Here is a 114,150-nt window from a genome sequence, read left to right as displayed (position 1 = left end):
CATGTCGACGGGACCGACCCCCACCTTCGCGGCCGTCTTGTTGATCTGGAACCCGTTCGGCCCGCTCCCCGGATCCGCGCCACCGTGCGGGGCGAAAAGTGCGGTGCGGCGCAGAGGGCCGTCGAAGCTCTGGCCCGCCGTCGTCACGAACAACAAGGCGGAGCCCGCACCGACCATGCCGAGTGCCCCGCGCCGGGACACGGTCGGCTCGGCGGGGCGCGGGGACACGAGGCCGCCTTCCTCGTCACGCTCGGGGGCCGGGTCCCGCAGTCGGGCTCGGAACCCCTGCTCCCGCAGGACACGCACCGCCGTGGGCAGCCGCAGCACGACATGCGCCACGAGGGCCCCGAAGAACACCCAGGCGCCGTAGAAGTGCAGCGGGTAGAAGGACCCCGGGAAGAGGTACTCCAACTGGACGTTGAGCACGCCGGTGACGAACTCGAACAGGGCGCCGCCGACCAGCAGGAGCAGCGACAACCGCTCCAGGGCGTGCCCGACCGAGCGGGCCGGAGGCAGCGCGAAGAGCTTCGGGATCACCGACCACAGCTTCGCGAGCAGCACCGGGATCAGCGTGATGCCGACCGTGACGTGCAGGCCCTGGTTGAGGCGGTAGAGCCAGTGCGGGTCGGTGGGCCAGTCGAAGAGGTAGAACCCGAGCAGTCCCTTGTCGGGGGTCTTGTCGTTGACCGGCGACAGGTTCGGGTTGTACGCGGCGTACGACAGCAGACCGGTGACGAACAGCAGCGTCAGACCGGCCAGCAGGACGACGCCGAGGACCGAGGTGAGCCAGGGGCCGCGCAGCGGACTGCGCCAGAATCCAGGAGCGGCCGGGGAGGTGTTCCGTGGTGCGGAAGGCATGGCTCGACCGTATGCCGCACACCGGCCCGCGACGGGTCCGCGACTCATGACGAAACACTGACGTCCCGCCGTGATCGTCCTGTCAGGGACCGGTCTCCGCCTAGCGTGCAGACGTGAGCACCACAGAACGCACCGGCAGCACCACCGAACGGACTGGCAGCCGCCGCGACCTGGCCGCTGCCGGATTCGGGGCCCTCCTCGTCGCCGCGGCCATCGCCGTCGGAACCCGCATCGAGCGGGCTGACGGCTCGCTGCACCTCAACTGGCCACCGCTGTACGCCAGATGGGACCCGCACATCGGACCGGGCACCCCCGCGGCGCTCACCGTCGCCGCGGTCGTCGTCGTGTACGCCCCCTCCCTCGCCGCCAGGCTCCCCTGGCGATCGCTCCTCCTGGCCGCCTGGGGCACATCCCTGGCCTGGATCTGGTCACTGGCCCTGATCGACGGCTGGCACCGCGGCGTGGCGCGGCGGCTCACCACCAAGTACGAATACCTCCAAGTCATCGACCGCTTCGACGACATCCCCGCGACGCTGCGGGACTTCACCCGGCACATCCTGATCGACTCCCCCGATCACTGGCCCGCCCACACCGCGGGGCACCCGCCGGGCGCCACCCTCACCTTCGTCCTCCTCGACCGGATCGGGCTCGGCGGCGGCGCCTGGGCCGGGGCCTTCTGCATCACCGCGGGCAGTACCGCGGTGGTCGCCGTCCTGATCACCCTGCGCGCGCTGGCCGACGAGGCGACCGCCCGCGGGGCCGCGCCCTTCCTCGCCCTCGCGCCCGCCGCGATCTGGGTCGGCACCTCCGCGGACGGCTACTTCGCCGCCGTCACCGCCTGGACGGTCGCCCTGCTCGCGCTGGCCGCGACGCGCACGACCCGCTCCCCCGCCGCCGCGGCGCTGGGCTCCGGGCTCCTGTTCGGCCTCACCTGCTACCTCTCCTACGGCCTGACCCTCTTCGCCGTCGTCTGCGCCGCCGTCCTGCTCATCGCCCGCACCCTGCGCCCGGTCCCGCTCCTGCTGGCCGGACTCGCCCTCGCGCCGCTCGTCTTCACCCTCGCGGGCTTCAACTGGTGGGAGGCGTACCACCTGCTCGTCGAGCGCTACTACCAAGGGGCGGGCGGCATCAGGCCGTACGGCTATTTCGTGTGGGCCAACCTCGCCTGCACGGTGCTCGTCGTGGGCCTCGCCTGCGTCGCCGGGCTCCGCAGGACCCTGGCGTCCGCGCCGGCCGCGGTCCGGCACCTGGTCTCAGGACGGACCACGACCACCGACCGCCTGACCACGCTCGTCCTGGCCGCCCTGCTCGCGCTCGCCGCCGCCGACCTGTCCGGCATGAGCAAGGCGGAAACCGAGCGCATCTGGTTGCCCTTCGCCACGTTCCTGCTCGCGGCCACGGCCCTGCTGCCGCCCTCGGCCCGCCGGTACTGGCTGACCGCGCAGGCCGTGCTCGCCCTCGCGCTCAACCACCTGCTGTTCACCGGTTGGTGAGGGGGCATCGGATGGTGAGGGGGGCATCGGTTGGCGGCGTCCGCGCCTACCCGGTCGTGGTGAGGGCGTCGAGGGATTCCGGCAGGGTCTGGCCGCCGTCGATGGTGAGGGTCTGGCCGGTGATGAACGCGGCTTCGTCGGAGGCGAGGAAGAGAGCAGCCTGGGCGATGTCCGCGGTCCCGCCGAGTCTGCCCAGGGGAATGGAGGCCGTCATCTGCCGCAGGTAGTCCTCGCCCATCGCGTCCAGGCCCTCGGTACGGATGTTGCCGGGCAGCACGGCGTTGACGGTGATGCGGTGCGGGGCGAGTTCCAGGGCCGCACCGCGCAGGAAGCCGAGCTGGCCTGCCTTGCTCGCGCCGTAGTGGGACCAGCCGGGGAAGCCGGTGGTCGGGCCCGTGATCGAGGAGGTGAGCACGATACGGCCGTGGCCGGCCCGTTCCATGGCGGGCAGACAGGCCCGCACCGCGAGCATCGACCCGCGCAGGTTGACCTGAAGGACCTCGTCGATGTCGGCGGCCGTCATCTCGCGCAACGGTTTCTCGGGGAAGATCCCGGCGTTCGCGCACAGCACGTCGAGGTGTCCGTGACGGCGTTCGACCGCCGCCGCCATCGCCTCGATCGCCTCCGGGTCGCGCAGGTCGACGCCCAGGCCGCACACCCGGCCCCCGGTGGTCCGGGCGAGGTCGTCGGCCACCTTCCCGGCCGCCTCGGCATCCCGGCCCGTGAGGGCCACCGCCGCGCCCTGCCGGGCGAAGAGCTCCGCGATGCCACGTCCGATGCCGCGCGTTCCGCCGGTCACGACGACGGACCGGTCCTGCCAGGGCGTGCGGGGGGTGAAGCTCATGCCGTGCGATACCTCGCTGTTCCTCGTCGCCTTTTGCATTCGACTTCTCCGTTCAACGCCCATCGGGCCGACCGGCCCCGGGGCAACAGCCACCGTAGGGGCAGCCCGCACACCCAGGGCCCACATTCGGCCTCGTCGGACGGTGCTTGCGTCGCCCCCCCCCTGATGGAGCTCATCGGATTTCCCTGCCGGCAGGTTCCTCAACCGTGTTCGGAACACGGTCGGTTGCGCCCCGCCCCTCCACCTTGCGCAGGTTGCGTATCGCCGGCACGGACAGCAGCGCCACCGCCACGCCGACCGACATCACCGCGCTGAACCCCAGCACTTCGCGCGCCCCGAAGATCTCCGACGCGGGGCCCGCGAGGGCCTGGCCCACGGGCAGCATCGCCACCGATCCGGCCACGTCGTAGGCGTGCACCCGGCTCCGTACCTCGGTCGGCACCTGTGTCAGGACACTGGTCGTCCACATCACACCCCAGAAGGCGTTGGCCGCACCGGCGGCCGCGAGCCCCGCGGCGATCAGCGGCACCGGAAGCCCGAGCGCCACCGACGCGGGCTGCAGCCAGTACAGCAGCAGCGCGAAGGAACCGGCCCGCAGTGGCCGCACCGGCCGCACCCGCATGGCGACGAGCGCACCGGCCACCATGCCCGCGCCCATGGCCGAGTTGACGAGCCCGAGCGTGCGGGGGCCGTGCTCGGCGACGACCTCGGTCGCGATCAGCGGGACCATCGGCCCCCAGGACAGGAGCATGAGGGCCATCCAGATCACGATGACGCCCCAGAGCCAGGTACGGGACCGGAACTCCTGCCAGCCCTGGACCAGGTCGGACCGGAAGGACGTCCGCGCCAAGTTCTCCTTCGCGGCCACGGAGCTGTCCGCCGCCGGGAGCCGCAGCAGTGCCAGACAGACGGCACTCGCCAGGTACGTGACGGCGTACGCGAGGAAGATCCCGCCCGGCTCGGTCAGCCCCACGAGCGCACCGGCCACCGCAGGGCCCGCCATGGTCATCAGGGACTCGACGGTGCGGATGGCTCCGTTCGCCCCCTGCACATCCGCGGCGATCCGCGGGATGAGGGTGGCCAGGCCGGGCTGGAAGAGCGCGCCGCAGACGCCGTTGACGGCGGAGAGCAGACAGATCTGCCAGACGACGATGTGGCCGGTGAAGAAGAGCCCGGCCATGACGACCTGCACGACGACGCGTACGACATCCGCGCCGATCATCAGCGCCCGACTGTCCACCCGGTCGGCGATCACCCCGCCGAAGACGATGAACCCGGCGAAGCAGGCCGTCATGCTGGCCAGCACGGCCCCCACCACCCCGGCCCCGTATCCGCTCAGGACCAGCCCGGCGGCCAGCGCCACCGGGGCCATCATGTCGCCGAGCCGGGCGACACCGCGTGCGGCGAAGAAGAGCGAGAAGTTACGGGACCACAGGCGCCCTGGTGCTATGGACAACTTCCCGGTCCCCTCACGCTCTCCGGTCTCCCCGGTCCCCTCGCGCTCTCCGCACTCTCCGGTCCCCCCGATCCCTCCGGTCCCCCCGGAAGAACCGGGCGATCTTCGGGCCACCCCTAAGCACCCCCGCCCGGCGCTATCAGCCCCGTCTCGTAGGCGAACACGACGGCCTGGACCCGGTCGCGCAGGTCCAGCTTCGACAGGATGCGGCCGACGTGACTCTTGACCGTGGTCGGACTGAGGAACAGCCGGGAGGCCAGCTCGGCATTGCTGAGGCCCGTCGCGAGCAGGCGGAGCACCTCGAGCTCGCGCGGGGTCAGGCCGGACAGATCGCGGTGCGGGGCGACGGTCCGCGGTTCGTCGTGGGGCGCGAAGCGTTCGATCAGTCGACGAGTGATCGTGGGCGCGAGGAGGGCATCGCCGGTCCGCACCAACCGCAAGGCGGAGACCAGGTGTTCGGGGCTGACGTCCTTGAGAAGGAAGCCGCTGGCGCCGGCCGTGAGCGCGGCGTACACGTAGTGGTCGAGGTCGTATGTGGTGAGGATGATGACCCGCGTTCCGTCCGGACCGGCCTCGCCGACGATGCGCCTGGTGGCCTCGATGCCGTCCATCTCCGGCATCCGGATGTCCATGAGGACGACGTCGGGGCGCGTACGGCGGACCGCCGCGACAGCCTCGGCCCCGTCGGAGGCCTCGGCGGTCACGTCGATGCCGTCCGCGGACAGGATCATCTTGAAACCGGTGCGTACGAGGGCCTGGTCGTCGGCGATGACGGCGCGCAACGGCGGCTGCTCCACGGTCATACGGCGCTCCGCGGGATGCGGGCCCTGACCCGATAGCCACCGGCACCCGTCGGCCCGGCCGTCAACTCGCCCTGATAGACGGCCAATCGCTCGCGCAGCCCCATATGGCCACGGCCGTTGCCCTCCACCGGCGGGGCGCCCTCGCCGCCACCGGTGTCCGTGACCTCGATCTCCAGACAGTCGCCGATGCAGCCGATGGTCACGAACGCCCGGGCGCCACGCGCGTGTTTGATCGTGTTGGTCAGCGCCTCCTGTACGACGCGATACGCCGCGAGGTCCACCCCCGGCGGGAGCGGATCCGGCGGCAGCGACACGTCGATGCCCACGGCGGTCCCGGCGGCGCGCACCCGTGCGACCAGCGCGTCGAGCTGCGCAAGTCCGGGCTGGGGTTCCAGGCCGTCGGGTCTCTCGTCGTCCGGGGCGGCCAACAGGCCCATCACATGGCGCAGTTCGGCCATGGCGGCCCGGCCACCCGCCTCGACGGCCAGCAGTGCCTCCTTCGACTGCTCGGGCACCGTGTCCATCACCTTGCGGGCCGCGCCCGCCTGGATCACCATCACGCTGACATTGTGGGTCACGACGTCGTGCAGTTCGGCGGCGATGCGGGCACGCTCCTCCTCCACGGCCCGGCGCGTGGCCTCCGCCTGATCCTCCTGCAGCTTCGCGACCCGGTCCCGGCTGGACGCGAGGCGCAGTTGCAGGAAGCGGACCAGACTGGCCAGCATCCCGGCCACCAGGAGCACGAATCCCGGGCTGGACCAGCCCGGGAGCACAGGATCCGCGTTGCGGAAGGCGATGCCGGACAGCGCGGCGGCGATCACCAGGACGGCGATCGCCGTTATCCGGTAGCGGCTGTACACCACGGCGCTGTAGGCGCCGATGACACAGGCCAGGACGGTGATCCACGAGGCGGAGCCGCCGATGGCCAGCGCCGCGCCGAAGACCACCACGAACAAGGTCAGCGGATACCGGCGCCGGGCCGCGAGCGGCAGCGTCGACAGGACGACAAGGGCCCAGGGCACGGAGGAGGGCTCGTCCGCCACGGATGCGTGACCGGGGTCGGGGGCCTGACCGAGGTCGGGTTGGTGACCGGGGGCGGGCGGCGGGGGCGGGGCCGGAACGCCGGTCCCGACGTCGGTCTGCGGGCTGACGTCCACCGGCCCCTCGCCCGGATAGTGGACCGCCACGAACAGGGCGATGACGGTCAGCACGACCGCCAGCACCACATCGGCACGCACCGCTCGCCGCGACAGCGGGGCCGAATCCGCCTCCGGGCGCAGGGCGTCGATGAGCTGCTGATGCCGGCCGCGCCGGTCGTCCGTCTCCATCCGCTCATTGTGCTGCGCTCCCCGCCCGGCCCGCGTCCGCCTGCCTGACAAGGGAGTTGTCCCAGAGGCCTCCTCCTCAGGTAGGACTCCGCGGCCGATTCCTCCGCGGGAAGGGCCCGATGTCGGTTCCGCGGCCGAGGCGCCCGCCGCCCGGCCGCCTCTAGGTTCACCGGGCCGACTACGGCTTGTGCCTCTCGCTACCGCAAGGACGGACACCTCGTATGCATCCAGTGATCGAACTGAAGGGCGTGACGAAGCGCTACGACAGTGCCGGTGCGCCGGCGCTCGGACCGCTCACGCTCAGCGTCGCCGAGGGTGAGGCCGTTGCCGTGACGGGCCCTTCCGGCAGCGGCAAGTCCACGCTCCTGAACCTCGTCGCGGGACTGGACAGACCGACCGACGGCGCCGTGATCGTGGCCGGGCGACGGATCGACCGGTTGAGCGAGCACGCCCTCGCCCGGTTCCGTCGCTCGCACATCGGCATGGCCTTCCAGTTCTTCCATCTTCTCGACGACCTCACCGTCGCCGACAACATCCAGCTCCCGGCCCAGCTGACCGGGAGCGGCCGACGCAAGGCCGCGGCCCGCGCGGGTGAGCTCATGGAGATGCTGGGCATCCAGAGGCATGCCCGCGCCTACCCGGGCCGACTGTCCGGAGGCGAACGCCAACGGGTCGCGGTAGCCAGGGCGTTGGTCAACTGGCCCGCGCTGCTGCTCGCCGACGAGCCCACCGGTGCGCTCGACACCGCCTCGGGCCACGACGTCCGTGATCTGCTGATGGATCTGCACCGCGCGGGACAGACCATCGTGCTGGTGACGCACGACCCGGCGCTGGCGGAGGCCTGCGCGAGCCGCACGGTGCACCTGGTCGACGGTCGCGTCGCCCTCGACTCGTCCGCGCGGGCCGTCCGATGAGCCTGTTCGGCACCGGCGCGCTGGGCCGGGTCGTGCGCTCCGGGGTCGGCCGACGGCGGGTGCGGACCGTGGTGATCGCCGTGGCCACATTGATGGCCGTGGCCTCGGCCGTGGTCGCCGGGTCGCTGATGGTCGCCGCGGCCGCGCCCTTCGACCACGCCTTCGGGAAGCAGCAAGGGCCGCACATCACCGCGCAGTTCGATCCGGACCGGGCGAGCCCGGCGCGGCTGGCGGAGACCGGACATCTGGTCGGCGTCACCGCGAGCGCGGGGCCGTACCCGTCCACGACGTTGCGCCCGGTGGATCGGGCGGGCTTCCGGATGCCGACGCTGACGCTGGTCGGGCGGTCCGGTCCGGGTGGCGACGTGGACCGTGTGGATCTGAGGTCCGGTCGGTGGGCTCGGCATCCGGGCGAGATCGTGCTCGCCTCCTCGTTCGAGGGCCCCGCCATCGGGCTCGGCGCCACCCTCAGGACTTCGGACGCCACGAACGCCCGTCCTCTCTCGATCGTCGGCTTCGCCGTGTCCGCAGGCAGGACCGCCGACGCCTGGGCGATCCCCGCGCAGGTCGACGCGCTGGCTTCGGAGGGCGGCCCGGTCACGCGTCAGATGCTGTACCGCTTCGGCTCCGCGAGCACGAAGGGGCAGATCCTCGCCGCCCGGGAGAAGCTCGCCGCCGCCGTGGGACCCGACGCGCTCCTCGGCATCCAGTCCTGGCTGGACACCAAGCGCGCCGCTGACCGAGGTGCGGCGGCGACCGTCCCGTTCGTGATGGCCTTCGGCGTACTCGGCATCGTGATGTCGGTGATCATCGTGAGCAGCGTGATCAGCGGTGCGGTCGGCGCAGGCCTGCGAAGGATCGGCATTCTCAAGGCCATCGGCTTCACTCCCCGTGAGGTCGTACGCGCCTACGTGGCCCAGGCGTTGATCCCGGGGTGCGTGGGCATCGCCGTGGGGATCGTCCTGGGAAACCTCCTTGCGGTGCCGCTCCTGTCGGACACCGAGGAGGCGTACGGCTCCGTCCCGCTCTCGGTGGCCTGGTGGGTGGACGTCGCGGTGGCTGCCGCCGCCCTGGTCGTCGTGGGTCTCGCGGCGCTGATTCCGGCGCTGCGGGCCGGAAGGCTGCGTACGGTCGAGGCCATCGCGGTCGGCCGGTCGCCGCGCACGGGGCGCGGACTGTGGGCGCACCGGGCCATGGGGCTGCTGCCGCTGCCGCGACCGGTGACCTATGGTCTCGCCACCCCCTTCACGCATCCGGTCCGTACGCTCGCCATGCTGTTCGCGGTGGCGTTCGGTACGGTCGCGGCTACCTTCGCGGTGGGGCTGACCTCGTCCCTGACGGCGATCGGCACCTCGCAGGACCCCGAGAACCGCGCCGCGGTCACGGTCACGACGACGAAGCCGATCAACATCGCTCCCCCGCCGCCTCCGCCAGTGGGGGCCGGAACGGCAAGCCCGTCTCCCGCGGACGGCAGCGCGCCAAGCACATCCGAACGCCCCGCCCCTGCCGACCCGGCGAAGGTGCAGTCTGCCATCAAGTCGCAGGCGGGCACAGGGTCGTACTACGCCAGGGCGGAGACCGAAGTGGCCGTGGCCGGGATCTCCGGCTCGGTCCGGGCAAGCCTCTACGCGGGCGACGCGCGCTCCGCCCGCTACGAAATGATCTCCGGGCACTGGATCACCGGCGCCGGGCAGGTCGTCGTACCCACACGCTTCCTGGAAAGGACCGGTACCGAGATCGGTGACACGGTGCGGGTGACGTACGAGAAGGAGACCGCGGCCCTGCGAATCGTGGGCGAGTCCTTCGACACCTCGGGCGACAAGCTGGAGATCCACGCGGATATGGCCGACTTCGCGTCTGCCGAGCCGAGCACGTTCCTCGTCGACGTGGAGCCCGGCGTCTCCGCCGACGAGTACGCCCGAAGGCTCGCCACGGTCGTACAGCCTCTCGGCGGCGACGCCACGACCAACACCCCCTCCGGGCAGGAGGGCGTCCTCCTCATCATGTCCGCGATGGCGGTGCTGCTCACCCTCATGCTGATCTCCGTGGCCGCCCTGGGCGTACTCAACTCCGTTGTCCTCGACACCCAGGAACGCATCCACGACCTGGGCGTCTGCAAGGCGCTCGGCATGTCACCACGGCAGACCATGAGCCTCGTACTCTCCTCGGTGACCGCGATCGGCGCCATGGGCGGCCTGATCGGCGTACCGACGGGGTACGCGCTGCACGGCCTGGTCATGCCGATGATGGGCCGCGCCGTGGGCACGACTCTCCCGACACCGATCGTCGACGTGTACGCCCCGCTCCACCTCCTCCTGCTGGGCCTCGGCGGGGTGGTGATCGCGATCCTCGGCGCACTGTTCCCGGCGGGCTGGGCGGCCGGGGCGCGCACGGCCGAGGCACTGCGCACCGAATAGCGTTCGCCCGAGCGGCACCCGGCGGAACGCGAGCCTCCGAGCCCTGAACTGCCGAAGGCGGCGGCCCTCGCACCTTCCGGTGCGAGGGCCGCCGTCGACGCGTACGCCGGTGGATCAGGCCGTGGCGAGCGAGACCTCGGTCGACTTGATCAGCGCGACGACCGAGGACCCGGACGCGAGGTCCAGGTCGGCGACGGCGTCCTTGGTGATGGCCGCGGTGAGCGCGCCGCCCTCGACGTCGACCTTGACGGAGGCCATGGCGCCGCCGGTGGCGACGTCGGTGACGGTGCCCGCGAGTTGGTTGCGGATGGAGAGGCCCTGGACCGGGCCGGTGGCCAAGGACACCTCGGTGGACTTCACGAGGATCTTCACCTCGGAGCCCTCGGCGAGGCCGAGCTCCTTGACGGACTCGGCGGTGATCGCGGCGGTGACGTCCTGGCCGCCCGCGAGGCGGACCTTGACGGTCGCCATGGCCTCGCCGGTCGTGATGGACGCGACGGTGCCGGGAATCTGGTTGCGGATGCTCAGGGTCATGGGTGCTGCCTCACGGAGTCGTTCGGAGTAGCCGGAAAGGAGGGACAGGAGGAGGGTGCCGACCTGTCGTGCCCCTGAAGGTATTACGCCCGGAAACATCCTGTTGTGCACGCATCGCATCCGCGAGGCGGATGTGATCACCGGGCTGGCAGATCAGACAGGGACCGCGGTCACCTCTGATCTAGCCCGGTTGGGGACCGATACGGGCCCGGCATGGACCGGCGTGGGCCTTCCATGAGCCCGGCACGGGCCTCGCATGAGCCCGGCATGGGCCTCGCATGAGCCTCGCATGAGCCCGGCACGGGCCTCGCATGGGCCTGGCACGAGACCGACACGGGCTCGCTGCTCACACCCGACGCAGCACGGAGCGACCCGCGAAGTGCGCCGCGTCGCCCAACTCCTCCTCGATCCGGATCAGTTGGTTGTACTTCGCCGTGCGATCCGAGCGGGAGAGCGAGCCGGTCTTGATCTGACCGCAGCCGGTAGCCACCGCCAGGTCCGCGATGGTGGTGTCCTCCGTCTCGCCCGAGCGGTGCGACATGACAGCCGTCCAGCCCGCCTCGTGGGCCGTGGCCACCGTGGCGAGCGCCTCGGTCAGGGTTCCGATCTGATTGACCTTGACCAGGACCGAGTTGCCGACGCCGGTGCGGATGCCCTCGCGCAGCAGCGTCTCGTTCGTGCAGAACACGTCGTCGCCGGTGAGCTGACAGCGGTCACCGACGCGGGTCGTCAACTCGCGCCAGCCGTCCAGGTCGTCCTCCGCCATCGGGTCCTCGATGGAGACGACGGGGTAGGCGTCGATGAGCTCGGCCAAGTAGTCGGCCTGCTCGGAGGGGGTGCGGCGCACCCCCTCGCCCGTGTAGTGGTACACGCCGTCACGGAAGAACTCCGACGACGCCGGGTCCATGACCAGGCCGATGTCCGTGCCGGGGCGGTAACCGGTGCGCTCGATGGCGCTCATCACGAAGTCGAGCGCTTCCTCGGCGGTACGGAGCGCCGGCGCGAAGCCGCCCTCGTCGCCGACGCCCGTGGAGTGCCCTGCGGTCAGCAGGTCTCGACGCAGGGTGTGGAACACCTCGCTGCCCATGCGTACGGCCTCGGCGAAGGTGCCTGCGCCCACGGGCGCGATCATGAACTCCTGGAAATCCAGCGGATTGTCCGCGTGGGCACCGCCGTTGACGATGTTCATCATCGGCAGCGGCAGCAGGTGGGCGTCGGCGCCGCCGAGGTAGCGGTAGAGGGGCTGCCGGTGTGCAGCCGCGGCAGCCTTGGCCGCGGCGAGGGAGACGCCGAGGACCGCGTTGGCGCCGAGCCGGGACTTCGTGGCGGTGCCGTCGAGGGCGACCAGCGCGGCGTCGAGACCCGCCTGGTCGGTCGCGTCCCGGCCGCGCACGGACGCCGCGATCTCTCCGTTGACGTGGGCCACCGCGCGGTCGACGCCCTTGCCGTGCCAGCGCGCGGAGTCCCCGTCGCGCAGTTCCACGGCCTCGCGGGCACCGGTGGAGGCACCGGAGGGGACGGCCGCGCGCCCCAGGGACCCGTCCACCAGGACGACGTCGACCTCGACCGTGGGATTACCCCGGCTGTCGATGATCCGGCGGGCGGTGACGGTCTCGATGACGGCGTCGGCGTTCTTGGTGGGTTCGGTGTTCTTGGCGGGTTCGACTGCCTGTGCGGACATGGGAGTTCCTTCCCGTTGTCGTGTGCCGTGGCCCCGGCTGCGACGACGCTGGCGCTGAGCCCGACAGAGCAAAACCATACAGCAATGCTGTTCAGTTTTGCTGCACAGCATTGCTGCGCAGTACTGCTGTACAGCAATGCTGCACACCACTGCTGCACACCACTGCCGTGCAGGTCAGGTGCACAGCTTTGCTGGCCAACGGGATAAAGTGCCCTATGCCCACCTCGGAAGCCGCCGCGATCGCCGCTGAACTGCGCACTGCGATGGGCAAGCTCACCCGACGCGTCAAACACGAGGACCGCATCCCGCTGGGCCAGGCCGCCGTGCTCGGCGCACTCGACCGCAACGGCGCCATGACGACCAGCGACCTCGCCGCCGATCAGCGCGTACGCCCCCAGTCGATGGCCCGGTCGGTGGGCCTGCTCATGGAACAAGACCTGATCACACGCCGGGCGCATCCCACGGACGGCCGCAAGTCACTGGTCGAGCTGTCGGACGCGGGCCGGGCCGCGCTCGAAGCGGAGCGCGGCCGCAGGGCCGGGTGGCTCGCCCAGGCCATCGAGGCCGAACTCACGGACGAGGAGCGGACGTTGCTGGCACAGAGCGCCGCCCTGCTGGAGCGGCTCGCGACGCGCTAGGCGCCCCGCAGGAGACGTCCGCGTCGCCGACCGGCTCCCGCAGCATCCGTCCGGCCTTCCCAGAAGTGTCCAACAACTCAAGTCGGTCCGAACAAATGCACCGGAAAGCCGGTCGCCGGACCCTCCGGCGACCGGCACGCGGCGGCGACGGGCGCCGCGCCGACTGGTCCGCGTGGCGACCCGCGTCAAGGAACAGCCGACCGACAACACACGACTGCTCGCCGCGGCATTCCTCGTCAATCCGGTCGTCATTCTCGGCATCGGGGCGGTCCGGTACGCCAAGGGCGGGGACATCACCCACAAGTTCGAACTCGAACCCGAGGGCCCAGGTGAGGAGTTCGTCTTCGAGTTGGGCCGCGACCACAAGAACACCCTCCTCACGCTGCGCATGAAGGCGGAACCCAACTGCGTGCTGGACCTGTCGGTGACCTCGGCGCACGTGGACGACTGGCACGGATGACCGACATTAGCGACCGATATTGGCGACCGACATGAACGACTGACAACGACTCGACGGGCCCCGCGCCCTCGGACGGAAGCCGCGACGACGGCGCCGACTCGCAGAGGACTGACAGTACGATCCGGCATCGCGCCGACGGCCGCGCTCGGTCTGGCCGCTGCAGCGGGCTGCGGCGATGACGACAGCGAGGACAAGAGGCCCATCCTCCGGGACACCTCCAGGACACCGCGCACATCGCAACTGCGTTCGATCAGCCGGGACTCAACCTGTTCGCCGGCCACCGCAATCGCGGCTTCGACATGGGCATCGCCTACCGCCTGGGCGAAGAACTCGACTTCATAGGCCCCTACCTCACGACGCCGCAGGGCAGCGTCGACGCGGTGTTCAGCGACGAGGCACTGCTGTACGGCTACATGGAGCAGCAGAGGAAGAGAAAGGCCCCTCAAGGCGGTTCCGGACGTCACCATGGGCCTTCTCAACCGGCACAAACCCGGTCCGCACGACCTGAACACCTACCCCTCCCGCCACCCCTCATGGGTGCTCGCCTGCGACTCGAAGCGGCCTCTATACTTCTACAGCCCTGTAGATAAGGGCTTTTGACGAACGATCACATGAAGGAGTGGACGCCGCGATGGTGTTCAAACGGCTGCTCGGCTCGCTCGGTGTGGGTGGCCCCACGGTCGACACGGTCCTGGACCCGGGTGCGGTCCAGCCCGGTGGCAGTCTGTCGGGTCAGGTCCATCTCAAGGGCGGCAACGCCGACTTCGACATCGAGCACATCACCCTGGAGCTGGTAGCCCGGGTCGAGGCCGAGCACGAGGGCGGTGAGAGCGAGGGTGTCGTCACCTTCGACCGGTTCACTGTCGGCGGCGGGTTCCGCCTCGCCGCGAGCGAGGAGCGCAGCGTGCCGTTCAGCGTGACGCTGCCCTGGGAGACCCCCGTCTCGGAGTTGTACGGGCAGGGTCTCGGGATTGTGCTCGGTGTGCGTACCGAACTGTCGGTGGCGGGCGCGAAGGACAAGGGTGACCTGGACCCGCTCACCGTGCGCCCGTTGCCCGTACAGGAGGCGATCCTGGAGGCCCTCGGCCAACTGGGTTTCGGCTTCCGGTCCGCCGACCTGGAGTACGGCCGCATCGGCGGTACCGGCCAGCAACTTCCCTTCTATCAGGAGATCGAGCTCACCCCGGCCCCGCGGTACTCCCACGCCGTCAACGAGATCGAGCTGACCTTCCTCGCCGGCCCCGGGGGCATGGAGGTGGTCCTGGAGGCGGACAAGCGCGGCGGGGTCTTCTCCTCCGGCCATGACACCGTCACCCGGTTCGCGGTGGGCCACGACGAGGCGGCGCGCGCGGACTGGAATGGCGTGGTCGACGGCTGGATTCGGCAGGTCATCGAGCACCGCTCGTCGTACGGCTCGCACGCCGCGTATGGACACGGTGACCCCTATGGCTCGGGGAACGGCCACGGCGAACACCACCACGGGCGCGAGGATCACCACCGCTCGGGACCCGGCATGGGCACCGTCGTCGCGGCCGGCGCGGCCGGGCTCGCGGTCGGCGTCGTCGGCGGCATGGTTGCGGCCGAAGCAGTCGACGAGGTGGGCGACTTCTTCGAGGGCGACGACGAGGAGGACGAGGGGTAGTCGGCGCACACAAGGACATCAGGGAGCAGACCTGAGGCATCCGACCTCTACGTCAGCGCCTGACGACACGGTTCTCCCCCTTACGGTCCCCCGCTGCCCGCACGACTACGCCATCGCATGCGGGCGGCGGTCCGCGCCTCGTTCTCGGCGCTCTCCGAACTGGCCCTCTCCGCAGGCGAGAGGGGATCGTGGTTGTCGGCCCGAGAGTCAAGCCCCCTTTCCGACCTGGGGGGGCATCGTGGCCGGGTAGGGATTGAGCAAGGAAGTTGGGCGGTCGGCCGCTGAGTCCGATCAGTGCGGCCGGTGTTCGGCGCGGGACACCACGCCCTCGGCCCCCCGGCCCTGCCGAGCAAGGCTCCGCCGTACGCCCTCTCACGCCGACCGCATCTGCGTACCCTCTACGCACCACTGTCAGGTGGGCCCGGCGCCCGCTCGAGAGACTGCCCGAACCGAATGTTCCAGCGCCCGGCTCGTCCGCTGAGCTCCGTCGCAGTCAGGGGCGGCACGTCGATCCGCCAGAACGCCGACTGGGGTGCCCCGAGCACCCGTACCCCCGCGGCTCGCACCACTTCCGGATCCACCACGGCCGTGCTCCGCCCTGGCGACTCTGCGGCCCCGTCCAGCCAGGCCGAGATCCGATCACAGAAGTCCCGTACCGACTCGCCACCATGAGGCGCCGAGTCCGGATCCGCCAGCCACTGGCTCACCGCCTCCGGTTCCCGTGCGCTCACCTCGGCCAGGGTCGCGCCGCGCCAGCGCCCCACATCGAGCCCGACCAGTGCGGGTACGACCGCGGCGTCCAGACCGAGGGCCTCGGCCGTTTCGCGGCAGCGCACCGAAGGGGAGACCCAGGCACGGTCCCCCGGCGGCAGACCCTCGGCCGAGGCCCGCGCACGCCTCAGACCAGAAGCATCCAGCGGGCACCTGTCGTCGAAGCGCGCCTCCCGCAGCGCCCCGCTGATGGCGGGTGAGATCAACACGACTCGACTCGTCACACGTCCGTCCCGCTTCTCAACATCATTGCTGCCCGCGGGACTTCACGCCCCGTGCACCCCATGACCGTGCTCCCTCACGCCCTTGGCCTCCTCTTCCCTGCGCGGTACCTTCTCGTCGATATCGACGACGGGTTCGCGGAAGCCGGTGGAACTCCGGCACGGTCGCGCCACTGTAAACCCGGTCCTCACCCCTGGGTGGGCCGCGTGAGTCAGACCCGCCCCGCCGTCCTGTGCACCACCGAGACGGGACGCGAGTTCCCCGGGAGGGCCTGCCATGGCGCAGTCTGCCGCTCAGCCGACCACCACCCCCACCGCCGTACCAGCCAAGCTGCCGATCGGCGCCATCGCGCCCTGGGCGGTCTTCTTCGGCATCCTGATGCTGGTCCTGCTCTACTTCGTCGGCGTCGAGCAGGGCGCCACATCCGTGATGAGCGGCCAGGACGTCCACGAATGGGTGCATGACGCCCGCCACCTGCTCGGCTTCCCCTGCCACTGACGGCAGCGGAGAGTCGTACAGCCCATGAACTCTGCAACTGTCCGCAACCTGCTGGTGCGTGGCATGCTCGCGGGACTCGCCGCGAGCATGCTCGCCCTCGCCGTCTCCTACTTCTTGGGTGAGCCAGGCGTCGACGCGGCGATCGCCTTCGAGGAGGCGCACGCCCACGAAGACGAACACGGCGCGGAAGTCGTCAGCCGCACGCTGCAGTCCACCGCCGGCCTGTCAACCGGTGTTCTCGTCTATGGAGTCGCCTTCGGCGGGATCACCGCCCTCGCGTACTGCTTCGCGCTCGGCCGCATCGGGCGCTTCGGGCCACGCGCGAGCGCGCTGCTCCTCGCGGCCGCCGGTCTGATCACTGTGTACGTCGTGCCGTTCCTGAAGTACCCGGCCAATCCGCCGGCCGTCGGCGACCCCGACACGGTCGGACGGCGCACCGCCCTGTACTTCCTCATGATCGCGCTCGGCGTGCTGCTCGCCGTCGGCGCGGTGGTCCTGGGCAAGCGCCTCGCACCACTGCTGGGCAACTGGAACGCCACCATCGCCGCGAGCGCGTTCTACGTCCTCGCCGTTGGGCTCGCCTACGTGTTCCTGCCGTCCTTCAGCAAGGTCCCGGAGCACTTCCCCGCCGCTGCGCTGTGGGAGTTCCGGCTGGCGGCGATCGCCGTCCAGATCACCCTGTGGACCGCCTTCGGGCTGGTGTTCGGAGTCCTGGCCGAACGCGCACTGGCCCCTGCTACGGCGAGCTCGGAGGGGGGAACGGAGACGGTCGTCAAGGGCTGACGGTCAGGAGCCGGAGGAATACTCTCTTCGTGAACGGCAGGGCCGACGCTCCCCTGAACGGTGGAAGCCGACGCTCCCCTGAGCGGAGGAATGTGACAGCACGACCTCGCGTCTTCATGGCCTTCTCCTCACGCGCGCCCGCGGACGCAACGCTCGCCGCCCGGCTGACGGCGGTACTCCGGGCGCGAGGCGTCCCGGTGGCGGCGCGGGCGGACGACACCTGCACGCACTTCCTCGCGATCCTCTCCGGGACCACAGGCACGTCCACGTCCGCCTCCACCCCGGCCGAACGGGACGTGGCGGAGCAGATCGCGAGCGCCGTGGAGAGGCGGCGCTCGCACGGCACCCCCGCGCTGTTCCTGCTGGCACCGGACGGCACCGACCTCGGCCGACTCGCCGCGCCCGTCGGCCCGTTCCGCCGCATCCGGTGGCACGACGGGTTCGGCGCGCAGGTCGATGAGGTGGCCCGCGCCCTGGACGTACCGGTGACACTGCCGAGCGGTGCGGCCGGGCTGATCGACGACAAGACGGCGGGCTTCCTCGGGCGCGAGTACGTCTTCGACGCGATCGACGACTTCGTGGGCGGGCCCGCGGGGCGCGGATACTTCCGCCTCGAGGGTGATCCGGGCGACGGCAAGACAGCGATCATGGCCGAGTACGTGCGCCGCACCGGCTGCGTGGCTCACTTCAACGTACGCAGCCAAGGCATCGTCGGTGCCCGGCAGTTCGTGACGAACCTCGGCGCCCAGCTGCGTGCCAAGTACGGCATCGCCGCCCCGGCCGACGCGGGCGACACAGGCCGCTACGGCGAACTCGTCGGCCGGATGCTCGCCGAAGCCCGTGCCGCTCTGCCCGACGACGTGCCGCTGATCGTCGCGGTGGACGCCCTGGACGAGGCGGAGCGGCAGGAGGAGTCGGACGCGGTGAACGTCCTGTTCCTGCCGCCCGTGCTGCCGGCCGGCGTGTACGTCCTGGTCAGCAGCCGCCGGGCCGAGGTGCCGCTGCGCATCGAGACGGCGTGGAGCCGGTACGACCTGGGCGAGCACCTGAGCGCCGCCATGGTCGACATCCGCGACTTCCTGACGCGCACGGGCGGCTCCCACTCCGAACTGGCGGCGTGGCTCGCATACCAGCGCATCCCGCTGGGCCGGTTCGTCGACGTCCTCGCCGAGAAGAGCGAGGGCAACTTCATGTACCTGCGCCATGTGCTCCCGGAACTGAGCGGCGGCCTGTACAGCGACCTCGACATCCAGCAGCTGCCCCACGGCCTCGAGAACTACTACGAGAGCCACTGGCGGCTGATGGGCATGACCGCGCGGCCGTCCCCGCGCACCAAGATCTGGGTCGTGTACGTGCTGTGCGAGGTGGCATCACCGGTCTCGATCGCCCTGCTCGCCAGGGTGATGCGCGAAACCGACGCGCGGGCGGACGCCATCGGGATCCAGGAAGTCCTCACGGATTGGCGGCAGTTCCTCCGCCGGGAGAGCACTCCGGACGGTCCTCGCTTCAGCATCTACCACAGCAGTTTCCGGGACTTCCTGAAGAAGCAGGACACCGTTTCCAGCGCGGGCGTGAGCATCAAGGGCATCAACGAGGCGATCTCCGACGTGCTGTGGGAGAACGAGTACGGGAACGAGCACGGGGAGGACTGAGGCGGTTGAGCGGAACCGGTCACGCCGACACGGCCCACTCCGACGCGATGCACGCGGCCGCGGACTTCGGGAGCGTCCCCGACTGGGTAGGCGCCGTGGGAACGGCCGCGGCCACCCTTCTACTTGCCGTGGGGCTGCTGCGGGAGATCCGGCGGCGCCGCCTCGACGACGCCCGCGCGGCCGCGGAACGACGGGCCGCGGAGGCCAACCAGGCGCGCCTGGTGAGCGTGCTGTTCCGGGTGCGCGGCAGCGGGCGGCGCGTCGAGTGCGTGGTGCGCAACGACAGTTCCGAGCCGATCCGGGACGCGGTCCCGTGGCTCTCCTGGACCGATGATCCGGCCGACGGCCTCCACGTCCCCGAGGTGCACGTCGAGCCCGCCGTACCGCTGTTGGGCCCGCGTGACACGGCTGAGACGACCGTGTCCGTCGCCGACGGCGCCGGAACGCCCGCGGGCCCCTCCTCGGTGCGGTGCGCGATCGCGTTCACGGACGCCGACGGGCGGCGTTGGATACGTGCGGCCACCGGTGCTCCGATGGCCGTGGTCGACGGCGAGTTGCAGGCACTTACGCTTGCTGTCGGGGCCGCCGGTCCTGGGGGGCCTGTCGGCCCTGCGGGTCCTGGACAGGGCGTAGGTGCCGACTGACGGCGGAGGGCGTCGACATGACCACGGACGATGCGAAACTCCGCGCCGAGATCGGCCGGTTGGCGCTCGATGACCTGCCTGCCCACCTGAGCGCGGCCGGAAGGGTGGACCGCCTCCTCCGGCTCTTCCACGACGACCGGCGGCTGCGTCGACGCGTGACCACGGAGACCCGGCTCTGGGACGGCTACCAGAGCGACATCGACATCGCGTGGGGCGCCGTCGACCGGGCCCTGCGCGAGGACCCGGCCAGGATACCCGACCCGCTCGCCGGGTACATCCAGCTGGCTCTCCTGCGCAGCTCGGTGACGGCGGCGGACGACATTCCGTCGCGGCTCGTCGTCGCCGCGGTGGCCACCGGGTACTGGTCGGCGACGCGGGCCCTTTCGACCATCGGCCGCGCCGCGTCCCCGGGCGAACAGGCCGACGGCTACTACCGGTTGCTCGCGCTCGCGCCGCTCACCGAGTCCACGCGGAAGACGGTTCAGGCGCAGGTCGTCGCGCTGGCCGCCCTGCCCGGCGACGAAGTCCCGGCCCGCGCCCTCCTCGATGGCATCACCCTGCTCGACGCGCCCGCCCGGACGGCGGTCGCCGCCGGCCTGGAGGACACGGCGCGCGTCGTGGGCTGGCAGATGCCCGCCCGACTCTCGTGGAAGCGGCACCGGCCACAGGGCCTGGAGGCGAGCGAGACGGTGGCCCTGCTGTGCGCCGCCCCGGAGATCCGCCGTCCCCGGCTCGTCGCGCGGGTCGCCGACGCGCTCATCGACGATCTGGCCGAGCTGAACGGACGTGAAGCGCAGGAGGGGCAAGAGGACGAGGCCCAAGGGGAGGAGGCGCGAGGGGAAGAGGGCGAGGCAGAGACGCTGCTGGCCCAGTTGGAGAGGGACTCCGCGGCCTCGCTCATCGATCCCGCGCACCGCCTGCTCCGGACGGGCCACGCCCTGGTCGAGCTCGCCCCCTTGCTGGCCGGACACCCCGACGGGGAACGGTTGGTGCACCGGCTCGACGCGCTGGTCGCCGGGGTCCGGGACGCGGAGACGCGCTCGCGCCTTGTCGATGCGTACGGGCTGACGCTTCCCGAGGACACCCAGGAGGGGCCTGATGCCTCAGGCAGCCCTGCCGGACAGGGCTCTCGCCGGGCCCGCCGGTGGGCCCTCGTGCGCGATGTGTCCCGCAGGCTGACGCGCCCGCTACCCGAGCCCGCCTCCTCCCGGACGCCGAGCGGCGTGGATGAACGCGAGTCCGAAGAGGAGAGCGCACGCGCCGAGACCCTCGACGCGCTGACCCGACAGTGGTTCGTCGAGGGAGCACCGTCGAGGGATGTACCGCACCCGACCGAGCATCACAAGGAGTACGAGGAACCGGAGCCCGAAGCTGAAGAGGGGCCGCAAGACCAAGAAGAGCAGTCGGAGGAGCCGCAGCACAAAGTGGCGCCGCCGGATGAGGAGGGCGCCCGGTACCAGGAGTTCCGCGACTTCACCCGCCGGGCGGGCGGCCCGGCGCTGATCGCCTCCCTCCTGACCGCACAGCACCTGCCCGACGACACACTCGGCGCCATGGTGGAGGCCGTGTACCTGTCGCGCGAACTGCCGGGCCAGATGGCCTTGGTGGAGACCCTGACACAACACCCGGAGCTGGTCGACGCCACCGCCGCCGTACGGAAGGTGAAGGGGCACCTGCTGCGCTGCGCGCTCTCCCAGGCACCGGTCAGCCCCCAATCCGCATGGGAGGGCCTCTCGGCGGACCAGCTGCGGGACGTGGACTTCCGGCCCGTGCTCGACTTCGCGCTGACGCTCCCCGCCGAGCAGCGGCGCAGCGCCTTCTGGCACACCGCGATGGGGCACGGAGTCCCGCTGGAGGTGCGCACCGTCCCGCGCCTGGCCGCGCTGGCCCTGCTGCTGCCGCATCTGGACGCCCCGCAGGTGGCGGAGGCGTTCGACGACGTGCTGGCGCTCGAAGACTCCGAGGTGCGGCTGCTCGGGCTCGACCTGCTCGGCCCCTACCTCGGCGCGGAGCAGGTCGCCCGCGCCATCGCCTCGCTGCGCGTGGCACCCGACGCCCGCGAAATGACATGGCTGCTCGGCGAGTTCGTGGCGCTCCTCGATCCCGCCGACGAAGCGCGTGCCGATCTGGAGGAACGGGTCGCGGCAGGCCTCTCGCACGTGGACGCCGGTGCGGATCTGGCCGTGGCGGTCCTGCGCCGCCTCCAGCGGGCCGACAGGGAGCTCGACGCGGCGCACCTGGGCGGGGAAACGGTGTCCCGCCTGGACCGGATGGACCCCAACAACCGGCTCGACGCCTTGCTCGTCCTGCTCAACGGGACCGAGGGGGCCATCACGCCGGACCTTGCCGCGCGGATCATCGGACTGCCGGTTGTCAACGACCTCGCCACCTACAGCTGGCGGGGCCTGGCTCTTGCGGCCGCCGCTGCGCGGTTCGCCGACGACTGGATCCCGGCGGCCTGGTACGCGGCCCAGGACCTGCCCCGTCGTCTCACCATCGGCGACTCCCCCGCCTGGGGGTGGAGTTGGGAATACGAGTACCCCTACGCCGCGGCTGTCGAGGCCCTGGCCCCCCGGCTGCGCGGCCCTCTGGCGCGGCAGGCGTTCGAGGCAGCGAAGGAGATGCCGTGGGAGCCCCGTGAACGGATCACTCGGCTGCTCGCGGAGCACGCGGACGACGCCCTGAGCCACGATCTGTTCGACCACGCCGTCGCGGTCCACCGTTCCTACCAGGGCCTCCCCGACGCGGCCGAGCCGCCGTTCCCGCTGGAGGGAACCGTGGTCACCGAGCCCCTCGTGACCTTCAAGGGATTGCGGGAGGTGCAGCTCGCCGAGCTCATCGCGGCCGTGGTGACGCGCCTCGACGACGGCCGGATGGCCGAAGCCGTTGAACTGGCCTGCACGTTCGCCAACAGCGGGCCGCGGTCGTGGTTGCCTGCCAAGTTGCTTCCCGCCCTCCCCGGCTTCCCCGCCCTCGCCGCCGAGCGCCGGGATCGTCTGGTGGCCTCGGGCACGGTCGGGGCCCTGGAGTTCATCGCCATCGAGACGGAGCGTCTCGATCTCCTGGCGGATCTGCTGCCGCACCTGCGCGAGGTGACGGACGAACGGGCCCGTCCCGCACGGGAGTTCGTCATGAGCCGTTTCCCTCGGCACGGCCGCGGATTCCTGCTCGACGCCGACGAGCACGCCTCTCTCGGCGCGCAGGAGACCGCGGAGTACCACCGGCTGCTGGGCATCGAGGACCGTGCCGAGATCGAGGGCGGGTTGTCCCGAGGCGACGACGAAGAGAAACGGCAGTTCCTCGTCCGGGTCGTCCTGCGCCCGTTCTTTGCGGGCGCCCTCGAACAATCCCTGGTGGAACTGCTCGTCGGTGCGTCGGCCGTCGCACGGGCGAGGGTGCTCGAAGCGACAGCCGGCATCCTGGAACCCGAGAACCACCGTGCGATCGTCGACCACACCTTGGCGCAGCTGCTCGGTGAGCCGATGGACCACACGGAGCGCCTCGAAGGCCTCGCCCTGATCCTGCCCACGCTCACCCCGGCACAGCGGGACGGACTCGTCGATGCCGCCACGCACCCGGACTCCCCAGGGCTCCCGGATGACCAGGGCGTGAGCCACAAGGTGTTCGCCCTGCTCCTGGACGACGTGCGCGCACTCGAGGACACGGACCGCTGGTTCTCCCCCGTCCGGCACAACAGGTACGCCCACGCGTTCACGAGCCGGATGCGCGAGAATCGGCTGAAGGAGACGTTCGCTCTGGTCCACGGGGAGCGCGCCGCGTTCCTCACCGCTCTCGCCCCGCACCTCACCGGGACCGCGGCGCGACGCCTGGCCACGCGGGTCGAAGAGCTGCCGGATCTCGAACGGGCCGATGTGAGCGCGGCGCTGCTGCCCCTCTTCTCCGGCGAGGACCGCGCGGCGCTGGTGGCCGGGATCCGCGGACTGACGGATCCGTTCGCCCGCTTCTGGGCCCTGTTCGTGGCCCAGGAGCACCTCACACCGGCCGACGCCTCTCCGCCATGGGCGGATTTCGTCCACGCCGCAGCCATGGCCTTCGAGGACCCCGCGGACGCCTGCGCCTGCTTGTGCCTGCTCATCGGATACGCGGAGCCCGACACGGCACGCAAGTGGCGTACGTGGGTGATCTCCCGTCTCGGCGGCCTCGGCGACGAGGACGCCCTGCGGGTCACCGCGGGCCTCGCCGCCGCGCTGCCCGAGGACCGCGACCTGGGCAAGGCGCTCGTCGACGCGGTCTGCTCCCGTACGACCGACGAGGCGGTCCACGCGGGCGTCCTCGTCCTGGCCCGCCACGGCATCGCTGTGGCCGACCTGGCAGGCCCCCACCGCACAAGCCTCCACGCCCTGCTCTCCCGACGACTGCGCGGCCTCGCCGACCGAGGCCGCCGGGACCTCCTCTCCGCGCTGGCCGCCGAGGCCCCCTTGATCGGGGCACTGACCACCCGCCCCGAACTCTCGTCCATCGCCCGTGGAGTGCACGAGGTATGCCTCACCTGGCGGTGGCCGTGACCGGGTCTCACCAGATCTGCTCCACTGCCTTGAACGGCCCGCCCCGGGTGTGCTGAACGCTGTCGGAGCGGCACGCGAGTGATCTCGGCGGCGGCCGACCAGTCAGTCGGACGCCGTTCCCGTTCGGAAGGCCGCGCCCGGCCCGCCCGCGTCACCCGGCGCCGCGAGGCTGCGCCAATGGGCGAGTTTGGCCCGGGTGTCCAGGAGTTGCGGGTGGTCGGGGCCGAGCACCCGCTCCTCGTCAGCGAGCACGGCGGTCAGCATGCGCATCGCGCCGTCGGGGTCTCCGGCTTCGCCCTGCCAGTAGGCCAGGTCGTGGCGGGTCGTGAGGGTGTGGGGGTGGTCGGCGCCGAGGATGCGTGTGCGGTCGACGAGCAGGTCGGACAGCGCTCGTACCGCCCCGTCGGGGTCTCCGGCCTTGCCCCGCCAGTAGGCGGCGTCGTTGCGGGTGGCCAGGGTGTGCGGGTGGTCGGCGCCGAGGACCCGTGTCCGGTCGACGAGCAGGTCGGACAGCGCCTGTGCCGCGCCCACCGGATCTCCCGTCTTGCCGCGCCACCGGGCCAGATTGCTGCGGGCAGTGAGCGTGTCGAGATGTTCGGGACCAAGAACCCGAAGGGTGTGCTCCAACGACTCCTCCAGCGCGGCGACCGCGCCGGGCCCGTCGCCTGCCTCTCCCCGCCAGTAGGCAAGATCGTGCCGAATGCTCACGGCACGGGGATGATCCGGACCAAGCGCGAGGACCGCATCGTCGAGTAGACACTGGAAGGCCTCGGCCGCCCCGACAGCATTCCCGGCTCGGCCCCGCCACCAAGCGAGGTTGTGCCGTGCGAGCAGCGTGTCGGAATGATCGGGGCCCAGCACCCTGGTGATGTCGGGGAGCAGCTCTTCGCACGCCGCGGCGGCACCCACGGCGTCTCCCGCTCGCCCTTGCCAGTGGACATGGTCGACCCGAGTCCTCAAGGTGTGCGGATCATCGGGACCGAGAGCGCGGGTGCGGTGGACCAGGACGTCGGTGAACGCCGCAGCCGCGCCGACGGGATCTCCGGCTTCGCCCCGCCACCGGGCGAGACCGCCGCGAGCGGTCAGCGTGTCGCGATGATCGGAACCGAGGTGCCGACCCGCGGCATCAGCCAAGGCTTCGAAGTGACGTACCGCGGCCCCTGGTTGACCGCTCTCCCCGAGGCTGCGCCCGTTGCGGTACAGCACAGGGTGAACCCCAGGGGTGCACAGAGCCTTCTCTCCGAGCCGGGACACCGCATCGCAGTTGGCCCGCAGGGATTGGGCGAGGTCGGTGTCGCGTTCGATCTCGGGCCAGGCTTGGAGGAGCGCGTCCGCGGCGTTGCGGGCGAGTCGGCGGAGCTGATCGAGGGACAGGGTGTCCCGGACCGCCCGCTGGATGAGCTGGTGGACACGGACTGCCTGGCCGGCCGCGCGAGGGGTGTGGTCGATCAGGCTCAGGCGGTGCAGGGCCCGCAGCGCTCCGACCGCTTCCGCTTCCGTTGCCACGGGGGAACCGCTCTGGGAACTGCACCGCTGTGGCAGTGATGCCGTGTTCGCAGCTTCCGCATCCGGTGCCGCGCAGGATTCGACCGGCGAGCGGTGCTCGGCCAAGTACGCACGGACAGCGGGGCTGTTGAGTACGGCGGCGGGGATGCCGTTGGGATTGAGAACGGCGGCGAGTCGCAGCATGGACCGGGCCACGCCTGCCGGACGCATGCGATCGGCGCGCTCCACGGACAGCGACCAAGCGGCGGCGATCGTCGCGGCTTGATCATCGGGCAGAGCGGCGGTTTCGGGCGTGAGCTCCGCCAAGGACGTGGCACGACCGGTCAACAGCTCCCGATACCGCTCGCAGTCGAGGTCGGCGTCGATGACGTACGCCACGGCCTGCGAGAGAGCCAGCGGGAGGTGTCCCAAGTCAGCTGCCAGGGCGTGAAGTTGATCGAGGGATCCGGCTCGACCGTGGGCGGACAGACGCGCGGCGAGGTAGGCGACCGACTCCTCTGCCGTGAACAAGCCGACATTGATCAGATGGCGATTCGGACCGGTGAGGGCGGCGTCCCGGCGGCGCGTGGTGACAAGGATGCGGCCGTTCGGATGTTCGGGGGGCCACAGGCCGTTCAGGTCGGCCGGGTCGGCGACATCGTCGAGCACCACCAGCCAGCGGCAGTCGTGGCCACGATGAGCCGCTGACGGGGTACCGCTGTTCGGCACACCGTGCGCCTTGGGTTCCAGCCAGGCCAGGAACGCGTTGGCACCGGCTTCGGCCCCCAGGGCGTCGAGGCCGGTGACCTCGGATCCGGCCTGCGCATAGCCGGTGATGACAGCGGATCGCGAGGTCGCAGTCACCCAGACCAGCAGGTCCACCGCGCCGGTCTGCCATGCGTGGCGTGCGTAGTGTGCCGCGAGTTGGGTCTTGCCGACTCCGCCCATTCCGGTGAGCACTTGCCCCAGGACAGTCGTCCTGCCGGTCGCCACGGCGTTCTCCAATGCCTCGACGAGCGAGCGGTGTTGGAAGGAATCCGCTCTGCGCGGGATGACTCCGACCTGGTGAGGCCAGGAGAACGGGCGCCCGGATGTCACTTGGTAGATGACTTGACCGGCGCTTCCCACGGCGATGCTGTGGTCGGACGCCTCAGCTCTCAGCACGTTGGGCAGGCCGTCGCGGCCAGGGTTCGCAGGTCCGGCTGCGCGGGCGCGCGAAGGCGCCGGTCCTGCCGCGCGGGGGCTTGAAGATGCCGGTCCGGTCAGCCCTGGGTCGGATCCGGCTTCGAAGGGTGTTCCAGTCGCACACCTCCGTGAATGACCGTTGCCGCGACCGAGCCGTGTTCCGCGCGGTTGGTCGCATCGCGGCCGACGGCCACGCCACTGTCTCCGGTGACAGCAGAGGTGTCACCACCCGGCCAAGCCGTCACGAGGGCGCGCAACTCGTCGGCCGCGACAAGGCGTTCATGTTCAGGAAGGCCTTCGAGCAGCACCGCGAACCGTGTCCGCCAAGCAGCCGTGTGGCCGATCCGTGCCCGCTCCGCGTCTGCGAGATCCGCGCCGTCCAGTTCAGCGGCGGTCTGGTCCAGGCGAACCAGCTCCGCACGTTCACGCTCGGCGTCCCCGCGGCCGAACCACCGCGCCACCGCCAGGCGTATCGCATCCCAGGCGTCCGACCCCGCGGCGCCCACCACCGCTCCGCCCCCTGCCGCGGCCAGGGCTTCCATAGCTTCGGTCAGCAACGTGGCGTCTCCCTGCTGTGTGCGTCAGTCGACGGTAGCGCGCGGCTCTCCCCACGGACAGAGCCGACCACCGCACGTCATCGCACAGCCCGCAGAGCGGCCACGGCCTGTGTGAAGACGTCGACCGCGTCATCGGCGTACTCGCAGTCCCGGTACACCCCGACCTCGATCTGCCGGGTGATCCAGGCATCCCACAAGGTACGTACATCGCTGTGCAAGCCGACCGTTCCCAAGGGCTCCCGAATGCGTTCGACGCACTGTTTCACCGCGGCGACGACATCGGCTCGAATCCCCAGATCGGCGATCATTGCGTCCAAGCGTGCGTGGGTGTCCTCCGGCGCGGGATGACGCCCCCATACGCGGCTGAGCAGCCAGCGGCGGTCGGCGCCCTCCGCACGTTCCAACAAGAGACCGGATACGGCGGACACTCGACCCGCGTAAACATCCGAATACGGTATTCCGCCGCCGGAGCCTTCACGTCCGGTGGTGTTGCGCAGATCATTGCGCAACTGGCCTGCCGCGGCGCACCAGGGGTACACGCGCCGGACGAAGGAAACGGCCTGGCGCTCGGATGCGCAGGCCAGGGCGTACTCCCAGGAGTGACCGACGAAGGCGATGCGCCGCACAGCGGTCTCGACGTAGCGTTCCCACGCGAAGTCTTCCGGGGCGAGGGAGCCGCGCGATCGTTGTCCGGCAGTCATGTCGGCAACGCACTCGGACCAGAGGCCGTCGGGCAGCCTCGACAGTGGACCGGTGCCGGGCAAGCCATGCGCGGCGCGTTCGACGGTGGTCGCCAGCTCGGTGGGGCCGTGGACGGCGAGACCGGTAGGGGCCCCGTAGCGCAGTCGTTTGCCGTCGTCCAAATCGTCGAGGCAGTAGAAGACGGAGAACAGCAGCTCCGGCATCAGACAATGAGCCGTGTACTCGGCGTCGGCGCGCACCGTCAGCCACGGGAGGACCGCGCGATACTTCCTGCCCGGCATACCCTCCACATAGTGCACGGCAGCCGGGCCCAGCCAGTCGGCAACGGCCCTTCGGATTCCGTCCCCCCACAGGTCGCTCTCGAAGACAGAGGTGAACGCGGACTCCACCGCCGAATACCAGGTACGCGCATCAGGACGTGACGGCTGGGCTGATCCCTCGGCTCCAGCAACAGACATCGCGGTGAATGTTCCGAGAGATGCGCATCGCACCGGAGAGTCCGCCATCAGCAGCCGTTCCTTGAGGGTCACCTGCCCGCCCAAGGACCTGGACGAGTCATGCCGTGACTTCGGGAAGCCCTTCCGAGTGGGCGCCCCGTCGTGAGCGCGCACCGACCACGAGATCGCGGAAGAGGGCCCGGTCAGTTCCCCTTCTCCCCCAGCTTCTCGACGTAGCCCTGGGCCTTGTCCACAGCAGCGTCGATCTTGTCGCTGTGCTTGCCGTCGGTCTTGCCATCGATGAAGTCGCCGACCTTCTCCAGCCCGTCGGCAATCTTGTCACCGTGGGCCTCTGCAAGATCCTCGGCCTTGTCCTTGAGGTTCTTCAGGGCGTCAAACATGGGAGGGTCCTGTCTCCTTGACTGGAACTGATCGACGTAAGGGTTCCGCGGCGGGTGGACCGCACAGGGCGGCGCCGCGGGCCCGGCCGGGACTTCGAGAGGGAATGCACGCCAGCGGTCGCAACATGCCCCTCGTCATGGCGAATTGACGGCATGACACCCGACAAGCTTCTACATTACTGTAGATTCGGCTCCCGGTGCATCCGCCGGTCGAGGACGTGGCACCCTGCTGCGCGGTCACGGTGCCGAACGGGTCGTACGCGGTCGAGCCCGTGACCTTCATCCCGTCAGGGGGCGGGCCCCCGGACCACGTCGGTGTGCCGGTCCGTGAGCGCCCGCTGAACCGCCGCCTTGCCGTCCGAGGCGGCCAGCAGGCCGCCGCCCGAGGTGAGGCGGCGCTGGTCGCCCTTGCCGGATTCGATGGAGGCGAGGGCGCCATGGGCGGTGTAGCCGTAGTGCGTGTTCCTTTGCGCGACGAGACGGTTGCGTTCGTCGTAGGTCTCTGTGACGCCCTCGGCCTTGGTGCGGTTGCCAGCCGCGTCCCACTCGCAGGACGTGGTCGTGGTGCTGTTCTCCCAGGAGGCCAGGCGGCCCGCCTTGTCGTAGCGGCCCAGCCTGCACACGCTGCGCGTTTCACGTCCCCGAAGAGTCCGTGCAAGGCCGGCTCCTCGCCGCCAAGGAAGGCTCCGACCGGATACCCGGGTTTGAATGACTGGCGAAGACGACGCCACGCACCGCGACGTCGTACACGTCGCCTGCTCCTGCGGCCCCTACCACCCCTGGCGACTTGCCGTACTGTCAGCCCATCCGCGAGGGCCGACGCGGCGAGCGGCAGATCAAGGGCGGTCCAGGCGGCTTGCCGTACTTGCCCGGCAAGCCGCCTGGCGGGACGTCGAATCGGTGACGCTGCGGCTCACACCGTCCGGGGCGGACATCGTCCGCCCCTCGCCGTCCTTCAGGCATGCGCCGCATCGGGCCACAGCGGAACACGGTCAGTGCATTGCTCGCCCCTGACGTCACGCCATGGCCGCCCCGTGACAACGCGGCCGGTCAGCCCCTCTCCACGTCGGCCCTTTCGCTCAGTTCTCGACCGCGATCTCCCGCTTGAGGATCTTGCCGGTCGGGCCCTTCGGGAGGCCCGGCACCAGCTGGACGATCCTCGGGTACTTGTACGGGGCCACGCGGGACTTCACGAACGCACGCAGTTCGTCCGCCGTGGCCTCGGCACCCGGCTTCAGCGTGACGACGGCGGCGATCTCCTCACCGTGCAACTCGTGCGGGACACCGAGGACGGCGGCCTCGGCGACGGCCGGGTGCTCATAGAGGACTTCCTCGATCTCGCGCGGGTAGACGTTGTAGCCGCCGCGGATGACGAGGTCCTTCTTCCGGTCCACGATGAAGTAGAAGCCGTCCTCATCGCGCCGCGCGAGGTCCCCGGTGCGGAACCAGCCGTCGGTGAAGGCGGACTCGTCGGCATCGGGTCGGTTCCAGTAGCCGGGCGTCACATTGGGTCCCTTGACGGCCAGTTCGCCGACCTCGCCCTCGGCGACGTCCTTGCCCTCGTCGTCGATCAGCCGTACCTGCACGCCGTCGATGGGGGTGCCGATGGAGCCGGGCCTGCGGGGTCCTTCGATCCCGCCGAAGGTGACCACCGGGGACGTCTCGGACAGGCCGTACCCCTCGGCGACCGGGCAGCCGAAGACCGCCTCGACGCGGTGCAGGACCTCGACGGGCATCGCCGAGCCGCCGGTGACGCAGAACCGGATTCCGTCGCCGTCCGCGAGCCCCGTCGAGCCCGCCGCGTCCGCCGCGGCGAGCAGGCCCAGGAACATGGTGGGCACGCCCTCCATGACCGTGACCCGGTCACGGGCGAGGATCTGCAGCGCCTTCGCGGCGTCGAAGCGCGGCAGGAGCGTCACACGGGCGCCGATGAGGACTGCGGCGTTCAGCCCGCAGGTCTGACCGAAGACGTGGAAGAAGGGCAGGCCTCCGAAGAGGGTGTCCGACGCCGTGAGGCCCAACTCGCGTACGACGGCCTCGGTGTTGCTGCCCAGGTTGCCGTGGGTGAGGCGGGCGCCCTTGGGGCGGCCCGTGGTGCCCGAGGTGTAGAGCAGGACGGCAAGGTCGTCGGCGTCGCGGTCCGTGACCTCGGTACGCGGCTCGACCGCGCCCAGCGCGGCGGCGAAGTCGTCCGCGGTGACATCGGTGCAGACGATGCCGAGCTCGTCGGCGGCGGCACCGGCCTCGGCGAACGCCGGACCACAGGCCAGGATCGTTCGGGCGCCGCAGTCGCCGGCGCTGTAGCGGATCTCGGGGGCCTTCAAGAGCGGGTTCATCGGCACGGCGACCGCGCCGAGGCGCAGCACGCCGTAGTAGACGACCGCGAAGTGCGGAATGTTCGGCAACAGGATCGCCACCCGGTCACCTGGTACGACGCCCTGGGCGGCCAGCCAGCCTGCGACGCGGGCGCTGCGCTCGTCGAGCGAGCGGTAGTCGAGCGCCTGTCCGTCCAGCTGTATCGCGGTGGCCTCGGGGCGTGCCGTCGCAGTGCGGGCCAGGTTGAGGGCGAGGTTGGTCACCGTTGACCTCTTTCCGATGCTCTTGGGGAATCCGGTGGATCTTGATCTTCCGGATGGGTTTCGAGCGTCCCGCGACGCGGCGCGGCGCACAAGGTGGGAAAGATCACCGAATGCCTTCTTGTGCCACGGGCACGAGGCTGTGCGTCCTCTGCGGCGCCGGCACGGGACGCCGGCCGCGCCGCGCCGAAGCTGAACCGGCCCGGTGACGTGCCAGTCGGCGCCACGGTGGCCATCACGTACTCGTCCCCCGCGGCCGGGCACCGTGCAGATCCAGGATCGCACCGGTTCCGAGCGTTGGTTCCACGCACAACTCGGCGTGGCCACAGCGGAGTTCCTCCGCGCAGCGGACGCCTTGGTGCATACCGCGGAAAGGCTTGCCGACGTCGAACTGCAGCTGCGCGGGGTTCTCGTCCGCGAGCACGCGATGGCGGTGGAGGATACAGTCGAGCACGGCTTCGCCCATCTCAAGAACTGGCGGATCCTCACCAAGCTCCGCACCGCTCCCGCCCGCGCGACCGGCCTGCTGCCCGCCCTGTTCGTCCTGACGAACCTCGAAGGAATCCGCTGACAGCTGATCCACACCCGAGGCATCTGTCCAACACCAGCGTGACCACCCCGAACGACCCTCACGCCACCACCCTGACCAGCTACTTCAAGAGGGCACAGCTTCACTGAAGAAAGTCATATTCGGTGCGGTACGGCTTCGTCCCGCCAGCGGTAGAGGTCACGCAGCAGGGAAATCTCGGCGCCGTGATGGATCAGCTCCCTGTTGACGTGCAGGACGATGCCCTCCATGGGAAACCGCTCGGGACCCACCGCGGGCGGATTCTCCAGGTCAGTGTCCGAGAGCTCGCGGACCCCCGCGTTCCATCTCCCGTACATCTCATCGAGCTGTTTCAGCGCCTCGTCAGCGGTCCCCGCATAGGCGAAGGTCTCGGACTCGACGTCCTGGCCGCCGAAGTGCCATCCGACCCGATAGCCCAGCACGGAGACGATGACGTGCGCCAGCCGCCAGGCAATCGTGGTCACCGGCGCCGGCTCCGGGCCAGGCCAGCTGATGTGCCCTTCGGGCCGCGCCACCGCAGGCGACTCTTTGACATTAACAACCCGGCTGGCTGGGTCGGGTTCCAAGATCACCATGAGTATCTCCAGCGAGCGCCACGCCAGAGCCTCCGACCTGCATGTTCGAAGATGGCGAAGACTCAGTGCCCCGGGCCCTTCGAGCCACCGAGCCGTGACGGTGGAAAGCACCAGGTGCTGCCACTCATGGGGTCCCTCGTGCCAGTTGGGGGGCCTGCAGTCTGATCTCGCAAACGCCTTATGCGGTAGGCAGGATGCGAAGGTGTCTTCGCCCCAGTAGCCGGGCGGGGTGACCTCTCGGGCAAGGAGTGGGTTCGGCTGGAGCCGCACCTGCCGCACCTGCCGCACCTGCCGCACCTGCCGCAGAACGCTGGACGCTGGACGCTGGACGAGGCGGACATTGGAAGAGCCACCGTAGAGTGATCGACGGAATCCTCTGCCCGACAGCGGACCTGCATACCGTGGAGGGACCTACCGCTCCGGTCCGGCAGGTCGAAGACCGTGCACGACAGGCATCGACGCTGGTCAACGGACGGCACGTGGGACAGGATTCTGCGGGCTGTCCAGGCTGATGCCGCCCCAGAGGGCCGCATCGACTGGTCCAGGTGAGCACGGACTCCATAGTGTGCCGCGCCGACGAAGGCAGCCAGCGGCCGCTCGCATTTGTGATCACACCGGGCCAGTGGGGCGATGCCCCGCAACTGATCGAGGTCCTGGACCACATCCGCCTCGCCCGGCCCGCCTGCGGACACCCACGCACCCGCGCGGACTGCCCCAGATCAAGCACACCATCCCCGAACCCAGGAACCCGCGGGCCAACCGTCAAAGCCGGGGCAACAAGGGCGGTCGGTCCCCGGCTTCGACACGACGATCCACAAACGCCGTAACGAGGTCGAGCGCACGATCAACCGACTCAAGAACTTCCGGGCCGTGGCCACGAGGTACGACAAACGGCCCTACGTCTTCCACGGCACCGTTACCGCCGCCGCGATCCGCCTATGCCTCTGCCCGTTAGCCGATTGCGGGAACTCACAAGCGGTCGCGAGCAGTCGTGCGGCGAATGCGACGTTCCGCGGAAGCGAGCCACGCCTTGTCAGTCCTCAGGCCGAGGCCGCAGCGACGCAGAACTCGTTGCCCTCCGGGTCGGCCATCACGATGTGGTGCTCGTCGAACTCACTGAGGATGTTCCCGCCCGCCTTCACCAGGCGTTCGGCCTCTGCCTTGATCCGCGCCCAGCGCTCGTCGGAACTGCCATGTCCCGGCACCCGGACATCGATGTGCAGCCGGTTCTTCGCTGCTTTCGGTTCAGGGACCTTGAGAATGGAGAGCCGGGGGCCGACGCCGTCGGGATCGCACAGCCATGCGGCGTCGTCCACGGAATCGTCATCCGGGAGGTCGAACTGCGCGAGCCACTCCTCGCGGGTACTGAAGGGAGCGGGCGGCGGCTCATCGACATACCCCAGGGCCGTCTTCCAGAACTCGGCAAGGAGCTGCGCGTTCGTGCAATCAAGGGTCAGATCGATTCTGGCTGCCATGACAGGACGGTACTGCGCACCTCTGACAAGCAGGGCGGAGTCTCCCCAGCAACCGGCCGCTGCCTGCACGCCATGACTCGTCGGACACTGCCCAGCCACCGACTTGGCTCGCCATGTCGCCGCTGCCGGCTGGCAGCGGCGCATGTCGAACTCAGTCAGTCACGTGTACGGGCTCCAAGGAGCCCATGTGTCGCATGCCGGTGAACGATTGCGGATTGCCTGTGCCGTCATGGTGGACGCCGTTCGCCCACCGGAGCATGCTTCGGAAAGCGTGGTGGAGCGGGATGTATCAAGTGGTACGTGTCAATGGGCTCGCCCACCCGCCACGGGGGCGATCACGATGGACAGCACTGCTGCAGTCGGCCATTCGGCCAGGACGAATGTGGATGTCGTTCTGGAGGGTGGCGGCGTCAAGGGCATTGCCCTCGCGGGTGCGCTCAGGGAGCTCTGCGCGGCCCACACCGTGCAGCGTGTGGCCGGTACGTCGGCGGGAGCCATCGTCGCGGCGCTGCTGGCGGCCGGGTACACGGCCCCGGAGCTTGAGCAGGAGATGCGGAACCTGGACTTCGCATCGCTCCAGGACGGGCCGGCACGTCATTGGGGCAAGGTCGGGGCGGCATTGGCCGTACTCCTGCACAGCGGCGTCTTCAAAGGCGACGCCCTGCACGCCTGGATCGAAGAACGACTCGCGGACAAGGGCGTCACCACCTTCGAGCAGCTGCGCCGCCATGGAACGGGAGACGACACCGGCACGCCGCCGTACAAGCTGGCCGTCGTGGTGAGCGACATAAGCCGGGGGCGTCAGCTGATCCTGCCGGAGGACTATGAGGCGCTGTGCGGAGTGGACCCCGATACCGCGAAGGTCGCCGACGCGGTGCGTGCCTCCGCCTCGATCCCCTTCTACTTCCGGCCGGTGAAGTTCCGTACCGGCCCCTCGCAGGGAACACAGCGGCTGGTACTCGTCGACGGCGGTCTGCTGTCCACCTTCCCCATCGGCCTGTTCGACCGGCAGGACGCGCAGCCGCGGCGCTGGCCGACCATCGGCATCAAACTCTCCATGCGACGGACTCCCCGCCAGGAGTGGCAACCGGTACGGAACCCCGTGGAGTTGGGACGGCGGCTGGTGTCCACCATGATCAGCGCCCACGACCGCTTCCATGTGGACCAGCGCCGCGTACAGGACCGCACCATCTTCGTCGACACCAGCCAAGTACGGTCAACCAACTTCCGCATCACGGAGGAGCAGATCGAGCTGCTGTACACCAACGGCCGCGACGCCGCTCAGCGGTTCCTGGCTGCACGGGGCCTCCGGCTGTAGCTCAACCGCTGTCATGCGTCGCAGAACGGGGCATGCCCACCGTCGCGACCCCGCGGACAGAACGGGGGACATCATGAACACACCCGGCCGCAAAGGGTGGTCGTACAGAAATCTCACCCGTCGAGCGGCACCACGGCCTGTCGCACAGGACACCTCACCGGCCGGCGACAGCGTGGGACCGCCTCGCCGCCCGAGGTCCACTACGTGGCTGCATCGCGCGCAGACACGCTTATGCGTACTGCGATATCAACTCAATGCCGCGAGCGGCCAATCGGACCGCCTACGTCGCGCCGGGGCTCAGAAAGGGGAGCTCCAGGCTGGGGCGAATCACCTCCTCTGCACGGCCGAGCATCACATGCGACAGGCCGCCGGCAACCACAACATTCGCTGGAGATTCGGCAGTTGGTGGAACGGGCTGGCATATGAGGGCACGCTGACAAGCTTGCACGCCGCCGAAGTCGCGATCATCAAGCTGTCGCAACCCGCCCGGGCTTGGACCCAGATCGACGCGGTGCTCGCCCTGGCAGGCCCGCTCTGTCAGAGGGATCCCCGCCTTGCGCTGGTCGAGGAGCTGAAACGGAAGGACTGGCCGGGGGACGAGCGTGTGCCCTGGGCTGTCGCAGCCCTCCTGGAGGCGGCCTACGCGGTCCAGGAGGAACGAGCCGTACGCAGCCGCAACTTCCGCAATCGACTCATCCGAGCAGGCAGCGTTCTGACGCTGCTGCTTGTGGTGACCGTCACGGTGGCCTGGCACAGTGCGGGAGCGATCCCCGTCTGCACGAGCGGCTGCCCCGATCGGGAGGAGCCTGGCCTCCGCGAAGTCGGTCTGGTCATGCTGCTGGGCATGCTCGGTGCGGCAACCCACGTGGCCGGGCGCCTGCAGAAGATGGGCGGCAGTTGGAACCCTTACAACCTTCCCTTCTACCAAGAACTCATCAAGCTTCCCATCGGGGCGCTCACAGCGGTGATTGGACTGCTCCTGGTCGACACCGAATGGCTGCCGATGACTGAGGCTCCTGACTCCTGGCATGACGTCATGGCCAGTGCCGTGGTCTTCGGGCTGGCCCAGATCGCCCTCACCCGCAGCATCGACCAGCGTGCGGAGAAGATACTCGCGTCGGATCCGGATCCAGAGGAAGCCAAACAGCTGGAGAAGGTTCCCGACCCCGACAACAGGGCGCAAGGGACATCGGAGTTCACTGTATGAACTTCGAGTCGCCCGCCGCTGGGGAGACCGTCACACCGGACTGGGCCGTCAGCAGCGCTGTCCCCTTGGCGTGATCGCCGTCCGGCGGAGGCTGCTCGATGGTGCTCATCATGGGCTCTCCTGGTCGTGAGTCGGCACAGGGGCGAGGGGCGGGCCTCAGGGTCGTCGAGGCCGTTGCCAACGTCCTCAGGTACGCCCACGCCGACAACTGCTGGGTGGGTGTCGAACTGGGCGACACGCTCGTCCTGACCGTTGCGGACGACGGCAACGGACTTCCCGACCGATTCCGTCCCGGAGCGGGAATGGAGTCCATGCGGGAACGTGCTGCCGCGATCGGCCGTCCGAATCGGTCGAAGGCGTGGTCGTAGGCGATGATGAGTGGACCACGCAGCGGTCTGTGGGCGACCCAGGAAATCCAGAGGACCTGCCCCGGGACCAAAGTCCTCGTCCACTCCCAACACGAGGCCGACCCCAACGCCATGGCCGCGATGCGGGCCGGTGCCGCGGGCTTCCTGACCAAGACCGGGAACGTCGGTCAGATCATCCGCGCAGTCGGGGACGTCGCCGCCGGTGCCTGGATCTTCAACCTTTCCGACACCGCCCGCATGCGCCCCTGGTTCGACGAGCTGCGCACGGCCCGACGCGAGGGCGTCTTCCCCCAACTGACCTCCCGGGAAAGGGAAATACTCAACCTCACCGCCGCCCCAAGGCAGACAACTGCGGGCGCCGCCGACCGCGCGGAGCTCATCGCCATGCCCCGGGCCGCAGGACTCGGCACGGGCAGCGGCGTCAAAGGCCGCCTTGCCCACCTGGCCCGCGAGGAGCCTGGCCGCCAAGTTCAATGCCAGCGGCATCGTGCGGGCGAAGACGAGGAACCGCCAGGCAGGACGCATCTGGTCACGTCCTGCTCCGTGCGATGCCGTACGGCGGATCGCCAGGCGAAGACCGAGCACCTAGAGGTTGGCAACCCCCTGCAACAAGTCGTGCAGGAGTCACCTACGGCCGTCCCGCGCAGGTCGGCACACGCCGGGGATCGACGGCGCTCGGTGATCACTGGCTTCCGCCTCTCCTCTCGAGCAATCTCGATGGCGGTCAGAGCTCGGGCGGCAGCGGTCGCGGAACCCGAGCAGGGCCCCGGAGGGGGAGACACCCACGCCCGGCCCCGCGGGCTCGGGTCCGGACGTCCAGACAGCGAGCCCAGTGCACATCTGGGGCCGACACCAGTGCACATCCAGTTCGCATCCGCGCGGGAACTCCCGGGAACCCAGGGGAAGAAGAGGGAGATTAGCCCCCTCGGGGGATTCGCCTTCGCTTTCTGCCTGGTGTACGCAGGGCGAACGCCCCGCCCCTGGGGGAAAACCCCCAGAACACCCGGAGGAAAGCAGCGTTCCAGGCGGGACCGGCGCCTGCCTAGCGTGGAGGCAGTGACCACGTCAGGTATGCGGCGATGCGGCAGGGAGTTGTGATGATCGAGGTGCAGGGGCTCTGTAAGCGGTACGGGCCCGACGTCGCCGTCGACTCGTTGAGTTTCGATGTGCCGCCGGGAGCCGTGACCGGGTTTCTCGGGCCCAATGGATCCGGCAAGTCGACCACCATGCGAATGATCATGGGCTTGGACCGGCCCGATGCCGGGCACGCCCATGTCCATGGGCGGCCGTACGCGGAGTTGCGCAGGCCTGCTCGTGAGGTCGGGGCTCTGTTGGAGGCCCGTACGTTTCATCCGGGGCGTACCGCCGCCCAGCATCTGACGGCGCTCGCCGCCGCCGGTGGCATCGCTCGGGGGCGCGTCGAGGAGGTTCTCGGCATCGTCGGGCTCGGCCATGTCGCGGGGCGGCGTGCGGGGACCTACTCGCTGGGGATGGCTCAGCGGCTCGGTATCGCCGCGGCCCTGCTCGGTGATCCGGGTGTCCTGCTCTTCGACGAGCCCGTCAACGGCCTCGATCCCGAAGGCGTGCGCTGGATCAGGGACCTCATCAAGTCCCTTGCCGCCGAAGGGCGCGCCGTCCTGCTCTCCAGCCATCTGATCAGCGAAATGGCCCTCACCGCCGACCACTTGGTCGTCATCGGGCAGGGGCGGCTCCTCGCCGACTCGACCGTACGTGAACTGACCTCCCGCGGGTGCTCTCTCGAAGAGGCCTTCTTCGCGCTGACCGCCACGTCCGCGCAGGCCACGTCCACTGAAGGGGTTGCTCGATGAGCGGCACGAGTGTCAATGCCTCCCGCTGGCAGCGTGATCTGCGTGTTCCCAGCGGGCGTTACGGCTTCGCGAACGCCGCCCGCATGGAGTGGGTCAAGCTCCGGAGTCTGCGGTCCACCTTCTGGGCGCTGCTTCTCGCCGTGGTCGGCATGGTCGCCATCGGCGTCGTGACGATGGCCAACACCAAGGCCCCCAGCCCCGACAAGGCCGCCGCCTTCGACGCCACGAACAACGTCCTGGCCGGAGTGGCCGTCGGGCAGCTCCTCATCGGCGCCCTGGGGGTCCTCGTCGTCACCGGTGAGTACGCGTCGGGCACCATCCGCTCCACCTTCGCGGCCGTACCCGACCGGCGCCTGGTCCTCTCCGCGAAGGCAGCCGTGTACGGCGGGGTCTCGCTCGCGCTGGGCGAAGCCGTCGCCTTCGTGACGTTCTTCGCGGGGCGGACCGCGCTCGGGGACGGCGTTCCGCGACCCGGGATCGGGGACGCCGGGGTGCTGCGTGCCGTCCTGATGGCCGGTGCGTACCTCGCGATGATCGGGCTCATCGGCATCGGGATCGGTGCCATCACGCGGCACACCGCGAGCGCCATCGCCGTACTCGTCGGTGTCACCTTCGTGCTGCCCGCGGTGATCGGCGGGGTCTCGGGGACGGCCGTCGCGAAGTTCTTCCCGACCATCATCGCGGCCAACTCCCTGGCCGTCGCCAAGCCGGTGTCGGGTGTGCTCTCGCCCTGGGCCGGGTTCGCGCTGCTGTGCCTGTACACCGCCGCGGTGCTCCTGGTGGGCGGGCGTCTGCTGACCCGCAGGGACGCCTGACACGAACTGGCCCACAGGGACGCCTGACACGAACTGGCCCGCAGCAACTCCTCACAGGAAACTGGCGACATGCACGTGCAAGACAGTGAGCGGCCGCTGGGCGGAGCGCCCCGGGATCGACTGCCTCGACTCCGCGAAAGGGTCTTCCAGGCCGGAGTGCTCCGCGCCCCCTTCACCCGCCGGGCCTGGGCCGAAGTGGCGTACTGCCTGATCGGCCTTCCGCTCGGCCTCGCGGGCGGCACCGTCCTCGCGGTGGTGCTCGCCCTCGGCGGCGCCTTCACGCTCTCGCTGGTGCTCGCCGTCCTGGGAGCGCTGCTCCTCATCGCCGGGCTACGGCTCGCCCGTGCACTCGGCGGCGTCCACCGCGCGCTGGCCGCGGCGTTCCTCGGCGAGCGCACGCCCGCGCCGCCGCCCTTCCGGCCCGGCGAAGGCTTCGTCGGGCGCGTCGACGCGCGGCTGCGGGACGGGACCGGCCGGCGTGCGGCGGCCTACGTCCTCGCGAAGCTGCCGGTCGGCGCGCTGGGAGCGTACGCCGTCCTGTGGTGGATCAGCGGCCTGGTCAACCTCACCGCCCCGCTGCGGTGGGGCGTCTTCGGACAGCAGCCCGAGGCGGGCGACCCGGAGGGCATGCTGGTGCTCACGCCGATCCCGTTCGGCAGTCCGGGCGTCGACACCTTCGCCGGTACCTGGCTCGCGATGCTGCTCGGCGCGCTCACCCTGCTGTGTGCTCCCTGGGGCACCCGACTCGTCGTCGAGTGCGACCGCCGGCTGCTCCGTGCGCTGCTCGGACCGGGGCGGCTCGCCGACCGCGTACGCGACCTGGAGGAGACGCGCGCGCTGGCCGTCGACGACTCGGTGGCGCTCCTGCGCCGCGTCGAACGGGACCTGCACGACGGCGCGCAGGTCCGCCTCGTCGCGGTGGCGATGGGCCTCGACATGGTCAAGGAGCGCCTCGACGAAGGTCAGCCCCTGGACGTGGCCCGCATCAGGCAGCTCGTCGACGGTGCCCACCGCAACGCCACCGAAGCGCTCACCGAACTCCGGGACCTGGCCCGCGGCATCCATCCCCCCGCCCTCGACGACGGCTTGCCCGACGCCCTCGCCACGCTCGCCGCGCGCAGCACGGTGCCGGTCGAGCTGTCGGCGGACGTGCCCCGGCGGCCCACCCCGGCGATCGAGACCATCGCGTACTTCTGTGCCGCCGAACTCTTGACGAACGTCATCAAGCACAGCGGGGCACGGCGCGCCGCGATCGGCGTGACGCAGCGCGACGGACTGCTGCGTCTGGAGGTCACCGACGACGGCCGTGGCGGTGCCGCCCTCGGCGCGGGCAGCGGCCTGACCGGACTGGCCCAGCGCGTCCGCACGGTCGACGGACGCATCGGCATCCGAAGCCCCGATGGCGGCCCCACCGCCGTCACCGTCGAACTGCCCCTGCATGCGTGAGAAGGCAGGTGAGAGCGTGTACAGGACCGCACATGAGAGCATGCCGACCATGCGTGTCGTGATCGCCGAGGACGCCGCCGTGCTGCGGGAGTTGCTGGCCCAGATGCTCTCCGAGCGCGGGCACGAGATCTGTGCCGCCGTGGGCGACGCCGACGCCCTGCGCGAGGCGGTCGCCGTGCACCGGCCCGACGTCACGGTGGTCGACATCCGGATGCCTCCGACCCATACCGACGAAGGGCTGCGGGCGGCCATCGACATCCGTGCCGAGCACCCGGGCACCGGGGTACTGCTCTTCTCTCAGTACGTCGAGACGAAGTACGCCACGCGCCTGCTCGCGGCGGGCTCGGCGGGCGTCGGTTATCTGCTCAAGGACCGGGTGGCCAACATCGCCGAGTTCACGGATGCGTTGGAGCGGGTCGCGGCGGGCGGCACCGCGCTGGACCCCGAGGTCGTGACCCAGCTGGCCGGGGCCGGACACCGCTCCGCCGAGCTCGCGCCGCTCACCGAACGGGAACGCGAGGTGCTCTCGCTGATGGCGGAGGGCCGCTCCAACGCGGCGATCGCGGGGGCCCTCTTCGTCTCGCCGGGCACGGTGGAGAAGCATGTGGCGGCGGTCTTCGACAAACTCGGCCTGCCGGCCTCGCACGACCACAATCGGCGGGTCCTCGCGGTCATTCGCTATCTGCGCCCCTGATGACCACCCACGCGTGCACGAGTGACGGTTCGTGGCCCGGGACACCGCGCGAGGACGGACCCCTCACCTGAAGCAGTGCGGCCGTGAAACCGTGAAACCGAGCAATTCGCGCCGTTCTCACCACCCCCCTCCCCACCCCGTCTCCCCCGCCGATTCCCGCCCTCTTCCGCCGCCGCCCGCACTCCCCCGCGATGCGTTCGCCCCCTCGTCTCATTTCCTCCTCCGGAACACCACATTCCGACGCAAGGCCCTACGCACCCTTTACCATTTCCCCATAGACTCCTACCTCGGGCCTCCGGATATCCGCACGCCAAGGGCATATGCCAGAAGCACCACTGCATCGTGTGTTGCCAAATCCCTTACAGGCCACCTTCTGCTGTGCGAAAGTCATTAGCGGTCCACCACCCGTCAAGTTGGTCGCACCGCATCTTCAACGGAGCACCTCATGCCGCCCCATGTCTTCGCGGACCACGCCGCCGCCCAGCCGCCAGAGCGCGGCACGGTCGACGCGTTGATCTCGCAGACGCGCCGGCTCCGGGGCGAGGTCGATGCCGTACGGCGCGACGCCGTGACCGACCACGGAGATCCCGCAGGCCGCTGGCAGCGGGCCCTGTGCGATCTGGCGGTGCATCAACTCAACGATCTGGACAGCCATTTGGCCCAGCTGCGGGACGGTCCGCCGCGGGCGGGCGGGGAGCCCGCGGCGCCGACCGCGACCACCACGGAGACGGGCCACGGCTCGCTCCTGAGCCGGGTGGGCAGCGCCGAGTGGAACCTCCTCACCGACGAGGCCAGTTGGTCCGGCGAGCTCTATCAGATCCTCGGCCGCGACCCCGCCGCTCCCCCGCTCTCCCTGGACGAGCTCCCCTCGCTCGTGCACGCCGACGACCAGCCCCTGCTGACCGCGATGGTCACGGACTGCCTCATCGACGGCAAACCCATCGACGGCGAGTTCCGCATCGTGCGGTCCGACGGGCGCGTACGCCACGTGCACATGATGGGCGAGCCCGTGCTCGCCGGCGACGGTTCCACCGCCTCCATGTGGGCGGTCCTGCGGGACGTCAGCGAACTGCGCCGCAGTCAGCGCGCGCTGCGCGAGACCCGTGACACGCTGCAGCGCCACCGCGACATCGCACAGACCGAGCACCGCCTCGCCGTCGAACTGCAGGAGGCGGTCCTGCCTCCGTGGCGCAGCTCCCTGCGGCTGCCGCACGGCGGGCCAGGGCAGCTCGACCTCGCCGCCCACTACCTCCCCTCTTCCTCCAGCGCGCTCATCGGCGGCGACTGGTACGACGCGATGCAACTCCCTGACGGCCACGCCCTGTTGAGCGTCGGCGACCTCACCGGGCACGGTGTCGCCGTCACCTCCGGCATGGCGATGCTCCTCGGCGCCCTGCGCGGCATGGCCGTCGCAGGATCGCAGCCGGGCCAACTCATGGGCTGGCTCAACCATTTACTGGACGCCACGGACCAGCCCGCCCTCGGCAGCGCCATCTGCTGCCGCTACGACCCCGCCACGCACCTGCTCACCTGGGCGCAGGCCGGGCACCCCGCCCCGCTGCTGTTCCGCGACGGGACGGGGCGCGCGCTGACGCCACCGGACGGCGTGCTCCTCGGCGCCACCTCCGGTGCGACCTACGAACAGCGCGACGAGCAACTGCGGCCCGGAGACCTGCTGTTGCTGCACACCGACGGCCTGGTGCCACGGCGCGACAGGGACGCGTCGACGAGCCTGCTGCTCTCCCTCGCGTCCCGTTTCACCGGGGCGCGTACGGCACAGGAATGCGTACGGACCGTCGTCGAGGAGTTCGGCGGGGCACCGCGTGAGGACGACGCCTGCCTGTTGATGGCGCGGATCTGAAGCGCTCCGGACACGCCGGACCTCGCCACCGATCACACGCTGCTACGTACATGGATTGATCTGCGTACGTGTAGGTGATGCGCGCCCGCTCGACGCGCGCTCGCGCTATGCCCTTGCCGTCCTCCCCGCCCCCTTCGCCCCCCTCGGCAGCGCGAGCTTGATCTCCTCGCGCAGGTCCTGGATCTTCGGGTATCCGGCGTACTGCGCTGTCAGTCGGTACATCTCGCGCAGCCGGTCCCAGGTGCGGTGCGAGGAGTTGGCCCGCATCGACACCAGCGCCAACCGGGCGTACCGATCGGCCTGTTCCGGGTCGTCGGCGATGAAGCAGGCCGACGCGAGCGAGATGTAGTCGAAGATCTGCGACCGGTCGCGGTTCTTGGCCCGCAGCTCGATCGCCTCCCTGGCGTGCCGCTGCGCGATGTTCGCCGCGGACGGTTCGTGGTCGGCGAGGGTGCGGTAGGCCAGGGCCTGCATGCCGTGCAGATCCGCCTCGTCGAACATCTGCATCCAGCTCGGCGGCGGCACGTCCCCCTTGTCCGACACGAAGAGGTCCTCGGCGAGGCCGAGGGTGCGCCGCATCGCCTGCCCGCGGCCCATCGAGGCCTGTGCCCAGGCCTCGATGGTGTACAGCATCGCCTGGGTGCGGGGCAGGGCCTCGTCGCCCGCACCCGACTTGGCGAGCTTCATCAGGTCCAGGGCGTCGTCCGGCTTCCCGAGGTGCACCATCTGGCGTGCCGCCCGCGACAGCGCCTCGCCCGCACGCGGCCTGTCCCCTCCTTCTCGGGCCGCGTGCGCCGCGATGACGAAGTACTTCTGCGCCGTGGGTTCGAGGCCGACGTCGTGCGACATCCAGCCGGCCAGGACGGCGAGGTTGGCAGCGACGCCCCACAGGCGCCGCTGGAGATGTTCGGGGTGTCGGTAGGCGAGCATGCCGCCCACTTCGTTGAGCTGGCCCACCACGGCCTTGCGCTGCAGCCCGCCTCCGCGGGCCGCGTCCCAGGCGCGGAACACCTCGACCGAGCGCTCCAGTTCCTCGATCTCCTGTGACCCGATGGGGGCGGCCTCGTAGCGGTCGAACCCAGCGGGGTCGGCATGCAGGGGGTCGTCGAGTCGGGGGGCGTCGGCCGCGAGAGCCGGATCGGTGTGCAGCCAGTCGTGCATGGCGCTGCTGAGTGCGGAGCCTGCGGCAAGCGCAGCGCCCGCGCCCACCAAGCCGCGTCGGTTGAGCATGAGGTCCATTCCCGTGAATTCGGTGAGGACCGCGGCCGTCCGCTCGGGCGCCCACGGCACGCCGTCGGGGTGCTCCACACTCCCGTCGCCACGCCGCTTCCCTACGCGCCCGTGCCGGACCAGACCCAGATCCTCAGTGGTCACGACACGGCCGAGACGCTCGGTGAACAGAACAGCCAGCACCCGCGGCACCGGATCGCGTGGGATCTCTCCCATGTCGATCCACCGCCGCACCCGCGAGGTGTCGGTGGCCAGTTGGGGGTGGCCCATGGCCGCCGCCTGCCGGTTCACCAGCCTCGCGAGTTCCCCCTTGGACCAGCCGGCCAGGCCGAACAGGTCCGAAAGGCGGGTGTTGGGTTGTCCGTTCACGTCAAGCCCCCAGGTTCTCGGCTGAGTTGACAGTAACCCTCTGTCAGTTGCTGAGCGACTATTCGCCAGGGTTCGCCAGGGTGCGCCACATGGTGTGCCATGGGACGACGGGTGTCAGGTAGGAGTGCGCCACCCCGACCCGGTCGCCGCAAGGCACTCCCCAGGGTGCACCCGAAGCGATCGGGCCGGGAGGCGCACGCAACTCGCAGGCACACGAAGGGATCTGTATCGCCCATGTACGCAGCATCGTCCTCCGTGTCCGCCCCGCCCCGGCCGCTCCACCCGCGCCCCCCGGTCCCCCGGACCCGCGAGGTGCCCCCCTCATCGGGGAACGGCCCCTATCTAGAGCCGTTGCGCCCCTCGTCCGCGCAGCTCGGCGGCGGTCGCACGCGCCGCGTGCCGGGCACCGGGACCCAACCGCTCAGCGGGAGACTCGACTTGTCCGGCCCCCAGGGGGCGCAGCTGCGCACCGCGATTGCTTCGGTGCACCGCATCTGCCCGGAGTTCAACCCGGTGCAGGTGCTCCGCAGAAGCGGCCGCACCGTGCTGCTCGTCGGCACGGCAGGGCGCAGCACCGCCGTCGCCAAGTGTTTACTGGACCCCTCGCCTCTGTGGGCCGAGCGGATCCGGCACGAGATAGCGGCATACCGCGCGTTCGTCCGGCACCGTCCGCCGGTCCGGGCGCCGCGGCTCATCGCCGCCGACCCCGATGACTGCACGCTGGTCATCGAGCGCATGCCGGGGCGCGTGGCGGCACTCCACCGGCATCCCGCGGAGGCTCCTCCGCGGGCGGACATCCGGGCGGCGCTCGGCTCCATCTGCCGCCTCAACCAGTGGCGGCCGCCGACCGAGATGTTCGGCAGGCCGATGGACTACGGCAGGCGGATCTCCCGCTTCCACGAGCTGGGTCTGCTGACCGACCGCGACATGGGCGACCTGCAGAAGCTGCTGCACGGCATCGCGCACTCGGTCGCGCATCAGGGCAACGGCCACCAGGCCATGTGGCAGTTCTGCCACGGCGACGCCCTGCTGTCGAACATCATGCTCTCGCCCGGCGGGCCCGTCCTGGTCGACTGGGAGCACGCGGGGTGGTACCTCCCGGGGTACGACCTGGCGACGCTGTGGGCCGTCCTCGGTGACGCCCCGGTGGCGCGGCGTGAGATCAGTCAGCTGGCACAGGCGGCGGGCCCGGCGGCGCGCGACGCGTTCCTGGTCAACCTGATGCTCGTCCTGACCCGCGAGATCCGTACGTACGAAACGGCCGTGCAGCGTTCGATGCACGAATCGGCCCCGGCGGCACCGGGCCCGGCCCATCCCGGTGCTGCGCCGTCCGGCGAGGAACAGCGGCTGCTCCTGAGGCGGCTGCACGACGACTGCCAGCTGGCCCGCCGGGCCGTGCGAGCAGCGGTCGGTACTCGCTGACGGGGACGGCGGTCCGCGGTGCGCCTTGAGCAGTGGCGCACCGCGGACCTTCGTATGCCTCTGGCTACTACCGCTCGACTATGACGCCGTGTCTATGACGCCCCGTTCATGACGTGACACCTATGACGCGGAGAACTGCACCGCGTCCACGTCGAACGAATTGTCCTGCGGGGACGTGAAGACCAGATACAGCTTGTGCGTTCCGGACAGTGCCTCGACCGGGACGGCGGGCGTGGACTGGTAGCTGTCCCAGCCGCCGGTGTCGGGCACGGGCGTCGTGGCGAGCAGCTTGCCGTCGGGGGCGTCCGCGCGCAGCTCGATCGAGCCGACCCCATAGGGCGAGGACAGCTTGTACGAGACCTTGCCGATGCCCTCCACGCTCATCGGCTCGAAGGCGATCCAGTCGCCGTTGCTGATGTCCCCGATGCGCTTGCCGTTCTCGGCCCCCTCCTGCGAAACGATGCGGGTGCCCGACTGGTCGTCGCGGTACTCGGCCTGCTTGTGCTTGGGCTGGAGCACCGAACGGCCGTACCCCGTCAGGGCGCTGACGCCGTCGCCGCCCTTGTCCGTGTACTTCGCGTTGAGGACGTAGGTGAGGTCGGCGCCCTCGGGGTGGCCGCCCAGGTCACCCGTGTCGACGGTGCCCTCGCAGCCGGGGATGTCGGTGGTGGGGTGCTCGTGGTCGTCATGGCCGAGGGCGGGGTTCACGGTGACCTTGGAGCAGTCGATCGTGCCGTCCTCGGGGTCCGTGACCTTCACCTTGTACGGGATCTTGTCGCCGAACTCGATGAGCTTGCCGGAGGTCGGCGTCTCGATGGTCGCCTTCGGCGCCGTGTTGCCCGCCGTGACGGGGATGTTGGCGTAGCCGGACTTCCCCGAGGAGTCGGTGACCTTCAGCTGGGCGTTGAAGTCCCCCTTGGCGGTGTAGGTGTGGGAGGGGTTCGCCTCCGTCGAGTCGTACGTGCCGTTGCCGTCGAAGTCCCAGGCGTACGTGAGGGGGTCACCGTCCGGGTCGGAGCTGCCCGCGCTGGAGAAGTCGACCTTCAGCGGGACCGGGCCGTTGGTGGCGGACGCCTTCGCCTTGGCGAGCGGGATGCGCTGCCCCTGGGCGTAGTCGATGCGGTAGAGCCCGGAGTCGTTGTTGCCGCCGCCGAACTCGCTGCCCCACTCCAGGACGTACAGCGAACCGTCGGGCCCGAAGGTCATGTCCATGGGCTTGGCGAACTTCGCGGACTTCAGGAAGTCGTTGATCTTCAGGAGCTTGCCGTCCTTGTCGAAGCGGATCTCCTTCACGGAGTCGCGCGCCCACTCGTAGAAGAAGCTCGCGCCCTCGAAGTAGGCGGGGAACTTCGTCGTGGAGGGGTTCTTCGCGTCGTAGCGGTAGACGGGTCCGCTCATCGGCGCCGAACCGCCGGAGCCCATTTCGGGAAACTCCTTGGAGGTGCCGTAGCCGTACCAGATCTCGGGCTGCTCCAGCGGGGGCAGGTCCTTGAGGCCGGTGTTGTTGGGCGAGGGATTGGTGGGCTTGGCGCAGTCGAACTTGGCGCCGGCCTTCTGGGTGTCGGGGTCGTAGGGCGCGTACGCCTGGTTGTTGCCGTGGCAGAACGGCCAGCCGAAGTTGCCCGCCTTCTTGATGACGTTGACCTCGACCAGGCCCTCGGGGCCGCGCTCCGTGGTGGGGCCGCCGCGGTCGGGGCCGTAGTCGGAGGCGTGGACGTAGCCGTTCTTGGGGTCCACGGTGAAGCGGAAGGGGTTGCGGAAGCCCATCGCGTAGATCTCGGGGCGGGTCTTGGCCGTGCCCTGCTTGAAGAGGTTGCCCTTGGGGACGGTGTAGCCGCCGGAGTCCGTGGGCTTGATGCGCAGGATCTTGCCGCGCAGGTCGTTGGTGTTGCCCGCGGTGCGGGCGGAGTCCAGCATCTGCTTGCCGGGGCGCCAGTCGAGCGGGGCGTAGCCCTGCCAGGCCGGGTCGAGGTTGGGCGGGACGTCGTCGCCCGTGCCGAGGTAGAGGGTGCGGTCGGGGCCGAACTCGACGGCGCCGCCGGTGTGTCCGGGCTCGGGGAAGGTGCGGTCGCGGTAGGCGGGGACGTCCAGGAGCTTCCTCTCGCTGGCGAGGTCGAGGGTGTTGTCCTTCTTGACCGTGAAGCGGGAGAGGCGGTTGACGTCGTCCGTCGTCTTCGCGGGCGCGTAGTAGAGGTAGATCCAGCGGTTGCTCGTGAACTTCGGGTCGAGCTCCATGCCGACGAGGCCGTCCTCACCGCCGGTGTAGACGTCGAGCTTGCCCGCGGTGGTGGTGGAGTGGGTCTTGGGGTCGAAGATCTTCACCTCGCCGGCGCGCTGGACGTAGAAGACCTTGCCGTCCTTGGCGACGTCGAGCTCCATGGGGTCGGCGGTGTTGTCGTCCAGGGCGGTCTTCTCGTAACCGGACCAGACGGTGCCGCCGCAGTCGCCCGGAGCGTTGCCCGCCGCCCACTTGATGCCGCCGAGGACGTGCTCGCGGAACGCGGGCTCGCTGTAGGAGGCCTTGTCGTGGCCCATGGCGGTGGCCCAGACCTTGCCGCCCTCGGCGTTGCGGCACCAGGAGATGGGGTGGTCGGCGCCCATCGCGGACCCGCCGGGGTTGTACGTCGTCTCGTCCGCGGTCACCAGAACGTGCACGTCGCCGCGGGGATTCTTGTCGAAGTTGTACCACTCCTCGGGGCGCTCCCAGCGCTCGGGCAGCCCCTTGGTGGAGGGGTGGGCGCGGTCGGCGACCTTGGCGGTGCCCTTGAGGACGCCGGGTGAGTGGGCGGGCATGTGGGCGCCGGCGTTGATGAGGTCGTCCCACCAGGGGAAGGAGTCCTCGACGCCCATGTCGAGGGTGTTGTGCAGGGCGACGACGCCCTTGCCGCTCTTCACGTACTTCTTCATCGCCTCGCGCTGGGCCTCGGTGTCCCAGACCATGCCGGAGTTCTGCAGCATGACGATGACGTCGAAGTCCTTGAGCTTCTCGTCGTCGAAGACGGTGGCGTCGTCGGTCTGCACGACCTCGAAGCCGTTCGCCGCGGCCTGCTCCTCGACCATCCGGATGCCGGCCGGGATGGAGTCGTGGACGTAGCCGACGGCCTTGGTGAACAGCAGGGCACGGAAGGCGGGGGCCTTGTCGGCCGCCGTGGCTCCGGTGCCGGGCAGGAAGGCCACGGTGAGGAGCAGCGCCGCGACCAGGGCGACGAGACCTCTTCGTAGGTTTCTCGGACTTCGTGGGCTTCTCAGACCATGGATGTCACGAGCATGACAGCCCATGAGCGGGTCCTCTCTGTGTGGACGGGGGCGCGGGTGCCGGATGCCGGAAACTCAGAGGGCCGCGAGGGCGCGGCGCAGGAAGCCGAGGCCGTCCATGGCCAGCGCGTCCTGGCTGCGGGCCAGCGGGCGCCAGACGGAGGCGGCGACGGCGATGGACTCGTTGTGGGCCGTGAACGACTCGATGCACAGCGGCCCTCGGTAGTCCGCCGTGCGCAGGGCGGACAGGAAGCCGGGCCAGTCGAGGTGGTCGGCGCCGGGCGCGCCGCGGTCGTTGGCGCACACCTGGACGTGCGCGATACGGCCCGCCGCCGCGCGGACGGCCTCGGGCAGCGAGTGCTCCTCGATGTTCTGGTGGTAGGTGTCCAGGGCGATGCCGACGGACTCCTCGGGCAGGCCTTCGAGGGCTTCGACGGTCTGGGCGACGGTGTTGAGCAGGCTCGTCTCGTAGCGGTTGAGGGGCTCGACGGCTATGCGGACTCCGGCGCGGGCGGCGTAGGCGGCGACCGGGGCCAGGTGGGCGCGCCATTCCTCGTACGCCGCTGTGCGCGCGGTCCGATCGAGGCGCCAGGTGCGGCCGACCGGTGCGTACACGGGCCCGGCGACCACGGGGGCGCCCACCGCGTGTGCCGCGTCGACGCAGCGGCGGAGGTAGTCCTGGGTGGCGCGGGCGGTGGCCAGGTCGGCGCGGACGAGGTTGCGGCCGTCGGACATGACCGCGACGACGGCGGCCGGGGCGAGGCCCGTGGCGTCCAGGAGCTTGGCGACGGACGTGGGGTCCCAGTCGTCGGGGCGCTCCAGCGGGAACTCCACGCAGTCGAAGCCCAAGGCCGCGAGGCGGGGCAGGGTCTCGGTGAGGGCCTCGGTGGTCACGGGCGAGTGCCAGATCCAGGGGTTGGCGCCCAACTGCCATACGGGGGCGGCCCCTTGAGAGGTTTCAGCAAGGGTCACTTCCTGCCTCCCCAGTCCTCGGGGAAGCCCGGCAGCTTCTGGCAGCCGCACATCGCGTAGTGCAGCGGCGGCATGCCGTCCTTGAGGTACTCGTCGAGGTTGTCCTGGGTGACGGTGGGCTGCGGCAGCTTCCACTCCTTGGGGACTTCCTGCCCCTTGAGCACACGCAGGGCCGCGATGACCGGCGTGCGCCACTGGAAGGTGGGGTACGTGGGGGCGATCGCGGTGAGCTTCTTGTCCTTCCAGGCCTGCAGGAAATCCTGCTGGTCCTCGCCCGTGATGGGCGGCACGTCCACGCCCGCGTCCTCGAACGCCTCGACAGCGGCGACGGCCGTCGCGCCGGAGTCCATCCAGACACCGTCGATGGAGCCGTGCCGGGAGATCGCGTCGGCGACGATCGACTTGGTCCTGGCGGGGTCTCCGTCGGTGAACTTCACGTCGACGACGTCGAGTTCGCTCTTGTCGAAGGCAAGCTTCGCCGCCGACCAGCGGGTCTCCAGGACGTCGACGCCGGGCGAGATGCGCAGGGCGAGGACCTTCCCCTCCGGCTTCACCTCGTCGACGAGGAAGTCGGCGGCGACGGCCCCGTAGCCGTACCCGCCGATCGGGTTCACGAAGGTGACCGCGCAGTCCGTCTCCACGCCGCGGTCGAAGACGATGACGGGCAGTTTGCCGCAGGCCTCCTTCACGGCGGGGGTGAGGGTGGCGGTGGTGTTCGGCGAGACGATGAGCGCGTCGCAGTCCTTGTTCCCCGCGAGCTCCTGGATGTCGGAGATCTGCTTGTCGTCCTTGCCCTGGGCGTCGAGCACGGTGAAGTCGGAGATCTCCTCGTGCAGCTTCACCTCGGCCTTCATGTTCTTCAGGCCGACCTGCCGCCAGGGGTTGAACACCCCAGCGTTGGAGAAGCAGAGGTGCACGCCGCCCGAGCCCTTCTTCTTGTACTGGGCGGTGTCGGTCATCTCCGGTTCGAGCATCTGCTCCCAGGGTTTGCCCGCCGGACCCTTGGGCGTCTCCTCGGCGAGCGACAACTGCCGTTCGTACTCGGCCTGCTGGAAGAACTTGGACGGCTCGTCGCCACCGGACGACCGGCTCTCGCCCGCCGCGGCGGGTGCGTCGGGCGGGGTGTCGCTGGAGCACGAGGTGAGCAGGGCGCCCGTCAGCAGGACGGCGGCCGACGCGAGAGTGCGTCTGCGGATCATGAGGGTGTGCCTCCCGAGGAGTGAGTACAACGACGGCGGCGCAGCCGGGAGAAGTCGGCGGCCCCGATGCCGACGGCGGCGATGACGATGACGCCCTGGACGGTGGACTCCAGGGCGCCGGACACGCCCCGCAGGTTGAGCAGCGTGAACAGGGCCTGCAGCGAGAAGGCACCGGCCATCGCGGCGACGACACTGCCGCGCCCGCCGCCGAGCAGGACACCGCCGAGGACCACGGCGGTGATGGCCTCGAACTCGTAGCCCCGCCCCGCCTGTGCGGAGACTCCGGAGAAGCCGCCGACCAGCACGGCCGCGAGGGCGGCGGCGACTCCGGAGAGGACGAAGGCAGTGACACGGACCCGGTGCACCCGCACCCCCGCGAGGGAGGCGGCGCGTTCGCTGTCGCCGGTGGCGATGAGCGTGCGGCCGAAGTCGGAGCGCATGAGCCACACCGCGAGCGCGCCCGCGGCGAGGCAGGCGAGGACCGCCCAGGGCAGCCAGCCCATCGCCGTGCCGCGCCCCAGCTGACGGAAGTCCTGGGGTAGTTGTCCGTGCGGCGAGCCGCCGGTCCAGAAGAACACGGCGCCTTCCAGGATCAACATCATGCCGAGGGTGGTGATGAACGACGGCACGCGAAGGCCTGTGGTGATCAGCCCGTTCACGAGCCCGGCCAGGGCGCCCGCCAGCAGCAGCCCGACGGTGACGAGCAGCCAGGGAGCGTCCGGGTACGAGCCGTAGACCTCGGCCGCCGCGACGACCCCGGCAGTCACAATCGCGCCGACCGACAGGTCGAACTCGCCGCAGACGATGACCAGATACTGTCCGGCGGCCAGGATCACCAGCGGGGCGGCACGCTTCACGAAGGCGAGGAAGCGGTCCGGTTCGTAGAACCCGGGGTCGGTGACGGCGAGGGCGGCGAGCAGCACCACGAGCAGCGCGTAGACGGGCGCTCCGGTGCCGAGGGAACGTACAACTCTCTTGTACGTTCCTGGGGTTGCCGTTGCGGTCGTCATGCCGGTCATGCGGGCTTCCTCCTGCTGCCGCGCCGGGCGTAGAGGGCGACGGCGGCGATGATGACGACGCCGCGCACGACGTTCTTGAAGAACGGGTCGACGCCGAGCTGGTTGAAGACGGAGTCGAGGACGGCGAGGACGAGGACGCCGCCGAGCGTGCCGACCACTCCCCCGCGGCCGCCCGCGAGCGCGGTGCCGCCGAGGACGACGGCGGCGATCGACTCCAGGTCGTAGCGCGCCTCGGTGCCCGCCCAGGGGGCACCGGCACCGAGCCGTGCGGCGAGGAAGAGGGCGGCGGCGCCCACGCACAGGGAGCACAGGACGTGCGCGGCGATGACGGTGCGCCGGGTGCGGACGCCGGACAGGCGCGCCGCGTGTTCGTCGCCTCCGGTGGCGTACAGGTGATGGCCGAAGCGGGTGCGCCGTGTGATCAGCCAGAGCACGGCGGCGACGGCGATGAGGAGGAAGAGGGAGACGGGGACGGGGCCGACGCGGTCGTAGCCGAGGTGCTGGAAGGACGCGGAGACCTTGCCTGCCGGTCCGGTGTAGTTGTCCTCGATCCAGCCGCGCAGGATGAACGCGGTGCCGAGCGTCGCGATGAAGGCGTTGACCTTGAGACCGGTGACGATGAGGCCGTTGGCGAGGCCGACGGCCGCCGAGAGGGCGAGCACGGCGAGGACCGCCGTGAAGACGCTGCCGCCCTCCATGGTGGTGGCGGCGACGAGCGTGCCGAGGCTGATGAGGTACGCCACCGACAGGTCGAGGGAGCCAGTCAGGATGACGGCGGTCTGGCCGACGGCGACCAGGCCGAGGGCGACGCAGTTCTGCAGGATGCCGATGACGTTGGCGAGGGTGAGGAAGTCACCGCCCCGGGCCGCGACGACGATCCAGCCGAGCGCGGTCACGACGGCCGCGGCCAGCCAGATCCCGACGGCCGGGTCGGCGAGGCGGCTGCGGCGCGGGGTGCCGGACTTCATGGTGGACGGCGGGGAGAGGGCGGTGCCGGTCATGCGGCTTCCTCCTGCGGATGCGACGCGGGGGCCTGCGGATGCGACGCGAGGGCCTGCGGACGGTGCGGCGCCGGCTGCGGCACGCGGCGCGGGCATGGGCATGGGCGCGGGGCGGCGGGCATCGCGGGCGGGCGCCTCCCGAGGGGGCGCACGGACGGCTCCGCGGGTCCGACGGCCGCCGGGAGCGGGCACCCGGGTAGGGCCCTCGTCACGCGGGCCCCCGGTCCCGCCTCGGCTGCGCCCCGCACACGCGAGCCATGGCCGGGCCCCGGCGGCAGCCCGGTGGCGCGCGGCAAACTGGCGGACACACCACGGCCGTTCAGACACGGCCGCCTCGCGCGGGTACACGGGCAACGCTCCCGACCAGGGCCGCGGCACCACGCGACGGCCCGTCATGAGGTGGCCCGGAGGTGCGGGTCGGCGGTCGTGGCCAGGTGCATCACGTCCTCCTCCGAGGCGGCGGGCGGGAGTTCGCCGGTGATGCGACCCTCCGCCATGACGAGGATCCGGTCGCTCATGCCGATCAGCTCCGGCAGTTCGGAGGAGACGATGAGGACGGCGAGGCCCTCGCGGGCCAGGTCGCGGACGAGGGTGTGGATGGCGGCCTTGGCGCCCACGTCGACGCCGCGGGTCGGCTCGTCGAAGAGCAGGACGCGGGGCCGCGCGGCCAGCCACTTGGCGATGACGACCTTCTGCTGATTGCCGCCGGAGAGGTACTGGGTCTGTTGGTCCTCGCCGCGCGCCTGCAGCCGGACCCGCTCCAGGAGCGCGGTCAACTCCCTTGCCCCGGGCGGCCGTTCGCGGGCGGGCACGGCTCGCGTGACGAGGAGTGCGTTGTCCCGCACCGACTGGCGCAGGGCCAGGCCTTCGGCCTTGCGGTCCTCGGTGACCAGGGCGATGCCCGCGCGGATGGCCTGGCGGGGGCCGGTGGGTCGCAGCGCCGTGCCGTTCACGGTCATCGTGCCCTGCGTGAACGGGGCGGCCCCGAACAGGGCCCGCGCCAGCGAGGTGCGGCCGGAGCCCTGCAGGCCCGCGATGCCGGTGACCTCGCCCGCGCGCAGCGTCAGGTCGATGCCCTTCAGACGGGCATTGCCGCCGCCGCGCACGGTCAGGCGGACCTCGCCGACGTCCTCGGGGCGGGCGCGCGGCGGGTAGTAGGCGCTCAACTCCCGGCCCACCATGGCGCGTACGACCTGGTCGGTGTCCGTCTGCCCGGTGGGGACGGTCGTCACGTGACGGCCGTCCTTGAGGACCGTGATGCGCCGCGACAGGTCGAAGACCTCGCGCAGGCGGTGCGAGATGTACAGGATGCCGAGGCCGCGGTCCGCGAGGCGGCGCACGAGGGCGTGCAGCAGACCCGCCTCGTGGTCGGCGAGCGGCGCGGTCGGCTCGTCCATGACCAGGACGCGTACGTCGGACGCGAGCGCCTTGACGATCTCGACGGTCTGCTGGCGCGCGACGGACAGATCGCGGACATGGGTGCGCGGCGTGATGCCCGACACCCCCACCTCGTCGAGGAGTTCGGCGGTACGGGCCTCCATCGCGCGACGGTCGACGAGGCCGCGGCGGGTGGGCTCGCGGCCGAGGAAGACGTTCTCGGCGACGGTGCGGTGCGGCAGGAGCGCGAACTCCTGGTGGATGATGCCGATTCCGGCGGCCTGGGCCTGCGCGGGATGCGTGAAGGCGTGCTCGGTGCCGTCGAGCGTGATGCTTCCCTCGTCCGGGACGTGTTCGCCGGCGAGGACCTTCATCAGGGTCGACTTTCCCGCGCCGTTCTCCCCGACGAGGGCGTGCACTTCGCCCGCGTCCAGGTCGAGCGAGACGCCGTGCAGCACTCGCACCCCGAGAAAGCTCTTGGAGACGCCGCGCATCGTCAGCATCGCCCGGTTCGTCGGCCTTGCCTGCATCGCCTGCACCATCGGCTCCTTCGGCAGCGGTCTGCAGAGCAATGTGATGAGCGGGCTTTGACCTGTCAAGAGCTCAAGCACGTTTGTTTGTACGGGACTTGACGGTGACTTAGGCCGAGGATCGAACACCATCGGCCTTGTGAGCAGCGGAAGTCGTCCCTAGGGTGGCTGCATGTCTGGAGCGCCGGATCACCACCCCGCAGCTGTGCCCTCCTCACCCGGGGAGGTGCTCGCCCTGCTGCGCACCGGGGCCGCCCGGACCCGCGCTGACATCGCCCGGCTGACGGGGCTCGCCCGCTCCACGGTGTCGCAGCGCGTGGACGCCCTGATCGCCCACGGCTTCCTCACCGAGGAGGCCGACGGCGGCTCGACCGGCGGACGGCCGCCGCGCAGGCTCAGGCTGCGCACCCGTGAACACGCCGTTGCGGGCGTCGACCTGGGCGCGTCGCACTGCCGGGTCGCGCTGATGGACATCGGCGGCGAGACGCTGGCACTGCGCGAGGACCCGCTGTCGATCGCGGACGGCCCGCAGGCGGTTCTCGGCCATGTGGAGCGCACCTTGCACACCCTGCTCAAGGAGGCGGAGCGCTCCCCCGACGCGCTGCAGTCCATCGGCGTCGGCGTGCCGGGCCCCGTCGAGTTCTCCACGGGCCGCCCGGTGGATCCGCCGATCATGCCGGGCTGGCACCAGTACCCCATCCCGGAGTTCTTCGCCGAACGCTTCGGCGCGCGGGCCCTGGTCGACAACGACGTGAACGTGATGGCGCTCGCCGAGCAGCGCCGCGCCTTCCCCGACACCCGCTACCTCCTCTACATCAAGGTCGGCACCGGCATCGGCTGCGGCATCGTCGCCGACGGCAGGCTGCACCGGGGCGCGCAGGGCAGCGCGGGCGACATCGGGCACATCCGGGTCGGCGACCTGGAGGATCCCTGCCGGTGCGGCAACTCCGGCTGTCTGGAGGCGGTCGCGGGCGGCGCGGCGCTGGCCCGCAGGCTGGCGGACCTCGGCCTGGAGGCGACGTCGGGCAGCGATGTCGTACGACTGGTGAAATCCGGCAATCGCGACGCGGTGCGCATGGTGCGCGAGGCGGGCAGGTCGGTGGGCGAGGTCCTGGCCGGCCTGGTGAACTTCTTCAATCCGGACACCGTGGTGGTCGGCGGCGCGCTGGCCGCCGTGCACGACCAACTCCTCGCGGGCGTAAGGGAAGCGGTGTACCGCCGCTCGCACCCGCTGGCCACGCATGTGCTGCGCATCGAGCCGAGCCGCACCGGCGAGAACGCGGCGGCGGTCGGTGCGGGGATCCTCGCCGTCGAGCACGCGCTGTCGCCGCGGCAGGTGGACCGGGTCCTTGCGGGGGCGGCGCGCTGACGCACCGGAGCGCGGGCACCGTGCGATCCGGAAGCGCACGCGGCAGTATCGGCCAGACCGCCAACTCTCGCTTACAGCTGAGCACTTGCAACCGTAGCGTCAGGGTATGTCCGCTACCGACGCAGAGCAGATCGACCGGGCCAACGCCTCCGGTCGCACGCCCGCCGTTTTCGTGCACGGCCTGTGGATGCTGGCAAGCAGCTGGGACCACTGGCTCCCGCATTTCGAGGCCGCGGGATTCGCCCCGGTCGCGCTGACCTGGCCCGACGAACCGGCCACGGTGACCGAGGCCAGGGAGCGGCCCGAGGCGATCGCGGGCAAGACCGTGGGGCAGGTCGCCGACCATCTGGGAGGCCTCATCGGCACGTTGGAGCGCAAGCCCGTCGTGATCGGGCACTCCGTGGGCGGGATGCTCACCCAGATCCTGGCGGGGCACGGCCTGTCCGCCGCCTCGGTGGCCATCGATCCGGCCCCGTTCCGCGGCGTCCTCGCGTTCCCCCTGTCGACGGTGCGCTCACTGATCCCGATGATCGCCAACCCCCGCAACCGGAAGCGCGCCAAGCCCCTGACGTACGCCCAGTTCCGCTATGCCTACGCCAACGCCGTCAGCGAGGAGGAGGCCAAGGCGATCTACGAGCGGTACGCCGTCCCCGCACCGTGCGCCCCGCCCATGCAGGCGGCCATGGCCAACTTCAACCCCCGCACCGAGGCCAAGGCCGACTGCCGCACTCCGCAGCGCGGCCCGCTCCTGATCATCTCCGGCGGCCAGGACAACGCCGTGCCCTGGGCGCTCGCGAACGGCGCGTACAAGCGGCAGAAGCCCAATTCGTCCGTCACGGAGATCATCGAACTCCACGGCCGGGACCACGCTTTGACCCTCGACAGCAGGTGGAAAGAAGTCGCGGACGTCTCGCTGACGTTCTTGCGGCGCTTCGTCTGACGGACGGAGTATCCGAATCCCTTCGCATAACGCTGCCGGAATTCTGTCGTTCCGGACGGCAGTTATATGTTTCGTGCTCCGCCGAAACCTCTGCCATGCCCCTGCCTTCCCTCCCTATCGTCGAACTCGTCCGAATTCGCAATGTCGGCCCTCGTGGAAAACACTGGGCCGATACGGGGGAAGGAGAGGCAATATGCGTTCCACCGCGAAGATCGCAACGAGCGCCGCAGCCGTGGCCATGGTGGCCGGCGGCTTCAGCGCCGCCGCCAGTGCGCAGGAGGCGCAGCAGACGAGGGCTCCGCAGGGCGTACCGGCGACGCTCGACGGAGAGTCCATCAACCTGGGCGAGTCCTGGAAGGGCGCGGACGTCTGCGAGGTCGGGTCGGCCGGGAAGGTGCGCTGCTGGGACGGCGCGAAGGCGACCACGGCCGCGCAGAAGGCGGAGCTGGCCAAGAAGAAGAAGTGCGAGACGCACAACGTCTGCCTCTACGACGGCAAGAACTTCAAGGGCCGCATGCTGACGTTCAACGACGAGTACTGGCACAACCTGGCCAAGTACGGTTTCAGCAACAAGACGTCGTCGGTCAAGAACAACCAGGACGGGCCCGGCCCGTTCAAGGACCACGCCTACCTCGCCGACGGGCGCAATGGCAAGGGAAAGCAGGTCAAGTTCTCGCAGGGCGAGAAATCAGCCTCCTTGGGCAAGTTCAACAACAAGGCCAGCAGCGTCCACGGCTGACCGGCCGAGTTACGCAGCACCGACCGAAGGAGAGAATCATGCGTATCTCGGCTCATGTCGCAGTGGGTGCGACGACTTTCGCGATACTGGCGGGCACGCTCACTGGCGTCGCCCAAGCTCAGGAAACGCAATCGACCAGGGTGCCCCAGGCAAAGACGGAGTCGGCCAAGAAGAAGTGCCACACGGGCTGGGTCTGCCTCTACAGCGGCAAGAACTTCACGGGCCGCATGCTGAGGTTCAGCGGTGAGTACGCCGTCGACCTGACCAAGTACGGCTTCGGCAAGAAGACGTCCTCCTGGAAGAACAAGACGTCCGACACCGCGTTCCTCGACGGTTTCGGTCCCAAGCTCCGGCTCAAGCCGGGCGCTTCGGACGGCAACATGGGGCGGTTCGACAACTGGGCCACCGTGCTCTACCCCTGATCGGCCCCACGTGATGCGGCCCAGCCCTTCAGGGCTGGGCCGTCGGCGCGCCGCCAGTGAGCAGATCGGCCCCCAGCTTCGTGACGATGTGGCGGACCCACTGGCGTTCCCGGACGCTGGCGATCAGCCCTGCCCGGCGCAGTACCGCCGCGTGTTCACTTGCCGACGACAAGGACACACCGGCCCTCTCCGCCAACTCCGTGGTGGTGCAGGGGACTTGCAGAGTCTGAAGTACCGCGGCGCGGGTGTGGCCCAGAAGGGGGGCCAGGCGGCAGTCCGGTGTGGTCGTCGGGTCCTGGACGGGCGGGTGGGCCGGATAGACCAGGACGGGCGGCAGCTCTTCGTCCAGGAGGGCGACCGGCGTACGGCGACAGAAGTAGGAAGGCACGAGAAGCAGGCCGCGGCCGCCCAGGTGCACGTCCCTGTCGACCGGGTATTCGGCGCACAGCACCGAGGGCCGCCAGCGCAGCATCGGCCGGAAGGTGTGCAGCATCGCCTCGGTCCCGGCGCGGCACTGGACCCCGGTGCGGTGCCGCCGGTCGGCCTCGACGCGCGCGGCGACGTCCTGCCACACGGGCCCGAGGACGCACTCGTGATAGCGGTGCAGGGCCCGGCCCAGCGAGCGCAGCGTGCCGGTGTCGCCGTCGGCCAGGGATCGTGTCCAGGAGGGCAGCGCGTTGTCCCGCGCCAGCAGGGAGAGTTCGCTGCGCAGCCGCCGTCTGGGGGTGGACAGAACGGCGTCGATCCCACCGTCCAGACCGCCCGACGCCGCCGCGGGCGTGAGGAAGTCCGGAAAGTATCCGCGGGACGGCATCAGCGGGGCCAGCGCCCGCAGCGTCTGCCGGCGACGTGGAGAGGCGCACCGGGCGGTGGCGCCGGATCCCTGCCGTGCCCGTTCCTGGAGTTGATGCATGCTCAGGACGATCTCCCACAGCGGGTCCGGTTGATCGGCGACCCTGGTGCGGGACAGATCTCCCCCGCTGAAGTGCATGCGCAGCACGGCTAACCCCCGACAGTCTGCTACGGCTTTGTCCATACGCTAGAAGTCGCCGCCCTGGTGGGCCAATGTGCACAGTGCTCAACTGCGGGCGCCGGTTGTGCACGGTGCTCAGGCGGCGCGGGCCGCCGCGATGTCCAGGGCGTGGACGACGTCGTAGGCGCCCGCGCCGGTGGTCAGCAGATCACGGCCCAGGGCGGCCTCGGTGGCGCGCAGATGGGCACGGACCGTGTTGCGGCTGATGTCGAGGCGGCGAGCGGCCTGTTGGGCGTCCGTATTGGCGTCGATCCATGCCTGAAGGGTGCGGCGTTGCCGGGGCTGGATGGGGCGGAGGACCGTCTGGGCCCAGGCCGCGGCGGCCTCGATGCTCAGCAAGTCGGGCAGGGTGGGCGGCAGTTGGCAGTGGTCGGCGTCCATGGCCGCGCAGGTGCTGCTCAGCGCGAGTGCCAGTTGGAAGGCGGCGCGGCAGCGGACGTCGGCGAGGTCCTGCCCCAAGGCCCGTTCCGCACGCCTGAGATGGGCGGTGACGGTATTGCGGCTGAGGCCGAGCAGTCGGGCCACGCCGGACCGGGGAATGTTCACGGCCAGTCGGGTGACGTCGGCGCTGGCCTTCGAGATCGAGTCGAGCGGCCGCAGGAACGCTCGGGCCCAGGCGAGAGCGGGCTGTTGGGGAAGCACACCCGCCAGGGGTGTCCTGCCGTGGTAGAAGGCCACGCGGCCGGGAGTCGCGGGAGCGCCGGCCAGCGCGTGGACGGCCTGGCTGTAGGCCTCGGCCGCAGCCGTCAGGGGCTGTACGCCGCTGACACCCAGCGCATAGCGAGGATTGTCGTGCACGAGACGGAGCAGCGTCTCACCCAGGCCGTGCGCACGGCCGCCGTCGTGGTCGGCTCCGTCCGCGTCCTCGGCGATGAGACAGATCAAGTGCTCCTTGAACACGGGGCAGTGCACCATCAGGGACGTGCCGTGGTAGCCGGAAGGGTCCTGGTGGGCCTGCACGATCCGGTCACGATCGGCGGTCGGGCAGCGCAACAGGTGGATGCGCAGCCCCTCCGCCTCCAGCAGCGGCGGCACGGCGCCGGTGGTCATCCGGCGGGCCAGCAGCGGTCCCCCCGCGAGGAGCCCGTGCAGCACGGCGAACCGCAACTGGCGCGCCTTGTCGTGGTACACGCGCCCGATTCGGTCGCCGTCCTCCGCACGGCGCAGCAGTGCGAGCACGCTGCCGGTGTGCGAGGTCAGCGCGAGCGTCTCCGGGCTCGGTACCGCGTGACCGACCACCACGAGGACGGGGCGCGGCCCGCACGGCCCGAAGGCTTCGCAGCGCACGTGCAGCGCTCCGGACTGCGTCGCGGCCGAGGCCAACTCCCCCTCGGACAGGCGCACAAGGAGCGGGGCGAGCGGGCGCAGCACCTCCCGGGGAAAGCCTGCCGTGGCCGACTCGACCGTGCCCGCGGCGTCCGCGACCACCGCGACATGGACGCCGGTCTGCCGGTGCAGCCAGTCGAGAACCCTGCGGACGTCCGGTCCGTCCTCGCAGGACGCCTGGCGTCTCACCTCACGCAGCAGCCCGTCGAGCCGGGCCTCCTGCCCCTGCTCCCGCGCGTCCCCCACGGTTCCGTGTCCCCTCTGCCGACATCGCCCTCTGCCGACATCACCAGCTTGTCATCAGGACGGCGGACCGGGGAGTACTGATATCGGCCCGGCTCCCTTGGCCATCGATCGGCCGGCCATCGATCGGCATCCGTACGAGCCCTTGAGCTGCTGGGTCACCTGAAGGTTCCCCAGGCACCGAAAAGTGCGTTCTTCCCTGCCAGTCCAGGGTTTCCTACGGTTCCCCGGTAACCGCAGGAGAGCACGGAGACGAGGAGCGGAGCATGACCATCACCCTGGTGGACCCCGAAGGGCTGCCGGAGGTCGACGTCTACCGGCAGGTGTCGATCGCGTCCGGATCGAGGCTGGTCTTCGTCGCCGGGCAGGTCGCCGTGGACGCCGAGGGGACCACGGTCGGCACGGGCGACCTCGCCGCGCAGGTCGAGCGGTGCTACCTGAACATCGGCACCGCACTGGCCGCGGCCGGTGCCTCCTTCGACGACGTCGCGAAGCTGACCGTGTACGTCGTCGACTGGACCCCCGACAAGATGCCTCTGTTCCTGGACGGGGTCGCGCGGGCGGCGGCGCGCCTCGGCGGCGCGCCGGTGCCGCCCGGCACCCTCGTCGGCGTGGCGGCGCTGGCCGCGCCCGAGTATCTGGTCGAGGTCGAGGCGACCGCGGTCATCGACTGAGGGCGGCCGCCGTGCGGCGGCGGTAGGAACACGCCGCGACGAACAGACCGATGCCCCACATCAGGAACTGGGGGATGCCGTAGACGACGGTCCAGGGGCTGAAGATGCCGTCGTCGTCGAAGGTGGCGGCTGCCCGCACCGCGGCCCAGACGGTGTACAGGAGCAGGAGGACCGAGACGCCGAAGCCGGTGCCCGCAAGCGTCCGGTGCGGAACGGGCCGCCCGGCGAGGAGCGGCGTCCACTGCGGGAAGACCAGGCCCCACGGTCTGACCAGGCTCAGCGCCAGAATCCCTGCCAGCACGGCGAGCCCGTTGAGTACGAAGAGGTAGGGGCCGCCGCCGACCTCGTACCAGTCGTGGAACTTGTCCTCGTCCGCCCACAGCGGGATGCCCAGGGCCCAGACCGCGTGCAGCGGGATGAACCCGACGGTCGCGGAGAGCGCCGAGGCGCAGGCGGCGCGGACGGCACGGCGCGACGGCGGGGGAACCTCGGCGGCCGTGCCGGGGCGGGGGACGGTGACGGTGTACTCGGACATGGTCCGTGCCTCCTGAAAGCGGTGCGAGGTGACCTGGTGGAGCGGGAAGTCATCCGGCAGGGATGGGAGTTCGTGTTCGAGAGACACAGTTCCATCGGGCACCTCACCAGGGCATCGAGCTCTGGAGTGAAGATCACTCGTCCTCCGCGACGGGCGGGGCAGCGGCTCCCTCCTCCGCGCGGGGGAGCCGGTCTCATCCCGCCCTGCCCTTCCCCTACCCCTCCCCCGCAAGGCGTTCGCACAGGGACCACACCGCCCGGCCCGTCGCCTCGTCCGTGGCGAAGGCCGGCCACGGCACGCGGCGGCACTTGGTGTCGAAGTACGCGCCGGTGACCCCCGCCAGTTCAGGGGCGGACGCCAGATGGACGCTGGACCTGGCCGGCTTGGCGAGGTCGGCGAGGAGGACCGGGCCGAGCAGGCGCACCAGAGGAGCCGCCGGGCGGTACGCCCAGGGGAACGCCCGCATCGGGGTGGCCCGGTTGCCGGGCGTGTAGGCGTGCCCCGGATAGGCGACGTTGACGGCGATCCCGTCCCCCTCGGCCCGGCGGGCGTACACGTGACTCATGGCCATCAGCGCGGCCTTGGTGTGGTTGTACTGGCCGAAGGTCCAGCCGATGAAGCGCCGCTCGGCCTGCAGATTGGCGGGGTCGACGGGTCCGCGCGGGATGCCGCCGGTGAGGTTCACGACGCGGGCGCCGTCCGCCTTCGCGAGCAGCGGCGTCAAAAGGCGGGTCAGGGCGAAGGGCGCGAGGACGTTGGCCGCGAAGGCGGTCTCCACGCCGTCGGCGGTGAGCCGCCGCTCCGGTGGGTTCATGCCGAAGTTGTTGATCAGTACGTCAAGCCGGTCACGGCGGGCGGCGACGGCGGCGACCACCGTGCGCACCCCCTCACGCACCGTCAAGTCGGCTGCCACCGCCTCGACTTCGCCGCCGCCCGGCTCCTGCCCCACTTCGTAGGCCGCTTCGGCGGCCCGGCGCGGATCGCGGCCGACGAGGATCACGTCCGCGCCGAGCCGCGCGAGACCGCGGGCCGTCTCCTTGCCGATGCCTCCGGTGCTGCCGGTGACCAGAACCGTCCTGCCCCGCAGGGTTTCCATCTCCCGCTCCTTTCACCGATGCGCAAACATGTCACTCGGTGACACATTAGGCATCGGGTGATGCAAAGTAAACTGCGGTGCATGACGAGCGGTGAACGCGTGGAGCGGATGGCGGGCGACGGCGTACGGGCCCGAGCCCGGCGGGCGATGAAGACCGAACTGGCCTTGCTGGCCCTGGAGTTGTTCGCCGAGCGCGGCTACGAGGAGACGACGGTCGAGGACATCGCACGCGCCGCCGGGCTGTCCAAGCGCAGCTTCTTCCGGTACTTTCCGGCCAAGGAGGACGTGGTCTTCGGCAGCGTCGAGTCGATGGCGGACGAGGTCGCGGACGAGGTCCTCGCCCGCCCGGCCGACGAGGCCCCGTGGGACTGCCTGCACCGGGTGCTCGGGTCCTGGCAGGGCCGGATCCACTCCTCCGAACGGCAGTTGGCGGAGCTCACGCTCATCGAGTCGACGCCGTCACTGCGGGCCCGGCTGCACGGCAAGCGGGACGAGATGCGCGCCCGGGTCGCCGATGCGCTGGCGGCCCGTCCGGGCACGGAGCTCGACGCGTTCGCCGCCGACGCGCTCACCTCGGCCGCGGCGGCCGCCCTCGACACGGCGAACCGCGCCTGGCTCGCCTCCGGCGGCACCGAGGACCGGGCGGCGCTGGTCGAGCGGGCGTTCGCGCTGCTGCGGCCCGCCGGCTCCTGATCGCGGCGAAGCCTCTCCCGCTCCCCCGAACAGGTGGATCTCCGTACCGCTCATTGGTCCACTCCACTGACGCGCCGCAGGCGGTGGGGCCGCCCCTGGCGAAAACCCGCCCGTAACCCGCCGGGACCGGCGCTGACATGGGAAATCCCGTCTGCTGGGCATGATTGACGGATCGTCGGAGAGCCGGTACCACTGACGCACGCCCGGCCCCGCACGCCCCGTCACGCTTCATCGGCCCAGGAGTCCCAGGAGGCTGCATTGCGAGGATCCGCCACCGCCCGTACCCCGTCCGCGCGCAGACGCACCGTCAGGACGGCGGGCGCCCTCGCGTCGGCCGGTCTGCTGGTCCCGCTGCTCGGCGCGGCCCCGTCGTCGGGCGCACCCCAACAGGCTTCCGCCGCACGGCTGCAGGGCGCCTTCGCGTCCGCCGCCGCCGAGTACCGCGTCCCGCAGAGCGTGCTGCTCGGCGTCTCGTACCTCCAGTCGCGCTGGGACGCGCACGGCGGCGCGGCCAGCGTCACCGGCGGCTACGGCCCCATGCACCTCACCGACGCCCGCACCGCCCTGGCGAACGCCCCGCACCACGGCGAGGGCAAGGAGGACCCGCGCGGCGACACCTCACGCCCCGCCCCGCCGCCCACCGCGAAGGTACCGGAGGAGTCCGAACTCCCCGCGCGCCTCAAGACGTTGCCCCGCGCGGCCGAGCTGACCGGCAGGTCCGCCGAGGAGCTGCGCACCGACACGACCGCGAACGTCGAGGGCGGCGCGGCCCTGCTCGCCGCCGCCCAGAAGAAGCTCGGCAAGCCGCTGAGCTCCGACCCCGCCGACTGGTACGGCGCCATCGCCCGCTTCTCCGGCGCGGACGACGAGGCCACCGCGGCGACGTACGCCAACGACGTGTTCGCCGTCATCCGCGACGGCCGGCGGCGCACCACGGACGCGGGCCAGCGCGTGGCGCTCGCGGCGGAGGCGGGTCTTCGGCCCGATGCCGCGCAGCTCAGGCGCATGGGTCTGCGCAAGGCGACCGCGGGCGAGACGGAGTGCCCGAAGACCGTGTCGTGCGAGTGGATCCCTGCGCCGTACGAGGAGTTCAAGGACCCCAACGGCAACCCGGACTACGGCAATCACGACCTGTCGGACCGGCCCAAGAGCCAGAGCATCGACTCGATCATCGTCCATGACACCGAGGGCAGGTGGGAGGGCGTCCTGAACCTGGTCCAGGACCCCACCTACGTCTCCTGGCAGTACACGCTGCGCTCCACCGACGGCCACATCGCCCAGCACGTGAAGGCCAAGGACGTCGCCTGGCACGCGGGCAACTGGTACGTGAACTCCAAGTCGATCGGCCTGGAGCACGAGGGCTTCCTCACCGCGCCCGACACCTGGTACACGGAGGCGATGTACCGCTCCTCGGCCCGCCTGGTGAAGTACCTCGCCAAGAAGTACGACATCCCGCTGGACCGCCAGCACATCCTCGGCCACGACAACGTCCAGGGCACGGTCGCCTCGTCGATCCCGGGGATGCACACGGACCCGGGCCCGTACTGGGACTGGCAGCACTACTTCACGCTGCTCGGCAAGCCGTTCCGCCGCACGGCGGGCCCGAACGGCGGCGTGGTCACGGTGGCGCCCCAGTACTCCAAGAACCAGCCGGAGTACACGGGCTGCGTCAAGCCCGGCGAGACGTGCGTGCCGCACGGCTCGGCCGCGGTGCGGGTGCACACCGAGCCGCGTGACGACGCACCGCTGATCAAGGACATCGGCAAGCGCCCCGGCGGCCAGGACTCCACGATCGACGTGAACGACGTCGGCGCCCGGCTCTCCACCGGCCAGCAGTACGCGGTCGCCGACCGTGAGGGCGACTGGACCGCCGTCTGGTACCTCGGCCAGAAGGCCTGGTTCAAGAACCCGAAGAAGCAGCCCACCGCGGTCGACGCGAAGGGCCTCGTGGTCACCCCGAAGGACGGCGCGAGCGAGGTCCCGGTGTACGGGCGCGCGTACCCGGAGAAGGAGGCCTACCCGGCGGGCGTGCCCGTGCAGACGGTCTCCCCGCTGCCGTACAAGATCCTCGCCGGGCAGAAGTACGTGATCGGCGACAAGGTGCCAGGCGAGTACTTCTACGCCCCGACGTTCGACACCGCGCCGCACAAGGTGGTGCGCGGCAAGGACATGTACTACGTCATCCAGTACGGGCACCGGATCGGCTATGTGCGGGCCGCGGACGTGAAGGTGGTGCCGTCGGCCTCGTAACTCCGCCCGGGGACAGTCGGGTCCGGGTCCGCGTGGGGGCGGGCCCGGACCCGACGTACCATCTCCGGGGAATCGGAGGTGCACCATGGGGGAACACGTGCGTTCGCGCGTCTCGGCGTACGCCGTCGCCACCGCGCGGGACGAGATGCTGCTGACTCAACTCTCGGACGCCTCGCCGGTGTTCGAGCCCGGACTGTGGCATCTGCCCGGCGGCGGGATCGATCCGGGCGAGCAGCCGCGCGAGACGCTGGCCCGCGAGCTGCACGAGGAGACCGGCCTCGAACTCCTCGGCGGGCGTCTGGTGGACGCGCGGACCTACACGGCCCGCAGGCTCGGCGTGAACTGGCACCTGGTGGGGCTCTTCTACGTGGTCGAGCTCGCGCCGGGTCCCGTGCGGGTCGCGAAGGCGGGCGACTCCACGTCAGCCGTCGCCTGGAAGCCCCTGGCCGGCCTGGACGAGTCGACGCTCTCGCCGGCCGCCGTCGACGGGCTCGGGATGATCGGGCTCCGCGTCTGACGGGGGTTCCTGCTGCCCGAGGTCGCGGCGCGCCTGGTGGCTGACGGCCAACAGGAGGGCGATCAGCAGCCAGTTGGCGACCATGGAGGAGCCGCCCTGGGCGAGGAACGGCAGCGCTTTGCCGGTGAAGGGCATCAGGCCGGTGACTCCCGCGGCGATGATGAACACCTGGAACCCGAGCACCACGGACAGGCCCGCCGCGAGCAGCTTCCCGAAGGGGTTGCCGCAGGTGAGGGCCGTACGGAAGCCGCGCGCGACCAGCAGGGTGTAGAGCAGCAGCACCGCCATGACCCCGGCCAGGCCCAGTTCCTCGCCGACGGTGGTGAGGATGAAGTCGCTGCGCCCTGCGAAGCCGATGAGCTCGGGATGGCCCTGGCCGAGGCCGGTGCCGGTGACGCCGCCGCTGCCGAAGCTGAACAGGGCCTGGGCGGCCTGGTCGGAGACGAGCCCCGCGGGGCGCTGATCGGGCGGCAGGTAGATGTCGAAGGGGTGCAGCCAGGCCACGATCCGGCCCCGGACGTGGGGTTCGGTCGCGCCGACGGCCGCCGCTCCCACCAAGGTCATCGCGATGCCGCACGCCACCCAGTTGGTGCGTTCGGTGGCGATGTAGAGCATGACGACGAAGACGCCGAAGAAGAGCAGCGACGTACCCAGGTCGCGCTCGAAGACCAGGACCAGCAGGCTCAGCAGCCACACGGCGGCGATCGGGCCGATCTGCCGGCCGTGCGGCAGCGTCATGCCGAGCACGCGGCGTCCCGTGCAGGCGAGGGCGTCGCGGTTGAGCACCAGGAAGCCCGCGAAGAACACCACGATACCGACCTTCGCGAACTCTCCCGGCTGGAACGAGAGCGGGCCGAGGTAGACCCAGCGCTTGGCGCCGTAGGTGTCCCCGGGGAAGAAGGCGGGCGCCATGAGCAGGGCCAGGGAGGCGGCCATGGTGACGTAGAGGTAGCGCTGCAGCTGCCGGTAGTCGCGCAGCGCCCAGAGCACGACGACGGCGGCGGCCACCGCGAGGACGGTCCACACGAGCTGCCCGCCGCTCGCGGGGGCGGACTCGAAGCGCCTGGCGTAGGCGTGGTCGAGACGCTGGATCAGGACGAGGCCCAGGCCGGTGAGGAGGAAGGCGAGCGGGAGGATCAGCGGGTCGGCGTACGGTGCGAACCTGCGCACCGCGAGATGGGTGACGGTGGCGAGGCAGAGCTGGGAGACACCGAACCCGAAGAGCCCGCCGGGGAGTTCGCCCGTGAGCGCGAGGCCCGCGGCGGCGTAGCCGTAGACGACGACGGTCAGGGCGAGCGCGAGCAGCAGGGCCTCGGCGCGCCGGGCGTTCAGTCCACGCATGGGACACCGCCTCCGTCGATTTGCTGTTGGGGGGTGCCGGAGTCGGAGTCGGGCTCGGGGGTTCCGTCGCTCGAAGCGGGCGCCTTGGAGTGCCCCTTCTCCTGCTTCTCGCCCTTGTCCCGCCCTACCTGCTCCTGTACGCGTCGCCGTATCAGGTCGCGGTCGACGATGTTGACGTCCTCGCCGTTGTGCTTGGCGAAGCTCTCCACCGGCAGGGTGGTGAACTCCACCTTTCCGCCGGTGAGGTTCTTGGCCTGCCGGACGAAGTCGAAAACGCCCCAGCCCTTGTCGAGGACCACGTTGTCCTTGACGACGTCCTTGAGGTCGAGCAGGCGGGCGGGGTTGGTGAGGGTGCCGAGGCTGTTGGCCTGGTGCAGGGCCGAGGCGAGGAAGGCCTGTTGGCGGCGGGTGCGGTCGAGGTCGCCGCGTTCGAGTCCGTGCCGTTGGCGTACGAAGGCGAGCGCCTCCTGTCCGTCCAGCTTCTGCCTGCCCGCGGGGAAGTCGGCGCCGGAGTAGCGGTCCTTGACGGGCTTGTTGAGGCAGACCTCGACGCCGTCGAGGGCGTCGGCGAGACGGTAGAAGCCGGAGAGGCTGAGCTCGGCGAAGTGGTCGACGGGGACACCGAGGAACTCCCGTACGGTCCTGATCTGCGACTGGCGGCCGGCCTCGCGTCCCGCGTGCTCCAACTTCCGCTGGTCGGTGACTCCTTGGGACCGGAGCTTGCTCTCCTCGTCCGCCTTCGCGAGACCGTACGCCTTCTTGATCTTGTCCTTGCCGTGGCCGGGGATGTCGACGAGGTCGTCGCGCGGGATGGAGAAGCCCTTGGCCTTGCCGCCGTCGGCCGGGACGTGCAGCAGGATCAGCGTGTTGGCGTTGTACCCGCCGATGTCGGAGCTTCCCGCGTGCAGTTTCTTCAGGACGTCGGCGGGGAGTTCCTCACCGTTCTGGTCCTTCCGCGTGTCGAGGCCCATGAGCAGGATGTTGGTCGAGCCGTCCTTGGACTTGGGGGCGTCCGATCCGAGGGCGGAGGAGGATCCGATGCTGTCCATCTCGCGGTACAGGTACCAGGCCGCGGCACCGCCGCACAGCAGAAGAACCCCGGTGAGCGCCAGCAACGTACGCAGCACCCGCGCCCGGCGAGAGGGCCTGCGCCGACGCACCGGCCTGGCGCGCGCACGGTGTCGTCGGGGGCGGTGACTGACGGCTTGGTGCTGAGGCATGGGGATGATCCTGAACGCCCTTTCCTGAGCGCTTCCTGAGGAGCCGGAAGGGATCTTCAGGAAAGGGGGCGGCGATGGGCCACCGGCCGTCAGGAACGCGGCTCGGGCAGACCGGTGGCCGTCATGGGCTCGCCGCCGGCAGGCGCAGGACGAAGCGCGCGCCGCGCGTGCTGGGTGCCACCCGCAGGGTTCCCCCGTGGGCCTGGGCGATCTCCCTCGCGATGGCCAGGCCCAGGCCCGTGCCGCCGCTCGTGCGGTTGCGGTCGGCCTCCAGGCGGGTGAAGCGGTCGAAGACCTTCTCCCTTGCCTCCGGGGGGATGCCGGGGCCGTCGTCCGACACCTCCAGCAGGGCCGTGCCCGTCGCCGGGTCGGTCGCGGCCGTGACGCGGACCTCGGAGTCCGCGAAGCGCTGGGCGTTGTCCAGGAGGTTGGCGAGCAGGCGCTCCAACTGGCCCGGGTCCGCCCGTACGAGTACGGGGTCCTCCGCTTCCAGGAGCAGCGGTACGCGGGCCGAGCGGCGGCGTGCGATCTTCTCGGCCGCCAGCAGTGACAGGTCGACGAGTTGCGCGGTCGGCGGCTGTCGCGCGTCGAGGCGGGCGAGGAGCAGCAGGTCGGCGGCGATGTGCTCCAGCCGTACCGTGCTGTCGAGCGCCTGCTCCAGGGAGGCCGCCGTTTCGGGGGCCGGTTGCTTCAGGAGCGCCAGTTCCAGCTCGGCACGCGTCGCCGCGATGGGGTTGCGCAGTTCGTGCGAGGCGTCGGCGACGAACTCCCGCTGCCGGGTCACCGAGCGCTCCAGGCGCTCCAAGGTGTCGTTCACGGTCCTGGCGAGGCTGGTGATCTCGTCCTGGCCGCCCGGCGCGGGCACTCTGCGGCTGAGCCGGTCCGCGGTGACGGCCGCCAGTTCCCTGCGGATGGCCTCGACCGGGCGCAGCGCGGCGCCCGTCACGGACCAGGCGATGAGGCCGGTGAGCAGGACGACCAGCGGGCCGCCGACCAGGACGGTGACGCCGAGCGCCCGCTCTGCGTCGGACACGGCGTCAAGCACGGTCAGCGCGTAGACGTAGCGCTCGCCCTGCGGCGACGGCGTGCGGACGACGGCGATGACGCTGGTGTGGCTGGCCAGGGCGGGGGCTGCGGCGAAGTCCCGTACCGCAGAGTCGTCGCCGGGCGCGGGCCGGAACCCCGCGAGGGCCTTGGCCCGCGCGGCGGGATCGGGCGCGGTACTGGCCAGCGCCCGCCCCTGCTCGTCCAGAACGAGCAGGGCATCGACCCCGCCGTCCGGCTCCGGCAGGTCACGCGGCAGATGCCCGGGGTCGACGGCGATGTCCGCGACGGCCTGGCGGGCGGCGAGCTCGGTGCGGGCGGCGGCGTTGTCCATGAGGTTGCCGCGCAGCGTGACGTAGAGCCAGCCACCGCCGATGGAGAGGGCGGCAACCATGATCAGCACGGCTGCGGCGGTGGCCCTGGCGCGGAGGGTGCGGGGCAGCCGGGGACGAAGCCGGTGGGCGAGGCGGGGGCGGGCACTGCCGGGGGCGTTGCCGGGGTCAGGGGCGTCACCGGAATCCGAGGTCACGCCGGGCTCCGCGGCCTCCCCCGAACAATCCCCCGCCCCCTCACGCCGCATCGGGCGCCAGCCTGTAGCCGACGCCCCGCAACGTGCGGATCGTGTTGCGGCCGAAGGGTGCGTCGACCTTCTTGCGCAAGGAGCTGATGTAGACCTCGACGATGTTGGGGTCCAGGTCGGCCGGTGAGTCCCAGACCTCGTCGAGGATGTCCTGCTTGGAGACCGTGCCGCCGTCCGCCGCCAGCAGGCAGCCCAGCACCTCGACCTCCCGCGCGGTCAGCTCGACGGTCTGCTCGCCGCGCTTGCACAGCCGGGCGACGACGTCGAGCGTCAGATCGCCGACCTGCAGCGTCGAAGGCCGCTCGCGCCCGGCCCTGCGCCCCAGGGCACGCAGCCTGGCCAGGAGCACCACGAGCGAGAACGGCTTGGTCAGATAGTCGTCCGCGCCCGCGTCGAGCCCGTCCGCCTCGTCGTACTCGCTGTCCTTGGCCGTCAGGATGAGGACGAGGGCGTGCTTGTCCAGGGTCCGCAGGCGTCGGCAGACCTCGAGACCGCTGAGCCCCGGCAGCATCAGGTCCAGCACGATCACGTCGTATCCACCGGTCAGCGCCATTTCGAGGCCCGTGTGCCCGTCGTGGGCGACGTCCACCCAGTGGCCGTCCGACGAGATGGCCCTGCGGAGGGTGTCGGCGAGTGCGTGCTCGTCTTCGATGACCAGGATCTTCACGGCTCAAATATCACATATCTCGTAAATGCGACGTGGACCACCCAGCCTACGGCGCCCTTCCTGAACGCTCCCTGAGGAACCTGAACCTGAAGGTGGGCTCAGGTCGCTCAGGTTGCCTTCAGAGGCCCACCCGCATGGTGGTGGAGCGGCGTGAGAAGGCGCTGCCCGAGGATGTGAGGAGGTGGTCGTTGTGCTCTACGGCGACCCTCCCAGTCGCGCGTCCCGCTGTCCCCTGCGTGCCGTTCCCGCAGGACAGCCGCGGCGGTCCGCCGCCTGACACGCGCCGTGGCCCGGCCGCCCCTGCCGCGCCCCGACGTCTCTTGCCCTCACCACCCGTCCCCCGGGCCCTTCCCGCGCGGCGCCGCCGCGCCATGCCGTCGTGCCCGCAGACCTTCCGGGTTCCCCCATGTCGAAACTCCGTCAGTTTCCCTCCCGCGGCGCCGTACGCGTCGCCCGTATACGCCCCGTCGACGTACTCGTCCTCCTCGGCGTCGTCGCGGTCTTCTACCTCGTGGCCCGGGTCGGCGCCTCGGCCGACCAGCCCTTCGACGCCGATCAGCCGCCGGTCGTCTCCACCGACCCGGGCGAGCTGCCCTACTACGCCGCGCGCTCCCTGTTCCGGATGTTCGCGGGCCTCGTACCCGCCGTGGTCTTCACCTTCGTCTTCGGCACCTGGGCCGCCCGCTCGCGGCGCGCGGCCAAGGTGATCGTGCCGGCCATCGACATCCTGCAGTCGGTACCGGTCCTGACGTTCCTGAGCATCACCGTCACCGGCTTCATCGCGATGTTCCCCGGCTCGACGCTCGGCCTCGAACTCGCCTCGATCTTCGCCGTGTTCACCGCGCTGGTGTGGAACATGGCGATGGCCTTCTACCAGTCGCTCATCACCCAGTCCAAGGACCTCGACGAGGCGGCCCGCCTGATGCGCCTCACCCGCTGGCAGCGGTTCTGGAAGGTGGACGTGCCCAGCGGCATGATCGCCCAGGTCTGGAACGGCATGATCAGCTTCGGCGCGGCATGGTTCGCGCTCTCCGCCTCCGAGACGATCAGCGTGCACGGCAAGGACAACGGCCTGCCGGGCGTGGGCTCGTACGTGGCGCAGGCCCTCGACAACGGACAGGGCTCGCGGGTCGCCCTCGCCGTCGTCGTCATGATCGCGATGGTCGTGTCCGTCAACTTCTTCTTCTGGCGGCCGATCACGGCCTGGGCCGAGCGCTTCCGCACCGAGGACTGCGAGATCGCCGAGCAGCCCCGCAGCTGGTTCCTGAACCTCCTTCGCCGCTCCACGGTGCCCGCGCTGCTCGGCCGGCTGCTGCGCCCGGCCGGTGAGCGCCTGGACCGCGCCATGCGCGTGCTCGGCACCAGCCCCGGGCGGCTGCGCCACGACCCGGTCCGGCGCAGGCGTGCCGACCTCGTCTTCCACGTCCTGTACACGGCGGCCGTCGCCGCGATCCTCTGGCAGGCCTGCTCGTACATCCTGGCCCATGTCCCGGTCGGCGAGATCGGGCACGCGGCCTGGCTCGCGCTCATCACGTACGGCCGCGTCATGGTCCTCGTGGTGTTCTCCACCCTGGTGTGGGTGCCGATCGGTGCCTGGATCGGCATGAACCCCAAGGTCAACCGGATCGCCCAGCCGATCGTGCAGGTCCTCGCCTCCTTCCCGTCCAACTTCCTCTTCCCGCTCGCCGTCGTGGTGCTCGGCGCCTCCGGCATCTCCCTGAACTGGGGCGCGATCGCCCTGATGGCGCTGGGCGCCCAGTGGTACGTCCTCTTCAACGTCATCGCCGGTGCCAGCTCCATCCCCGGCGATCTGCGCGAGGCCGCCGACGACCTGGGGCTCCGCGGCTGGCTGCGCTGGCAGAAGCTGATCCTGCCGGCCGTCTTCCCCTCGTACACGACGGGTGCGCTCGCGGCGTCCGGTGGCGCCTGGAACGCCTCCATCCCCGGCGAGCTCGTCAGCTACGGCACCACGACGCTGACCGCCGTCGGCATCGGCGCGTACATCACGCAGGCCACCGACTCGGGGGACTTCGCGCGCAACGTCCTCGGCGCGGTCCTGATGAGCGTCTACGTCGTGATCATCAACCGGCTGCTCTGGCGCCGTCTGTACCGCTTCGCGCAGCGCCGCTGCGCGCTGTGAGGCCGTCCGGTGTGCCGCCCCTCGTCCACCTTCCATCGCCCAGGAGCGATCCCATGAAGAACAACAACACCAAGAACACCGGTGCCCGTGCCAAGAACAGCATCCCCGTCCACCACATCCCCCTCGTCGCGGAGACCTCCGTCATCACCGTGAGCGGTCTGCACAAGCACTTCACCGCGCCCGGCGGCGACAGGCTGCCCGTCCTGGAGAACATCGACTTCACCCTGCGCGAGGGCGAGATCGTCGCGCTCCTGGGCCGCTCGGGCTCCGGCAAGTCGACGCTGCTGCGGCACGTCGCAGGGCTTCTCGCTCCGTCCAGCGGCACCGTGCACTACCGCGGCCGCCCGGTGGAAGGACCCAACCCGGGCACGGCCATGCTCTTCCAGTCCTTCGCCCTGATGCCGTGGCTCACGGTGCAGCAGAACGTCGAACTCGGGCTGCAGGCACGGGGTGTGGAGCCGGTCGCGCGCCGGGAGCGGGCCGTCGCGGCCATCGACATGGTGGGCCTCGACGGCTTCGAGAACGCGTACCCGAAGGAGCTCTCCGGCGGGATGCGCCAGCGCGTCGGCTTCGCCCGCGCCCTCGTCGTGGAACCGGACGTGCTCCTGATGGACGAGCCGTTCTCCGCGCTCGACGTGCTGACCGCGCAGACCCTGCGCAATGAACTGCTCGCACTGCTCACCCACCCCGAGAGCCCCACCCGTACCGCTCTCCTGGTCACCCACTCCATCGAGGAGGCCGTCCAGCTCGCCGACCGCATCCTCGTCCTCGGCACCGATCCCGGCACCATCCAGGTCGAGCTGCGCGTCGATCTGCCCCGGCCCCGCAACCGCCACACGCGCGGCTTCGAGGCCCTGGTCGAGGACGCCTACGAGTCGTTGACCGGCGAGCGCGCCGAACTGCCGCCCACCGCCGGCACGCACGACCCGCTGCGCGCCGCGACTCCCCTGCCGCAGGCCGACGTGGAGCAGCTCACCGGGCTCCTGGAGGAGCTCGACGAGCGCGGCGGAGAAGTCGAACTGGCCGTCGTGTCCGACGCGTTGTCCTACGAGCTCGACGACCTGATGCCGCTCGTGGAGGCGGCCGAGCTGCTCGGCTACGCACGGGTCGAGACCGGCAAGCTCCGTCTGAGCGGCACCGGGCGCGGCTTCGCGCGGGCCGACATCCTGACGCGCAAGCACCTCTTCGCCGGCGCCGTGCTCGCCAACGTCCCTCTCATCGCCACCATCCGCACGCTCCTCATGGCGTCCGACGGCGGACGCCTGCGCGAGCAGTACGTCACGGACCGGCTGCGCGCGAGCTGCCCGGAGCACGGTTCGCGACAGCAGCTGGGCACCGCGATCACCTGGGGGCGTTACGCCGAGCTCTACGAGTACGACGCCCGCGACGGCGTCCTGCTGCTGCCGCGCGAGGACCGCGGCGCGGGGAGCCAACGATGAGCGCGCCCTTGCTCTGCGCCGCGCTGTTCGCGGCCTCCGTGGCGGCCGTCGGATTCGCGTGCGTCGGCTGGGGGTCCTCCTGGCGGCGCACGGGCGGCGGCGATCTGTGGAACGGACCGGTCTGACCATGCGCATCGCCGTCCCGGCGCTCCTCCTCGCCGTCGTGCTCGTCTTCCCCGGCCTGCTGCCGAACACGCCGGGCCACCTGGGCAGCCTGACCGAGACCGCGCTGCCGTGGTGCGGCCTCGGCATTCCGCTGCTGCTGGTGTGGGCGACGGTCCGCCGCTCCCTCAAGGGGGCGGCGGCCGTGCTGGTCCCCTCGGTCGCCTGGGCCGTCCTGTTCGGACCCGGCATCGTCGCCGAACGCGGGCCCGGACACTCCGACCTCCAGGTCCTGACCCTCAACGTCGGCGGCGACCGCACCACTCCGCGTGACGTCGCCCGCGAGGTGCGGGCCACCGGCGCCGATGTCGTGGCCCTGGAGAAGGTGCCCCGGCCCGCCATGCGTACGTACGAACAAGAGCTGCGCGCCGCCTACCCGCACCGGGCGACGGGCGACACGCTCGGCCTGTGGTCCCGCTATCCGCTGCACGGGGTCGAGCGCCTCGACCTGGGCGGTGCCTGGCCGCACGCGATCAGGGCCGTGGCCCGCACGCCCGTCGGCGACACGGCGGTGTACGCGGTGCGCCTGCCGTCCGTGCGCGTCGGCGTCACCAAGGGCTTCGCCGTGCGGCAGCGGGACGCGAGCGCGGCACGCCTCGCCGAGCGCGTCGCCAGGGACCGGACCCCGCGCGTGGTGGTCCTCGGCGACCTCAACGGCAGCCTGCGCGACCGGGCCCTGGCGCCGCTGACGCGGGGGCTGCGGTCCGCGGACGACCGGGCGGGGCGGGGCCTCGGCTTCACCTGGCCTGCCGCGTTCCCCGTCGTCCGCATCGACCACGTCCTGATCCGCGGGCTCGAACCGACCGGGGCCGCCGTGCTCCCCGATCTCGGCAGCGACCACCGGCCGGTCGTGGCGGGGCTGCGGGCCGGCCGATGAGCCGGGTGACGCGCCGAGCCATGACCGAGGGGCGTGACCAGAGGGCGAAAGTCCCCGCCCTTGTGGACTTTCGCCTACGGGTCCCGACGCGTCGACCTGTGACGATCGAGACTACGGAAGATCATCTGCCGTACCGTCAACACGGCCTTGCCCGCAGGCAGTTGTCGGCTTCCGGCAGTCGTCCATCACACAGGAGAGGCAGGAAACACAGTGCGGACACCGGAGCCGCGCTCCTCCCCGTCGGGGCCGGGACCGCGAGCGCGGAACCCGCGCCGAGCCGGGACCACCGACACGGCCTCGGCCCGGTCGCCCCCCCCTCCCGGAACAACGCCACCAGCGCCGTCCAGGGCCAAGGGCCGGCTCGGCAAGCCCTACGTCTGGGGCGACGGCCCCCACGGCTTCGCCTGCTCGGGCCTCGTGCAGCACGCCTACCGGCACATGGGCATCGATCTGCCGGCCCCTCGCCCCGGCAAGTCGGTGCGCGTCTCGCCCTTCGCCGCCTACCACCCCCACCTGTACGGCCGTGTGAGCTGACCTCCCCGCTCCCCGGCACGCACGCAGAGAGCTCGCTGAAGGCTCGCAGAAAGTCCGCAGGAAGCTCACAGAAAGGCTGTCTCATGGCCCCGTCCCACGACCCGCGTACGCACGGTTTCCTGCCGCGACGTCTGCCCGCACCGCACCTCTCCGGCGCCTGGACGGATCTGGACGCCCTGGCCGCGTCCGCCGCAGCCGCACCGTCCAGGGAGGAGGCCCGCTTCCTCGTCGAGAACGCGGCCCGCAGCGGTGAGTTGACGCTGCTGCGCAGGCGCGTCGCACGACTTCCGCAACACCGGGCAAGGGCTGCGGCGATGCGGGTGGCGGTCGTCGTGGCGGCGTGCGGCTGGACCGACCTGGACCCGCTGGCACCCGTGTCGCGCCGGGCCGCGCACGAGGAGTTCCTGGGGCTGTGGGCGGCGCTCGCGCACCGCGGCGACCATCAGGAGTTCGTGGCGCTGCCCACGCTGTCGCTGCTGAACTGGGCGCCGTCGCGCAAGCCGGGCAGGACCGTGTCGGTGGACCAACTGGCCCGCACCGAGAGCCTCGTACCCATCGTGCGCTGGTCGCCGAAGGACCAGCCGCTGTCCCGGCTCGACCGGCTCATGCTGGCGGGGGTGCGCCTGGAGGCGCACGGCATCTGGATGTTCCGCCTTGCGCACTCACTGGCGGGCCGTTCCCCAGGTGACGACTCCGTGGCCGTCGCGCTCGCCCGCCTGACCCGCGTCCAGCACGCCCTGCGCAGACAACTCCACCTGGAGGAACGGCAGATGGGGCCCGCCCCGGCGACCGGGCAGCAGTGCGCGGTGCTCGTGGCCCTCGCCGAGCAGGGGGCGCTCGAGCCGCCGGTGCTGCTGACCGCCGACGCCGTGCTCGGCATGGGCGGCCGCATGGGCGGGGGCAGCCGCCACCAGTTGCGCCGTCACCTGCCCGACCAGCACCGCGCCTGGCTCTCCGCCCTCGACCGCCACAGCGCGGGCATCCACACCCTCACCCACCGCCGCGGCCCCGACGCGGACGCCTACCGCGAGGCCCAGGAGTCCCTGGTCGCGCTGCGCCGCACCTACGCGCAACTGGTGCGGACCGCCACCCTGGCGAGCGCGGGAACGTCACCCCGTCGGCACCGCGCCCTGCACGCTGTGAACTGAATCACACCCGAGGAGTGTCACGCTCGGCCGGTGCGAAGTGTCTCGATGGGTGGCCGCGGGGCCGACGAGAGGAGCCGAGTGTGATGCCGAAGTGCCGACGCGTGCGCGTGGTGGGGGTGGATCGTGGCCACTGACACCGAGGACGCCTTCACCGAGCACCGTCCGCTGCTGTTCACCATCGCGTACGAGATGCTGGGCAGCGCCGCCGACGCCGAGGACGTGCTGCAGGAGAGCTATCTGCGGTGGAGCGCGGTGGACCGGGCCACGGTCGAGCATCCGCGCGCCTATCTGGTCCGCCTGGTGACGCGGCAGTCGCTGAACCATCTGCGGGCGGTCAGGGCACGGCGCGAGGAGTACGTCGGCACGTGGCTGCCCGAGCCCATCCGCACGGCGCCCGAGGTGAGCGAGGACGCGATCCTCGCCGAGTCGGTGTCGATGGCGATGATGCTGGTCCTTGAGACGCTGAACCCCACCGAGCGCGCGGTGTTCGTGCTGCACGACGTGTTCGGCTACACCCACGGCGAGATCGCCGCCTCCGTCGGCAAGGCCGAGACCACCGTCCGGCAGATCGCCCACCGCGCGCGTCGGCACGTGCACGCGCGGCGCCGCCGTTTCGAGCCCGACTCCGGGGCCGCCCGTGAGGTCGTCGAGCGATTCCTGCTGGCGACGACGACCGGTCAGGTCCAGGCGCTGATGGATCTGATGGCGCCCGACGTCGTGCAGATCTCGGACGGCGGCGGGAAGCGGTCCGCCGCCCGCCGTCCGATCACCGGCCGCGACGACGTGGTCAAGTTCGTCCTGGGCGTCGCCCGCACCAGCTTCACCGCGAGGAGCAGCGTCGAGCACGCCACGTACAACGGCATGCCCGCGGCGCGCTGTCTCACCGACGGCGAACTCGACTGGCTGCTCGCCTTCGAGGTCGACGAAGGACGGATCACCCGCCTCTACGTCATGCGCAACCCGGACAAGCTGCACCGCGCCGACGCGGTGCGCCCCCTCGACCGAGGAGATCACCAGCCATGGAAACCATGACCGTCGAGCGCACCGTCGACGCCCCGATCGACGCGGTGTTCGCCTGGCTCACCACGACCACGAACTACACGAGCTCGCCGCTGGTGGTCCGCTGCCGACTGGCCGTTCGCGGCGAGGGCGCGCCCTACGGCGTCGGCGCGGTCCGCGACCACCTGTGGCTGATCGGCTGGTTCCGGGAGCGCATCACCCTGTACGACCCGCCGTTCGCCACCGAGTACGTCGTCGACCGCAGCCTGCCGCCGTCCCGGCACGAGCTGGGCCGCATGACGTTCACAGAGGTCGAGGGCGGCACCCTGGTGCGCTGGACCACGCGCGCGGAGATCCCCGTACCGCTGGTCGGGCCGTTCCTCACCCGGCGCGTCGCACGGCCGGTCATCACCCGCACCTTCGGCAACATCCTGGAGGCCGCCGAGAAGGCGCTGGCTCCGCGGCGCGCGCGTGCGGGGTCGCAGAGCGACTGACTCACGTACGCGCACACCGCCCAACCCACGTGCACACACCGGCCGTTCACCTTCCGCACACGGACAGGACGCGTTACCTATCGGTAAGTCGTCACACAGGGAACGCACACTCCCGATGCCCCACCGCGTTCCCCTACCCACGACCTGTCCCCGAAGGAGTCCTCACGTGCTCACGTCCCGCAGTGCCCGCCCGGCGGCGCTCGCGCCCGCTCTGGCTCTGGCGGCGCTCGCCGTCGCCGTGCCGTTCCCGGCCAGTGCCGCGGCACCGCCCGCCGTGACCGCGCGGGCGGAGACCCCCGTCCTGCACGACGACGAGGCGGGCGGTGACGCCGACGCGGACGACCCGGCGATCTGGCGCAACGCCGCGGACCCGGACCGCAGCCTGGTGATCGCCACGGCCAAGCAGGGCGGCCTGCGCGTGTACGACCTGGGCGCCCGCGAGGTGCAGTCCGTGCCGGCCCCGGCCGCACCGGCTCCGGACCGCGCGCCCGGCCGCTTCAACAACGTCGACCTCGTCCACGGGTTCCGCCTGCCGTCGGGCCGGGCCGACCTCGCGGTGACCAGCGACCGGGGCGGCGACCGGCTGCGTTTCTACCGCATCACCCCGAACGGCCGCGGGGGCCCGCTGACCGACGTCACGGCCCCGGCCGCGCCGCCCGTCTTCTCCTCGTCCCAGGAGGAGATCGACGAGCAGCGCACCGCGTACGGCCTCGCCACCTGGACGGACCGGGCGACCGGCCGCTCGTACGCCCTGGTGAGCCGCCGCGAGCGCACCAGCATCGCTCTGCTGGAGCTTCTGCCCGAGGCCGACGGGACGGTCGGCTACCGCAAGGTCCGCACCCTGGATCTGCCCGCCGGCTTCCGTCTGCCGAACGGAACTTCGTGGTCCCCGTGCGGCGAGCCCGGTGAACTCCCGCAGGTCGAGGGCATGGTGGTCGACCCTGCGAACGGCACGCTGTACGCCGGTCAGGAGGACGTCGGCATCTGGCGGATGCGCGCCGACCTGACCGGGACGCCGAAGCTCGTCGACAAGGTCCGCGAGTACGGCGTCCCCGGCACGTACGACGAGGAGACCGAGGAGTGCACCGCGGGCGCCGACCCGGGCTACGGCGGCACCCGAATCTCGGCGGACGTCGAGGGCCTCACGCTCGTGACCGAGCCGGACGGCGACGGGCTGCTGCTCGCCTCCAGCCAGGGCGACAACACCTTCGCCGCCTACGACCGCGAGGTGTCCGACGCCAACGAGTACGAGGGCGGCTTCCGCGTCGCTCCCGCCTCCTCCGCCCTCGACGGCTCGGAGGAGTGCGACGGGGCCGCCGCCCTCGCGGCCCCGCTGGGCTCCGCGTACCCGAACGGCCTGCTGGTGGTGCAGGACGGTCACGACGCACCCGGGGACGGTGAACGCCCCTCCACCAACTTCAAGTTCGTGGATCTGGGACAGGTGCTCGACGCGGTCGACGACTGATTCCTCCGATTCCTCTGCTTCCTCCGCCGCGATCAGCCAGGTGCCCCTTGAGCGTGAACCCCGGCGCCTCGACATCGCCGGGGCTCATCTCGACTCCAAGATCCAGGAGTCGACGGGCCGCAAGGTGGTCGCCGGGGCGGTCGACCGACTCGACCGCCCGCAGTTCGTCGCCCCGGAAGAGGAGCACCGAGAACGCGCCGGGGGCCTCACCGAGCACCAACTCGGTGTCGTGGCCCTCGGCGACTCCGGCGATCTGCAGGGTCGTGGAGAACTGCTCGCTCCAGAACCAGGGCAGTTCACCATAGGCGTGGTGTGATCCGGTCAGCCGCTCGGCGACCAGGCGGGCGTGGCCGACGGCGTTCTGCACCGACTCCAGGCGCAGCCGACTGTCGGAGCGCACCTGCAAGAACGCCGCGCAGTCGCCGATCGCCGAGATGTACGGATCGCCGGTGCGCAGCCGGGAGTCGACGGTGATGCCGCCGCCGACCGGGAGACCGGCGGCGGCCGCCAGTTCCGTGCGCGGTTCGACTCCGATGCCGACCAGGACCAGGTCCGCCGGGAGCCGGCGGCCGTCGCTGACCTCCACCGCCGTCACGGCTCCGCGCCGGTCGCCGTGCAGGCCCACGACGCCCTGGCCGAAGAGGAGTTGGGCGTCCTTCTCCCGGTGCAGCCGCGCGAAGTGCGCTGCGGTCCGCGCCGATACGGCACGGGCGAGCGGACGGTCACGTGCCTCGACGACCGTCACCTCGCATCCCGACTCCCGTGCCACGGCGGCGAATTCGAGACCGACGAACCCGGCCCCCACCACCACCGCGCGCCGGGCCGCGCGGAGCGAGGCACGCAGTGCGGCGGCGTCCCGCGCGGTGCGCAGGGTGTGCACGCCGCGCAGCCCGGCGCCCGGCACCGCGAGCCTGCGCGGCCGGGCCCCGGTGGCCAGGACGAGATGGCCGTAGTCGCGGACGGAGCCGTCGGCGAGGCGGATCGTACGGGCGGCCGGATGGATCGCCGTCACGGTGCCCTCGACCAGTTCGATCGACTGGCGTGCGTAGTACGTCGCGGGCCGCAGCCACAGCAGCGACTCGTCGGCGTCGCCTTTGAGGTACGCCTTGGACAGCGGAGGGCGCTCGTACGGGAGCGCGTCCTCGCCGCTGATGAGCGTGATGCGTCCTGTGTAGCCGCGCTCGCGCAGGGACGCCGCCGTCTGGTAGCCGCCTTGCCCCGCACCCACGACGACGACGGATGCGGGGTGTGCGCCGTTCGTCATCAGTTCTGCCGTTCGGGGAGGTGGACGGTCAGGCCGTCCAGTGCGTCGGTCACTTCGAGCTGGCAGCTGAGCCTGCTGGTGGGCCTGCGCGGGCTCGCGGTGAAGTCGAGCAGGTCGTCCTCGTAGGGCTGCGCGGGCTCCAGGCGATCGGCGACGGCCTCGTCGACGTAGACGTGACAGGTGGCGCACTGGGCGTTTCCGCCGCACTGGGCGACGATGCCGTCGATGTCGTTGAAGACGGCGCCGCGCATGACGCTCGTGCCGTGAGCGACCTCGACCGTCGCCTCGGTGCCGTCGGCGGCTACGTAGGTGATCTTGGGCATGCCGGAACTCCTCGATGGCATCCGTCGGGGCGCGAGGGCGCGCCGCGGCACGGATGCGGGTGAAGGGAAGAAGGGGGAAAGGGTGTTGAGAGAAGTTGAGAGAAAGGCTGTTCAGAGAAAGGGTGTTGCGAGAGGGGGTTGATGGCGCCGCCCGTGGCCGACGGGGGACACGACACCCCTTGCCGACTCGCCATCGCCTGGGGGCCGTTCGGACACGCGACGTCCTCGGCCCGAGGTGCGGCGGCGCGTTGGAACGTACCAGAGGAGCACCCGGCGCGCCAGGACTGACCGCCCGGAGTGATCGCCAGGACTGACCGCTAGGACTGGTCGCTAGGACTGGTCGTGTCCGCGCTCACGGCGGGGATCGGGCAGGTGGTGTGTCATGAAGGGCCTGCTGGTGATGAACTCCCGGAATTTCAGCGCGGCTTCGGAGAGATGCGTCTCGCGGTTCCACACCAAGGTGAGCACCCGGTGGCAGTCAGGTGCGTCCAGGTGCACCCAGGCCACCGGGACGCGCGTGTGCGTACCGACCTGACGGGAGATCGCCGGGATGAGCCCGATGCCGAGGCTCGCGCTGATCATGTGCTGGCTGGCGCCCGGCTCGTCGCCCTCGCAGGACACCAGCGGCGCGAGCCCTTCGGCCGCGAACAGCCGGTCCAGGAGGGCGCGTTGCCAGTGGCCCTGCCGCGTGGTGACGAAGGGTTCGTCGGCGATCTCGGGGATCGTCACGCTCTCCCGGCCGTCGAGCCAGTGCCCATAGGGAACCGCGAGCAGCACCTCCTCGCGGGCCAGTTCGATCTGGTCCAGGTGGGAACCGCTCAGGGGCTGCGACGCGACGCAGAAGTCGACGTCCCTGGCGCGCAGTTGGCGGTCCATCTCCTCGGCTGTCGACTGGTGGAGCCGCACGTCGGCACGGGGGTGGGCGGCGCGGAAGCTGCCGAGCAGCGGGGCGATCGTCAGGAGCGTCTCCGAGGCGACGCTGACGCGGCCGAGCCCGAGGTCACGGGCCTCGCGGATGGCCCTGCGGCCGTCGTCCAGCTCGCTCAGGGCGCGGTCGACGTGACGCAAGAAGATCGCGCCGTACTGGTTGAGCCGGATGCGGCGGCCCTGTCGGTCGAACAGCGGCGAGCCGAGCTCACCCTCCAGGCGCGCGATGGTGCGGCTGAGCGAGGGCTGGGCGACGCACAGCTCCTCCGCGGCACGGCTCATGTGCTCGTAACGGGCTACCACCTGGAAGTAGCGCAACTGCAGAAGATCCACGGGCCCACCTTCACTCATGCCTTCCGCGTCATCTTCACATAGCGGAACCGGTCTTGGAATGCATAAGCGATTCTCCCTACGGTCTTCATCGAGGTCACCGCACGGGTGACGGGCAACGGCGCCCGGCATCCGTACACGCGACGCGGGGGCCTCCCTCTTCCGGCTTCCGCCCTCCACCCGTCCCAGGAAGGTCACATCATGAGCGCTGCGGAGCTGGCCCGACTCCAGTTCGCGGCCACGACCGGCATCCACTGGCTGTTCGTGATCCTCACCATGGGGCTCGTCCCCCTGGTGGCGGTCATGCACACGCGGGCCGCCTTCACCCGTGATCCGACCAAGAGAGCCGTCCGGGAGCGCATGACCCGCTTCTGGGGACAGCTCTACGTCATCAACTACGCGGTCGGCATCGTCACCGGCCTCGTCATGGAGTTCCAGTTCGGGCTCAGCTGGAGCGGCCTGAGCAAGTTCGCGGGCAATGTCTTCGGCGCGCCCCTTGCCCTCGAAACCCTTGTCGCCTTCTTCGCCGAGTCCACCTTCCTCGGCATGTGGATCTTCGGCTGGGGCCGACTGCGCAAGGGCGTGCACGTCACGCTCATCTGGCTGGTCGCCCTGACCGCGTACGCCTCCGGGTACTGGATCATGATCGCCAACGGCTTCATGCAGCACCCCGTCGGCTACGAAGTACGCGACGGCGCCGCCTATTTGACCGACTTCGGGGCGCTGCTCACCAACTCCAGCGCCCTGGTCGCACTCGCCCACGTCTCGCTCGGCGCGCTCACGACGGGCGGCGTCTTCGTCGCCGGCGTCAGCGCGTACCACTTCCTGCGGCGCACCAAGGAGACCGAGCTGTTCGGCGGCTCCATGCGCTGGGGGATCTGGGTGTCCATGGTCGCCTCCTTCTTCGTGGTCGTCGTCGGCGAGATGCAGCGGCCGGTGATCGAGCGGACCCAGCCCATGAAGGAGGCGGTCCTGCGAGGCAGCGGCGTGGCCGAGGCACAGGCCCGGCTCGTCGAGGAGCACGGTCCCGGCGACTACGTGCCCTGGCAGGACACGATGCGGATCTCGATGGACGCGATGACGATCATCGGCAACACCGTGTCCACCATCACTCTCATCGCCGTCCTCCTGCTCTGGAGGAACCGCCTGATGCGCTGGCGCCCCGCCCTGTGGGTGCTGGTGGCGACGGTGCCGTTCCCCTTCATCGCCTCCGTCGGCGGCTGGCTCGTCCGCGAGGTCGGGCGCCAACCCTGGCTCGTCTACGGCGAGTTGACGGTCGAGGACGCGTTGTCCCACGTCAGCACGGCCGCGCTCGCCGTGTCCTGCACCGTGTTCATCGCCGTCTTCCTCGCACTGGCCGTGACCAACTGGACGCTGATCACCCGGTTCGCCCTCCGCGGTCCCGACGCCACCCAGCTCGGCGCGACCGAGCCGCTCCCCGAGGAACCGTCCGACCGGGCCGAACCGATTCTCTCGATGGAAAGTTGAGCGACATGAGTCTGGAGACTCTCTGGCTGGCCCTCCTCGGCCTGCTCCTCGCCGGATACTTCGTGCTCGGCGGCTACGACTACGGCGCACAGATGCTGCATCCCCACCTCGGCGGCGGCAGGGAAGCGGGCCGGGAAGCGGCACGCGCCGACCGCAACGCCGCGCTCGACGCCATCGCGCCCTTCTTCCTGGGCAACGAGGTCTGGCTGGTGGCCTTCACCGGCGTCCTGTTCGGCGCCTTCCCCCACTTGGAAGGCACGCTCCTGTCCGGCCTCTACCCGCTGATCGTCGCGATTCTCGTCGGCCTGGTCGTCGGCAACGCCGCGATCCAGCTCCGCGGCAGGGCGCGCGGCTCGGGCGGACGCCGGATGTGGGGCGCCCTGATCGTGTTCGGCGGCGCGCTGCCCGCCGTGTGCTGGGGCTTCGTCCTGGGACTGCTCCTCCACGGCGTGCCCCGGCGGGCCGACGGCAGCTTCCACATCGGGTTCGGCGATGTGTTCTCGCCGTTCGTGCTGGCCTGCGGCGTGACCACCGCGCTGCTCTTCGCGGCGCACGGAGCGGGCTTCGTCGCACTGCGCTCGGGGCCGGACCTTGCCGCGAGAGCCCGTGAGTTGGGCGCCCAACTGCTGTGCGGCACGTTCGCCGCGGGCAGCCTCGCGCTGCTCCTGACGCTTTTCGGGGCGGGCGCCTCGATGACGAACCGCGGGACCTCGGCGGTCATCGCCGCCCTGCTCGCCGCGGCGCTCGCCGGGGCCTGGTGGTCCTTCTCCCGCGGGCACCACGTGCGGGCGTTCGTGGCCACATGCTGCGCCACCGCGTTGCCGGTGCCGCTCGTCGGCGCAGGCCACTACCCGTACCTCCTGATCAGTTCGGCGGGCACGGGCCTGACCATCGATCACTCCGTCACGGACGGCGCCACGCTGAAGATCCTGAGCGCGTTCGGGGTCCTGGTGGTCCCGACGATCCTCGCGTACCAGGCGTGGAGCTGGTGGGCCTTCCGGGGGAGGACGGGCCGCCGCCACCCCAGCTACTTCTGACCCCCGCCCCTCCTCCCCTCCTCCCTCCTCTCCCCCTGCTTCTGCCCCCATTTCCCGGACACGAGAGGGACGATCCAGGATGAAGCCGGTCGAACGCCGACTGCGGCGCGAACTCCCGGTGCTGCGACGCCACATGACGTACTCCACCGGCCTCGCGTTCCTCGGCGCCGGGCTCGTCGTCGCCCAGGCGGCCCTGCTGGCGGGGGTCCTCGCGGACGGCTTCGCCGGGCACGGGCCGCGGACCGCGCCGCTGCTCGCACTCGGCGCCGTCATGGCCCTGCGCGCGCTGCTCGCCTGGGCCCGCGGGGCGCTCGCGCAGCGCGCCGCGGCCGACGTCAAGCGCACGCTGCGCGACCGGATCACCGGGCGGCTGCGGGACTCCGGCCCCCTGCGCCTCGCCGCGGGGCGCCACGGCGAGACGGCGACGCTGCTCACCCGTGGCCTGGACGCCCTCGACCCGTACGTCGTCGGCTACTTGCCCACGATGGCGGCCACCGCCGTGGTGCCCCTCACCGTGGTCGGCTGGCTGTGGTGGACCGACTGGACATCGGCGCTGATCATCCTTGTGACGCTGCCGCTGATCCCCGTGTTCGGTGCGCTGGTCGGCCTGCACACCGCACGGCGCACCGCACGGCAGTGGCGGTTGCTCGCCCGGCTCGGCGGCCACTTCCTGGACGTGGTGGCGGGACTGCCGACGCTGCGGGCGTTCGGCCGCGAGCGGCATCAGACGCGGGTGGTGGACGAGATGGCGCACGCCCACCGCCGGGCCACCATGCGGACGCTGCGCGTGGCGTTCCTCTCCTCCCTGATCCTGGAGACCGTCGCCACCCTGTCCGTCGCCCTGGTGGCCGTGCCCGTCGGGCTGCGGCTGCTCGGCGGCGAGCTGGACCTTCGTACGGCCCTGACCGTTCTCTTCCTCGCCCCCGAGGCGTATCTGCCGCTGCGGGCCATGGGCGCCGCCTTCCACGACAGCGCGGAGGGCATCGCGGTGGCGGAACGGGTCTTCGCGGTCCTCGACGAGGAAGAGCCGCGGGCCCGGCGCACCGCGGCCGACCGCGCCCCGGTGCCGGTGCCGGACGTCCGGACGGCGCGGCTGTGCCTCGACGGCGTCACGGTCCAGTACGCGGACCGCGCCGCGCCCGCCCTGCGAGAGGCCTCTCTCACGATCCGCCCCGGTGAACACATCGCCCTGGTCGGCCCGAGCGGCGCGGGCAAGTCCACGGTGCTCGCCCTGCTGCTCGGCTTCGTGGCTCCGGCCTCGGGCCGGATCACGGTCGGCGGCACGGACCTCGCGGAGCTCGATGCCGACGCGTGGCGGTCGCAGGTGGCGTGGGTACCGCAGCGCCCGCACCTCTTCGCGGCGTCCGTGGCGGACAACATCCGCCTCGGCCGCCTTGACGCGAGCGATGCCGAGGTGCGGGTTGCGGCCCGCGCCGCCTCGGCCGACGGCTTCATCGAGGAACTGCCACAGGCGTACGACACGATGCTCGGCGAGCACGGCGCCGGCCTCTCCGCGGGTCAACGCCAGCGCATCGCCGTGGCCCGCGCGTTCCTCAAGGACGCCCCGGTCCTGCTCCTCGACGAACCGACCGCCCACCTGGACCCCGAGAGCGAGGCAGCCGTCGTACACGCCACGGCGCGTCTGATGCGGGGCCGCACGGCAGTCGTCGTCGCCCACCGCACCACTCTGCTCCCCCATGCCGACCGGATCGTCACGGTACGAGAGGCGGGCCTCGCCCTGCCTCAACCGGACCCCGCGGCCGGGCTGGTGACACCGGACGGACTCGTGGCCCCCTAGCCGGGACGACAGCCGCGGGACGCCCTGGACCACAGCCGCAGGAACCCCTGCGCGAGAACCGCGGGACGCCCTAGAGGACAGCGCGGTGGCCCGGCGCCGCCATCGCGGTCGCCCTACTCGCGCCCATCCGCACGCCGCCGTGAACACCCGTATCACAGGAGCGGTGCCATGCCTTCCCGCGTCCGCACGCCTCCAGGGACACCCGTCACCGAAGGGACGGCGCCCCCTGCCCCGCCACCGGCCCCGCTGTCCCCGTCCCTCTCGAACACCCCGCCCTCACCCACCACCGCTACCTCAACCTCCAACTCCACACCCACCTCCACCTCCACCCCCACACCCGCCCGTCACGGAAGGGCCGTTGCCCCATGACTGCCGCCGCCGATCGCGCCCTCCCCCGCCCCGCCCTCCGCCTCCTCCGGCACCTCCTCCCCCACTGGCGCAGGCTGCTGCCCGCCGCCATCGCCGCCGCAGGCAGTGAGCTTGCCGGGGCCGCGCTGATGGCCACCGCGGCCTGGCTGATCACTCGGGCTGCCGAGCAGCCGCCCCTCGCCTCCGTCAGCGTTGCCATCGTGGCCGTGCGCGCTCTGGCGCTGGGGCGTGGAACGCTGCGCTACGCCGATCGGTTGCTCGGGCACGACGGTGTGCTGCGGGCCGTCGCGGGGTTCCGTACCCGGGTGTACGAGGCGCTGGTACCACTCGCCCCCGCCGGAACCCCCGCCTTCCGCAGCGGTGATCTACTGACCCGTCTCGTCGACGACGTGGACGCCGCCCAGAACCTGCTCCTCCGCATCCTGACCCCGGCGGCGGCCGCCTGCGCGGTCGCCGCCGCCGCAACCGCGACCGCAGCGGTGCTGTTGCCGCAGGCGGGCCTGCTCCTCGCGCTGCTCCTGGCCGTGGCGGGGCTTCTCGTACCCGCTCTGGTGCTCGCACTGTCCCGCCACGCCGGGCACGCCGAGAGGGCCGCGCGTGCCGAACTGGCCACCCTCACCGTGGACTTGACGCAGGGTGCGGCCGACCTCGCCGCGTACGGCGCCCGGGGCCGCGCCGCCGAGCGTGCGGGCCGCGCCTCGGCCCGTATCGCCGCCCTGGAGCGGCACAGCGCTCTCACCACGCAGCTCGCCACGGCCGTGGTCCTGCTGCTGCAGGGCGCGGCGGCGGTCGGCGTCACCTGGCTCGCGCTCCGCGCACACTCGGCCGGTACGTTGCCCGCCGTGCGTCTGACCGTGCTCGCGGTTCTCGCGCTGGTCGCCTTCGAGGCCCTCGCCCCGCTGCCCGCCGCCGCCCGCAGGCTCACCGAAGTGCAGGCCTCGGCGCGCCGGTTGGCGGATCTGTTCGACACGCCGCCGCCCGTCACCGACCCGGCCGCCCCGGCGCCGCTCCCGCTCGACGAGCCGCTCGGCGTCACCGTCACCGACCTGCGGGTGCGCCACCGCCCGGACGGCCCGCCCGCCCTGGACGGGGTGAGCCTGCGGCTGCCGCCGGGTCGCCGGGTCGTGCTCGTCGGCGCCAGTGGCTCCGGCAAGTCGACGTTGATCGCGGCGCTCATGCGGTTCGTCCCGTACGAGTCCGGAAGCATCCGCATGGGTGGGCGCGAGACGCGCGAACTGCGCGACTTCGCGGGCGCCGACGTGCGCCGCGCGATCACGGGCGTCACGCAGGACGCGCACGTCTTCCACACCACGATCCGCGCCAACCTGCTCCTGGCCCGCCCCGACGCGACGGACGCCGACCTGCGCGAAGCGGCGGGCCGCGCCCGGATCCTGGACTGGATCGGTTCCCTGCCCGACGGCTTGGACACCGTCCTCGGCGCGGACGGCGCCGCGATGTCGGGCGGTCAGCGTCAACGCCTGCTCCTGGCCCGCGCGTTGCTCGCCGACCCGCCCGTCCTGGTCCTGGACGAACCCACCGAGGGGCTCGACCCGGAGACCGCCGCCGCCGTGCTCGCCGACATCCTGGACGCCACCCGCGGCCGCACCACGCTTCTCGTCACGCACGAGCGGTCGGGCATCTCCGCGGCCGACGAGATCGTCACGCTCGACGCCGGTGCGAGGTCACTGCCGCTCAGTGGAACTCGTACCGCTGCCCTGCCCGCGCCTTGAACGTCTTCGCCCCACCGCTGAACAGGTCGCTGCGCACGGTGAGTTCACGCGTGCGCGACGCCCGGAGGGCGATGTGCGTGGCACGGCCCCCCGCCCAGGTGATGTCGAGGGTCGCTCCGCCGCGCGCCCGCAGACCCCGCACCGTCCCGGCGGGCCAGCTCGCGGGCAGGGCGGGCAGGATCTCGATGACGTCGTGCTGGCTCTGCAGGAGCATTTCGACGACGCCGGAGGTCGCGCCGAAGTTGCCGTCTATCTGGAAGGGCGGGTGCGTGTCCCAAAGGTTCGGCAGGGTCGAGGACTTCAGCTGTTCGCCGAGCATCTTGTGCGCGTGGTCGCCGTCCCGCAGCCGCGCCCAGAAGTTGATCTTCCACGCCTTGGACCAGCCGGTGCCGCCGTCACCGCGCGCCCGCAGGGACACCTTCGCCGCCTCGGCCCATGTGCTGCCCGGCTCGATCTGCCTGCCGGGGTGCAGGGCATAGAGGTGGGAGACGTGCCGGTGGTCGTCGGCCTGGTCGTCCGCATCGGCCTTCCACTCCTGGAGTTGGCCCCACGAGCCGATGCGCAGACCGGGGTCCAGTCCGTCCAGGGTCTTCGCCAGCTCGGCGCGGAAGGACGGCGAGTCGCCGAGGACGCGCGCCGCCTCCAGCGTGTTGGTGAGCAGATCGTGGACGATCTGCTGGGCCATGGCGCCGCCCGCGGTGAAGTCGCCGTGCTCGGGCGAGTAGCTGGGCGTGACGACGAGCGTGCCGTCGCGCGGATCGGTCCGCAGGTTGTCGAGCCAGAACTCGGCGGCCTCCTTCATCGCCGGGTAGGCGGTGGCGCGCAGATAGTCCGTGGAGCCGCCGAAGCGGTAGTGCTCGTAGAGCTGCGCGGTGAGCCAGGCAGCGGCCTCGGGGAACCAGAAGGCGGTCGACCAGTCGTGCACCCCGGTGAAGCCGTAGGGGTTGGTCTCGTTGTGCACGACCCAGCCGCGGCTGCCGAACATCTCCTTGGCCGTACGCCGCCCCGGCGCGCGCAGCGCCTCAACGAAGCGGTCGTACGGCGCGGTCGTCTCGGGCAGGTTCGCGGCCTCGGCGAGCCAGTAGTTCATCTGGAGGTTGATGTTGGTGTGGTAGTCCGCCGACCAGGGCGGCGTCGTGCTGTTGTTCCACACGCCCTGGAGGTTGGCGGGCAGCGATCCGGCGCGCGAGGAGGCGATGAGGAGGTAGCGGCCGTACTGGAAGAACAGCGCCTCCAAGGCCCGGTCGGCCGCCGCCCCCGACGGTCCCCCGTACTCCTTGAGGAGCCGGTCGGTGGGGACGTCGGCGGGCAGGGCCTGGCCGATGTCCAGGGCGACGCGGCCGAACAGGTCGCGGTGGTCGCGCAGATGGCGGGCGCGCAGCTTGCCGTGCCCCGTCGCGACCGCCTTGTCGACGGCTCCGGTGACGGCGGCGTGCGGGTCCTCGCCCCGGTAGTCGGGGTGGGTGTCGGCGTGGTCGGTGCCCGCGGCGAGGACGAACCAGACGTGGTCGGCGCCGGTCACCGTGACGCTGCCGTCGCCGTTCGCGACGCGCGTGCCGCCCTGGTGCGAGATCCGCAGCTGTGCCTCGAACTTCAGGCCGTTGTCGGCGAGTTCACCGCGTACGGTGATGCGGTCCCCGTCCGCTTTCGCCGTGAAGTCGGCACGAGGCGAGGCGTAGCGGAGGGTGCAGGTGACCTGTCCGGCGCGGTCGGCAAAGAGGCGCCCGACCATCACTCCGTCGGGGTACGAGGCGAAGAACTCCCGGTGGTGCCGCACTTGTTCACGGCGGTACGTGACGGTCGCGAGCCCCTGTCCGATGTCGAGGGCACGGCGGTAGGAGGCGTCGGACGCGGCCGGGGTGCCGGGCACGTCGATGTGGAGGTCGCCGAAGGTCTGGTGGGCGCCGTAGCCGCGCCGGGGCTGGCCGAGTTTCGCCGCGACCGTGTCGGGGTCGAGCCTGCCCTTCTCGTCGAGCTCCTCGCGCACGGCGTCGAGGGCGCCGGGCCGGGGGGCGCGCCAGTTCCCGAAGTCGTATCCCTCCCGGGAGCCGGGGCCGCCGGTCCACAGGGTCTTCTCGTTGAACTGGAGCCGCTCGGAGGCGAGGGTGCCGAAGACCATGGCGCCGAGGGCGCCGTTGCCGATGGGCAGGGCCTCGCGCTCCCAGTCGGCGGCGGGGGTGCCGTACCAGAGCACGGTTTCCGCCGATTCATCGGAGGTGTAATGCTCGGGCGACCCGGCGGCCGCTGCGGCGGACGCGGCGTCGCCGACCACGCCACCGCCCGCCGCCAGAACGGCAGTGGTGCCGAGCGCGGTCTTCATGGTGGTTCTTCGCGTGATCCCCTGAGTCATGACCGGTCACGTTAAAAGTCCGATGACTGACCTGGCAAGACACAAAACTGCCCCGTTCCTTGGACGGAACGGGGCAGTACTTGGACGGAAGTGCGAAAGGCGCCGGAGCGGGAGTGCCCGGCCGGGGCGGTCAGCCCTGCCGGAAGGGCGCCGCGGTCAGCCCTGCTGGAAGAGCTCCGCGGGCAGCGGCTTCAGGAGCGCGTACAGGTCGTCGGTGATGGGACGGTCCCAGGCGGCGATGGTCACCAGGACGTTGTCGCTGCGGTCGAACTGCACGCAGGAGATCCGGCTCTCGGAGAGCTTGAGGCGGCGCACGATGAGGAGGTTGTCGCCCTGCATCACCGGCACGTCCTCGGTGGAGACGACCGTGATGTCCTCGTCGTTCTCCAGGGCGAGGAGCAGCTGGGCCACCTCGAAGGGAACCTCGCCCTCGGCGGTCTCGCGCGCGGGGGAACCCTCGGGGAGATTGCCGATGATCATCGCGGGGCCGCGGCCGCCGAACAGGTCGTACCGCAGGAACACACCCTGGCAGCTGCCGTCGGGGGCGGGTAGCAGGCCCGCGCCGAGATTGCCGGGCCAGTCACCGGGGTCCATGGCCAGGACATCGAAGTCCGGGCCCGCGGGAGTGGCGGAGCTGCGGCGGCGGAGGAAGGACATGCGCCCATGGTACGTGGCCTCCGCCTTTCCCCGACGCGGGGGCGGGCGCGCCCCCGAAGGGGCGCGGGGCACAGCGCGACCAGTCGCAACGCACCCGCGCCCGAATCCCGACAGCCCCCGAGGCGAAGCCCCTGCACAATGGCACCCCCTCGATCCACGGAGTCCCAGTGAGCAACGCCCCCGCCCTGAACTACTGGCGCGCCCGCCTCGGCCACCTACCCGACGAGGTCTGGCACCACCCGCACCTGGAAGTCCTGATCCTGGCCGACAACGGACTCACGCGCCTGCCCGCCCGCATCGGCACGCTCGCGGACCTGCACACTCTCGACCTCGGGCACAACAAGCTGCGCGCGGTCCCCGCCGAGCTCGGCGACCTGCCGGCGCTCAGCCGGTTCCTCTACCTCCACGACAACGACCTCACCGAGCTGCCGGAGACGATCGGCCGCCTCACCCGGCTCGCGTATCTGAACGTCGGCGAGAACCGCCTGACCGCGCTCCCCGACGCGCTCGGCGCCATGGCCGGCCTCGTGGAACTGCGCGCCCAGCACAACGAATTGACCCGCCTGCCGGAGACGCTCGGCTCCCTCGGCGCGCTGCGCGAGCTGTGGCTGCGCGGCCACCGCCTGAGCGAACTGCCCTCCTCCGTGGGCGACTTGGGTGAACTGCGCGAACTGGAGCTGCGTGAGAACGCCTTCACGGCCGTCCCGGAGGCCCTGCGCGGCCTGCCCCTGCTGCGCCGCGTCGACCTGCGCTCCAACCGCGTACACGACCTCCCGGACTGGATCGCCGAACTGCCCGCGCTGGAGAAGTTGGACCTTCGCTGGAACCACACCCGCGTCAGCGACCGCGTGTCGGGGGTACTCCACGCGAAGGGCTGCGTGGTGCTGCGCTGAGCCCCGGCGGCTCAGCCCGAGACGGTCTCCGGCTCGGTATCCGAGACACCCTCGGCACCGTCGAAAGGCGGATAACTCCTGCTCCCCATGCGCTCGGCGGCGTCCACGTAGTCGGCAAGGGCCTCACGCGAGCGGGCCAGGCTCTCCATCTGGTCGTCGAGGCGCCGCAGCCGCGAGCGCATCGCGGCGACCAGCTCGGGACACCCTGGCAGCTGCGGCGCCTCGCCGACCGCGCAGGGCAGCACGTACGCGATGTCCTCTGACGACAGACCGGCGCCCAGCAGGTGCCGGATCTGCTTCACCCTCAGCAGGGCGCTCTCGTCGAACTCGCGGTATCCGTTCGTTCCGCGGTCCGCCTCCAGCAGCCCCTGCGCCTCGTAGTAGCGCAACTGGTGGGCGTTGACGCCCGTCCGGCGAGCCAGTTCCCCGATCCGCATCGCAACCTCGCTTGACCTTCACACCGGTATGAACGTTGACGATGCTGCCATGACCAACACGAACGAAGCACCCGTTTCCGTGATCGGCCTCGGACTGATGGGCCAGGCGCTCGCCGGCGCGTTCCTCGAGGCCGGGCACCCCACGACCGTGTGGAACCGCACGACCGCCAAGGCAGACCGACTCGTCGCCGAGGGAGCGCGACTGGCGCCGACGGTCGCCGATGCGATCCGGCCGGGATCCCTGACGATCGTCTGCCTCACCGACTACGACGCCTTGTACGACCTGCTCGACACGGACTCCGTCGAGCTGACCGGCACGACATTGATCAACTTCACCTCGGGCGACTCGGCGCAGGCCAGGGAAGCCGCCCGCTGGGCCGAGCGGCGCGGCGCCCGCTATCTGGACGGCGCCATCATGGCCGTCCCCCCGGCGATCGGTACCGCCGACGCGGTGATTCTGCACAGCGGTCCGCAGTCGGACTTCGACGCGCACAAGCCGACGCTCGACGCGCTCGGCACCGTCACCCACCTCGGCGAGGACCACGGCCTCGCGTCGCTGTACGACGTGGCGGGCCTCGCCATGATGTGGAGCATCCTGAACGCCTGGCTCCAGGGCACGGCCCTGCTCCGGACGGCGGGTGTCGACGCCGCGACGTTCGCGCCGTTCGCCCGGCAGATGGCCGCCGGGGTGGCCGAGTGGCTGCCGGGGCATGCCGAGTCGATCGACAGCGGCTCCTTCCCGGCCGATGTGGCGTCCCTGGATACCCACGTCCGGTCCATGGCGCATCTGATCGAGGAGAGCGAGGCGGTGGGCGTCAACGCCGAACTGCCGAAGCTGATCAAGGCGATGGCCGACCGGTCGGTCGCCGCGGGACACGGCGCGGAGGAATACGCCGTGCTGATCGAGGAGTTCGCCAAGCCCCACGAGGGCTGACCGAGGCGGGCCCGTGCTCCCTTCCCGTGGGCGCCCTGTGCTCCCTTCCCGTGGGCCCCCTGTGCTCCCTACCACCGGGCCCCTGCTCCCTTCCGGCGGCGGGCGGCGCCCCTCAGGCCGACCGCTGCGGCACCACCGCCACCGGGCACGCGGAGTGCAGCAGCACCGCGTTGGTGACCGAGCCGAGCATGCGGCCCGGGGCGGGCCTGCGGCGGTGGCGTCCGACCACCACCAGGTCCGCGGAGCGCGAGGCCTCGACGAGGTGGCCCGCCGCGTCGCCGGACGCGAGGCTCACGTCCACCGGCACGTCGGGATGACGCTCCCGGTGGGGCGCGAGCAGCCCGCCCGCGAGTTCCCCGTACCCCTTCTCGGTCTCGGCGTCCGCGACGGCCTTCATCACGAAGTCACCGGCGGCCGTGGCGCTGAGGACGGGCCACGGGTACGCGGCGACGACCCGGATCCGTGCCCGGCGCCGCGCGGCCTCGGCGAAGGCGAAGTCGAGCGCGCCCTCGTCCGGCGCGGGCGCCGAGAGCCCGAGGACCACCTCGGGGCACTCGTCCTCGACCTCGTCCGTGCCGCGCCGGGCGCCCCCGCCCGCGTCCTGCCGGGGGCGCGGCACGACCACCACCGGGCAGTCCGCTTCGCGCGCGCAGGCCACGCCGTTCGAGCCGAGCAGCAGGCCGGCGAAGCCGCCCCTGCCGCGCGAGCCGAGGACGAGGAGCGCGGCGTCGGCGCCGAGCCGCGGCAGTTCACGCCCCGGTCTGCCGTCCACGGTGACGAACTCCAGCTCGGGCAGGTCGGCGCGCCCTTCGAGGGACGCGCGGACGTGCGCGAGCACCGGGTCCGCATCGGGGCGCTCGATGACGGCCGTGAACGGGCCGTCGACGAGCGGTATGTCGTACGCCCGTACATGCGCGATCCGCAGGGGCGCACCGCGCAGCCGTGCGGCGGCCAGCGCCCACTCCAGGGCGCGGCCGCCACCGGCCGAACCGTCCACCGCCGCGACGACGGAGCCACTGCTGTTCACGTTGCCGACCGGTTCGCTGCTCATGGCTCCAGCCTTGTGCAGCCCCCGCCGCGACGGGAGGGTCGAAGGTCACGCGATCAGCCGGACCGAAAGGCCGTCGCCGGCCTTCGGTGGGCCCCTTCGCCAGGGTCTTCAGTGGGGCCTCTTCAGTGAGGCCTCTATGTGAGGTCGAACTCGCCCTCGCGGGCGCCGTGGACGAATGCACCCCACTCCGCCGGAGTGAAGATCAGCGAGGGGGCCTCCGGCCGGCCACCGTTGCGCATCGCGACGAAGCCTTCGACGAAGGCGATCTCCACGTCTCCGCGCCCCGCGCTGCTCGATCGCCAGTCGGCGCTGCTGAGGTCGAGCTCCGGTTTGTCCCAACCCGCGAGCGGATGCTGCTGAGTGGTGCTGTCGGCCACGTCCGTGCTCCTCCCGAATGCGTCGTCCGGCGCCAGCCTAGCTTTCGCTTCCGGCGCCGGACAGGCCGCGACGACAGGACCCTCGCGGGCACCCTTCAGGTGGTGGGCGGCTCGGCCCCGACGAGCCACATGGAGAAGAACTGTGATCCGCCGCCGTAGGCGTGCCCAAGTGCCCTGCGCGCCCCGTCCACTTGGTGCTCGCCGGCCAGGCCGCGCACCTGAAGTGCCGCCTCGGCGAAGCGGATCATGCCGGAGGCCCCGATGGGGTTGGTCGACAGGACGCCGCCGGACATGTTCACCGGGAGATCGCCGTCCAGTTCCGTCACGCCGGACTCGGTGAGCTTCCACCCCTCGCCCTCGGCCGCGAAACCGAGGTTCTCCAGCCACATCGGCTCGTACCAGGAGAACGGCACGTACATCTCGACGGCGTCGATCTCCCGGCGCGGGTCGGCGATCCCGGCCTGCCGGTAGACGTCGGCCGCGCAGTCCTTGCCCGCCTGCGGGGAGACGAAGTCCTTGCCGGCGAAGAGCGTCGGCTCGCTGCGCATCGCGCCGCCGTGCATCCAGGCGGGCGGCCGGGGCGAACGCGCCGCTCCCGCGCGGTCGGTGAGGATCATCGCGCAGGCCCCGTCGGAGGACGGGCAGGTCTCCGAGTAGCGGATCGGGTCCCACAGCATCGGCGACGCCTGGACCTTCTCCAGGGTGATGTCCCGCTCGTGGAGGTGCGCGTAGGGGTTCTTCAGGGCGTTGCGGCGGTCCTTGTACGCGACGAGGGAGCCGACCGTGTCGGGGGCGCCGGTGCGCCGCATGTACGCGCGCACGTGCGGGGCGAAGAAGCCGCCCGCGCCCGCGAGCAGCGGCTGCTGGAACGGGATGGGCAGCGAAAGGCCCCACATCGCGTTGGATTCCGACTGCTTTTCGAAGGCGAGGGTCAGGACCGTACCGTGGACGCGGCCCGCGACGAGGTTGGCGGCGACGAGTGCCGTGGACCCGCCGACGGAGCCCGCCGTGTGCACGCGCAGCATGGGTTTGCCGACGGCGCCGAGCGCGTCGGCGAGGTAGAGCTCCGGCATCATGACGCCCTCGAAGAAGTCGGGCGCCTTGCCGATGACGACGGCGTCGATGTCGGCCCACGTCAACTCGGCGTCCGCGAGAGCGCGTTGGGCGGCCTCGCGGACGAGGCCCGCGATCGACACGTCGCGCCGGGCGGCCACGTGCCCGGTCTGGCCGACCCCGACGACGGCCACGGGTTCCTTGCCCACCGGATTGCTCATCGGGCGTCTCCTTCCAGGACGGCGACCAGGTTCTGCTGGAGGCAGGGCCCGGACGTGGCGTGCGCGACGGCGCGGTCCGACGCGCCCCGGTGGATGCGGGCGGCGGCTTCGCCGATGCGGATGAGACCCGCGGCCATCACGGGGTTGGCGGCGAGGGCGCCGCCGGACGGGTTGACGGCGACGTCGTCGCCGAGCTTCAGCGCCTTGCGCAGGACGACCTCCTGCGAGGTGAAGGGCGCGTGCAACTCGGCGGTGTCCACGGCCCGTTCGAAGAGCCCGGCCCGTTCGGCGGCAAGGCGTGCGGAGGGCGAGTCGGTGAGGTCGCGCACACCGAGGCCGTGCGCCTCGATGCGGTGGTCGATGCCCCGGATCCACGCGGGCCGCTCGCACAGCTCCCCGGCCCGCTCCCCCGCCGCGAGGATCACGGCGGCGGCCCCGTCGCCGATCGGCGGGCAGTCGCCGGTGCGCAGGGGACGTACGAGATAGTCGCCCTGCGTCACCGAACCCCGCAGCTGTGCGTGGGAGTTGGCGGCCGCGTCCGCCCGGCTGCGCCGCGCGACCCCGGCGAGCGCGGGCTCGTCGATCTCCCCCGCGTCGATGAGCGCCTGGGCCTGGAGGGCGGCGAGCGCCACGGCGTCGGGCCACAGCGGCGCCACGTAGTACGGGTCGAGCTGCCGGGTCAGCACGTCGCGCACCGAGCCGGGCGAGGACTTGCCGTAGGAGTAGACGAGCGCGGTGTCGGCCTCGCCGGTCTGCAGCTTCACCCACGCCTCGTACAGCGCCCAGGCGCCGTCCATCTCGACGTGCGACTCGGAGATCGGCGGCCAGGCGCCCACTCCGTCGAGCGCCATGGTGAAGGAGAAGGCGCGCCCGGCGAGATAGTCCGAGGACCCCGAGCAGGTGAACCCGATGTCACTGGTCTTCAGGCCGGTGGCGGCGAGGACTTCGTGGAGCACCGGCATGAGCATCTCGACCTCGGAGAGCTCGTCCGTGGAGCGCAGGTGGTCGCTCTGCCCGAAGGCGACGACGGCGACGTCCCGTGCGGGCCGCCGTGCGGCGGACGATGACGACGTCATCTACACCAGCTCCTTGTACGTGTCGTAGTCGGCGTCGGGCTCGCCCGTGGGCCGGTAGTGGTCGGGGTAGCGGCCGCCCTCGGTCCACACCGGTTCGACGCGCAGCCCCATGCGGACCTGGTCGTAGGGGATTCCCGCGATGCGTGCGTGCAGGGCGAGGTCCGCGCCGTCGAGGGCGATGTGCGCGTAGACGTAGGGGACTTCGATGTCGAGATTCGCCGTATGAGCAGCCTTGATGTTGACGATGCAGTACGTCGTGACGGTGCCGCGCGGCCCGACCTCCACACGCTCCGCCGTGGCGACGCCGCAGGTGGGGCAGGCACCCCGGGGCGGGACGTACACCTTGCGGCAGGACGGGCAGCGCTCTCCGACGGTCTTCTGCTCGGAGAGGGCGTTGATGTACGCGGACTGGGCACGGCCGGGCGAGTAGGTGTAGTCGAGCCGCGCCGCGGCGACGATCCCGGTGACGGGCTCGTCGAACTCCCCGCGGTGCGGGACGGGTTGCCGCCCTGTCTCCCCTTCCTCGTACGCCTCGAAGCAGGCGATGTCCGTGATGGCGCCGACGCGTTCGGCGGCCCAGCGGACGCGGACGCGCATGCCGGTGCGCACCGCGTCGGGGCCCGGCACGTCGAGGGCGTGGAGCAGGGCGGTGTCGGCCCCGTCGAGCTTGACGAGGACCCAGGCGAAGGGGGTGTCGAGGGGCTGGCCGCGGCGGGGTTCGTGGTTCCAGGCCCAGGTGGTGACGGTGCCGGTGGTGGCGACCTCGACCAGGTCGCGTATCTCTTCGGCGGTCACGGGGTCGTACTCGACGGGCGGCACGAGCGTACGCCCGTCACCGGTCCTGACCCCGAGCACGGTGCGCTCGCGCAGCCCGGTGAGAAAGGCGCTCTGCACGGGCCCGAGGGACCGGGTGAAGGGAAACTCGACGACGAGCGGGGCACGAAGCACTTCCGGGGAGGGGACGGATGTCATGACGGGGGACTCCGTTTCCATGTGACGGGGAATGCGCCCCCTGAGAGGGGCGCGAGGAACTGCGCGACCAGCCACATCCGGCCCGCAGTCAAGAAACGACCTACGCACGCCGAAAAACAGGCGCCCGCTTCTCCGCGAAGGCCCGCGCCCCTTCCTTCGCGTCGGCCGTGTCGAAAACGGGCCGTCCCCGCTTCAACTCGGCCGCGAGCCCGTCCACCTCCGTCATCTCCGCGGTTTCGTACACAGACGCCTTGACCGCCTCCACGGCCAGTGGCCCGCACGCGTTGATCTGCTCGGCGACGGCAAGGGCCGTCTCCAGGGCGGAGCCATCCGGCACGACCCGCCCGACGAGACCGATCGCCGCGGCCTCGGCCGCCGAGTAGGGCCGCCCGGTGAGCAGCATCTCCAGGGCATGCGTACGAGGAATCTGCCGGGGAAGCCGCACGGTCGAGCCGCCGATCGGGAACAGCCCCCGCTTCACCTCGAAGAGACCGAACGTCGCCGACTCCCCCGCGACGCGGATGTCCGTGCCCTGCAGGATCTCCGTGCCGCCCGCCACGCAGTGGCCCTCGACGGCGGCGATGACGGGTTTGCGGGGCCGGTGGTGGCGCAGCATGGCCTTCCAGTGCAGATCGGGGTCGGCCTTGAGCCGGTCCCGGTACTGCTCGCCCTCCATGCCCTTGCCCGCGAGGGCCTTGAGGTCCATGCCCGCGCAGAACGTGCCGCCCGCGCCGGTGAGCACGATGGAGCGGACCGCGTCGTCCTCGTCGGCCTCGACCCACCCGTCGTACAGGCCGACGAGCATCGACAACGAGAGGGCGTTCTTCGCCTCGGGCCTGTTCAGCGTGAGTATCAGTGTGGCGCCTTCGCGCCGCACGGAGAGGTGTTCCGTCCCACCCATGTGCCGTGCTCCCTCCATCGACGGCCACCGGGCGACCGGCCTCGACCGGCCCGTCGCCCGCGGACCTGGAACAGGTTGCAGTAGGCGGAGTGGCAGTTCAAGAGTTTTCTGACAGTCAGTCAGTTTTCTTGTGCGAGGGCCCTTCCCACTTGTGGGTGCCTCTGCTCTGATGACCGCCAAGCGAGACGTCACTTGGGCGCCGGGGTCAGGAGGAGCGTGGTGGAGTACAACCTTGCCGACCTGTTCGAGTCGGTCGTCGACGTGGTCCCCGACCGCGAGGCGCTCGTCTACATCGACCACCCCGGCACGGGCGCCGAGCGCAGGCTGACGTACGCCGAACTCGACGCGGCCGCCAACCGCGTGGCGCACCACCTGATCGACAGCGGCCTCGAGCCCGGCGAGCACCTGGGCCTGCATCTGTACAACGGCGTCGAGTATCTGCAGACGGTGCTGGCCTGCCTCAAGGCGCGGCTCGTACCGGTCAACGTCAACTACCGCTACGTCGAAGAGGAGTTGGTCTACCTCTACCGCGACGCGGACCTCGCGGCGCTCGTCTTCGACGCCGAGTTCACCGAGCGGGTCGCGGCGGCACTGCCGCGCACGGAGAAGCTGCGCCACCTGATACGGGTGGGCGCGCCGCCGGCCGACGCACCCGCGCTCGACGTGGTCGCGTTCACCGACGCGGAGGCGGCGGGCTCACCGGAGCGCGGCTTCGGACGGCGCTCGGCGGACGACCTGTTCATCATCTACACCGGCGGCACGACCGGCATGCCCAAGGGCGTCATGTGGCGGCAGGAGGACCTGTTCTTCGCGGGGCTCTTCGGCGGCGAGCCCGCGGGTGAGCCGGTGAAGCGGCCCGAGGAGCTGGCCGAGCGCGTCGCGGCGGGCGGTCCCGGGATCACCTTCTTCCCCACTCCCCCGCTGATGCACGGCACGTCCACGCTCACGTCGTTCATCGCCTTCAACTACGGCCAGCGGGTGGCCATTCACCGCAAGTACGTCCCCGAAGAGGTGCTGCGCACCATCGAGCGGGAGAAGGTCTCCAGCGTGTCCCTCGTCGGCGACGCGATGCTCAGGCCGCTCATCGACGCGCTGCACGGGCCGCTCAAGGGCACCGACCTGTCGTCGCTGTTCAGCGTCTCCTCGTCCGGGGCGATCATGTCGGAGACGGTGCGCGCCCAGTTCCAGGAGCTCGCGCCGAACGTCCTGCTCCTGAACAACTTCGGCTCGTCCGAGTCCGGCTCCAACGGCAAGGCGACGGACGACTCGGGCCCCGAGAAGGGCTTCCGCCTAGAGGTCAACGAACGCACCCGGGTGGTGGATCCGGCGACGTACGAGCCCGTCCCGGTCGGCGAGGTGGGCCGCCTCGCCCAGCGCGGCCACGTGCCGCTCGGCTACTACAACGACCCGGCGAAGACCGCGGAGACCTTCTTCCAGAAGGGCGACGAGCGCTGGGTGCTGCTCGGCGACATGGCGACGGTCGACGAGGACGGCATCGTCACCGTGCTCGGGCGCGGCTCGCAGTGCATCAACACCGGCGGCGAGAAGGTGTATCCGGAGGAGGTCGAGCAGGCCCTCAAGTCCCATCCGGACGTGTACGACGCGCTGGTCGCCGGAGTTCCCGACGAGCGCTGGGGCAACCGCGTGGCGGCGGTCGTCCAACTGCGCCCTAAAGCGCCCGTGTTGGACCTCGAAGCGATCCAGACACACTGCAGGGCCCTGCTCGCCGGCTACAAGATCCCCCGCGCCCTGGTCCTCACCGACCACATCCAGCGATCGCCGAGCGGCAAGGCGGACTACCGCTGGGCGAAGTCGATGGCGGCCCGGGGCTAGGACGCCTGCCAGGCACTTGCGTCTCTTCGCGTCCTCGGCGACGTACTGACGTATCAGCCCGCAGTCGCCGCGGACCAGCGTGTCGAGGCGGATGCGCTGGCGCGAGCAGCCGTCCGTCAGGCGGCTGAAGATCGCGCCGCCCCGGTGCTTGTTGATCTCGACAGGAGAAGACGTCGGCCGATCCGCACTCCGGGCACTGCCCCTGCTGTCAGCAAGATCCGCCGCGGTGAGGCGAGTTCCCTGGCCGGTGAGGCGAGTTCCCTGCCTGCTGAGGCGAGTTCCGGCGCCATCGCCGCGCCGGTGTCTCATGCCACCCAGTGCGATCGCCTCGTGCCGGACGGCGGCGTGAGGCCTGCGGCGAGTGCGGCGGCCATGCGGCGCACCGCCTCGCGCAGGATGTCGGGCGACGCGGTGTACGGGATGCGGAGCCGCTGCTCGAAGACGCCCGGGTCGGTGGCGAAACGGGAGCCGCTCTCGATCCGTACACCGTCGTCCCGCACCCGATCGGCGAGGGCCGAGGCCACGGGCTCGCCCAGATCCACCCACAACGACAGGCCCCCCGGCGGCAGTTGCCAGCTCCACCGCGGGACATGCTCCGTCAGGGCGGCGGCCAGCGCGCCGCGCTGCTCGCGCAGCCGCTCCCTCCGCAGCGCAAGCAGCTCGTCGGCGCGCTCCAGGAGGTCGAGGGCGAGCAGCTGGTCGAGGACCGAGCCGCCCATGTCGGTGGCGACGCGCTGCCCCGCGAGCTCGGTGACGAGCCGGGCCGGGGCGCGCAGCCAGCCGATGCGCAGGCCCGCCCAGTGGGTCTTGCTCATGGAGCCGACGGTGACGACCTGCCCGCCGGATCCCGGCTCGGCGCGGGCGGCGAAGGGCGGCGGGGCGGGCACGTCGAGGGCGAGCTCGGCGAGGGTCTCGTCGACGACGAGCCAGCCGCCGGAGCGCTGGGCGGCGCGCAGCACCCGGCCCCGTTCGGACTCGGGCATGAGGTGACCGGTCGGGTTGTGGAAGTCCGGGATCAGGAAGGCGAGTCGGGGCACGGCCTGACGGAAGGCCGACTCGACGATGTCGACGTCCCAGCCGCTGTCGGTCACCGGCACGGACACCGTGCGCAGCCCGGCGCGGCGCACGGCCTCCAGGGCGTTCGGGTAGGACGGGTTCTCGGCCATGACGCGGTCGCCGGGGCGGCACAGCAACCCCAGGAGCAGGGTCAGGGCGTGCTGCGCGCCCGAGGTGACGAGGATCTGCTCGGGCACGGTCGTCAGCCCCCGCCGGGTGAACCGCTCGGCGACGGCGGCGCGGAGCTCCGGCAGCCCGTAGGGGTGGTAGCCCGGCGTGTGCGCGTGCTCGGCCAGGCGCGGGGCGATCCGTGCGAGAGCGTCGGTGAGCGTCCGCTCCGGCAGACCGGGGGCGGCTCTTGCGAGGTCGATCTCGGTGTCCTCCGCGGCGAGGAGCCGACGCACGCCGCTGGGGGCACGCCCCGCGGGCAGGGACGTCCAGGTGCCCGCGCCCTGGCGGCTGTGCGCGTAGCCGCTCTCGCGCAGCAGGTCGTAGACGGCGGTGACGGTGGTCCTGCTGGTGGCGAGCGCGACGGCCAGTTCGCGTTCGGCCGGGAGTCTGACGTGCAGGGCGACGCGACCGTCGAGGATCAGCTCGCTGATCGCCTTGGCCAGATGGCGGTAGGCGGGCCGTGCGCCGGCCGGGTCGGGCAGCATCGCGGCGAGCTGCCGACTGCCCAGAGTCCGGCCCGCACCCACGTCGCCCGCGTTCCCGTCGACCACACCATTCTCCTCGAATTGGCCGTTCTTTCCGGGCCAATCACTCTACAGAGTGGCCGCAATGGCCTTGAACGCACGCAAGTGGCCTTCGAGGCATCACACCGGCTTCCCGCCGGAACCGCACCACACTTCTCGGAGGCAACCAGGCATGCGCCAGGACATCTCGTACGTCCCCTTCCACGAGCGCCCCTTGAGACGCCTGCCCCAACTCCTTCTGGGCCTCGCCCTGTTCGGGTTCAGCGTCTCGCTCATGGTCCGCGCCGCCCTGGGCGTGAACCCGTGGGCCGTCCTGTACGAAGGCCTCGAACTGCGGACCCCCCTCAGCTTCGGCACGATCAGCGCCGTGCTCGGCGTGCTCGTCCTGCTGCTGTGGATACCGCTCAGGCAGCGGCCGACGCTCGGCACCGGCGCCAACATCGTCGTCCTCGCCGTCTCCTCCGACCTCGGCCTGCTCGTCGTACCCGAGGGCCTTGGCCTGCCGATCCGGATCGGGCTGCTGGTCGGCGGGGTGCTCCTCAACGCGCTGTCCGTGGCCGTCTATGTGGGCGCCCGTTTCGGTCCCGGGCCCCGGGACGGGCTGATGACCGGCGCGGCCGCCGTCACCGGCCGTTCGATACGGCAGGTCCGCACCCTCATCGAGATAGCCGTGCTCGCGCTGGGGTGGCTGCTCGGCGGGACCGTGGGCGTCGGGACCGTCCTGTACGCGCTCGCGGTCGGCCCCGCCACCCAGTTCTTCCTGCCCTGGTTCGCCTACCGCAGCCCGCGCGACGAACCCCGGGAGTCAGCCCTCGCAGACTGACCTCAGCGCCCGGCCCAGCGCGACGGAGTGCAGGGCGTCGAGCCGCTCCTCGTGCCGGACGCGCACGGCCGCCGCGGTGAGCACGCGCCCGCAGTACGGCGCGGACCGTGCCTCCGGGGACGCGGCGATGCCCCGCACCAGCTCCGTGTTGATCCGGTTGATCTCCTTGCGGACCTCGGCGAGGTCGGGCCGCTCCGTCGGGGCCTGGGAGGGATCGGCGTCCCAGCGGCGGAACAGCCCCCGCTGGACGACCTTGTTGGCCTCGATCTGGTCGCGGAAGATCCGCACGGTCGCCTCCGGGTCGGCGCCGAGCTCCCGCGCCCGCAGGGCCACGGCGTCCAGGACCTGCTTCTCGCGCGCCGGGTCGTCGATGGGGCTGTCCGTGCCGTACTTGGCGGCGGCGACGAGATCGGCGGTGGCCAGGCGCTGCGCGGACAGGTCGGCGAGGGGACGCAGGCGGGCGTACGGGCCCGCAGCCGCGGCGGCAGTGGCAGCGGGCGACTGCGAGGTGAGGGCGGCGGGCGGCCGCGAGGCGGAGGCCGCGGCCGGCTGCGCGGGCGACGCCACCGCCGCGCCGCCCCCGGCGAGCAGGGCGGCGGTCACGACGCCGACGGTCAGGGCGCGGGCCGCGGTCGGGATGAGCTGCACGGAGTGTCCCCCTGGGGAGCGTTGCCGGTGAGGCGCCCATCGTACGAGCGTCGTACGAGCGCCGCCGCCGTGCCGCGGGCCCGTGCCGCTCAGTCCTGCGCGAGGAACCCCGCGACCCGCCGCACGAACCACTCCGGGTCGTCCAGCCAGGGGAAGTGCCCGCCGCGCGGCTGCACTTGGCGCACCCCGCGCGGGAAGAGGCCGGCGAACTCCTCGGCGTGCGCCGGATTCGGGCCGCTGTCCCACTCCCCCGCGAGGACGAGGACCGGTGCGTTCAGAGCGGTCAGCGCGGCACGCGTCCCTGACGGGTCGAAGGCTCCTTCCCCGTAGAAGACGGCGGCCGCCTCCGCGTTCTTCTCCGTGGCGCTCGCCGCCCGGTGCGCCTGGGCCTCGGCGTCCCAGCGGCCGTAGGCGAGAGGCGCGAGGGCGTCCCACGCCTCGGCGGTCACGCGTCCGGCCGCGATCTCCTTCAACGCGGCCTCGGCGGCCGGATACCAGGGCTCGCCCGCGCGCAGGGCCGCCGCCTCGCGGTGGTCCTCGTCGGTGACCGTGAGGCCGACGGAGTGCGTGGACGGGGCGACCAGGACGAGCGTGCGGACCCTCTTGGGGTGGCGGGCCGCGTACAGCGTGGCGATGTTGCCGGACGCCGAGTGCCCGAGCAGGTCGACCTCGTCGAGCCCCAGGTGCTCCCGCAGGGCCTCCACGTCGTCGACGAGACGGTCGCAGCGGTACGTCGCCGGGTCCTCGGGCGCGGCGGAATCACCCGTCCCGCGCAGATCAAGGAGGATCAGGCGGCGGTGCGCGGTGAGGCCGCCCAGGTCGCCGAGGTAGGCGGAGGCGCGCATGGGGCCGCCCGGCACACAGAGCAGTGGCTCGCCCTCCCCCTTCTCGTGGTAGGCGAGCTCCGTTCCGTCGTACGCGCTGAATGTCGGCATGGGGGTGATCATCACATCCCGCAACAGGCGTGGGCAATGTCCGCCCGCCGCGCCCATGACGGTGGCCCATGCCGCCGCGTCCCAGCTCAAAGCCGCTGCGCCCGATCCCTTGACGCCCACCGCCGGGACTGGATTACTGAGCTCGACGGAAGATCGACGACCGAATGATCGGTCGCCCGTTCACGACGGGAGCATGCCTTATGACGCGTGAGCCGCTACTCCTCGACGCCGCGGAACGGCTCGGCCCCCGGGAGCTCGGGTCGCTGCAGCTGGAGCGCCTCCAGGACACCCTGCTGCACGCGTACGAGAACGTCCCGTTCTACCGGGCGGCGTTCGACAAGGCGGGCCTGCGCCCCGACGACTGCCGTTCCCTCGCCGACCTCGCGCGGTTCCCGTTCACCACCAAGGACGACCTGCGGGCCAACTACCCGTTCGGGATGTTCGCGGTGGAGCAGTCCGAGGTGCGCCGCCTGCACGCCTCCAGCGGCACGACGGGCCTGCCGACGGTCGTCGGGTACACCGAGCAGGACCTGTCCATGTGGGCGGACGTGGTCGCGCGCTCGATCCGCGCCGCGGGCGGCAGGCCCGGCGACAAGGTCCATGTGGCGTACGGATACGGCCTGTTCACCGGCGGCCTCGGCGCGCACTACGGAGCCGAGCGGCTCGGCTGCACGGTGATCCCCGCGTCCGGCGGCATGACCGCGCGTCAGGTGCGGCTGATCCAGGACTTCCGCCCCGAGATCATCATGGTCACCCCGTCGTACATGCTCACACTCCTGGAGGAGTTCGAGCGGCAGGGCGTCGATCCTCGTACGACGTCCCTGCGGGTCGGGATCTTCGGCGCGGAGCCGTGGACGGAGGAGATGCGGCGCGAGATCGAGGAGCGGTTCGCGATCGACGCCGTCGACATATACGGCCTCTCCGAGGTGATCGGCCCGGGTGTCGCGCAGGAGTGCGTGGAGACCAAGGACGGGCTGCACATCTGGGAGGACCACTTCTACCCCGAGGTCGTCGACCCGATCACGGGTGAGGTGCTGGCGGACGGTGAGCGCGGCGAGCTGGTGTTCACCTCGCTCACCAAGGAGGCCATGCCCGTGATCCGTTACCGGACACGGGACTTGACGCGCCTCCTGCCCGGCACCGCGCGGATCTTCCGGCGGATGGAGAAGGTGACGGGGCGCAGCGACGACATGGTGATCCTGCGGGGCGTCAACCTCTTCCCCACCCAGGTCGAGGAGATCGTGCTGCGCACGGCGGGCGTCGCCCCGCACTTCCAGCTGCGCCTGACGCGCGAGGGGCGGATGGACGCCCTGACGGTGCGGGCCGAGGCACGCGCGGACACGACGCCCGAGCGGCGCGATGCGGCGGCCCGGGAGATCGCGGCGGCCGTGAAGGACGGCATCGGCGTCTCGGTCGGCGTCGAGATCGTCGACCCGGAGACGCTGGAGCGGTCGGTGGGCAAGTTCAAGCGGATCGTGGACCTGCGGGGCTGACGGACAGGGATCGAGGAGCGGGAGCCGTCAGCTGTTGGCGTGCTCCCGGCCGCCGCCGTCGGAGGACGTGGCCCGGTCGGCTTCGGCCTTGGCGAGCAGGGAGAGCAGCGAGGCCACGGCGAGTCCGGACTCCGCCGGGTGGCGCAGGACCTTGCTGGGATCGATCTCGTACGTGTTCGTGCGCCCCTCCCGCGTGTGGGAGAGATAGCCGTCCTGCTCCAGGTCGGCGATGATCTTCTGGACGGCACGCTCGGTCAGTCGGCAGTGCGCGGCGATGTCACGGATACGGGCGTTGTGGTTGTCAGCGATGGCTGCCAGCACGCGCGCGTGATTGGTCAGAAACGTCCATCCGGTGTGTGGCTCGGGCACTCCATCCATGCGTCAACTCTAGGACCAGGCATACACGTTTTCAAAAACACGTACTACATTTCAGGTATTGGTTGACGTGTCTAAGGGCAGAAAGGCAGCCTAGGAACGGCGGTTGGCAGAGACGAGAGGGAGATGTCATGCCGGAGCCCGCGCACTCCCAGCAGCCCCTCACCGGAGTAGGAGCGGAGCACAGTGAGAGCAGTCGCCCGCCGACGCCCTTTCCGCGGCAGTCGGCGTCTGCCGGCGCCGTGCCGGGTGACGGCACGAGGCGCGTGGTGGTGCGAGGGGAACTCGACCTCGACACCGGTCAACGGATCCGGTCCGATCTGGGCATGGCGCTCGGCCGCTCACCCGAAGGCATCGAACTGGACCTGAGCCAGGTCGCGTTCTGCGACTGCTCCGGCCTCAATCTCCTGCTGTGCCTGCGCCGGGACGCGAAGAGGCAGGGCAAGACCGTCACGATCCGCGCCACCAGTCCCGCGGTCGACCGGATGCTCGACCTCACCGGCACGCTCGGCCTGTTCGTGCCGCCGGGCCGGGGGTGCGAGGACCTGACCTGCCCGATCACCCACGAGGCGCCGCCGGACGAGGACCGCGATCAGGATCTGACCGTCGTCGTGGCCCAGTTGAGGCGGGCCATGCGGACCCGGCCGACCATCGACCTGGCGCGCGGCATCCTGATGTCGTCCTTCAGCCTGAGCCCCGAGGCGGCGTGGGACGTCCTGGTGACGGCCTCTCAGAACACCAACACCAAGCTGCATCAGCTGGCCGGGGACGTGGTGGGCACGGTGCGGGGCAGCGCGCTGCCCGCCGCCGTGCGCAAGCAGTTGGAAGCGGCGATCGCCAAGAACACCGAGCCCCGGGCTCCGGGCCCCACCGACGTCACCCCCTCCCTGCCTCCCGAGAACATCGAGAACGTCCCCTAGTGACGCCCATGTCGGCGCCCCCTCATACGGTTCGCTCATGTCACACGGCGCACGTCTGAAGACCCATGCCTCTGTCTCCACGTCCCTGTCCCTGCACAGTGATCGCTCCCTGCACGAACTCGTGGAGACGGCCGTGCCGTTCGGCTCCGGGATCGGCGGGAAGTCGGCGCTGCTGGAGGTCGAGGGCACGCCGGTCTTCGTGAAGCGGGTGCCGCTCACGGATCTGGAGAGGCAGCCGGACGGAAGCCGCTCGACGGCCAACCTGTTCGGACTGCCGCTCTTTTGCCAATACGGCATCGGCGGGCCGGGGTTCGGGGTCTGGCGTGAGCTCGCCGCGCACACCATGACGACGAACTGGGTCCTCACGGGGGAAGCCGAGAACTTCCCCCTGATGTACCACTGGCGGGTTCTCCCCGACTCGACGTCCCTGCCGGAGGAACTGGCCGACGTCGAACGGGCCGTCGCCTACTGGGGCGGCAGCCCGCAGGTACGACACCGCATCGAGTCCCTCCAGCGGTCCTCGGCGAGCGTCGCGCTGTTCCTCGAGTACTTCCCGCGGAACCTGCACCAGTGGCTGAGCGAGCAGACGGCCGTCGGCGGCGAGGCGGTGGACCACGCCTGCGCCATGGTGGAGAAGGAGTTGGAGTCCGGCACCGCGTTCATGAACAGCCGCGGTCTGCTGCACTTCGACGCCCACTTCGAGAACATCCTGACGGACGGCCACCGCCTCTACTTCACGGACTACGGCCTGGCACTCTCCGACCGCTTCGACCTGTCGCGTGAGGAGTCGGCCTTCTTCGACACCCACAGCACATACGACCGCTGCTACGCACTCAGCTACCTGGTCAACTGGCTGGCCACCGACCTCTACGGATACGAGAGACACGAACGCGAGGCCCAGATCCGCGCCTACGCCCAGGGCGAGCGCCCCACCGGCATCCCCGAATCGGCCGCCTCGATCCTGACCCGCCACGCCCCCCTCGCGACGGTGATGACGGACTTCATCCGCCAGCTCCAGTACGACAGCAGGCAGTCCGCGTATCCACTGGAGCGGCTCCGCGGACTCGGCCTTGCGTGAGTGACCGTCAGAGTTCACGGGGCCGCGCGGTGTCCTCCACCGTGATGGCCCACCGCTCGTGGTCCCGCCAGGCGCCGTTGATGAACTGGAAGGCCGTGGAGTAGCCCTCGCGCCGGAAGCCGAGGCGTTTCACGAGGTTCAGCGAAGCGGTGTTGTCCGGCTGGATGTTCGCCTCCAGGCGATGCAGTTCCAGTGTCCCGAAGGCGAACTCGATCGCGAGGCCAAGGCCTTCGGTCATGTATCCGCGCCCGGTCGTCGAGGCGTAGGCGACATAGCCCAGGGTTCCGCTGCGCAAGCCGCCTCGGACGATGTTGTTGATGTTGACGCCGCCGACGATCGCTCCGGTGTCGCGCAGACAGATCACGAGGCCTTCGTGCGTGGGCTGGTCGAAACGCGCCAGGCGGGCCTCGAAGGCTGCCACCGTGTTCTCGTGGGCGCCCAGCCAGCGGCCGTGCATCTCGGCGCTCTCCCGGCTCAGCGCCGCGATCTCGTCGTAGTCCGCGCGGCAGAGACGGCGTACGGCCACGCGCGGCCCCTGCACGAGGCTCCTCACGCCTGGCCCAAGCGGTCCCGCAGTTCGCGTTTGAGGATTTTGCCGCTGGCGTTACGTGGAAGTTCGTCCACGAAGACGATGCGCTTCGGGGCCTTGAAGTGGGCCAGTCTCTCGCGGGCGTGGGTGATGAGGGCCGTCTCGGTGAGGTCCTTGTCGTTGCGTACGACGACGGCGGTCACCGCCTCGATCCAGCGCTCGTCCGGCAGGCCGATCACCGCGGCCTCCGCGACGCCCGCGTGTTCGTACAGCGCCTCCTCGACCTGGCGCGAGGCCACCAGGACGCCTCCGGAGTTGATGACGTCCTTGACCCGGTCGACGACGGTGAAATAGCCCTCGGCATCCCGCACCGCGAGGTCACCGGAGTGGAACCAGCCGTCGCGGAACGCCTCCTCCGTCTCCTCCGGCTTGCCCCAGTAGCCCTCGCACAACTGCGGTGAGCGGTAGACGACTTCGCCCTGCGTGCCGTCCGGCACCTCCTGGCCGTGCTCGTCGACGACACGCGCCTCGACGAACAGGACGGGCCGCCCGCAGGAATCCATCCGCCCCTCGTGCTCGTCGGGCCCGAGGACCGTGGCGAGGGGCCCGATCTCGCTCTGCCCAAAGCAGTTGTAGAAGCCGAGCTCCGGCAGCCGGGACCGCAGCCGCTCCAGGACCGGCACCGGCATGATCGACGCCCCGTAGTACGCCTTGCGCAGCGCCCCGAGGTCACGGGTCGCGAAGCCGGGGTGGCGCGAGAGGCCGATCCACACCGTGGGCGGCGCGAAGAGGCTGTCGGCACGGCCGGCCTCCACGAGGTCGAAGATCTGCCCCGCGTCGGGCCCGTCGAGGATCGTGTTCTCGGCCCCGACCGCCAGGTACGGCATGAGGAAGACGTGCATCTGCGCCGAGTGGTAGAGCGGCAGCGAATGGACCGGCTTGTCCGTCTCCTCGAGGTCCAGCGCGGTGATCGCGCTGACGTACTCGTGGACGAGCGCCCGGTGCGTGAGCATCGCGCCCTTCGGCAACGCCGTGGTGCCCGATGTGTAGAGGAGTTGCGCCAGGTCCTCGCTGCCGGGCCCGTCACCCTCGTACGCCGATGTGGCCGCGAGCCTCGCGAGCAGCGCCCCCTCCGCGTCGCGCAGCGCGAGGACCGGCACGCCCTCCGGCAGCCGCCCCGCGATGTCCGGATCCACGAGGACCAGCGCGCTGCCCGACTGGCGGACGATGTACGCGAGGTCGTCGCCGCTCAGGTTCTGGTTGACCGGCACATGGACCAGGCCCGCCCGCGCGCAGCCGAGGAAGCCGATCAGATAGGCGTCGGAGTTGTGGGCGTAGGCACCGACACGGTCCCCGGGGGCCAGGCCGTGCCCGCGCAGCACCGCGGCCGCGCGCGACACGGCGTCGTCGAGTTCCTCGTACGTCCAGGACCGCTCGCCGTAGCGCAGCGCCGTGCGCCGAGGCGTGCGGCGCGCGCTGCGCCGGAGGACTCCGTCGACCGTGTTGTCACGTACACCCGTCATGGCGTGATCCTGAGCCCGCGCACCGGCGAGGTCAAGAGATCCGCTCCGCGACCGGGAGAAAGTGACCGAC

The 114,150-nt window shown here is 71.0% G+C and carries 97 protein-coding genes, 3 pseudogenes and 1 riboswitch (1 of these 101 running past the window's edge); of the genes and pseudogenes, 50 read left to right on the top strand and 50 right to left on the bottom strand.

The annotated features are described in order from the left end of the window. Positions 1–858, bottom strand: the 5' portion of a protein-coding gene (locus AB0B50_RS01735; RefSeq protein WP_362323915.1) for a molybdopterin-dependent oxidoreductase. It extends 420 nt beyond the left edge of the window; 858 of the gene's 1,278 nt are visible here — the first part of the coding sequence; its start codon is at positions 856–858; its stop codon lies beyond the left edge, outside the window. Between the two features lie 113 nt (positions 859–971). Between AB0B50_RS01735 and AB0B50_RS01730 the strand changes: the two genes are divergently transcribed. Continuing rightward, positions 972–2,351 (top strand): hypothetical protein, encoded by a 1,380-nt coding sequence (locus tag AB0B50_RS01730; protein WP_362323913.1) that lies wholly within the window; start codon positions 972–974, stop codon positions 2,349–2,351. 46 nt (positions 2,352–2,397) lie between these two features. Here AB0B50_RS01730 and fabG read toward each other — a convergent pair whose 3' ends face one another. The 4 genes from fabG to AB0B50_RS01710 all read right to left on the bottom strand — a co-directional run bounded on the left by fabG (position 2,398) and on the right by AB0B50_RS01710 (position 6,782). Next, positions 2,398–3,195, bottom strand: coding sequence for a 3-oxoacyl-ACP reductase FabG (gene fabG / locus AB0B50_RS01725; protein WP_362323910.1), 798 nt, complete (start codon positions 3,193–3,195; stop codon positions 2,398–2,400). A gap of 172 nt (positions 3,196–3,367) precedes the next feature. Continuing rightward, the gene (locus tag AB0B50_RS01720) at positions 3,368–4,570 is read right to left on the bottom strand and encodes an MFS transporter (protein ID WP_362325016.1); all 1,203 of its coding nucleotides are present in this window, start codon (positions 4,568–4,570) and stop codon (positions 3,368–3,370) included. Between the two features lie 197 nt (positions 4,571–4,767). Next, a complete protein-coding gene (locus AB0B50_RS01715) occupies positions 4,768–5,454 on the bottom strand; it encodes a response regulator transcription factor (protein ID WP_362323908.1) in 687 nt (228 codons plus the stop codon). Further along, positions 5,451–6,782, bottom strand: a complete 1,332-nt coding sequence (locus AB0B50_RS01710; protein WP_362323905.1) for a histidine kinase — start codon at positions 6,780–6,782, stop codon at positions 5,451–5,453. The genes AB0B50_RS01715 and AB0B50_RS01710 overlap by 4 nt, the downstream gene beginning before the upstream one ends. 221 nt (positions 6,783–7,003) lie before the next feature. Between AB0B50_RS01710 and AB0B50_RS01705 the strand changes: the two genes are divergently transcribed. Together AB0B50_RS01705 and AB0B50_RS01700 are read left to right on the top strand one after the other, a co-directional pair. Next, positions 7,004–7,696: an ABC transporter ATP-binding protein gene (locus AB0B50_RS01705; protein WP_362323903.1), complete on the top strand. Its 693-nt coding sequence runs from the start codon at positions 7,004–7,006 to the stop codon at positions 7,694–7,696. After that, positions 7,693–10,113, top strand: a complete 2,421-nt coding sequence (locus AB0B50_RS01700) for an FtsX-like permease family protein (RefSeq protein WP_362323901.1) — start codon at positions 7,693–7,695, stop codon at positions 10,111–10,113. Before AB0B50_RS01705 ends, AB0B50_RS01700 begins: the two co-directional genes overlap by 4 nt. Before the next feature lie 114 nt (positions 10,114–10,227). Here the strand turns inward: AB0B50_RS01700 and AB0B50_RS01695 are convergent, their stop codons facing one another. Together AB0B50_RS01695 and eno are read right to left on the bottom strand one after the other, a co-directional pair. Further along, a complete protein-coding gene (locus AB0B50_RS01695) occupies positions 10,228–10,647 on the bottom strand; it encodes a TOBE domain-containing protein (protein WP_362323899.1) in 420 nt (139 codons plus the stop codon). 346 nt (positions 10,648–10,993) lie between these two features. Then, positions 10,994–12,328 carry a phosphopyruvate hydratase gene (gene eno / locus AB0B50_RS01690; RefSeq protein ID WP_362323897.1) on the bottom strand — a complete coding sequence of 445 codons (1,335 nt, stop codon included), beginning with the start codon at positions 12,326–12,328 and terminating at the stop codon, positions 10,994–10,996. A gap of 215 nt (positions 12,329–12,543) precedes the next feature. Here eno and AB0B50_RS01685 point away from each other — a divergent pair, with 215 nt between their 5' ends. The 3 genes from AB0B50_RS01685 to AB0B50_RS01675 all read left to right on the top strand — a co-directional run bounded on the left by AB0B50_RS01685 (position 12,544) and on the right by AB0B50_RS01675 (position 15,068). Beyond that, a complete protein-coding gene (locus tag AB0B50_RS01685) occupies positions 12,544–12,966 on the top strand; it encodes a MarR family transcriptional regulator (protein WP_362323895.1) in 423 nt (140 codons plus the stop codon). A gap of 172 nt (positions 12,967–13,138) precedes the next feature. Next, entirely contained in the window at positions 13,139–13,426 is a 288-nt protein-coding gene (locus tag AB0B50_RS01680; RefSeq protein ID WP_362323893.1) for a hypothetical protein, read from the top strand. Between the two features lie 631 nt (positions 13,427–14,057). Beyond that, a complete protein-coding gene (locus tag AB0B50_RS01675; RefSeq protein WP_362323891.1) occupies positions 14,058–15,068 on the top strand; it encodes a sporulation protein in 1,011 nt (336 codons plus the stop codon). 398 nt (positions 15,069–15,466) lie between these two features. Here AB0B50_RS01675 and AB0B50_RS01670 read toward each other — a convergent pair whose 3' ends face one another. Further along, entirely contained in the window at positions 15,467–16,063 is a 597-nt protein-coding gene (locus AB0B50_RS01670; RefSeq protein WP_362323888.1) for a histidine phosphatase family protein, read from the bottom strand. Positions 16,064–16,148: 85 nt separating this feature from the next. After that, positions 16,149–16,301: riboswitch (cobalamin riboswitch) on the top strand. A gap of 36 nt (positions 16,302–16,337) precedes the next feature. Here AB0B50_RS01670 and AB0B50_RS01665 point away from each other — a divergent pair. From AB0B50_RS01665 to AB0B50_RS01645, 5 genes are all read left to right on the top strand, one after another. Then, the gene (locus AB0B50_RS01665; protein ID WP_362323886.1) at positions 16,338–16,559 is read left to right on the top strand and encodes a CbtB-domain containing protein; all 222 of its coding nucleotides are present in this window, start codon (positions 16,338–16,340) and stop codon (positions 16,557–16,559) included. A 24-nt stretch (positions 16,560–16,583) separates the two neighbouring features. Then, positions 16,584–17,342, top strand: coding sequence for a CbtA family protein (locus AB0B50_RS01660; RefSeq protein WP_362323883.1), 759 nt, complete (start codon positions 16,584–16,586; stop codon positions 17,340–17,342). A gap of 92 nt (positions 17,343–17,434) precedes the next feature. Beyond that, positions 17,435–18,994 carry a hypothetical protein gene (locus AB0B50_RS01655; RefSeq protein WP_362323881.1) on the top strand — a complete coding sequence of 520 codons (1,560 nt, stop codon included), beginning with the start codon at positions 17,435–17,437 and terminating at the stop codon, positions 18,992–18,994. A 5-nt stretch (positions 18,995–18,999) separates the two neighbouring features. Beyond that, entirely contained in the window at positions 19,000–19,638 is a 639-nt protein-coding gene (locus tag AB0B50_RS01650) for a hypothetical protein (protein WP_362323879.1), read from the top strand. A gap of 17 nt (positions 19,639–19,655) precedes the next feature. After that, positions 19,656–24,164: a hypothetical protein gene (locus tag AB0B50_RS01645; RefSeq protein WP_362323876.1), complete on the top strand. Its 4,509-nt coding sequence runs from the start codon at positions 19,656–19,658 to the stop codon at positions 24,162–24,164. Positions 24,165–24,266: 102 nt separating this feature from the next. Here AB0B50_RS01645 and fxsT read toward each other — a convergent pair whose 3' ends face one another. From fxsT to AB0B50_RS01615, 6 genes are all read right to left on the bottom strand, one after another. Next, positions 24,267–26,747, bottom strand: coding sequence for an FxSxx-COOH system tetratricopeptide repeat protein (gene fxsT, locus AB0B50_RS01640; protein ID WP_362323874.1), 2,481 nt, complete (start codon positions 26,745–26,747; stop codon positions 24,267–24,269). Between the two features lie 164 nt (positions 26,748–26,911). Next, positions 26,912–27,376 carry a hypothetical protein gene (locus AB0B50_RS01635; RefSeq protein WP_362323871.1) on the bottom strand — a complete coding sequence of 155 codons (465 nt, stop codon included), beginning with the start codon at positions 27,374–27,376 and terminating at the stop codon, positions 26,912–26,914. A gap of 92 nt (positions 27,377–27,468) precedes the next feature. Further along, the gene (locus tag AB0B50_RS01630; protein WP_362323868.1) at positions 27,469–28,623 is read right to left on the bottom strand and encodes a hypothetical protein; all 1,155 of its coding nucleotides are present in this window, start codon (positions 28,621–28,623) and stop codon (positions 27,469–27,471) included. A 110-nt stretch (positions 28,624–28,733) separates the two neighbouring features. Beyond that, positions 28,734–28,931, bottom strand: a complete 198-nt coding sequence (locus AB0B50_RS01625) for an antitoxin (protein ID WP_362323865.1) — start codon at positions 28,929–28,931, stop codon at positions 28,734–28,736. A gap of 287 nt (positions 28,932–29,218) precedes the next feature. Next, entirely contained in the window at positions 29,219–29,554 is a 336-nt protein-coding gene (locus tag AB0B50_RS01620; RefSeq protein ID WP_362323863.1) for a hypothetical protein, read from the bottom strand. Between the two features lie 456 nt (positions 29,555–30,010). Then, the gene (locus tag AB0B50_RS01615; protein ID WP_362323861.1) at positions 30,011–31,510 is read right to left on the bottom strand and encodes a long-chain fatty acid--CoA ligase; all 1,500 of its coding nucleotides are present in this window, start codon (positions 31,508–31,510) and stop codon (positions 30,011–30,013) included. Positions 31,511–31,865: 355 nt separating this feature from the next. Here AB0B50_RS01615 and AB0B50_RS01610 point away from each other — a divergent pair, with 355 nt between their 5' ends. After that, positions 31,866–32,078 carry a hypothetical protein gene (locus tag AB0B50_RS01610; protein ID WP_362323858.1) on the top strand — a complete coding sequence of 71 codons (213 nt, stop codon included), beginning with the start codon at positions 31,866–31,868 and terminating at the stop codon, positions 32,076–32,078. 113 nt (positions 32,079–32,191) lie between these two features. On the opposite strand, the gene AB0B50_RS01605 is transcribed toward AB0B50_RS01610, so the two are convergent. Further along, complete coding sequence (locus tag AB0B50_RS01605) at positions 32,192–32,761, bottom strand: DinB family protein (protein WP_362323856.1); 570 nt, start codon at positions 32,759–32,761, stop codon at positions 32,192–32,194. A gap of 147 nt (positions 32,762–32,908) precedes the next feature. On the opposite strand from AB0B50_RS01605, the pseudogene AB0B50_RS01600 reads away from it, so the two are divergent. Then, positions 32,909–33,595: pseudogene (locus AB0B50_RS01600) on the top strand (transposase); the annotation flags it as partial. Between the two features lie 95 nt (positions 33,596–33,690). Here the strand turns inward: AB0B50_RS01600 and AB0B50_RS01595 are convergent. After that, positions 33,691–34,125, bottom strand: a complete 435-nt coding sequence (locus AB0B50_RS01595) for a VOC family protein (protein ID WP_362323853.1) — start codon at positions 34,123–34,125, stop codon at positions 33,691–33,693. Between the two features lie 382 nt (positions 34,126–34,507). Between AB0B50_RS01595 and AB0B50_RS01590 the strand changes: the two genes are divergently transcribed. Both AB0B50_RS01590 and AB0B50_RS01585 read left to right on the top strand, forming a co-directional pair. Beyond that, positions 34,508–35,443, top strand: a complete 936-nt coding sequence (locus tag AB0B50_RS01590; RefSeq protein WP_362323851.1) for a patatin-like phospholipase family protein — start codon at positions 34,508–34,510, stop codon at positions 35,441–35,443. 355 nt (positions 35,444–35,798) lie between these two features. Continuing rightward, positions 35,799–36,650, top strand: coding sequence for a hypothetical protein (locus tag AB0B50_RS01585; protein ID WP_362323849.1), 852 nt, complete (start codon positions 35,799–35,801; stop codon positions 36,648–36,650). On the opposite strand, the gene AB0B50_RS01580 is transcribed toward AB0B50_RS01585, so the two are convergent. Next, positions 36,640–36,762 (bottom strand): hypothetical protein, encoded by a 123-nt coding sequence (locus AB0B50_RS01580; protein ID WP_362323847.1) that lies wholly within the window; start codon positions 36,760–36,762, stop codon positions 36,640–36,642. The two genes, AB0B50_RS01585 and AB0B50_RS01580, sit on opposite strands and share 11 nt — an antisense overlap. On the opposite strand from AB0B50_RS01580, the gene AB0B50_RS01575 reads away from it, so the two are divergent. The 6 genes and pseudogenes from AB0B50_RS01575 to AB0B50_RS01550 all read left to right on the top strand — a co-directional run bounded on the left by AB0B50_RS01575 (position 36,761) and on the right by AB0B50_RS01550 (position 43,663). After that, positions 36,761–37,018: a hypothetical protein gene (locus AB0B50_RS01575; RefSeq protein ID WP_362323845.1), complete on the top strand. Its 258-nt coding sequence runs from the start codon at positions 36,761–36,763 to the stop codon at positions 37,016–37,018. The two genes, AB0B50_RS01580 and AB0B50_RS01575, sit on opposite strands and share 2 nt — an antisense overlap. 1,097 nt (positions 37,019–38,115) lie before the next feature. Beyond that, positions 38,116–38,748 (top strand): annotated as a pseudogene (locus AB0B50_RS01570) (ATP-binding cassette domain-containing protein); the annotation flags it as partial. A gap of 95 nt (positions 38,749–38,843) precedes the next feature. Next, positions 38,844–39,662: an ABC transporter permease gene (locus AB0B50_RS01565; RefSeq protein WP_362323843.1), complete on the top strand. Its 819-nt coding sequence runs from the start codon at positions 38,844–38,846 to the stop codon at positions 39,660–39,662. A gap of 69 nt (positions 39,663–39,731) precedes the next feature. Further along, the gene (locus AB0B50_RS01560; protein WP_362323841.1) at positions 39,732–41,108 is read left to right on the top strand and encodes a sensor domain-containing protein; all 1,377 of its coding nucleotides are present in this window, start codon (positions 39,732–39,734) and stop codon (positions 41,106–41,108) included. A 49-nt stretch (positions 41,109–41,157) separates the two neighbouring features. Then, a complete protein-coding gene (locus AB0B50_RS01555; RefSeq protein WP_362323840.1) occupies positions 41,158–41,802 on the top strand; it encodes a response regulator transcription factor in 645 nt (214 codons plus the stop codon). 445 nt (positions 41,803–42,247) lie between these two features. Continuing rightward, positions 42,248–43,663 carry a SpoIIE family protein phosphatase gene (locus AB0B50_RS01550; RefSeq protein WP_362323838.1) on the top strand — a complete coding sequence of 472 codons (1,416 nt, stop codon included), beginning with the start codon at positions 42,248–42,250 and terminating at the stop codon, positions 43,661–43,663. Between the two features lie 105 nt (positions 43,664–43,768). Here AB0B50_RS01550 and AB0B50_RS01545 read toward each other — a convergent pair whose 3' ends face one another. Continuing rightward, positions 43,769–45,262, bottom strand: coding sequence for a hypothetical protein (locus AB0B50_RS01545; RefSeq protein ID WP_362323836.1), 1,494 nt, complete (start codon positions 45,260–45,262; stop codon positions 43,769–43,771). 234 nt (positions 45,263–45,496) lie between these two features. Here AB0B50_RS01545 and AB0B50_RS01540 point away from each other — a divergent pair, with 234 nt between their 5' ends. Further along, positions 45,497–46,684, top strand: coding sequence for an aminoglycoside phosphotransferase family protein (locus tag AB0B50_RS01540; protein ID WP_362323835.1), 1,188 nt, complete (start codon positions 45,497–45,499; stop codon positions 46,682–46,684). 120 nt (positions 46,685–46,804) lie between these two features. Here the strand turns inward: AB0B50_RS01540 and AB0B50_RS01535 are convergent, their stop codons facing one another. From AB0B50_RS01535 to AB0B50_RS01510, 6 genes are all read right to left on the bottom strand, one after another. Beyond that, positions 46,805–49,963 (bottom strand): ThuA domain-containing protein, encoded by a 3,159-nt coding sequence (locus AB0B50_RS01535; RefSeq protein WP_362323832.1) that lies wholly within the window; start codon positions 49,961–49,963, stop codon positions 46,805–46,807. Between the two features lie 51 nt (positions 49,964–50,014). Further along, a complete protein-coding gene (locus AB0B50_RS01530; protein WP_362323829.1) occupies positions 50,015–50,911 on the bottom strand; it encodes a sugar phosphate isomerase/epimerase family protein in 897 nt (298 codons plus the stop codon). Then, a complete protein-coding gene (locus tag AB0B50_RS01525; protein WP_362323827.1) occupies positions 50,908–52,110 on the bottom strand; it encodes a substrate-binding domain-containing protein in 1,203 nt (400 codons plus the stop codon). Before AB0B50_RS01525 ends, AB0B50_RS01530 begins: the two co-directional genes overlap by 4 nt. Then, positions 52,107–53,129 carry an ABC transporter permease gene (locus AB0B50_RS01520; protein ID WP_362323824.1) on the bottom strand — a complete coding sequence of 341 codons (1,023 nt, stop codon included), beginning with the start codon at positions 53,127–53,129 and terminating at the stop codon, positions 52,107–52,109. The genes AB0B50_RS01525 and AB0B50_RS01520 overlap by 4 nt, the downstream gene beginning before the upstream one ends. Continuing rightward, positions 53,126–54,130: an ABC transporter permease gene (locus AB0B50_RS01515; protein WP_362323821.1), complete on the bottom strand. Its 1,005-nt coding sequence runs from the start codon at positions 54,128–54,130 to the stop codon at positions 53,126–53,128. The genes AB0B50_RS01520 and AB0B50_RS01515 overlap by 4 nt, the downstream gene beginning before the upstream one ends. Positions 54,131–54,522: 392 nt before the next feature. Then, positions 54,523–56,010: a sugar ABC transporter ATP-binding protein gene (locus tag AB0B50_RS01510; protein WP_362325014.1), complete on the bottom strand. Its 1,488-nt coding sequence runs from the start codon at positions 56,008–56,010 to the stop codon at positions 54,523–54,525. Positions 56,011–56,209: 199 nt separating this feature from the next. On the opposite strand from AB0B50_RS01510, the gene AB0B50_RS01505 reads away from it, so the two are divergent. From AB0B50_RS01505 to AB0B50_RS01490, 4 genes are all read left to right on the top strand, one after another. Beyond that, positions 56,210–57,406: an ROK family transcriptional regulator gene (locus AB0B50_RS01505; RefSeq protein ID WP_362323818.1), complete on the top strand. Its 1,197-nt coding sequence runs from the start codon at positions 56,210–56,212 to the stop codon at positions 57,404–57,406. A gap of 106 nt (positions 57,407–57,512) precedes the next feature. Beyond that, a complete protein-coding gene (locus tag AB0B50_RS01500; protein ID WP_362323816.1) occupies positions 57,513–58,346 on the top strand; it encodes an alpha/beta hydrolase in 834 nt (277 codons plus the stop codon). Between the two features lie 193 nt (positions 58,347–58,539). Further along, complete coding sequence (locus AB0B50_RS01495; protein ID WP_362323813.1) at positions 58,540–59,085, top strand: peptidase inhibitor family I36 protein; 546 nt, start codon at positions 58,540–58,542, stop codon at positions 59,083–59,085. 140 nt (positions 59,086–59,225) lie between these two features. Beyond that, positions 59,226–59,507, top strand: a complete 282-nt coding sequence (locus tag AB0B50_RS01490; protein ID WP_362323811.1) for a peptidase inhibitor family I36 protein — start codon at positions 59,226–59,228, stop codon at positions 59,505–59,507. Between the two features lie 28 nt (positions 59,508–59,535). Here AB0B50_RS01490 and AB0B50_RS01485 read toward each other — a convergent pair whose 3' ends face one another. Both AB0B50_RS01485 and AB0B50_RS01480 read right to left on the bottom strand, forming a co-directional pair. Further along, complete coding sequence (locus tag AB0B50_RS01485; protein WP_362325011.1) at positions 59,536–60,498, bottom strand: helix-turn-helix domain-containing protein; 963 nt, start codon at positions 60,496–60,498, stop codon at positions 59,536–59,538. A gap of 117 nt (positions 60,499–60,615) precedes the next feature. Continuing rightward, positions 60,616–62,112 carry a helix-turn-helix domain-containing protein gene (locus tag AB0B50_RS01480; RefSeq protein WP_362323808.1) on the bottom strand — a complete coding sequence of 499 codons (1,497 nt, stop codon included), beginning with the start codon at positions 62,110–62,112 and terminating at the stop codon, positions 60,616–60,618. Between the two features lie 263 nt (positions 62,113–62,375). On the opposite strand from AB0B50_RS01480, the gene AB0B50_RS01475 reads away from it, so the two are divergent. Beyond that, positions 62,376–62,783 (top strand): RidA family protein, encoded by a 408-nt coding sequence (locus AB0B50_RS01475; RefSeq protein WP_362323805.1) that lies wholly within the window; start codon positions 62,376–62,378, stop codon positions 62,781–62,783. On the opposite strand, the gene AB0B50_RS01470 is transcribed toward AB0B50_RS01475, so the two are convergent. Next, positions 62,773–63,318 (bottom strand): hypothetical protein, encoded by a 546-nt coding sequence (locus AB0B50_RS01470; RefSeq protein ID WP_362323803.1) that lies wholly within the window; start codon positions 63,316–63,318, stop codon positions 62,773–62,775. The two genes, AB0B50_RS01475 and AB0B50_RS01470, sit on opposite strands and share 11 nt — an antisense overlap. Positions 63,319–63,532: 214 nt before the next feature. Then, entirely contained in the window at positions 63,533–64,414 is an 882-nt protein-coding gene (locus tag AB0B50_RS01465) for an SDR family NAD(P)-dependent oxidoreductase (RefSeq protein ID WP_362323800.1), read from the bottom strand. Between the two features lie 81 nt (positions 64,415–64,495). On the opposite strand from AB0B50_RS01465, the gene AB0B50_RS01460 reads away from it, so the two are divergent. The 3 genes from AB0B50_RS01460 to AB0B50_RS01450 all read left to right on the top strand — a co-directional run bounded on the left by AB0B50_RS01460 (position 64,496) and on the right by AB0B50_RS01450 (position 67,874). Next, positions 64,496–65,107, top strand: coding sequence for a TetR family transcriptional regulator (locus AB0B50_RS01460; protein ID WP_362323798.1), 612 nt, complete (start codon positions 64,496–64,498; stop codon positions 65,105–65,107). A gap of 258 nt (positions 65,108–65,365) precedes the next feature. Continuing rightward, positions 65,366–67,357 (top strand): N-acetylmuramoyl-L-alanine amidase, encoded by a 1,992-nt coding sequence (locus tag AB0B50_RS01455; protein ID WP_362323795.1) that lies wholly within the window; start codon positions 65,366–65,368, stop codon positions 67,355–67,357. A gap of 85 nt (positions 67,358–67,442) precedes the next feature. Continuing rightward, on the top strand, positions 67,443–67,874 hold the full coding sequence (locus AB0B50_RS01450; protein ID WP_362323792.1) for an NUDIX domain-containing protein: 432 nt from the start codon (positions 67,443–67,445) through the stop codon (positions 67,872–67,874). Here the strand turns inward: AB0B50_RS01450 and AB0B50_RS01445 are convergent. The 4 genes from AB0B50_RS01445 to AB0B50_RS01430 form a co-directional block, all read right to left on the bottom strand. Beyond that, on the bottom strand, positions 67,779–69,215 hold the full coding sequence (locus AB0B50_RS01445) for an FtsW/RodA/SpoVE family cell cycle protein (RefSeq protein WP_362323790.1): 1,437 nt from the start codon (positions 69,213–69,215) through the stop codon (positions 67,779–67,781). The genes AB0B50_RS01450 and AB0B50_RS01445 overlap by 96 nt on opposite strands. Continuing rightward, a complete protein-coding gene (locus AB0B50_RS01440) occupies positions 69,203–70,435 on the bottom strand; it encodes an LCP family protein (RefSeq protein WP_362323788.1) in 1,233 nt (410 codons plus the stop codon). The genes AB0B50_RS01445 and AB0B50_RS01440 overlap by 13 nt, the downstream gene beginning before the upstream one ends. A gap of 121 nt (positions 70,436–70,556) precedes the next feature. After that, positions 70,557–72,008, bottom strand: a complete 1,452-nt coding sequence (locus AB0B50_RS01435; RefSeq protein WP_362323786.1) for a HAMP domain-containing sensor histidine kinase — start codon at positions 72,006–72,008, stop codon at positions 70,557–70,559. A gap of 40 nt (positions 72,009–72,048) precedes the next feature. Next, a complete protein-coding gene (locus AB0B50_RS01430) occupies positions 72,049–72,726 on the bottom strand; it encodes a response regulator transcription factor (protein ID WP_362323784.1) in 678 nt (225 codons plus the stop codon). A gap of 406 nt (positions 72,727–73,132) precedes the next feature. Here AB0B50_RS01430 and AB0B50_RS01425 point away from each other — a divergent pair, with 406 nt between their 5' ends. From AB0B50_RS01425 to AB0B50_RS01385, 9 genes and pseudogenes are all read left to right on the top strand, one after another. Beyond that, positions 73,133–74,866: an ABC transporter permease subunit gene (locus tag AB0B50_RS01425; RefSeq protein ID WP_362323782.1), complete on the top strand. Its 1,734-nt coding sequence runs from the start codon at positions 73,133–73,135 to the stop codon at positions 74,864–74,866. A 53-nt stretch (positions 74,867–74,919) separates the two neighbouring features. Further along, the gene (locus tag AB0B50_RS01420) at positions 74,920–76,305 is read left to right on the top strand and encodes a nitrate/sulfonate/bicarbonate ABC transporter ATP-binding protein (protein WP_362323779.1); all 1,386 of its coding nucleotides are present in this window, start codon (positions 74,920–74,922) and stop codon (positions 76,303–76,305) included. Next, positions 76,302–76,430 (top strand): hypothetical protein, encoded by a 129-nt coding sequence (locus AB0B50_RS01415; protein ID WP_362323776.1) that lies wholly within the window; start codon positions 76,302–76,304, stop codon positions 76,428–76,430. Before AB0B50_RS01420 ends, AB0B50_RS01415 begins: the two co-directional genes overlap by 4 nt. Positions 76,431–76,432: 2 nt before the next feature. After that, a complete protein-coding gene (locus AB0B50_RS01410) occupies positions 76,433–77,344 on the top strand; it encodes an endonuclease/exonuclease/phosphatase family protein (protein WP_362323773.1) in 912 nt (303 codons plus the stop codon). Between the two features lie 210 nt (positions 77,345–77,554). Further along, a pseudogene (locus AB0B50_RS01405) lies at positions 77,555–77,758 on the top strand (NlpC/P60 family protein); the annotation flags it as partial. Positions 77,759–77,961: 203 nt separating this feature from the next. Next, a complete protein-coding gene (locus AB0B50_RS01400) occupies positions 77,962–79,026 on the top strand; it encodes a hypothetical protein (protein WP_362323770.1) in 1,065 nt (354 codons plus the stop codon). Between the two features lie 189 nt (positions 79,027–79,215). Then, positions 79,216–80,058, top strand: a complete 843-nt coding sequence (gene sigJ / locus AB0B50_RS01395) for an RNA polymerase sigma factor SigJ (protein WP_362325009.1) — start codon at positions 79,216–79,218, stop codon at positions 80,056–80,058. Further along, positions 80,046–80,519 (top strand): SRPBCC family protein, encoded by a 474-nt coding sequence (locus AB0B50_RS01390; protein ID WP_362323767.1) that lies wholly within the window; start codon positions 80,046–80,048, stop codon positions 80,517–80,519. Before sigJ ends, AB0B50_RS01390 begins: the two co-directional genes overlap by 13 nt. A 166-nt stretch (positions 80,520–80,685) precedes the next feature. After that, positions 80,686–81,984 (top strand): phytase, encoded by a 1,299-nt coding sequence (locus tag AB0B50_RS01385; RefSeq protein WP_362323764.1) that lies wholly within the window; start codon positions 80,686–80,688, stop codon positions 81,982–81,984. On the opposite strand, the gene AB0B50_RS01380 is transcribed toward AB0B50_RS01385, so the two are convergent. From AB0B50_RS01380 to AB0B50_RS01370, 3 genes are all read right to left on the bottom strand, one after another. Continuing rightward, positions 81,938–83,248: an FAD-dependent oxidoreductase gene (locus tag AB0B50_RS01380; protein ID WP_362323761.1), complete on the bottom strand. Its 1,311-nt coding sequence runs from the start codon at positions 83,246–83,248 to the stop codon at positions 81,938–81,940. The genes AB0B50_RS01385 and AB0B50_RS01380 overlap by 47 nt on opposite strands. Next, the gene (locus AB0B50_RS01375; protein WP_362323758.1) at positions 83,248–83,571 is read right to left on the bottom strand and encodes a 2Fe-2S iron-sulfur cluster-binding protein; all 324 of its coding nucleotides are present in this window, start codon (positions 83,569–83,571) and stop codon (positions 83,248–83,250) included. Before AB0B50_RS01375 ends, AB0B50_RS01380 begins: the two co-directional genes overlap by 1 nt. A 330-nt stretch (positions 83,572–83,901) precedes the next feature. Further along, the gene (locus AB0B50_RS01370) at positions 83,902–84,831 is read right to left on the bottom strand and encodes a LysR substrate-binding domain-containing protein (RefSeq protein WP_362323755.1); all 930 of its coding nucleotides are present in this window, start codon (positions 84,829–84,831) and stop codon (positions 83,902–83,904) included. A gap of 198 nt (positions 84,832–85,029) precedes the next feature. Here AB0B50_RS01370 and AB0B50_RS01365 point away from each other — a divergent pair, with 198 nt between their 5' ends. The 4 genes from AB0B50_RS01365 to cydC all read left to right on the top strand — a co-directional run bounded on the left by AB0B50_RS01365 (position 85,030) and on the right by cydC (position 91,250). Further along, positions 85,030–86,316, top strand: coding sequence for a cytochrome ubiquinol oxidase subunit I (locus AB0B50_RS01365; protein WP_362323752.1), 1,287 nt, complete (start codon positions 85,030–85,032; stop codon positions 86,314–86,316). Between the two features lie 5 nt (positions 86,317–86,321). Next, a complete protein-coding gene (cydB, locus tag AB0B50_RS01360; RefSeq protein WP_362323749.1) occupies positions 86,322–87,353 on the top strand; it encodes a cytochrome d ubiquinol oxidase subunit II in 1,032 nt (343 codons plus the stop codon). A 79-nt stretch (positions 87,354–87,432) separates the two neighbouring features. Further along, positions 87,433–89,151, top strand: coding sequence for a thiol reductant ABC exporter subunit CydD (gene cydD / locus AB0B50_RS01355; RefSeq protein ID WP_362323746.1), 1,719 nt, complete (start codon positions 87,433–87,435; stop codon positions 89,149–89,151). Positions 89,152–89,516: 365 nt separating this feature from the next. Continuing rightward, positions 89,517–91,250, top strand: a complete 1,734-nt coding sequence (gene cydC / locus AB0B50_RS01350; protein WP_362323743.1) for a thiol reductant ABC exporter subunit CydC — start codon at positions 89,517–89,519, stop codon at positions 91,248–91,250. On the opposite strand, the gene AB0B50_RS01345 is transcribed toward cydC, so the two are convergent. Both AB0B50_RS01345 and AB0B50_RS01340 read right to left on the bottom strand, forming a co-directional pair. After that, positions 91,213–93,444, bottom strand: coding sequence for a glycoside hydrolase family 95 protein (locus AB0B50_RS01345; protein WP_362325006.1), 2,232 nt, complete (start codon positions 93,442–93,444; stop codon positions 91,213–91,215). The genes cydC and AB0B50_RS01345 overlap by 38 nt on opposite strands. A 312-nt stretch (positions 93,445–93,756) precedes the next feature. Then, positions 93,757–94,257: a hypothetical protein gene (locus AB0B50_RS01340; RefSeq protein WP_359640453.1), complete on the bottom strand. Its 501-nt coding sequence runs from the start codon at positions 94,255–94,257 to the stop codon at positions 93,757–93,759. Positions 94,258–94,424: 167 nt separating this feature from the next. On the opposite strand from AB0B50_RS01340, the gene AB0B50_RS01335 reads away from it, so the two are divergent. After that, complete coding sequence (locus AB0B50_RS01335) at positions 94,425–95,150, top strand: leucine-rich repeat domain-containing protein (RefSeq protein WP_362323740.1); 726 nt, start codon at positions 94,425–94,427, stop codon at positions 95,148–95,150. An 11-nt stretch (positions 95,151–95,161) separates the two neighbouring features. Here the strand turns inward: AB0B50_RS01335 and AB0B50_RS01330 are convergent, their stop codons facing one another. Next, positions 95,162–95,587 carry a MerR family transcriptional regulator gene (locus AB0B50_RS01330; RefSeq protein ID WP_362323736.1) on the bottom strand — a complete coding sequence of 142 codons (426 nt, stop codon included), beginning with the start codon at positions 95,585–95,587 and terminating at the stop codon, positions 95,162–95,164. 49 nt (positions 95,588–95,636) lie between these two features. Between AB0B50_RS01330 and AB0B50_RS01325 the strand changes: the two genes are divergently transcribed. Continuing rightward, positions 95,637–96,521, top strand: coding sequence for an NAD(P)-binding domain-containing protein (locus AB0B50_RS01325; protein ID WP_362323733.1), 885 nt, complete (start codon positions 95,637–95,639; stop codon positions 96,519–96,521). Between the two features lie 112 nt (positions 96,522–96,633). Here AB0B50_RS01325 and AB0B50_RS01320 read toward each other — a convergent pair whose 3' ends face one another. From AB0B50_RS01320 to AB0B50_RS01295, 6 genes are all read right to left on the bottom strand, one after another. Further along, entirely contained in the window at positions 96,634–97,572 is a 939-nt protein-coding gene (locus AB0B50_RS01320) for a universal stress protein (protein WP_362323730.1), read from the bottom strand. A 134-nt stretch (positions 97,573–97,706) separates the two neighbouring features. Continuing rightward, on the bottom strand, positions 97,707–97,949 hold the full coding sequence (locus tag AB0B50_RS01315) for a DUF397 domain-containing protein (protein WP_362323728.1): 243 nt from the start codon (positions 97,947–97,949) through the stop codon (positions 97,707–97,709). Positions 97,950–98,044: 95 nt separating this feature from the next. Beyond that, positions 98,045–99,211 carry a thiolase domain-containing protein gene (locus AB0B50_RS01310; protein WP_362325003.1) on the bottom strand — a complete coding sequence of 389 codons (1,167 nt, stop codon included), beginning with the start codon at positions 99,209–99,211 and terminating at the stop codon, positions 98,045–98,047. A gap of 8 nt (positions 99,212–99,219) precedes the next feature. Next, complete coding sequence (locus tag AB0B50_RS01305; RefSeq protein WP_362323725.1) at positions 99,220–100,299, bottom strand: thiolase domain-containing protein; 1,080 nt, start codon at positions 100,297–100,299, stop codon at positions 99,220–99,222. Further along, complete coding sequence (locus AB0B50_RS01300) at positions 100,300–101,271, bottom strand: OB-fold domain-containing protein (RefSeq protein WP_362323722.1); 972 nt, start codon at positions 101,269–101,271, stop codon at positions 100,300–100,302. It lies immediately after the preceding gene. A 100-nt stretch (positions 101,272–101,371) separates the two neighbouring features. Beyond that, on the bottom strand, positions 101,372–102,172 hold the full coding sequence (locus AB0B50_RS01295; RefSeq protein WP_362323719.1) for a crotonase/enoyl-CoA hydratase family protein: 801 nt from the start codon (positions 102,170–102,172) through the stop codon (positions 101,372–101,374). Between the two features lie 219 nt (positions 102,173–102,391). Here AB0B50_RS01295 and AB0B50_RS01290 point away from each other — a divergent pair, with 219 nt between their 5' ends. Then, entirely contained in the window at positions 102,392–104,005 is a 1,614-nt protein-coding gene (locus tag AB0B50_RS01290) for an acyl-CoA synthetase (protein WP_362323716.1), read from the top strand. Positions 104,006–104,310: 305 nt separating this feature from the next. On the opposite strand, the gene AB0B50_RS01285 is transcribed toward AB0B50_RS01290, so the two are convergent. Then, the gene (locus AB0B50_RS01285) at positions 104,311–105,717 is read right to left on the bottom strand and encodes a PLP-dependent aminotransferase family protein (protein WP_362324999.1); all 1,407 of its coding nucleotides are present in this window, start codon (positions 105,715–105,717) and stop codon (positions 104,311–104,313) included. A 211-nt stretch (positions 105,718–105,928) separates the two neighbouring features. Between AB0B50_RS01285 and AB0B50_RS01280 the strand changes: the two genes are divergently transcribed. After that, positions 105,929–106,579: a hypothetical protein gene (locus AB0B50_RS01280; protein ID WP_362323713.1), complete on the top strand. Its 651-nt coding sequence runs from the start codon at positions 105,929–105,931 to the stop codon at positions 106,577–106,579. On the opposite strand, the gene AB0B50_RS01275 is transcribed toward AB0B50_RS01280, so the two are convergent. After that, on the bottom strand, positions 106,562–107,227 hold the full coding sequence (locus tag AB0B50_RS01275; protein ID WP_362323710.1) for a chorismate mutase: 666 nt from the start codon (positions 107,225–107,227) through the stop codon (positions 106,562–106,564). The genes AB0B50_RS01280 and AB0B50_RS01275 overlap by 18 nt on opposite strands. An 89-nt stretch (positions 107,228–107,316) precedes the next feature. After that, positions 107,317–108,162, bottom strand: coding sequence for an alpha/beta hydrolase (locus AB0B50_RS01270; protein ID WP_362323708.1), 846 nt, complete (start codon positions 108,160–108,162; stop codon positions 107,317–107,319). A 200-nt stretch (positions 108,163–108,362) separates the two neighbouring features. Here AB0B50_RS01270 and paaK point away from each other — a divergent pair, with 200 nt between their 5' ends. Then, positions 108,363–109,655, top strand: a complete 1,293-nt coding sequence (gene paaK / locus AB0B50_RS01265) for a phenylacetate--CoA ligase PaaK (RefSeq protein WP_362323705.1) — start codon at positions 108,363–108,365, stop codon at positions 109,653–109,655. A 27-nt stretch (positions 109,656–109,682) separates the two neighbouring features. On the opposite strand, the gene AB0B50_RS01260 is transcribed toward paaK, so the two are convergent. Further along, positions 109,683–110,033, bottom strand: coding sequence for a helix-turn-helix domain-containing protein (locus tag AB0B50_RS01260; protein ID WP_362323702.1), 351 nt, complete (start codon positions 110,031–110,033; stop codon positions 109,683–109,685). A 128-nt stretch (positions 110,034–110,161) separates the two neighbouring features. Between AB0B50_RS01260 and AB0B50_RS01255 the strand changes: the two genes are divergently transcribed. Together AB0B50_RS01255 and AB0B50_RS01250 are read left to right on the top strand one after the other, a co-directional pair. Then, complete coding sequence (locus AB0B50_RS01255; protein ID WP_362323699.1) at positions 110,162–110,950, top strand: ANTAR domain-containing protein; 789 nt, start codon at positions 110,162–110,164, stop codon at positions 110,948–110,950. A 37-nt stretch (positions 110,951–110,987) separates the two neighbouring features. Beyond that, positions 110,988–112,028, top strand: a complete 1,041-nt coding sequence (locus tag AB0B50_RS01250; RefSeq protein WP_362323696.1) for a protein kinase family protein — start codon at positions 110,988–110,990, stop codon at positions 112,026–112,028. Between the two features lie 7 nt (positions 112,029–112,035). Here AB0B50_RS01250 and AB0B50_RS01245 read toward each other — a convergent pair whose 3' ends face one another. Further along, positions 112,036–112,554 (bottom strand): GNAT family N-acetyltransferase, encoded by a 519-nt coding sequence (locus AB0B50_RS01245; protein WP_362323693.1) that lies wholly within the window; start codon positions 112,552–112,554, stop codon positions 112,036–112,038. Between the two features lie 23 nt (positions 112,555–112,577). Next, positions 112,578–114,080 (bottom strand): acyl-CoA synthetase, encoded by a 1,503-nt coding sequence (locus tag AB0B50_RS01240; RefSeq protein ID WP_362323690.1) that lies wholly within the window; start codon positions 114,078–114,080, stop codon positions 112,578–112,580. Positions 114,081–114,150: the final 70 nt, after the last annotated feature.

This window comes from Streptomyces sp. NPDC041068 (assembly GCF_040647455.1).
Classification (GTDB): Bacteria; Actinomycetota; Actinomycetes; order Streptomycetales; family Streptomycetaceae; genus Streptomyces.
This window is presented reverse-complemented; position numbering and strand designations above follow the sequence as displayed.

What these genes read in the sequence shown, in the direction of transcription:
- sigJ (WP_362325009.1), top strand. Translation starts at nt 79,216, where the DNA reads ATGCTGGGCAGCGCCGCCGACGCCGAGGACGTGCTGCAGGAGAGCTAT.
- AB0B50_RS01280 (WP_362323713.1), top strand. Translation starts at nt 105,929, where the DNA reads ATGCGCCAGGACATCTCGTACGTCCCCTTCCACGAGCGCCCCTTGAGA.
- AB0B50_RS01340 (WP_359640453.1), bottom strand. Translation starts at nt 94,257, where the DNA reads ATGTCCTTCCTCCGCCGCCGCAGCTCCGCCACTCCCGCGGGCCCGGAC.
- AB0B50_RS01320 (WP_362323730.1), bottom strand. Translation starts at nt 97,572, where the DNA reads ATGAGCAGCGAACCGGTCGGCAACGTGAACAGCAGTGGCTCCGTCGTC.
- AB0B50_RS01470 (WP_362323803.1), bottom strand. Translation starts at nt 63,318, where the DNA reads ATGTCCGAGTACACCGTCACCGTCCCCCGCCCCGGCACGGCCGCCGAG.
- AB0B50_RS01440 (WP_362323788.1), bottom strand. Translation starts at nt 70,435, where the DNA reads ATGCCTCAGCACCAAGCCGTCAGTCACCGCCCCCGACGACACCGTGCG.
- fabG (WP_362323910.1), bottom strand. Translation starts at nt 3,195, where the DNA reads ATGAGCTTCACCCCCCGCACGCCCTGGCAGGACCGGTCCGTCGTCGTG.
- AB0B50_RS01505 (WP_362323818.1), top strand. Translation starts at nt 56,210, where the DNA reads ATGTCTGGAGCGCCGGATCACCACCCCGCAGCTGTGCCCTCCTCACCC.
- AB0B50_RS01295 (WP_362323719.1), bottom strand. Translation starts at nt 102,172, where the DNA reads ATGGGTGGGACGGAACACCTCTCCGTGCGGCGCGAAGGCGCCACACTG.
- cydB (WP_362323749.1), top strand. Translation starts at nt 86,322, where the DNA reads ATGAGTCTGGAGACTCTCTGGCTGGCCCTCCTCGGCCTGCTCCTCGCC.
- AB0B50_RS01710 (WP_362323905.1), bottom strand. Translation starts at nt 6,782, where the DNA reads ATGGAGACGGACGACCGGCGCGGCCGGCATCAGCAGCTCATCGACGCC.
- AB0B50_RS01415 (WP_362323776.1), top strand. Translation starts at nt 76,302, where the DNA reads ATGAGCGCGCCCTTGCTCTGCGCCGCGCTGTTCGCGGCCTCCGTGGCG.
- AB0B50_RS01510 (WP_362325014.1), bottom strand. Translation starts at nt 56,010, where the DNA reads ATGCTGACGATGCGCGGCGTCTCCAAGAGCTTTCTCGGGGTGCGAGTG.
- AB0B50_RS01720 (WP_362325016.1), bottom strand. Translation starts at nt 4,570, where the DNA reads ATGATGGCCCCGGTGGCGCTGGCCGCCGGGCTGGTCCTGAGCGGATAC.
- AB0B50_RS01240 (WP_362323690.1), bottom strand. Translation starts at nt 114,080, where the DNA reads ATGACGGGTGTACGTGACAACACGGTCGACGGAGTCCTCCGGCGCAGC.
- AB0B50_RS01675 (WP_362323891.1), top strand. Translation starts at nt 14,058, where the DNA reads ATGGTGTTCAAACGGCTGCTCGGCTCGCTCGGTGTGGGTGGCCCCACG.
- AB0B50_RS01555 (WP_362323840.1), top strand. Translation starts at nt 41,158, where the DNA reads ATGCGTGTCGTGATCGCCGAGGACGCCGCCGTGCTGCGGGAGTTGCTG.
- AB0B50_RS01585 (WP_362323849.1), top strand. Translation starts at nt 35,799, where the DNA reads ATGCGACAGGCCGCCGGCAACCACAACATTCGCTGGAGATTCGGCAGT.
- eno (WP_362323897.1), bottom strand. Translation starts at nt 12,328, where the DNA reads ATGTCCGCACAGGCAGTCGAACCCGCCAAGAACACCGAACCCACCAAG.
- AB0B50_RS01565 (WP_362323843.1), top strand. Translation starts at nt 38,844, where the DNA reads ATGAGCGGCACGAGTGTCAATGCCTCCCGCTGGCAGCGTGATCTGCGT.
- AB0B50_RS01515 (WP_362323821.1), bottom strand. Translation starts at nt 54,130, where the DNA reads ATGACCGGCACCGCCCTCTCCCCGCCGTCCACCATGAAGTCCGGCACC.
- AB0B50_RS01300 (WP_362323722.1), bottom strand. Translation starts at nt 101,271, where the DNA reads ATGACATCCGTCCCCTCCCCGGAAGTGCTTCGTGCCCCGCTCGTCGTC.
- AB0B50_RS01255 (WP_362323699.1), top strand. Translation starts at nt 110,162, where the DNA reads ATGCCGGAGCCCGCGCACTCCCAGCAGCCCCTCACCGGAGTAGGAGCG.
- AB0B50_RS01425 (WP_362323782.1), top strand. Translation starts at nt 73,133, where the DNA reads ATGTCGAAACTCCGTCAGTTTCCCTCCCGCGGCGCCGTACGCGTCGCC.
- AB0B50_RS01625 (WP_362323865.1), bottom strand. Translation starts at nt 28,931, where the DNA reads ATGTTTGACGCCCTGAAGAACCTCAAGGACAAGGCCGAGGATCTTGCA.
- AB0B50_RS01365 (WP_362323752.1), top strand. Translation starts at nt 85,030, where the DNA reads ATGAGCGCTGCGGAGCTGGCCCGACTCCAGTTCGCGGCCACGACCGGC.
- AB0B50_RS01560 (WP_362323841.1), top strand. Translation starts at nt 39,732, where the DNA reads ATGCACGTGCAAGACAGTGAGCGGCCGCTGGGCGGAGCGCCCCGGGAT.
- AB0B50_RS01695 (WP_362323899.1), bottom strand. Translation starts at nt 10,647, where the DNA reads ATGACCCTGAGCATCCGCAACCAGATTCCCGGCACCGTCGCGTCCATC.
- AB0B50_RS01260 (WP_362323702.1), bottom strand. Translation starts at nt 110,033, where the DNA reads ATGGATGGAGTGCCCGAGCCACACACCGGATGGACGTTTCTGACCAAT.
- AB0B50_RS01400 (WP_362323770.1), top strand. Translation starts at nt 77,962, where the DNA reads ATGGCCCCGTCCCACGACCCGCGTACGCACGGTTTCCTGCCGCGACGT.
- AB0B50_RS01285 (WP_362324999.1), bottom strand. Translation starts at nt 105,717, where the DNA reads ATGCTGCCCGACCCGGCCGGCGCACGGCCCGCCTACCGCCATCTGGCC.
- AB0B50_RS01450 (WP_362323792.1), top strand. Translation starts at nt 67,443, where the DNA reads ATGGGGGAACACGTGCGTTCGCGCGTCTCGGCGTACGCCGTCGCCACC.
- paaK (WP_362323705.1), top strand. Translation starts at nt 108,363, where the DNA reads ATGACGCGTGAGCCGCTACTCCTCGACGCCGCGGAACGGCTCGGCCCC.
- AB0B50_RS01715 (WP_362323908.1), bottom strand. Translation starts at nt 5,454, where the DNA reads ATGACCGTGGAGCAGCCGCCGTTGCGCGCCGTCATCGCCGACGACCAG.
- AB0B50_RS01445 (WP_362323790.1), bottom strand. Translation starts at nt 69,215, where the DNA reads ATGCGTGGACTGAACGCCCGGCGCGCCGAGGCCCTGCTGCTCGCGCTC.
- AB0B50_RS01665 (WP_362323886.1), top strand. Translation starts at nt 16,338, where the DNA reads ATGGCGCAGTCTGCCGCTCAGCCGACCACCACCCCCACCGCCGTACCA.
- AB0B50_RS01660 (WP_362323883.1), top strand. Translation starts at nt 16,584, where the DNA reads ATGAACTCTGCAACTGTCCGCAACCTGCTGGTGCGTGGCATGCTCGCG.
- AB0B50_RS01550 (WP_362323838.1), top strand. Translation starts at nt 42,248, where the DNA reads ATGCCGCCCCATGTCTTCGCGGACCACGCCGCCGCCCAGCCGCCAGAG.
- cydC (WP_362323743.1), top strand. Translation starts at nt 89,517, where the DNA reads ATGACTGCCGCCGCCGATCGCGCCCTCCCCCGCCCCGCCCTCCGCCTC.
- AB0B50_RS01525 (WP_362323827.1), bottom strand. Translation starts at nt 52,110, where the DNA reads ATGATCCGCAGACGCACTCTCGCGTCGGCCGCCGTCCTGCTGACGGGC.
- AB0B50_RS01380 (WP_362323761.1), bottom strand. Translation starts at nt 83,248, where the DNA reads ATGACGAACGGCGCACACCCCGCATCCGTCGTCGTCGTGGGTGCGGGG.
- AB0B50_RS01535 (WP_362323832.1), bottom strand. Translation starts at nt 49,963, where the DNA reads ATGGGCTGTCATGCTCGTGACATCCATGGTCTGAGAAGCCCACGAAGT.
- AB0B50_RS01580 (WP_362323847.1), bottom strand. Translation starts at nt 36,762, where the DNA reads ATGATGAGCACCATCGAGCAGCCTCCGCCGGACGGCGATCACGCCAAG.
- AB0B50_RS01500 (WP_362323816.1), top strand. Translation starts at nt 57,513, where the DNA reads ATGTCCGCTACCGACGCAGAGCAGATCGACCGGGCCAACGCCTCCGGT.
- AB0B50_RS01575 (WP_362323845.1), top strand. Translation starts at nt 36,761, where the DNA reads ATGGGCTCTCCTGGTCGTGAGTCGGCACAGGGGCGAGGGGCGGGCCTC.
- AB0B50_RS01465 (WP_362323800.1), bottom strand. Translation starts at nt 64,414, where the DNA reads ATGGAAACCCTGCGGGGCAGGACGGTTCTGGTCACCGGCAGCACCGGA.
- AB0B50_RS01700 (WP_362323901.1), top strand. Translation starts at nt 7,693, where the DNA reads ATGAGCCTGTTCGGCACCGGCGCGCTGGGCCGGGTCGTGCGCTCCGGG.
- AB0B50_RS01460 (WP_362323798.1), top strand. Translation starts at nt 64,496, where the DNA reads ATGACGAGCGGTGAACGCGTGGAGCGGATGGCGGGCGACGGCGTACGG.
- AB0B50_RS01705 (WP_362323903.1), top strand. Translation starts at nt 7,004, where the DNA reads ATGCATCCAGTGATCGAACTGAAGGGCGTGACGAAGCGCTACGACAGT.
- AB0B50_RS01685 (WP_362323895.1), top strand. Translation starts at nt 12,544, where the DNA reads ATGCCCACCTCGGAAGCCGCCGCGATCGCCGCTGAACTGCGCACTGCG.
- AB0B50_RS01270 (WP_362323708.1), bottom strand. Translation starts at nt 108,162, where the DNA reads ATGCCGACATTCAGCGCGTACGACGGAACGGAGCTCGCCTACCACGAG.
- AB0B50_RS01420 (WP_362323779.1), top strand. Translation starts at nt 74,920, where the DNA reads ATGAAGAACAACAACACCAAGAACACCGGTGCCCGTGCCAAGAACAGC.
- AB0B50_RS01390 (WP_362323767.1), top strand. Translation starts at nt 80,046, where the DNA reads ATGGAAACCATGACCGTCGAGCGCACCGTCGACGCCCCGATCGACGCG.
- AB0B50_RS01330 (WP_362323736.1), bottom strand. Translation starts at nt 95,587, where the DNA reads ATGCGGATCGGGGAACTGGCTCGCCGGACGGGCGTCAACGCCCACCAG.
- AB0B50_RS01495 (WP_362323813.1), top strand. Translation starts at nt 58,540, where the DNA reads ATGCGTTCCACCGCGAAGATCGCAACGAGCGCCGCAGCCGTGGCCATG.
- AB0B50_RS01475 (WP_362323805.1), top strand. Translation starts at nt 62,376, where the DNA reads ATGACCATCACCCTGGTGGACCCCGAAGGGCTGCCGGAGGTCGACGTC.
- AB0B50_RS01540 (WP_362323835.1), top strand. Translation starts at nt 45,497, where the DNA reads ATGTACGCAGCATCGTCCTCCGTGTCCGCCCCGCCCCGGCCGCTCCAC.
- AB0B50_RS01250 (WP_362323696.1), top strand. Translation starts at nt 110,988, where the DNA reads ATGTCACACGGCGCACGTCTGAAGACCCATGCCTCTGTCTCCACGTCC.
- cydD (WP_362323746.1), top strand. Translation starts at nt 87,433, where the DNA reads ATGAAGCCGGTCGAACGCCGACTGCGGCGCGAACTCCCGGTGCTGCGA.
- AB0B50_RS01375 (WP_362323758.1), bottom strand. Translation starts at nt 83,571, where the DNA reads ATGCCCAAGATCACCTACGTAGCCGCCGACGGCACCGAGGCGACGGTC.
- AB0B50_RS01635 (WP_362323871.1), bottom strand. Translation starts at nt 27,376, where the DNA reads ATGGAAGCCCTGGCCGCGGCAGGGGGCGGAGCGGTGGTGGGCGCCGCG.
- AB0B50_RS01520 (WP_362323824.1), bottom strand. Translation starts at nt 53,129, where the DNA reads ATGACCGGCATGACGACCGCAACGGCAACCCCAGGAACGTACAAGAGA.
- AB0B50_RS01485 (WP_362325011.1), bottom strand. Translation starts at nt 60,498, where the DNA reads ATGCACTTCAGCGGGGGAGATCTGTCCCGCACCAGGGTCGCCGATCAA.
- AB0B50_RS01645 (WP_362323876.1), top strand. Translation starts at nt 19,656, where the DNA reads ATGACCACGGACGATGCGAAACTCCGCGCCGAGATCGGCCGGTTGGCG.
- AB0B50_RS01325 (WP_362323733.1), top strand. Translation starts at nt 95,637, where the DNA reads ATGACCAACACGAACGAAGCACCCGTTTCCGTGATCGGCCTCGGACTG.
- AB0B50_RS01595 (WP_362323853.1), bottom strand. Translation starts at nt 34,125, where the DNA reads ATGGCAGCCAGAATCGATCTGACCCTTGATTGCACGAACGCGCAGCTC.
- AB0B50_RS01305 (WP_362323725.1), bottom strand. Translation starts at nt 100,299, where the DNA reads ATGACGTCGTCATCGTCCGCCGCACGGCGGCCCGCACGGGACGTCGCC.
- AB0B50_RS01410 (WP_362323773.1), top strand. Translation starts at nt 76,433, where the DNA reads ATGCGCATCGCCGTCCCGGCGCTCCTCCTCGCCGTCGTGCTCGTCTTC.